The 115,343-nt window shown below is 50.2% G+C and carries 103 protein-coding genes and 2 pseudogenes (2 of these 105 running past the window's edge); 69 read left to right on the top strand and 36 right to left on the bottom strand.

The annotated features are described in order from the left end of the window. Positions 1-664, bottom strand: partial view of a cytochrome ubiquinol oxidase subunit I gene (locus tag EL645_RS18960; RefSeq protein ID WP_246035407.1) — the 5' end (the start) only. The gene continues 701 nt to the left of window position 1, outside the view; 664 of the gene's 1,365 nt are visible here — the first part of the coding sequence; its start codon is at positions 662-664; its stop codon lies beyond the left edge, outside the window. Between the two features lie 187 nt (positions 665-851). Next, positions 852-1,376, bottom strand: coding sequence for a GNAT family N-acetyltransferase (locus EL645_RS18955; RefSeq protein ID WP_126551952.1), 525 nt, complete (start codon positions 1,374-1,376; stop codon positions 852-854). 136 nt (positions 1,377-1,512) lie between these two features. Here EL645_RS18955 and EL645_RS18950 point away from each other — a divergent pair, with 136 nt between their 5' ends. Continuing rightward, the gene (locus tag EL645_RS18950) at positions 1,513-2,196 is read left to right on the top strand and encodes a hypothetical protein (protein WP_126551951.1); all 684 of its coding nucleotides are present in this window, start codon (positions 1,513-1,515) and stop codon (positions 2,194-2,196) included. A gap of 75 nt (positions 2,197-2,271) precedes the next feature. Here the strand turns inward: EL645_RS18950 and EL645_RS18945 are convergent, their stop codons facing one another. After that, positions 2,272-3,228: an aldo/keto reductase gene (locus tag EL645_RS18945; RefSeq protein ID WP_126551950.1), complete on the bottom strand. Its 957-nt coding sequence runs from the start codon at positions 3,226-3,228 to the stop codon at positions 2,272-2,274. 516 nt (positions 3,229-3,744) lie between these two features. Here EL645_RS18945 and EL645_RS18940 point away from each other — a divergent pair. From EL645_RS18940 to EL645_RS18925, 5 genes are all read left to right on the top strand, one after another. Further along, positions 3,745-4,530, top strand: coding sequence for an electron transfer flavoprotein subunit beta/FixA family protein (locus EL645_RS18940; RefSeq protein WP_126551949.1), 786 nt, complete (start codon positions 3,745-3,747; stop codon positions 4,528-4,530). 10 nt (positions 4,531-4,540) lie between these two features. Then, positions 4,541-4,918: a hypothetical protein gene (locus EL645_RS41140; protein ID WP_218031917.1), complete on the top strand. Its 378-nt coding sequence runs from the start codon at positions 4,541-4,543 to the stop codon at positions 4,916-4,918. Positions 4,919-4,950: 32 nt separating this feature from the next. Further along, a complete protein-coding gene (locus EL645_RS41135; protein ID WP_218031916.1) occupies positions 4,951-5,505 on the top strand; it encodes an electron transfer flavoprotein subunit alpha/FixB family protein in 555 nt (184 codons plus the stop codon). A 279-nt stretch (positions 5,506-5,784) separates the two neighbouring features. Then, positions 5,785-7,830, top strand: coding sequence for a (Fe-S)-binding protein (locus EL645_RS18930; RefSeq protein WP_136625242.1), 2,046 nt, complete (start codon positions 5,785-5,787; stop codon positions 7,828-7,830). A 316-nt stretch (positions 7,831-8,146) separates the two neighbouring features. Further along, on the top strand, positions 8,147-9,457 hold the full coding sequence (locus EL645_RS18925) for a hemolysin family protein (RefSeq protein WP_126551947.1): 1,311 nt from the start codon (positions 8,147-8,149) through the stop codon (positions 9,455-9,457). A gap of 10 nt (positions 9,458-9,467) precedes the next feature. Here the strand turns inward: EL645_RS18925 and EL645_RS18920 are convergent, their stop codons facing one another. From EL645_RS18920 to EL645_RS18910, 3 genes are all read right to left on the bottom strand, one after another. Next, positions 9,468-9,944: an ATP-binding protein gene (locus tag EL645_RS18920; protein WP_126551946.1), complete on the bottom strand. Its 477-nt coding sequence runs from the start codon at positions 9,942-9,944 to the stop codon at positions 9,468-9,470. Between the two features lie 19 nt (positions 9,945-9,963). Next, positions 9,964-10,839, bottom strand: coding sequence for a class I SAM-dependent methyltransferase (locus tag EL645_RS18915; RefSeq protein WP_161977484.1), 876 nt, complete (start codon positions 10,837-10,839; stop codon positions 9,964-9,966). A gap of 123 nt (positions 10,840-10,962) precedes the next feature. After that, positions 10,963-12,111, bottom strand: a complete 1,149-nt coding sequence (locus EL645_RS18910; protein WP_126551944.1) for an acyl-CoA dehydrogenase — start codon at positions 12,109-12,111, stop codon at positions 10,963-10,965. Positions 12,112-12,288: 177 nt separating this feature from the next. Here EL645_RS18910 and EL645_RS18905 point away from each other — a divergent pair, with 177 nt between their 5' ends. From EL645_RS18905 to EL645_RS18845, 15 genes and pseudogenes are all read left to right on the top strand, one after another. Next, positions 12,289-12,813 carry a DinB family protein gene (locus EL645_RS18905; RefSeq protein WP_161977483.1) on the top strand — a complete coding sequence of 175 codons (525 nt, stop codon included), beginning with the start codon at positions 12,289-12,291 and terminating at the stop codon, positions 12,811-12,813. Between the two features lie 297 nt (positions 12,814-13,110). Beyond that, positions 13,111-14,352, top strand: a complete 1,242-nt coding sequence (nusA, locus tag EL645_RS18900) for a transcription termination factor NusA (protein ID WP_126551942.1) — start codon at positions 13,111-13,113, stop codon at positions 14,350-14,352. 21 nt (positions 14,353-14,373) lie between these two features. Then, positions 14,374-14,745: an RNase P modulator RnpM gene (gene rnpM, locus EL645_RS18895; RefSeq protein ID WP_126551941.1), complete on the top strand. Its 372-nt coding sequence runs from the start codon at positions 14,374-14,376 to the stop codon at positions 14,743-14,745. 443 nt (positions 14,746-15,188) lie between these two features. After that, positions 15,189-17,750, top strand: a complete 2,562-nt coding sequence (infB, locus tag EL645_RS18890; RefSeq protein WP_161977482.1) for a translation initiation factor IF-2 — start codon at positions 15,189-15,191, stop codon at positions 17,748-17,750. Positions 17,751-17,826: 76 nt separating this feature from the next. Next, on the top strand, positions 17,827-18,243 hold the full coding sequence (rbfA, locus tag EL645_RS18885) for a 30S ribosome-binding factor RbfA (protein ID WP_126551939.1): 417 nt from the start codon (positions 17,827-17,829) through the stop codon (positions 18,241-18,243). Then, a complete protein-coding gene (locus EL645_RS18880; RefSeq protein ID WP_126551938.1) occupies positions 18,240-19,298 on the top strand; it encodes a DHH family phosphoesterase in 1,059 nt (352 codons plus the stop codon). Before rbfA ends, EL645_RS18880 begins: the two co-directional genes overlap by 4 nt. Before the next feature lie 21 nt (positions 19,299-19,319). Further along, positions 19,320-20,210, top strand: coding sequence for a tRNA pseudouridine(55) synthase TruB (gene truB / locus EL645_RS18875; protein ID WP_126551937.1), 891 nt, complete (start codon positions 19,320-19,322; stop codon positions 20,208-20,210). A gap of 123 nt (positions 20,211-20,333) precedes the next feature. Then, positions 20,334-21,296, top strand: coding sequence for a bifunctional riboflavin kinase/FAD synthetase (locus tag EL645_RS18870; RefSeq protein WP_126551936.1), 963 nt, complete (start codon positions 20,334-20,336; stop codon positions 21,294-21,296). Next, positions 21,293-21,643: pseudogene (locus tag EL645_RS45545) on the top strand (DUF3662 domain-containing protein); the annotation flags it as partial. The gene EL645_RS18870 and the pseudogene EL645_RS45545, both read left to right, overlap by 4 nt. 257 nt (positions 21,644-21,900) lie before the next feature. Then, entirely contained in the window at positions 21,901-22,200 is a 300-nt protein-coding gene (locus EL645_RS45540; RefSeq protein ID WP_371865743.1) for an FHA domain-containing protein, read from the top strand. Between the two features lie 12 nt (positions 22,201-22,212). Further along, positions 22,213-22,662 (top strand): FHA domain-containing protein, encoded by a 450-nt coding sequence (locus EL645_RS18860; RefSeq protein WP_126551934.1) that lies wholly within the window; start codon positions 22,213-22,215, stop codon positions 22,660-22,662. A 94-nt stretch (positions 22,663-22,756) separates the two neighbouring features. Beyond that, complete coding sequence (locus EL645_RS18855) at positions 22,757-23,968, top strand: FtsW/RodA/SpoVE family cell cycle protein (RefSeq protein ID WP_246035406.1); 1,212 nt, start codon at positions 22,757-22,759, stop codon at positions 23,966-23,968. Next, the gene (locus EL645_RS42795; RefSeq protein ID WP_246035405.1) at positions 23,883-24,176 is read left to right on the top strand and encodes an FtsW/RodA/SpoVE family cell cycle protein; all 294 of its coding nucleotides are present in this window, start codon (positions 23,883-23,885) and stop codon (positions 24,174-24,176) included. The genes EL645_RS18855 and EL645_RS42795 overlap by 86 nt, the downstream gene beginning before the upstream one ends. Before the next feature lie 252 nt (positions 24,177-24,428). Next, complete coding sequence (locus tag EL645_RS18850; RefSeq protein ID WP_136625241.1) at positions 24,429-25,046, top strand: hypothetical protein; 618 nt, start codon at positions 24,429-24,431, stop codon at positions 25,044-25,046. After that, positions 25,043-26,593: a hypothetical protein gene (locus EL645_RS18845; RefSeq protein WP_126551932.1), complete on the top strand. Its 1,551-nt coding sequence runs from the start codon at positions 25,043-25,045 to the stop codon at positions 26,591-26,593. Before EL645_RS18850 ends, EL645_RS18845 begins: the two co-directional genes overlap by 4 nt. Here EL645_RS18845 and EL645_RS18840 read toward each other — a convergent pair. Next, a complete protein-coding gene (locus tag EL645_RS18840; RefSeq protein WP_126551931.1) occupies positions 26,570-26,929 on the bottom strand; it encodes a LapA family protein in 360 nt (119 codons plus the stop codon). The two genes, EL645_RS18845 and EL645_RS18840, sit on opposite strands and share 24 nt — an antisense overlap. 280 nt (positions 26,930-27,209) lie before the next feature. Here EL645_RS18840 and EL645_RS18835 point away from each other — a divergent pair, with 280 nt between their 5' ends. From EL645_RS18835 to EL645_RS18795, 9 genes are all read left to right on the top strand, one after another. Further along, entirely contained in the window at positions 27,210-28,031 is an 822-nt protein-coding gene (locus EL645_RS18835; protein ID WP_218031915.1) for a MutS N-terminal domain-containing protein, read from the top strand. Further along, the gene (gene mutS, locus EL645_RS18830) at positions 27,938-29,989 is read left to right on the top strand and encodes a DNA mismatch repair protein MutS (RefSeq protein ID WP_161977480.1); all 2,052 of its coding nucleotides are present in this window, start codon (positions 27,938-27,940) and stop codon (positions 29,987-29,989) included. The genes EL645_RS18835 and mutS overlap by 94 nt, the downstream gene beginning before the upstream one ends. A 119-nt stretch (positions 29,990-30,108) precedes the next feature. Then, positions 30,109-32,136: a transketolase gene (gene tkt / locus EL645_RS18825; protein WP_126551929.1), complete on the top strand. Its 2,028-nt coding sequence runs from the start codon at positions 30,109-30,111 to the stop codon at positions 32,134-32,136. A gap of 102 nt (positions 32,137-32,238) precedes the next feature. Further along, a complete protein-coding gene (gene tal / locus EL645_RS18820) occupies positions 32,239-33,384 on the top strand; it encodes a transaldolase (protein WP_126551928.1) in 1,146 nt (381 codons plus the stop codon). A gap of 675 nt (positions 33,385-34,059) precedes the next feature. Further along, entirely contained in the window at positions 34,060-35,610 is a 1,551-nt protein-coding gene (zwf, locus tag EL645_RS18815) for a glucose-6-phosphate dehydrogenase (protein WP_126551927.1), read from the top strand. Then, entirely contained in the window at positions 35,534-36,727 is a 1,194-nt protein-coding gene (locus EL645_RS18810) for a glucose-6-phosphate dehydrogenase assembly protein OpcA (protein WP_246035404.1), read from the top strand. The genes zwf and EL645_RS18810 overlap by 77 nt, the downstream gene beginning before the upstream one ends. A 260-nt stretch (positions 36,728-36,987) precedes the next feature. Then, positions 36,988-37,725, top strand: a complete 738-nt coding sequence (gene pgl, locus EL645_RS18805) for a 6-phosphogluconolactonase (RefSeq protein WP_126551925.1) — start codon at positions 36,988-36,990, stop codon at positions 37,723-37,725. Positions 37,726-37,735: 10 nt separating this feature from the next. Continuing rightward, positions 37,736-38,401: a ribulose-phosphate 3-epimerase gene (rpe, locus tag EL645_RS18800; protein WP_126551924.1), complete on the top strand. Its 666-nt coding sequence runs from the start codon at positions 37,736-37,738 to the stop codon at positions 38,399-38,401. A gap of 165 nt (positions 38,402-38,566) precedes the next feature. Then, a complete protein-coding gene (locus EL645_RS18795) occupies positions 38,567-39,523 on the top strand; it encodes a P1 family peptidase (protein ID WP_126551923.1) in 957 nt (318 codons plus the stop codon). 53 nt (positions 39,524-39,576) lie between these two features. Here EL645_RS18795 and EL645_RS18790 read toward each other — a convergent pair whose 3' ends face one another. From EL645_RS18790 to EL645_RS18780, 3 genes are all read right to left on the bottom strand, one after another. After that, the gene (locus EL645_RS18790) at positions 39,577-39,975 is read right to left on the bottom strand and encodes a hypothetical protein (RefSeq protein ID WP_126551922.1); all 399 of its coding nucleotides are present in this window, start codon (positions 39,973-39,975) and stop codon (positions 39,577-39,579) included. Between the two features lie 161 nt (positions 39,976-40,136). Further along, the gene (locus tag EL645_RS18785) at positions 40,137-40,352 is read right to left on the bottom strand and encodes an NUDIX hydrolase (RefSeq protein ID WP_126551921.1); all 216 of its coding nucleotides are present in this window, start codon (positions 40,350-40,352) and stop codon (positions 40,137-40,139) included. Next, positions 40,322-40,765: an NUDIX hydrolase gene (locus EL645_RS18780; protein ID WP_161977478.1), complete on the bottom strand. Its 444-nt coding sequence runs from the start codon at positions 40,763-40,765 to the stop codon at positions 40,322-40,324. The genes EL645_RS18785 and EL645_RS18780 overlap by 31 nt, the downstream gene beginning before the upstream one ends. A 522-nt stretch (positions 40,766-41,287) precedes the next feature. On the opposite strand from EL645_RS18780, the gene EL645_RS18775 reads away from it, so the two are divergent. From EL645_RS18775 to ispF, 6 genes are all read left to right on the top strand, one after another. Next, positions 41,288-42,832, top strand: coding sequence for a 30S ribosomal protein S1 (locus tag EL645_RS18775; protein WP_126551919.1), 1,545 nt, complete (start codon positions 41,288-41,290; stop codon positions 42,830-42,832). A gap of 670 nt (positions 42,833-43,502) precedes the next feature. Beyond that, positions 43,503-46,100 carry an ATP-dependent Clp protease ATP-binding subunit gene (locus tag EL645_RS18770; protein ID WP_281276337.1) on the top strand — a complete coding sequence of 866 codons (2,598 nt, stop codon included), beginning with the start codon at positions 43,503-43,505 and terminating at the stop codon, positions 46,098-46,100. Between the two features lie 100 nt (positions 46,101-46,200). Then, positions 46,201-47,619 carry a DNA repair protein RadA gene (gene radA, locus EL645_RS18765; RefSeq protein WP_126551917.1) on the top strand — a complete coding sequence of 473 codons (1,419 nt, stop codon included), beginning with the start codon at positions 46,201-46,203 and terminating at the stop codon, positions 47,617-47,619. A gap of 460 nt (positions 47,620-48,079) precedes the next feature. Next, on the top strand, positions 48,080-49,261 hold the full coding sequence (locus EL645_RS18760; RefSeq protein ID WP_126551916.1) for a PIN/TRAM domain-containing protein: 1,182 nt from the start codon (positions 48,080-48,082) through the stop codon (positions 49,259-49,261). 97 nt (positions 49,262-49,358) lie between these two features. Next, the gene (ispD, locus tag EL645_RS18755) at positions 49,359-50,051 is read left to right on the top strand and encodes a 2-C-methyl-D-erythritol 4-phosphate cytidylyltransferase (RefSeq protein WP_126551915.1); all 693 of its coding nucleotides are present in this window, start codon (positions 49,359-49,361) and stop codon (positions 50,049-50,051) included. Beyond that, a complete protein-coding gene (ispF, locus tag EL645_RS18750; protein WP_126551914.1) occupies positions 50,048-50,524 on the top strand; it encodes a 2-C-methyl-D-erythritol 2,4-cyclodiphosphate synthase in 477 nt (158 codons plus the stop codon). The genes ispD and ispF overlap by 4 nt, the downstream gene beginning before the upstream one ends. Before the next feature lie 150 nt (positions 50,525-50,674). Here the strand turns inward: ispF and EL645_RS18745 are convergent, their stop codons facing one another. Both EL645_RS18745 and EL645_RS18740 read right to left on the bottom strand, forming a co-directional pair. Next, complete coding sequence (locus EL645_RS18745) at positions 50,675-51,037, bottom strand: 4a-hydroxytetrahydrobiopterin dehydratase (protein ID WP_126551913.1); 363 nt, start codon at positions 51,035-51,037, stop codon at positions 50,675-50,677. A 116-nt stretch (positions 51,038-51,153) separates the two neighbouring features. Next, positions 51,154-51,468 carry a Sec-independent protein translocase subunit TatA/TatB gene (locus tag EL645_RS18740; RefSeq protein ID WP_126551912.1) on the bottom strand — a complete coding sequence of 105 codons (315 nt, stop codon included), beginning with the start codon at positions 51,466-51,468 and terminating at the stop codon, positions 51,154-51,156. Between the two features lie 530 nt (positions 51,469-51,998). Between EL645_RS18740 and EL645_RS18735 the strand changes: the two genes are divergently transcribed. Next, positions 51,999-52,667, top strand: coding sequence for a hypothetical protein (locus EL645_RS18735; RefSeq protein ID WP_126551911.1), 669 nt, complete (start codon positions 51,999-52,001; stop codon positions 52,665-52,667). 104 nt (positions 52,668-52,771) lie between these two features. On the opposite strand, the gene EL645_RS18730 is transcribed toward EL645_RS18735, so the two are convergent. From EL645_RS18730 to EL645_RS18720, 3 genes are all read right to left on the bottom strand, one after another. Further along, entirely contained in the window at positions 52,772-53,611 is an 840-nt protein-coding gene (locus tag EL645_RS18730; RefSeq protein ID WP_126551910.1) for a purine-nucleoside phosphorylase, read from the bottom strand. Between the two features lie 65 nt (positions 53,612-53,676). After that, positions 53,677-54,147, bottom strand: coding sequence for a tyrosine-type recombinase/integrase (locus EL645_RS18725; RefSeq protein WP_126551909.1), 471 nt, complete (start codon positions 54,145-54,147; stop codon positions 53,677-53,679). A 52-nt stretch (positions 54,148-54,199) separates the two neighbouring features. Next, positions 54,200-54,547 carry a site-specific integrase gene (locus EL645_RS18720; RefSeq protein ID WP_161977477.1) on the bottom strand — a complete coding sequence of 116 codons (348 nt, stop codon included), beginning with the start codon at positions 54,545-54,547 and terminating at the stop codon, positions 54,200-54,202. A 389-nt stretch (positions 54,548-54,936) separates the two neighbouring features. Here EL645_RS18720 and EL645_RS18715 point away from each other — a divergent pair, with 389 nt between their 5' ends. Next, positions 54,937-55,734: a hypothetical protein gene (locus EL645_RS18715; RefSeq protein ID WP_126551907.1), complete on the top strand. Its 798-nt coding sequence runs from the start codon at positions 54,937-54,939 to the stop codon at positions 55,732-55,734. Between the two features lie 93 nt (positions 55,735-55,827). Here EL645_RS18715 and EL645_RS18710 read toward each other — a convergent pair whose 3' ends face one another. After that, positions 55,828-56,805, bottom strand: a complete 978-nt coding sequence (locus EL645_RS18710) for a hypothetical protein (protein ID WP_136625240.1) — start codon at positions 56,803-56,805, stop codon at positions 55,828-55,830. Positions 56,806-57,127: 322 nt separating this feature from the next. Between EL645_RS18710 and ispE the strand changes: the two genes are divergently transcribed. The 7 genes from ispE (at position 57,128) to EL645_RS18675 (ending at position 64,872) form a co-directional block, all read left to right on the top strand. Continuing rightward, positions 57,128-58,120, top strand: coding sequence for a 4-(cytidine 5'-diphospho)-2-C-methyl-D-erythritol kinase (gene ispE, locus EL645_RS18705; RefSeq protein WP_126551905.1), 993 nt, complete (start codon positions 57,128-57,130; stop codon positions 58,118-58,120). A 78-nt stretch (positions 58,121-58,198) separates the two neighbouring features. Then, on the top strand, positions 58,199-58,975 hold the full coding sequence (locus tag EL645_RS18700) for a zinc ribbon domain-containing protein (protein WP_126551904.1): 777 nt from the start codon (positions 58,199-58,201) through the stop codon (positions 58,973-58,975). Between the two features lie 119 nt (positions 58,976-59,094). After that, entirely contained in the window at positions 59,095-60,156 is a 1,062-nt protein-coding gene (gene waaF / locus EL645_RS18695; protein WP_161977476.1) for a lipopolysaccharide heptosyltransferase II, read from the top strand. Beyond that, positions 60,153-61,382 (top strand): glycosyltransferase family 9 protein, encoded by a 1,230-nt coding sequence (locus tag EL645_RS18690; RefSeq protein WP_126551902.1) that lies wholly within the window; start codon positions 60,153-60,155, stop codon positions 61,380-61,382. The genes waaF (EL645_RS18695) and EL645_RS18690 overlap by 4 nt, the downstream gene beginning before the upstream one ends. Positions 61,383-61,514: 132 nt before the next feature. After that, positions 61,515-62,879 carry a lipopolysaccharide heptosyltransferase II gene (waaF, locus tag EL645_RS18685; protein ID WP_161977475.1) on the top strand — a complete coding sequence of 455 codons (1,365 nt, stop codon included), beginning with the start codon at positions 61,515-61,517 and terminating at the stop codon, positions 62,877-62,879. Further along, positions 62,860-63,705: a GNAT family N-acetyltransferase gene (locus EL645_RS18680; protein ID WP_126551900.1), complete on the top strand. Its 846-nt coding sequence runs from the start codon at positions 62,860-62,862 to the stop codon at positions 63,703-63,705. The genes waaF (EL645_RS18685) and EL645_RS18680 overlap by 20 nt, the downstream gene beginning before the upstream one ends. A 12-nt stretch (positions 63,706-63,717) precedes the next feature. Next, entirely contained in the window at positions 63,718-64,872 is a 1,155-nt protein-coding gene (locus tag EL645_RS18675; RefSeq protein WP_126551899.1) for a glycosyltransferase family 9 protein, read from the top strand. A gap of 51 nt (positions 64,873-64,923) precedes the next feature. Here EL645_RS18675 and EL645_RS18670 read toward each other — a convergent pair whose 3' ends face one another. After that, entirely contained in the window at positions 64,924-66,198 is a 1,275-nt protein-coding gene (locus tag EL645_RS18670; protein WP_126551898.1) for a radical SAM family protein, read from the bottom strand. A gap of 66 nt (positions 66,199-66,264) precedes the next feature. Beyond that, a complete protein-coding gene (locus EL645_RS18665; protein ID WP_126551897.1) occupies positions 66,265-66,570 on the bottom strand; it encodes a hypothetical protein in 306 nt (101 codons plus the stop codon). Between the two features lie 68 nt (positions 66,571-66,638). Between EL645_RS18665 and EL645_RS18660 the strand changes: the two genes are divergently transcribed. Continuing rightward, complete coding sequence (locus tag EL645_RS18660; protein ID WP_136625239.1) at positions 66,639-66,950, top strand: hypothetical protein; 312 nt, start codon at positions 66,639-66,641, stop codon at positions 66,948-66,950. Positions 66,951-67,033: 83 nt separating this feature from the next. Here the strand turns inward: EL645_RS18660 and aroA are convergent, their stop codons facing one another. Continuing rightward, positions 67,034-68,395: a 3-phosphoshikimate 1-carboxyvinyltransferase gene (aroA, locus tag EL645_RS18655; RefSeq protein WP_126551895.1), complete on the bottom strand. Its 1,362-nt coding sequence runs from the start codon at positions 68,393-68,395 to the stop codon at positions 67,034-67,036. Between the two features lie 587 nt (positions 68,396-68,982). Between aroA and EL645_RS18650 the strand changes: the two genes are divergently transcribed. Then, entirely contained in the window at positions 68,983-70,158 is a 1,176-nt protein-coding gene (locus tag EL645_RS18650; RefSeq protein ID WP_161977474.1) for an FAD-dependent oxidoreductase, read from the top strand. An 80-nt stretch (positions 70,159-70,238) separates the two neighbouring features. On the opposite strand, the gene EL645_RS18645 is transcribed toward EL645_RS18650, so the two are convergent. Together EL645_RS18645 and EL645_RS18640 are read right to left on the bottom strand one after the other, a co-directional pair. Further along, a complete protein-coding gene (locus EL645_RS18645) occupies positions 70,239-70,631 on the bottom strand; it encodes a hypothetical protein (protein ID WP_126551893.1) in 393 nt (130 codons plus the stop codon). A gap of 115 nt (positions 70,632-70,746) precedes the next feature. After that, positions 70,747-71,598 (bottom strand): C40 family peptidase, encoded by an 852-nt coding sequence (locus tag EL645_RS18640; RefSeq protein ID WP_126551892.1) that lies wholly within the window; start codon positions 71,596-71,598, stop codon positions 70,747-70,749. Positions 71,599-71,784: 186 nt separating this feature from the next. On the opposite strand from EL645_RS18640, the gene EL645_RS18635 reads away from it, so the two are divergent. The 4 genes from EL645_RS18635 to EL645_RS18620 all read left to right on the top strand — a co-directional run bounded on the left by EL645_RS18635 (position 71,785) and on the right by EL645_RS18620 (position 74,479). Beyond that, positions 71,785-72,501, top strand: a complete 717-nt coding sequence (locus EL645_RS18635) for an NAD-dependent epimerase/dehydratase family protein (protein ID WP_161977473.1) — start codon at positions 71,785-71,787, stop codon at positions 72,499-72,501. A 113-nt stretch (positions 72,502-72,614) separates the two neighbouring features. Next, positions 72,615-72,839 (top strand): hypothetical protein, encoded by a 225-nt coding sequence (locus EL645_RS18630; protein ID WP_126551890.1) that lies wholly within the window; start codon positions 72,615-72,617, stop codon positions 72,837-72,839. A 223-nt stretch (positions 72,840-73,062) separates the two neighbouring features. Next, positions 73,063-73,287 (top strand): hypothetical protein, encoded by a 225-nt coding sequence (locus EL645_RS18625; protein ID WP_126551889.1) that lies wholly within the window; start codon positions 73,063-73,065, stop codon positions 73,285-73,287. 217 nt (positions 73,288-73,504) lie between these two features. Beyond that, on the top strand, positions 73,505-74,479 hold the full coding sequence (locus EL645_RS18620; RefSeq protein WP_126551888.1) for a Vgb family protein: 975 nt from the start codon (positions 73,505-73,507) through the stop codon (positions 74,477-74,479). Here the strand turns inward: EL645_RS18620 and EL645_RS18615 are convergent. Together EL645_RS18615 and EL645_RS18610 are read right to left on the bottom strand one after the other, a co-directional pair. Further along, entirely contained in the window at positions 74,476-76,089 is a 1,614-nt protein-coding gene (locus EL645_RS18615) for a S53 family peptidase (protein WP_126551887.1), read from the bottom strand. The two genes, EL645_RS18620 and EL645_RS18615, sit on opposite strands and share 4 nt — an antisense overlap. Next, complete coding sequence (locus tag EL645_RS18610; RefSeq protein WP_246035561.1) at positions 76,086-76,760, bottom strand: protease pro-enzyme activation domain-containing protein; 675 nt, start codon at positions 76,758-76,760, stop codon at positions 76,086-76,088. The genes EL645_RS18615 and EL645_RS18610 overlap by 4 nt, the downstream gene beginning before the upstream one ends. Positions 76,761-77,323: 563 nt before the next feature. Between EL645_RS18610 and EL645_RS18605 the strand changes: the two genes are divergently transcribed. The 3 genes from EL645_RS18605 (at position 77,324) to EL645_RS18595 (ending at position 84,672) form a co-directional block, all read left to right on the top strand. Continuing rightward, entirely contained in the window at positions 77,324-79,504 is a 2,181-nt protein-coding gene (locus EL645_RS18605; protein ID WP_136625238.1) for a S53 family peptidase, read from the top strand. A 258-nt stretch (positions 79,505-79,762) separates the two neighbouring features. Next, complete coding sequence (locus tag EL645_RS18600; RefSeq protein WP_161977472.1) at positions 79,763-81,877, top strand: protease pro-enzyme activation domain-containing protein; 2,115 nt, start codon at positions 79,763-79,765, stop codon at positions 81,875-81,877. A gap of 128 nt (positions 81,878-82,005) precedes the next feature. Beyond that, on the top strand, positions 82,006-84,672 hold the full coding sequence (locus EL645_RS18595) for a protease pro-enzyme activation domain-containing protein (protein ID WP_161977471.1): 2,667 nt from the start codon (positions 82,006-82,008) through the stop codon (positions 84,670-84,672). 172 nt (positions 84,673-84,844) lie between these two features. Here EL645_RS18595 and EL645_RS18590 read toward each other — a convergent pair whose 3' ends face one another. Then, a complete protein-coding gene (locus tag EL645_RS18590; RefSeq protein ID WP_161977470.1) occupies positions 84,845-86,629 on the bottom strand; it encodes a S53 family peptidase in 1,785 nt (594 codons plus the stop codon). Positions 86,630-87,025: 396 nt separating this feature from the next. On the opposite strand from EL645_RS18590, the gene modA reads away from it, so the two are divergent. After that, positions 87,026-87,862: a molybdate ABC transporter substrate-binding protein gene (gene modA, locus EL645_RS18585; RefSeq protein ID WP_126551881.1), complete on the top strand. Its 837-nt coding sequence runs from the start codon at positions 87,026-87,028 to the stop codon at positions 87,860-87,862. A gap of 307 nt (positions 87,863-88,169) precedes the next feature. Here the strand turns inward: modA and EL645_RS18580 are convergent, their stop codons facing one another. Both EL645_RS18580 and EL645_RS44310 read right to left on the bottom strand, forming a co-directional pair. Beyond that, positions 88,170-88,916: a LacI family DNA-binding transcriptional regulator gene (locus EL645_RS18580; RefSeq protein WP_126551880.1), complete on the bottom strand. Its 747-nt coding sequence runs from the start codon at positions 88,914-88,916 to the stop codon at positions 88,170-88,172. Continuing rightward, positions 88,868-89,191, bottom strand: coding sequence for a LacI family DNA-binding transcriptional regulator (locus tag EL645_RS44310; protein ID WP_281276331.1), 324 nt, complete (start codon positions 89,189-89,191; stop codon positions 88,868-88,870). Before EL645_RS44310 ends, EL645_RS18580 begins: the two co-directional genes overlap by 49 nt. A 288-nt stretch (positions 89,192-89,479) precedes the next feature. On the opposite strand from EL645_RS44310, the gene EL645_RS18570 reads away from it, so the two are divergent. The 5 genes and pseudogenes from EL645_RS18570 to EL645_RS18550 all read left to right on the top strand — a co-directional run bounded on the left by EL645_RS18570 (position 89,480) and on the right by EL645_RS18550 (position 95,582). Then, positions 89,480-90,799: a Gfo/Idh/MocA family protein gene (locus EL645_RS18570; protein WP_126551879.1), complete on the top strand. Its 1,320-nt coding sequence runs from the start codon at positions 89,480-89,482 to the stop codon at positions 90,797-90,799. A 17-nt stretch (positions 90,800-90,816) separates the two neighbouring features. Next, positions 90,817-92,228: pseudogene (gene uxaC / locus EL645_RS18565) on the top strand (glucuronate isomerase). 2 nt (positions 92,229-92,230) lie between these two features. Next, positions 92,231-93,670: a tagaturonate epimerase family protein gene (locus EL645_RS18560; RefSeq protein WP_126551878.1), complete on the top strand. Its 1,440-nt coding sequence runs from the start codon at positions 92,231-92,233 to the stop codon at positions 93,668-93,670. A 262-nt stretch (positions 93,671-93,932) separates the two neighbouring features. Continuing rightward, the gene (locus EL645_RS18555; RefSeq protein WP_126551877.1) at positions 93,933-94,610 is read left to right on the top strand and encodes an HAD hydrolase-like protein; all 678 of its coding nucleotides are present in this window, start codon (positions 93,933-93,935) and stop codon (positions 94,608-94,610) included. 33 nt (positions 94,611-94,643) lie between these two features. Continuing rightward, positions 94,644-95,582: a S41 family peptidase gene (locus tag EL645_RS18550; protein ID WP_161977469.1), complete on the top strand. Its 939-nt coding sequence runs from the start codon at positions 94,644-94,646 to the stop codon at positions 95,580-95,582. A gap of 142 nt (positions 95,583-95,724) precedes the next feature. Here the strand turns inward: EL645_RS18550 and EL645_RS18545 are convergent, their stop codons facing one another. Next, the gene (locus EL645_RS18545; RefSeq protein ID WP_126551875.1) at positions 95,725-96,675 is read right to left on the bottom strand and encodes a universal stress protein; all 951 of its coding nucleotides are present in this window, start codon (positions 96,673-96,675) and stop codon (positions 95,725-95,727) included. A 743-nt stretch (positions 96,676-97,418) separates the two neighbouring features. Between EL645_RS18545 and EL645_RS18540 the strand changes: the two genes are divergently transcribed. The 3 genes from EL645_RS18540 to EL645_RS18530 all read left to right on the top strand — a co-directional run bounded on the left by EL645_RS18540 (position 97,419) and on the right by EL645_RS18530 (position 100,981). Next, positions 97,419-98,567 carry a hypothetical protein gene (locus tag EL645_RS18540; RefSeq protein WP_126551874.1) on the top strand — a complete coding sequence of 383 codons (1,149 nt, stop codon included), beginning with the start codon at positions 97,419-97,421 and terminating at the stop codon, positions 98,565-98,567. A gap of 732 nt (positions 98,568-99,299) precedes the next feature. Then, complete coding sequence (locus EL645_RS18535) at positions 99,300-100,733, top strand: penicillin-binding transpeptidase domain-containing protein (RefSeq protein ID WP_126551873.1); 1,434 nt, start codon at positions 99,300-99,302, stop codon at positions 100,731-100,733. Then, on the top strand, positions 100,730-100,981 hold the full coding sequence (locus EL645_RS18530) for a hypothetical protein (protein WP_126551872.1): 252 nt from the start codon (positions 100,730-100,732) through the stop codon (positions 100,979-100,981). The genes EL645_RS18535 and EL645_RS18530 overlap by 4 nt, the downstream gene beginning before the upstream one ends. A gap of 187 nt (positions 100,982-101,168) precedes the next feature. Here EL645_RS18530 and EL645_RS39375 read toward each other — a convergent pair whose 3' ends face one another. The 5 genes from EL645_RS39375 to EL645_RS18505 all read right to left on the bottom strand — a co-directional run bounded on the left by EL645_RS39375 (position 101,169) and on the right by EL645_RS18505 (position 105,612). Then, a complete protein-coding gene (locus EL645_RS39375; RefSeq protein WP_161977468.1) occupies positions 101,169-101,381 on the bottom strand; it encodes a hypothetical protein in 213 nt (70 codons plus the stop codon). Continuing rightward, positions 101,362-102,135, bottom strand: coding sequence for an SDR family NAD(P)-dependent oxidoreductase (locus EL645_RS18520; RefSeq protein WP_126551871.1), 774 nt, complete (start codon positions 102,133-102,135; stop codon positions 101,362-101,364). The genes EL645_RS39375 and EL645_RS18520 overlap by 20 nt, the downstream gene beginning before the upstream one ends. Continuing rightward, a complete protein-coding gene (locus EL645_RS18515; RefSeq protein ID WP_126551870.1) occupies positions 102,116-103,084 on the bottom strand; it encodes an MBL fold metallo-hydrolase in 969 nt (322 codons plus the stop codon). The genes EL645_RS18520 and EL645_RS18515 overlap by 20 nt, the downstream gene beginning before the upstream one ends. A gap of 77 nt (positions 103,085-103,161) precedes the next feature. Next, a complete protein-coding gene (locus EL645_RS18510; protein WP_126551869.1) occupies positions 103,162-104,280 on the bottom strand; it encodes a hypothetical protein in 1,119 nt (372 codons plus the stop codon). 519 nt (positions 104,281-104,799) lie between these two features. Then, positions 104,800-105,612, bottom strand: coding sequence for an LLM class flavin-dependent oxidoreductase (locus EL645_RS18505; protein ID WP_126551868.1), 813 nt, complete (start codon positions 105,610-105,612; stop codon positions 104,800-104,802). Positions 105,613-106,210: 598 nt separating this feature from the next. Here EL645_RS18505 and EL645_RS18500 point away from each other — a divergent pair. The 4 genes from EL645_RS18500 to EL645_RS18490 all read left to right on the top strand — a co-directional run bounded on the left by EL645_RS18500 (position 106,211) and on the right by EL645_RS18490 (position 109,454). Then, the gene (locus EL645_RS18500) at positions 106,211-106,579 is read left to right on the top strand and encodes a putative quinol monooxygenase (RefSeq protein ID WP_126551867.1); all 369 of its coding nucleotides are present in this window, start codon (positions 106,211-106,213) and stop codon (positions 106,577-106,579) included. A gap of 378 nt (positions 106,580-106,957) precedes the next feature. Then, positions 106,958-107,488, top strand: a complete 531-nt coding sequence (locus tag EL645_RS39370) for a hypothetical protein (RefSeq protein ID WP_161977467.1) — start codon at positions 106,958-106,960, stop codon at positions 107,486-107,488. Continuing rightward, the gene (locus tag EL645_RS18495; protein WP_161977466.1) at positions 107,476-108,396 is read left to right on the top strand and encodes an AI-2E family transporter; all 921 of its coding nucleotides are present in this window, start codon (positions 107,476-107,478) and stop codon (positions 108,394-108,396) included. Before EL645_RS39370 ends, EL645_RS18495 begins: the two co-directional genes overlap by 13 nt. A gap of 110 nt (positions 108,397-108,506) precedes the next feature. Continuing rightward, a complete protein-coding gene (locus EL645_RS18490; protein ID WP_126551865.1) occupies positions 108,507-109,454 on the top strand; it encodes an LLM class flavin-dependent oxidoreductase in 948 nt (315 codons plus the stop codon). A gap of 80 nt (positions 109,455-109,534) precedes the next feature. Here EL645_RS18490 and EL645_RS18485 read toward each other — a convergent pair whose 3' ends face one another. Both EL645_RS18485 and EL645_RS18480 read right to left on the bottom strand, forming a co-directional pair. Further along, positions 109,535-110,314: an LLM class flavin-dependent oxidoreductase gene (locus EL645_RS18485; protein WP_126551864.1), complete on the bottom strand. Its 780-nt coding sequence runs from the start codon at positions 110,312-110,314 to the stop codon at positions 109,535-109,537. Between the two features lie 115 nt (positions 110,315-110,429). Then, complete coding sequence (locus EL645_RS18480) at positions 110,430-111,161, bottom strand: YceI family protein (protein WP_161977465.1); 732 nt, start codon at positions 111,159-111,161, stop codon at positions 110,430-110,432. Positions 111,162-111,542: 381 nt separating this feature from the next. Here EL645_RS18480 and EL645_RS18475 point away from each other — a divergent pair, with 381 nt between their 5' ends. Next, positions 111,543-112,964 carry a sensor histidine kinase gene (locus EL645_RS18475; RefSeq protein WP_126551862.1) on the top strand — a complete coding sequence of 474 codons (1,422 nt, stop codon included), beginning with the start codon at positions 111,543-111,545 and terminating at the stop codon, positions 112,962-112,964. A 158-nt stretch (positions 112,965-113,122) separates the two neighbouring features. After that, positions 113,123-113,335 carry a hypothetical protein gene (locus EL645_RS18470; protein WP_126551861.1) on the top strand — a complete coding sequence of 71 codons (213 nt, stop codon included), beginning with the start codon at positions 113,123-113,125 and terminating at the stop codon, positions 113,333-113,335. 134 nt (positions 113,336-113,469) lie between these two features. Here the strand turns inward: EL645_RS18470 and EL645_RS18465 are convergent, their stop codons facing one another. Then, positions 113,470-114,321, bottom strand: a complete 852-nt coding sequence (locus EL645_RS18465) for a heme NO-binding domain-containing protein (protein ID WP_126551860.1) — start codon at positions 114,319-114,321, stop codon at positions 113,470-113,472. A 12-nt stretch (positions 114,322-114,333) separates the two neighbouring features. Beyond that, positions 114,334-115,343 carry the 3' portion of a nitric oxide synthase oxygenase gene (locus tag EL645_RS18460; RefSeq protein WP_218031914.1) on the bottom strand. It continues 175 nt past the right edge of the window, so 1,010 of the gene's 1,185 nt are visible here — the last part of the coding sequence; the start codon falls outside the window, past its right edge; its stop codon occupies positions 114,334-114,336.

Here is a 115,343-nt window from a genome sequence, read left to right as displayed (position 1 = left end):
TCATAGCCAGCATCAAACCCTTGCGATAATATTCATCGCGCTTACCACGTAGATAAGCGAACGCATATACGGCGGCCATGCCAAATCCAGTGGCCACATAACTGGCCAGGATCATATGAACTGTTTCAAAAGGCGTGCTGGGATTAAAAATGGCCTGATAGGGATTAATATCCACAACTTTACCATTTTTGATCACAAAACCTGCCGGTGTATTCATCCAGGAGTTGGCGCTCACAATAAACCAGGCCGAGGCCATACCACTGATCCAAATTGGAAAAGAACAGAGCCAGTGTGCCCTGGCCGAGAGTCGATCCCAGCCATAAAGATAGAGACCAAGGAAGATAGCTTCCGTAAAAAAGGCAAAACCCTCCAGTAAAAAGGGCAATCCTACCACCGCCCCGGCAAAGCGTGTATAGGTGGGCCAGAGCAAACCCAGCTCAAATGAAAGGATGGTGCCGGAGACCGCGCCAATCGCAAACAGGATCGCGGCAGCCCTGGCCCAACGACGTGTCAACATCATCCAGACAGGATTTTTTGTACGCAGTGCTAACCCCTCCGAAATACAAAGCATGAGAGGTACACCAACGCCAAGTACAGAAAAAATGATGTGGAAGGCCAGCGAGGTACCCATCTGGGCACGTGCTGCAAGTAAATCAGGCATCATGGGGGTTATCCTCGATATTAAACACGTTGTCTCACTATTGAACAACTTCTAAATTCCATCTTCACACCTTATGATACTGATATTCTAGTAGCTTCGTTTCATAACAACAAAGTCAGCAACAAGAATAATGGAACATAAAATTTTTTTGATGCCTCTGCTTGAAAGTTGAAAAATCTTGCTGGATTAATTATAGAAGGACCTGTAGATCTGGCCAGCCATAAGCGAACTCTTGCAGATCTGCACCACCAATTTGAACCGGTTTTGCGGTCACATACTGAGCACCCAGGCGTTGATAAAATTGAGTCGCTGGATTACCTGCCAGCACCCAGACGAGCATATTAGTAAACCCTGACTGGATGAGGCTCTGAGCCAGGGTACGTACCAGCACACGACCAGTGCCATGGCCATGCTGGCTGGCCAGAATATAAATGGCATAGAGCTCACTCTGATAGAAAGGATCATTTTCACGCTCAGGGCCACCGTTAATGAAACCCACAATCTGCCCTGCCTCATCCACAGCAACAAAAGTCAAATTCTGACTACCAGGAGTACCCAGTATCTGATTCCACATCCTTTGGCGGGGCTCATACGTCAGATTATCCAGATAGGCATCTGGTATCAAGCCGCGATAGGTTGTACGCCAGGTATCCACATGGACGCGGGCGATGCCCTCAACATCCTGTAGAGTGGCTGCCCTGACTGTTATCGTCATGATAGGTTTCCTTCCATCATATATACCAGCATAAACACCGCTGAGACGTGGTGGTAAAGCCAGCGGCGTTTCCCGATTGCTTTTAATAACATGCATGCTATAATCTTGGCAGAAATAAGAAAGGTTCCGGTGTAGCATGCCGAATACAACCACAGCAGCAGCTAAAATTTTTCAGCGTCTGAAGGGACTACAAGCACAGATGCAGCCCGGGGAGGAGCCCATTCTGGCTCTACCTGCCATCTGGGATGGCGGACAGAGTAGCCATAGTACGGCATGCGATGTGATCGTGACCAATCAACGTGTTATAGGCTATTATTATCGCGGTTTTCCACGCGAGCGCATCTTTATGGATGCACTTAATCTGGCAGATCTACGTACAGTAACGTGGCGTGAGAAAAACTATGAACCGGTTTTCCGCGAGATCCTGGTGAGCGATGGTCACCGCAATGTGTATATTCGGACGCCACGCCAGAAAAGTGAATTCCTCTATGAGGCCTTGCGCCTGGCAACTACACCTGGCACGCAATCAGCGACCACGCCAGCAACTGAAACAACAGCCGAGGCGGATGCACCAGCCACAGAACAAATCCAGGACACAGCAGAGCAGACGGGACCGGTTTATAACCGTGAGCAGGTACGCCGATCCTTTGAGAAATCTTCACTGGCAGTGGTATTGCTCCTGGTTGGCGGTGTCCTCATTGAGATTATCAGCCTGTTGCTTTTATTTACCCTTCATAGCGCCAGTATCAGTGGACCGCTCTTCGTGGCGGGTTTTGTGGCTGTCGCCGCCAGTTTCCTGGCTCGCCAACAAGCTAAATAGCATATTCCAAATATATAGAATATTTCTAAATATAAGGAGGCCGTGGAATATTATGCTTCCCACGGCCCTGTCACGCTACTGATTTTTCTGCGCAAAATCTTCGATCTGAGCGATCTCTTGCTCACTTAAACGAAAATCACCGGCACCAATGATCTCATCCACCTGTCCGGGATGGCGGCCACCCACAATCGCGGCCGTGACAGCGGGATGGCGCAGGGTCCAGGCAATCGCTACCTCGCCAGCAGAGCGACCATGTCCATGTCCAATCGTCTGCAGTAACTTTGCCAGCGCGAGATTACGATAGAGACGCGGCTCCTGATAATCTGCGCTACGCTTGCGCCAGTCGGTATCCGGCAGGTTTTGTACACGCTGCACGTTCCACTTACCGGTTAGCAGGCCCGAGGCCATTGGCGAATACACGATCACGCCGATATTGTGTTGCAAGCAAAAATCCAACACATCCTTTTCGATATCGCGCCGCAGCAACGAATAAGGAGGCTGTAATGAGCTCACCGGCGCAATCTTGTAGGCGCGCTCCAATTGATTGACATTGAAATTGGAGACACCAATATGGCGTACCTTACCCTCGGCCTTTAGCTCCGCCAGCGTAGTCCAACCTTCTTCAATATCCTCATCAGGGTTAGGCCAATGAATCTGATAGAGATCGATCACATCAACCTGCAGACGACGCAGGCTCTCCTCGACCTCCTCACGAATAGACGCAGCCTTCAGGCTACCCTGGATCTTCCCATCCCCGGTAGGGCGGCGCGAACACTTGGTAAAAATAAATGGGCGCTCACTACGACCTTTCAAGGCACGAGCCACAATCTCCTCCGCATGGCCAAACCCATAGACAGCGGCGGTATCGATCCAATTAATGCCAAGCTCAAGAGCCCGATGGATGGTAGCAACCGATTCATTGTCGTCCTGTGGACCCCACGCGGCGGGCCAGCCTTCGCCACCCAGGGCAAACGTACCCAGACCCAGCGTCGTAATCTCCATATCAGTATTGCCAAAATGTCTTGTCTGCATATTTCCTCCATCAACAAACTACTTATTTCCATCTTTCCGTATCCACCTTATCTTATCGCATTCAATGCATAAGCCGCAAACACCCTCCCAGCAACCGCAGAGCTTCCTCTTGCTGATACCAGAACACAGACACATCACCATCAAACGCACGAACGGACCCCCCTCTCATTCTTTGTTTATGTGGTGGGAAGTGTGCGGCCGCCGCCGCACACTTCCCACCACATAAACCCCAACCGCCGCCGCAGGCGGCAATAGCAATAAAAGAAGCGACGCCATACTGTCGCGCTGGTCAACACCTGCAAAAATCTGCTATATATATAAGAAGATAACTAAAGAGTGCACTACAGACGCTTCTTATCTACCAGCAAAGGAAAAGCCGTCGAATAACATTGGGGATCTGTTAGCCAGTTATATTGACACTCTATTTTTTTGACAGGTACAATAAGATAGCTCGGGGAACAATGTAGTTTCTCTTATATCCTACGTCCACCACAACAGAAGACGAGGCGATATACAATGAAGATGTTTGTTTGCATAAAACAGGTACCTGATCCAAATACTAATGTAAGTAAACTTGATCCTAATACGAAACGACTTGTACGCAGTGGCGTTTCACTTGTCTTAGATCCTGGCGATGAAAGCACAATTTCTGCAGCGATCAAACTACGCGACAAGGTTGGCAACAGCGAACTGGTAGCACTCTGTATGGGTCCAGCCAGCGCGCAAGAAGCTATGCGCAGAGCCCTGGCCATGGGAGCGGATCGCGCGATCCTGATTACCGATCCCGCACTGGCTGGCTCGGATGCAGTCGGTACCGCCCGTGTACTGGCCGCAGCCCTCAAAAAAGAAGGCGCTGACCTGGTTTTCTGCTCCACTGAGAGCACAGATGGTTATACCGGTATGGTGCCCGGTGGCATCGCAGAATTCCTGGGTATCCCACAATTGACCTTCGCCCGCGAAGTAAATATCGAAGGCCAGAAAGCTGTCATCAAACGCGTCATCCCCAAAGGTTATCAAACCGTCGAAAGCTCTCTGCCCGCGGTGATTACTATCGCCAGTGGCTCCTTCGAGGCTATTTATCCAACCATGAAGGGTATTATGGGAGCAAAAAAGAAGCCGTACACCCAGATGAGTCTGGCTGACCTGGGCCTGGAAGCCTCGCAGGTTGGTGAGGCTGGAGCACGTGAGCAAGTGCTGACCATTGGCACCGCCGAGGCGCGCGCCGCTGGTCAAATCATCAAAGACGATGGCAACGCCGCTCAGCAGATTGCAGAGTTTCTACAGCGTTACCAGTTACTCTAGGAGGTAGATTATGGCAAATACTATTTGGGTTCTGGTAGAGCTGGAGGGTGGCGCCCCGGTACGCTCATCATTGGAAGTACTGGGCAAAGCCGCTAAACTTGGTCGCGCTGAAGCTGTCGTTCTGGGCAGTGCAGCCGCCGCGGTGGCTCCCACACTGGGCGAGTATGGCGCCGAAAAGGTCTATGTCCATTCCGATGCGGTTTATGATAACTATCTGACCCTGCCAGCGGTAGAGACGGTCAGCCAGCTCCTCCAACAGTATCAACCTACACTGATCTTGCTACCAACAACCTATGATCTGCGCGATATCGCCGCCCGCTTAAGCGTGCGTAGCGGTATGGGCCTGATCACCGATGCCACAGACCTGGCACTCGGGATGATGGAGTAAAGGTAACCGTACCCTGGGGTGGTGAGACCGTGGTGACAGCCACACTTACGCAGCAGCGGCCCGGCATTGTCCTGACACGACCAAAGGCATTTGGAGTTGAGCAATATAGCGGACGTAGCGCTGAGATTGAAACCATCAACGCAACTGTGAGCGCGGCAGCTCAGACTATCAAGGTCCTCGAGACCGTAGAGGTCAAGAGCGAGGGGCCGGCACTCGAAGATGCAAATGTAGTCGTCAGCGGCGGCCGTGGCCTGGGCAAAGCCGAGAACTTCCATTATGTTGAAGAACTGGCAGCAGTCCTGGATGGTGCCCCCGGAGCGACACGCGCCATTGTTGATGCTGGCTGGTTGCCCTATAGTTATCAGGTAGGACAAACCGGAAAAACCGTGAAGCCGACGCTCTATGTGGCGGCAGGCATTAGCGGAGCGATTCAACACCTGGCAGGTATGAAGGGGTCAAAATATATTGTCGCGATCAACAAAGATGAGCATGCACCCATCTTTGCGGTCGCCGACCTGGGTGTGATCGGCGATGCCGTATCCATCCTGCCCCAGCTCACCAACGAAATCAAACGCCGGAAAGCCTGAGGCGCTAAGCGAAACAACAGTTATACCATGGATGGTCTGATCACGGCATCCATGGTATCTCCTGTTTCTTTCGTTTAACGTATCCATAGATACGCATCCTCAAACAGGGCACATAGTTGGTAAAAACGGCCATAAAGGCCGCACCTACGATGCCCCAACCAACGGAGGTTCACATATGACTCCCCCTGCAATTTCGCCAACCGGGGATGGCTCGGTACCACGCTCTTTGTCTTACTTTTTGTGGCAGCCCTGGTTCTCTTCGGAATACGGGCAGGTAAATTGATTACCCTGCTGCAAAAAGCTCGTCCCGAGAACCGTACCGATCATATGAATGATCGGGTCGGTGCTTTCTTTAAGGTTGTGCTGGGACAAAGCGGTGTACTACGCGATCCAATTCCGGGTATAGCACACTTCTTTACATTCTGGGGCTTTATCCTGATCCAGTTTGGCCTCTTGAATTTAATTCTGGGCTCATTCAATGGCTCCTTACCTTTCCTAGGCGATAATCGCATCTTTGCGATCGTTCTGGATGTATTTGTCGTGCTCGTGATGTTTGCCTTGATCGTCTTTGCTATTCGCCGTGGCATTGTACGCCCCAAGCAGCTCAACAGTTCTCTCCATGGTCCATGGGATGGTTTTATTATTCTAGGCCTGATCCTTCTGGTCATTCTGACACTGGCGCTGGTTGAGAGCTTTGAGTACGCGGCCAGTAACGGCGCGGCCTGGACCCCCATCGGGGCATTCCTTTATCCTTTGCTTGGTCACGCCAGCCAGGGCACCAATGTCATAGCATATCGCACCTTCTGGTGGCTACATATGCTTACCGTGCTTGGCTTCCTGATCTATCTACCGCGCTCCAAACACCTGCATCTGATGGCGACGCCGTTCAATGTTTTCTTCCGCAGCTACAGGCCCAAGGGCGAACTGCCTTTAATTGAGAACCTGGAGGATCGTGAAGATTACGGTGTCTCAAAAGTGGAGCAGTTTACCTGGAAGCAGCTGCTCGATGGCTATGCCTGTACCGAGTGTGGACGCTGTAACACCGTATGTCCGGCCTTAAATACAGGCAAACCTCTCTACCCCAAAGAGATTATTCTGGGTGTTAAAGAGGCACTCTTCGTACGCAGTGGCGAGATCCTCGGCCAGGACTCAATCTATAACAGACTGGGAGTTGCTGGCATCTCGGCTGATAAAACGCCGGAAGAAAAAGAAGATCATCATGAGCCGCTGGTCGGAGGCATTATCTCCAAGGAGGCGCTCTGGTCCTGTACCACCTGCATGGCCTGCATGGAAATCTGTCCCGTCTCCATCGAGCATGTGCCGAAGATTGTAGATATGCGCCGCTCGTTAGTGATGGAAGAGAGCGATTTCCCCCAGGAAGTTACCTCGCTATTCAATAATATCGAGCGCAACGGCAATCCCTGGGAGATCAGCAACGACAAACGTGCTGAGTGGGCCGCCGACCTGGATATTCCTCTGCTGGGAGAAAATCCTGAGGCCGAGGTACTCTACTGGGTAGGCTGTATGGGATCATTTGATCGCCGTAACCAGCAGGTAGCAACCTCGGTGGCCAAGGTCTTAAAAGCTGCCAACGTTGACTTTGCGATCCTGGGACCAGAAGAGTCCTGTACCGGCGATCCCGCGCGCCGTATCGGTAATGAGTATCTCTGGCAGATGCAGGCCATGCAGAACATTGAGACCCTCAATGGCTATGGCTTTAATACGAAAGCTACCAGCAATGGCGATGGCGATAAGGAACAGACAGAGGCCGCGACAGCAGTGGCGACCGCAACGGCGCTCACGAACAAACATCGCACGATCATTACTGCCTGCCCGCACTGCTTCAATACCATTAAAAATGAATATCCGCAACTGGGCGGCAATTATGAGGTCGTCCACCATACGGTTTTCATTGACTCACTGATGGCCGAAGAGAAATTGAAGCTGCTGGAAGGCTTTGATAAGCGCAAGCTGACCTATCACGATCCCTGTTATGTCGGACGCTACAATGACACCTACGACGAGCCACGGCGCGTCCTGACGGTCTTGAATAGCAACGGCGTGACAGAGATGCAGCGTAACCGCAATAAGAGCTTCTGCTGCGGTGGTGGTGGCGGTCGCGTCTGGATGGAGGAGAAGGTGGGCAAGCGCGTCAATCAGACACGTGTCAACGAAGCATTGGAAACCAATGCGGAAGTGCTGGCCGCTGGCTGTCCTTTCTGTATTACCATGTTTGAAGATGGTGTCAAAGGGGTTGAGGCCGAAGAGAAAATGAAGGTTGAGGATATCTCTGAGATTATTGCTCGTGCGATCGAGACAAAATAGCAGGGTTATCAGTAAAACAGATGCCGGGTGCTGTCGCGCCCGGCATCTGTTTATTATGTGTTACAGACTGCCTGAGCACAAATTTCCATTTTACATATATGGTGCAGCAGGCGTGCCTGGCACGCCTGCTGCACCATATATGTAAAATGGCTCGGGCGCGCATGCGCACGCCCGAGCCATTTTATCTTTTCTCAACCATTGGAACGTATTATAACTATCCTGTACTTTACAATCTCTGGTTTCGATGTACACTGAAAGCAATATTTTTAACATCGCGGGTGATGAATAGAGCAAATAAAATAAAGGGTGATGAAAGATGAATGGTGTTGCCGGTTTTGAAATAATCATTATTTTTGCATTGATTCTGGCCAATAGTTTTTTTGCAGCCTCTGAAATCGCTATTGTCTCTGCGCGTCGCAGTCGGTTACAGCAACAGGCTGATGCTGGCAAGAAAAGCGCCAAACAGGCTCTACTGTTGTCAGAAAACCCTGATCGCTTTATGGCTACCGTGCAGATTGGTATGACGTTGATCAGTACGCTGGCCTCTGTGTTTGGTGGCGCCAGCGTTAGCGCCCCTCTCTCACAATGGATTGCCACTTTTCCAACCCTGAGGCCCTATGCCGATACCATAGCACTTGGCATCGTGGTCGTGTTTATCACCTATTTTTCGTTGGTGCTGGGTGAACTGGCTCCCAAACGGCTGGCCCTGCAATCGGCTGAAAAAATTGCCCTGGCAGTCTCTCCTTTCATGGATCGCTTATCCAAATTTGCTGGTCCCATTGTTGCCTTGCTCACCATTTCTACTAATTTGATTCTACGCGTGCTTGGGCAGTATAAGAGAACAAAAGAGATCATTACTGAAGAAGATATCGTCTATCTGGCACGCGAAGGCACGGTTAGTGGAACGGTAGAATCCGAGGAGGAAGAGTTCATCAATCGCGTTTTTCGCTTTACCGATCGCACGGTAAGCAGTGTGATGATGCCACGGACAGAGATCGTAGCGATCGAGGTCCACACCCCTTTCTCTGAAGTCATCGAAAAATTTATGAGCTCGGGTTATACGCGCCTACCAGTGTACGAGAATGAGTTAGATAATGTAGTAGGCGTCCTCTATGCTAAAGATCTGCTACGTTCACGAGCCGACAATAAGCAAGATGAAGAGGTGAATATACGCGCCCTGGCCCGTCCAGCCTTTTTTATCTCTGAGTTCCAGCATGTAGATGATCTACTAACAACCTTCAGGCGTAAAGGCATTCATCTCGCCCTGGTCATCGATGAGTACAGCCAGGTTACCGGCCTGGTTACGCTGGAAGATGTGCTGGAAGAATTAGTGGGAGAAATTCAGGATGAGTATGACCAGCCCGAGGATAATGCCATGCTACAGCGCGAGGATGGTAGCTGGCTGGTAGATGCGATGACCGACCACGAAGTGGTACGCAAGAAGATCGGGATGCCGCTGAAGGAGGATGAAGAGCATCGCAATTACCATACCCTGGCGGGTCTCCTGCTAACCCATATGGGACGCATTCCCAAGAGTGGCGATAAGGTGACGATAGATAACTTTGTGTTTGAAGTGGTAGATATGGATGGCCGCCGCATCGATAAGGTTTTGATTCGTCCTCTTTGATAAAGGTTGCTCAGGGGGCATCATCAATGGCGTCCTCGGGCCAGGGAAACACAGCAAAGTGGAATCCCTCTTGTGCCTGAACCTGGTAGAGCTTATCAAACCCCTCCTTATAAAGAGGAGGGGTCATTTTTTTGAGAATAGAGTAGATACCAATATCAGGTACACGCGCTTTGCCTGTGCGTTGAGCATTCCATTGTAAACTGCGCTTCACCTGCAACTCAAAAAAATAACCTAACACCCGGGCCTGATATTGATGACCAAGGGCAATCAGTTCAGCCCTATCCTCTACAGTGGGATTGGTATTATCAATGACGACAGAATGGCCGGCCCGCAGTGACTCTTCTACCAGTTGGAGCTGCCTGCGCGCTGGACGCCGATTATTGCGCAACAGATCCTTACTCACATAATCATGGGTAGCAGCAAAGTGGGTACGGAAAAACGTACTTTTGCCAGAGGCCTGCAGACCGATAAAAATACACATATCCATAATTTGATCTAAGCCCCGGCTAGACAAACGTGGTACTGATCATAAAATGGCGTTCCTGCATATATTCCTTATCCAGGTCTCCATAATACTCCTGGGCCCAGGTCTGTAATCTTTCAATAGAAGCTGAAAAAATATCATCATCAACTGACCAGGTGCTGGACCAGTAACGTTTAGCAACAAAGTCAAGGGTGACGCGGGGCACCATTGGTTGTCTCCAGATATAAGCCTGCTCATCAATGGTTTGAAAACCATGCTGCTGAAACCATTGCTTTACCACCGGGATCGAGGCACCTGGACTCTGTGTTTTTCCACCAAGTTCCCTGACAATCTGGCGCCATTTATTTGTAATACTCTGGGTCGCCGAGTGCTCATAAGTATCCCAACAGTGGAGGAGCCGTCCACCTGGTTTAATCACACGTACCACCTCTTCCACGGCTTTCTCCCAACCATCGACCAGGTGAAAAATATGCACCGCCACTACAATATCAAAAACAGAGTCATGAAAAGGTAAATTCTTGATATCAGAGCTTACCAGGCGCAAGGTAGAGGTGCTGCCAGGACGATGAAAGCGCCGTACTGAAACCGCGCGCTGCGCTATTTCATCCGCCCGGCTCCCCCAGGCTTGCTTCTTCTCCAACCAGCCATCGGCACGGGCCTTTTCATGTAAGCGAGCCAGCATCTTCTCAGAAATATCTACACCGGTATAATTGCATCCCAACGAAGCGATGGGCAAGGCAATACGGCCAGTCCCCACTCCAACTTCAAGGAAGGTAGTGTGTGCCCTGGCGTGAGCCTTTTTGCTAATTGCCTGCGCGACCTGAGAGGCCACATCATCGGGATAGCCACGCGTCTGATCGTATAGGTGGGCGATAGCATCAAAAGATAATGATGACATCAATGGTTGCCTTTCTCGCTTCTCTGCTCTTGTAGAGAGAAAGAACGGGTGCATACAAAGCTGCACCCGTCTTCCCACCCTATAATATGATCAATTGATGAGCAATATTCCCATCCCTGGTCACTACAGCTCAGTCAACAATGAGCGAGCAATCACCAGGCGCTGGATTTGATTGGTGCCCTCATAGATCTGGGTGATTTTGGCATCGCGCATCATCCGTTCTGCCGGATATTCCTTCATGTACCCATAACCACCCAGGACTTGAATAGCATCGTTGGTGACCGAGATAGCCGCGTCCGAGGCAAACATTTTGGCCATGGCGGAGTATTTGCTAAAGTTCTTAGCGCCAGCATCAATCATCTCAGCCGCGTTATAGACCATCAGGCGAGCCGCCTCAACACTAGTCGCCATATCGGCCAGCATAAACTGGATGCCCTGATTCTCAGCAATTGGCTTATTGAACTGCACGCGCTGCTTGGAGTAACCCACAGCCAGATCCAGGGCCCCTTGAGCGATACCGACCGCCTGAGCACCAATACCAGGACGAGTACGATCCAGGGTCATCATTGCCAGCTTAAAACCATCTCCTTCGCGCCCCAACAGATTTTCCACCGGTACTTCACAGTCATTGAAGATCAGTTCCGCTGTCTGGGAGCCTTTGATGCCCATCTTATCTTCAATGCGTCCGACCGAGAAACCTGGGAAATCCTTCTCAACAATAAAGGCACTGATGCCACGCGTTCCTTTAGAAGGATCGGTCAGGGCGAATACTGAATTTACCTGGGCCAGTCCTCCATTGGTAATAAAACGCTTCGAGCCATTCAAAATATACTTGTCGCCTTTACGGACAGCGGTGGTGGTCATGGCCGCAGCATCAGAGCCAGAACCAGCCTCGGTCAGCCCAAAGGCAGCCAGCCATTCACCTGTAGCCAGGCGAGGGAAATATTTTTGCTTCTGCTCATGAGTGCCAAACAGATGAATAGGAAGGCTACCGAGTTGTTGAACCGCCAGCAGCAAGCCTGTCGTAGCACAACAGCGTGATAGTTCCTCAATGGCCATGACAATCGCCAGCTCACTGGCTCCTATGCCGCCATACTCAACAGGGAACGGCATTCCCAGAATATCTTGCTGAGCCAGCAACTCTTTCATATCCCAGGGAAATTCTCCACTATGATCTATCTCTGCTGCACGAGGAGCAACACGCTCTTGAGCGATTTCGCGAATTGCATCTATTAGTGCTCGTTCGTCTTCGATGACATGAGACACAGCCATACCATAGACTCCTTTGATTATGCTCAATAGAGGGTTCATATATCTATATAGAAGTATAGCATACGTGATTAATGATCACCTTATCAAGATGTGTTACTATACTAATAGACGATCTGCAGCCTTTTAACATGAACTGGCTAGAAGTACGAAATAAACTATAAATAGGATATGATTTTTATGAATTACGCACAACATTTTACCCATCTTCTACAAACGAGTTGCGATGACTTTATCTGGGCAGCCCAACAGATACCAGTGGAGAAGTTGTTGAGCGTCTCACCGCGCCATCCCGATAGCTGGTCGGTTGCGCGCAATATCTTCCATCTACAATTTCAAGAAGAGAAAGTAGTTCTCCCCAATATGCGGCTCTGGCTCACCGATCGCGCAGTTTACGCAGAACAGGATGATGCATTGATCGCGCATTATGCGGCCTTTGAAACGCTGGCACAAGATGAAGAGGCGGCCTGGTCGCAACAGCCTGAGATTGAGGCTGCACTCAAACACTTCCAGGCACAGCGGGCAATACAGATAGCGCTACTCCAGGAGATCGATGCCACCGCCTGGGAAGAGAAGCGCGCCACGGTGTGGGGAAAAGTAACCTTACGCTGGGCAATCACCAAGACATATCAGCATAGTGTAGAGCACATCAATGACATGCTCAAACCAGCCCTCTACTGGACCGGTCTACGCGTAGCCCAATAAGCGATCCATTCCATTACCTGAGGCAATCATATCAGAGCAAATTGCTGCTCTAGTACCCCAGGCAACACACACCACAAAAATGATATAATAATTACTCGCGCTTATCTCTACGGATACTGCAAGCTTGTAATCTCATTTACATACGACTGATTCCGTGATATAATAGCTACAGAATTGAGTAAACATTTAAAGAAAAGTGGGCAGGCCCCACTTTTCTGTTTGCCAGAGACTTTTTTTCTTTTGCACTCGAAAAAATGATGTAGTTATTACCGGGCGCCAGCGGGAGGAGCATGGCATATGAGGAGCGAATTTCAGGCGGCTATCGCACAACTAATTGCCGAGAAGGGACTACCCCGCGAAGTGGTAATGGAAACCGTGGCCACCGCCCTATTAGCGGCTTACCGGAAAAGCTTCGGCGGCGGCGAAAACGTCCGCATCGAAGTGGATAAAAACGGGGAAGTCCATGTCTGGGCGTCTAAAAAAGTGGTTGCCCAGGTTAAAGACCCCAACGAGGAGATCTCTCTGGCAGAGGCACAACGTCTCATCCCCAACGCAGCTCTCGGGCAATTCGTTGACGTTGATTCATCCTTCATTTTCGCACGTATTCCAACGCAAACTGCAAAACAGGTAATTCTGCAACGTATTCGTGAAGCGGAACATGAGCATCTCTATGACCAGATTAAGAACTGGATTGGAGAAATTCGCCTGGGTACCCTGACCCGCAAAGATCCTGTCCGTGGCTGGCTATTAGATTTCGACCTGGACCAGGTTGATAAAGTCGAAGGCTTTATGCCACCCAGCGAAGAAGTGGCGACAGAACGCTACCGCGTTGGCCAACGCCTGCGTGTACTGGTCTATGACGTTCGCCGCGTGCAGGGTCGAATGCTGCAAATCCTGGTTTCTCGCACCCATCGTGATCTGGTACGGCGCTTGTTTGAGTCTGAAGTTCCAGAAATTTATGAAGGGACGGTTGAGATCAAAGCTATTGCTCGTGAACCAGGTAGCCGCTCGAAAGTGGCAGTGGTCGCGCGCCAGGAAGGGCTTGATCCAATTGGTTCCTGCGTCGGTGTTCGCGGTTCACGTATCAATAATATTGTACGTGAGCTCAATGATGAAAAAATTGATATCATCCAGTGGAGTGCTGATCCAGCAACCTTTGTGGCTAATTCTTTGAGCCCGGTAAAGCCTCTCAAGGTTGAATTGCGCGAAGATGATCATACCGCCCTGGTCACAGTACAAGAAAAACAGTTGTCCCTGGCTATCGGAAAAGATGGGCAGAATGCTCGCCTGGCCGCGAAATTGACTGGCTGGCGGGTCGATGTGACCAAACCTGCTGAAGGTGAAGTGTTCGAAGAGCCAATCGGCGAGATGGCGGAGGCTCCCAGCGGCACCCCTTACCCACGACGTGAGCGCTCCGAGCGCCCAGAGCGTTCTTCGGGACGCCATGAGCGAGGAGACAATGGCGCACGCCGCGGAGGACGCAGTGAGCGGGGTAGTCGCCATGGTAGCCATTCAGGATATGGGTACGATCGATATTAGTTAGGGAGGAGTGAGCGTAGCGTGAAGTCAGCAAGTAAACAACCACAAAAGCAAAAACATCTTCCATTGCGCACGTGTATCGCCTGCCGAGAAAGTAAACCTAAGCGCGAACTTTTACGCGTCGTACGTACTCCCGAAGGTCGGGTCCTGATCGACGCAACCGGAAAAAAGTCTGGGCGGGGAGCATATCTCTGCGCCAGACTCTCCTGCTGGCAGAAAGCATTAAAAGAACATCGTCTCGAACAGGTCTTCGAAACCGCGATTCCCGAGGAAGATCGGGCAGCTCTAGATGAATACATCGCGACCCTGCCTAAAGATGATCCTCAGCCATCTGAGGCAAAAACAACAAAAATACCAGCAGGTCGCAAGAAGATAGCAGAGACAAAATCATGAATTTGCGTTAGAAATGAGCAAACTCATCTTTTAAGCTAGTAACATGATATTGCAATGATCTATCCAGTAAGCTATACTGAGATGGTATATATTATTGTCACTATCCTCGTTGGGAGGATAGAGTTTTCAATACTGGCATCTGATCTCCGGGTTAGATGAGGATTGAACAATGTTTCGTTTTTTCTCTACTCTTGATAGAGACACAGCCCCTCGTATACAGGGCAGCTGTAAGCGAATGTTTGCGGAGCGATTAGCTATGATTATATAAACCATAGCTCTACGTCAGAGAGCGCAGACTGATATTCGCCTGGCACTGCACCAACGAGGATCTGTCACCCTGTTTCCTTTTATCAGGAACGGGAGACAGACCTTTTTTATGGCTGTGAAGAGAGATTCCGCCGCCATTTATGGCGCAACATCTGATAAGAAAGGGAGTCTTCTTCATGAGAGATATATCAGAACTTCCAGAGGGCACCGAGCAGACCCCGGCCAAGCCAGCTAGTCCAAAACCAAGGCCAGCAGCTCGCCCAAAACCAGAAAATCAAGCAACAGGCAGCCAGGAACAGGAGACAAGGCCCGCGCCTCGGCGTCGTACGCCAGCAGCAAATAATAACGCCGCACCAGCACAGCAACAACAACATGATGGTGCAGAGCAGTCACAGCCACCTCGCCCAACGTCATCAACCTATCAGGGCCATCGCCCTAATACGGGTGGAGGCCAGGGTCCTCAGGGAGGACAACCACGTCCCGGTGGCTATAACCGCAACCCGAACAATCAATCATCGGGACCACGTACGTATGGTGGTCCTGGCAACGGACCGCGTCCAGCGGGTCCAGGCGGACCAGGCCGTCCCGCCACTGGCACAGGTCCTCGCCCACCATATCGTGGGGGAAACACCGGAGGCCCTCGTCCAGCGGTAAATAGCACCGCACCGGTCGCCCCTCGTCCTTATACTCCTGATAGAGATAGAGATAGAGATCGGGATAGAGACCGCGATCGCGATCGCGATCATAGCCGTGAGAACGGGCCCGGTCCTCGTCCTCAAGGCGCCGGTACCCGTCCTCAGGGAGGAAGCGGTCCTCGCCCTCAAGGTGGCGGCGGCCCTCGTCCTCAGGGAAATCGTCCCGGTGGCGGCAATCATCGCCCCGGCGGTGGACGTTCAGGAGGCAACCATACGGCACAGCGCACTCAGGAGCGCCGTACGGCTCCAGTGAAAGAGAAGCCAACAGGTCCAATTTCTTTGCCACCACAGATCGTGGTCAAAGATCTGGCCGAAATGCTGGGCATCTCACCCATTGAGGTTATTAGGGATCTCATCAACAAACACGCCATCTTCGCCAGCATCAACCAGGTTGTCGATTATGATAAAGCTTCACTGGTCGCCCAGGATCTCGGGTTTGAGCCCAGTCCGAGCGCTACCACTGAGAGTCCAGCGGTCCGTGGTGAGCGTGCACTCTCAGCAAATGAAGCCATGATGGCCTCGCGCAATGAAGAGAATATGGTCACCATTCCGCCAGTGGTTACGATCATGGGTCACGTTGACCATGGTAAAACCTCCCTGCTGGATACGATCAGAAAAACAAAGGTTGCAGCGGGTGAGGCTGGTGGTATTACCCAGCACATTGGCGCCTACCAGGTTGAGGTCAATGGTAAAAAGATTACCTTCCTGGATACTCCAGGTCACGAAGCCTTTACCGCTATGCGTGCCCGTGGTGCGCAGGTCACCCATCTGGCAATCATTGTCGTAGCGGCAGATGACGGCGTGATGCCACAGACCCGCGAAGCGATTGATCATGCGCGCGCGGCGAAGGTGCCGATAATCATCGCACTTAATAAAATTGATAAAGCCAATGCCAATCCAGATCGCGTCAAACAGCAGCTGGCCGAAATTGGCGTAGTCATCGAAGAATATGGTGGCGACACCGTCTGTGTACCAATCTCCGCACGGCGCGGCGAAGGTATTGATGAGCTACTGGATTACATCTTGCTGGTGGCCGAGGTTCAGGATATCAAAGCGAATCCGAACCGCCTTGCCACAGGTGTCATCATCGAGGCCCGCCTGGAGAAGAATAGTGGCGCGACAGCCACTGTACTGGTCCAGCAGGGTACGCTGAAGATGGGTGACAATATTGTGGTTGGTTCGATTTCTGGTAAAGTGCGCGCCATGTTCAATGATCGCGGCAAACGCATCCAGAAAGCCACTCCCAGTACACCGGTCAGTATTCTGGGCTTACCAGAAGTACCAAATGCCGGTGATCGCCTGGAAGCAACCGCTGACGAGCGCACCGCCAAGCAGCAGGCTCAGACAGAGGCAGAGAAGCGAGTAACCGAAGCTATGCCACTTGGCCAGGTCAGCCTGGATACGCTCTATATGCAGATGCAAGAGGGTAAGGTCAAAGAGCTCAACGTGGTCATCAAGAGTGATGTACAGGGCTCACTGGAAGCCATCAAGGGTGCCTTATCCAAACTGGGTGAGGAAAACATGAAGGTCCGCCTGATCCGTGAAGGTATCGGTAATATCAGTGAGACCGACATCCACCTGGCTTCGGCTTCGGGCGCGATTATCATTGGCTTTAACGTAAAGGCAGACGGTGCAGCCGCCCGTGAGGCCCAGCGTGAAGGCGTCGACATTCGCTACTACAACGTCATCTATAAGCTGATCGAGGATATTCAGGCCGCACTTGTCGGTATGCTGGAGCCCACATTCCGTGAGGTTATCGATGGGCATGCCGAAATTATGCAGACCTTTAAAGCTGGCAAGATAATAATTGCTGGTTGTCGTATCCTGGATGGTCGTATTACTCGCGGCTCACAGGCCCGCTTGATGCGCAAAGATGAAAAAGTCTTTGAGGGTAAAGTGGCCTCCCTGCGTCGTGGTAAAGACGATGTACGTGAAGTACTGACCGGCTATGAATGTGGTATTCTGCTTGAAGACTACAACGCATATGAAGTTGGCGATATTATCGAGGCATTCTCACAGGAACGTGTGACGCCAGGAGCATAAAACATATAGTGCAACAGTTGTGGTCATCTGTCCTCAGGGATAGATGGCCACTCTGGCGCTATTGAGGGGAGAGAGTATGCCAAATATACATAGACAAGAAAAACTGGGAGAGCTGATGACGGCAGACCTCAGTGAGCTGATTCGCACCCGTCTTAAAGATCCCAGAGTTGGGTTTGCCAGTATCACACGTGTCGAGGTCAGTGGCGATCTACGCCATGCCAAAGTCCTTGTCAGCGTAATGGGTACGCCTGAAGAACAAAAAGAGACGATGAAGGGCTTGAAAAATGCCAGTGGCTTTTTACGCCATGAGCTTGCTTCCCGCCTGACATTGCGCTACATGCCGGATCTGTCCTTCAAACTGGATACATCGATTGAAGAGGGCGCGCGTATCCTTGGCCTGATTAATCAAGTTGAGCAAGAGGATCGTGAACGAGCCAGAGCCGCTGAAGAAGCTAATATAGCTGAACAAGCCAACACAAAAGAGGTTGAATGAACGAGTCCTTTTCCCCTGAAACATCATCACTGGCAAACCAGTTATCCCCGGTACAGGTCCAACAGGCTATGACCTTGATTGAGCGGGCACAGCGTATCGCGTTGCTCGCTCATGAGCATCCAGATGGAGATTGCCTGGGAGCCGCCCTGGGGTTTGCCCATATTTTACGTCAACTGGGTAAAGTTTGTGTCCCGGCCTGCGCCGATCCTGCTCCACGAGCATTTTCTTTTCTACCCGGTGTTGAAACACTCCAGACCACTCTAGGCGATGAGCCATTTGACCTGGTTATCGCTTTGGATGCCGGCGAGTTGAGTCGCTATGGCGCTCTCTATGAACAACATAAAACCTTATTGGATCAAGCTACCATTATTAATATCGATCACCACGTCAGCAGCATGGGGTGTGGCCAGGTAAATATAATTGAGCCAGTCGCAGCCTCAACCACTGAGCTTATTGTCTTATTTCAACAACAGCTTGGATTGCCACTGACTAAAGATGCCGCGGTCTGCCTGCTCACCGGATTGATTACCGATACCGGTTCCTTTCAATATCCCAGCACAACGGCACGCACAATGATGGTTGGCGCGATCCTGGTCGAGGCCGGGGCCAGCGCTGAGACAATTGTGAAACCGATCTTCCGCACCCATCCACTGGCTCAAATGCGCTTTACGGCCGCAGCCATCAATAACGCCCAGACCACTGCGGATGGTCGCCTGATCTGGTCCTTCGCCACCGATGAAACGTTGGCAGCTACCGGGGCAACTGATGATATGGATACCAATGCTTCGGGCATGCTACGCGATATTGAAGGCGTGCAGGTGGCAGCCTTTTTCAAAAATTATGGCAATCCAGCCATAACACGCGTCAGTCTGCGTAGCAATGAGCCTTATAATGTCGCAGCCGTCTGTATGCGCCTGGGGGGCGGTGGTCATGCTCGCGCGGCGGGCGCTACCATTGCGATGCCAATGCAAGAGGCGATGCCCCTGGTTATCGCCGAGATTGAACGCGAGATGCGCGAGACAGATCAGCAATCGCATAAACTACTCAATTCATAAGCAGAAGCGGAGAAATAGAGCGTGGTAGACGGCATCCTGAATATCAATAAAGACCTGCATATGACCTCGCATGATGTGGTGGCCAAAATACGCAAACTGCTAAAACAAAAACGCGTGGGTCATACGGGTACCCTCGATCCCGAGGCCAGTGGCGTACTGCCAATCTGTGTTGGCCAGGCTACGCGGGTCGCGGAATATCTGAGTGAGAGTGGCAAGGCCTATCAAGCCACGATCACCTTTGGGACCGTCACCGATACCTATGATGCAGAGGGTGTAGTTGTACGCACGGCCGATATCTCGGCGCTTACACTTGAGCAGATTGAAGCCGCCCTTCCACATTTCCAGGGTGCACAACAACAGCTACCACCGCGCTACTCCGCTATTAAGATTCAGGGTCAACCTGCCTATAAACTGGCCCGCGCCGGGGCGGAGATCACGCTGGAGCCACGTCCCATCGAAATACATACCCTGGAGATCCTTGGCTGGGAAAAACCCCACCTCACCCTGGCTGTCTCGTGCAGCAAAGGAACCTATATTCGCTCGCTGGCCTACGACCTGGGAGAATATCTGGGCTTTGGCGCCTACCTCACCGGCCTGATACGAACCCGCAGTGGTCCCTTTGTACTAGCTGAAAGTGTTACGCTGGCACAACTGGCAAGCGCCCAGGAGCAGAATAACTTACAGCAATATCTCTTTCCAGCTGATTTTGCCCTTCAAAATTACCCCGCCCTGCATCTGGATGAAGCGCTCACGCAGCGCGTTATGCATGGGAATGCCTTTGCCTATGCTGATCCCACTATCGCTGAGCAAGCAGAAATGGGGCGCGTCTATGGCTCAAATGGACAATTTCTAGCCATCGCAAACTGGGATGCTGAGCTGCAACTATGGAAACCCAGGAAAGTTCTTGTTTAACGAGAGTCCTGCACAATCCTACCTTTATTGCGAGCATGCATCGGCTGTGGTACTATAAACGAGAGAATAACAAGGAACAGGTACCTCCAAGCATGGCAACAATGGAAGAGGGCCTCTACAAAGATGACTGAATACCAAACAACCCTATCAGAGCAAACACCTATCGCGATCACAATTGGAAATTTCGATGGTATCCATCTCGGACACCAGCGACTTTTACAAGAGCTTCGCGCCATGGCACAGACGCTACAGTGTACGCCAGTTATGGTGACCTTTGCGCCGCACACCCTGATGGTTGTGCGCCCGGATATGAATATTTCATATCTTACGACATTAGAAGAGAAACTCTCCCTCGCCCGGGAATACGGCGAGGTGGCAGATTCTATTGTCATACATTTTACACCGGAAGTTGCGGCACTCTCGGCTGAAGATTTTATGAATAACCTCTGTGCACGTTTTACTATAAAGGGACTGATTGTAGGCGCAGACTTTAGCCTGGGACATAACCGTATGGGAAATGTCGCATTTCTTGAACAGTATGGACAACAGCACGGTATAGAAGTACGTGCATTTGCCCTGGAGAAAGATAGTCAGACGCGTATTAGCAGTACCCGTATCAGGACCCTGGTCAACGAGGGCCATATTAATGAAGCAAATACGTTGCTAGGCCATCCAATAGTACTTGGTGGCATAGTAATACATGGCGATGAGCGTGGCAGGCTGCTGGGCTTCCCCACTGCCAATATTCGTCCTGATAAACACAAACTTCTTCCTCCAAATGGCGTATATGCAGTAAGGGTTACAGTACCGAACGATTCAAGCGGTGACTTAGCGGAATCTTCTACCGTCTATAATGGTGTAACCAACATTGGTATTCGTCCTACGTTTAATGGAAAAGAACGCCTTGTAGAAGTCCATCTCCTCAATGTGACGATGGATCTCTACGATAAGTATCTACGTATTGAATTCATTGAACGTCTCCGCGGAGAGCAACGCTTCTCAGGAATTGATGCTTTGAAAAATCAAATTTCAATCGATGTGCAACAAGCACAGCAGATTTTAGCAAGCAGGAGGGTGAGCCATTGAACGCTCGCCAGAACCCATTAGCAAAATTAGAAGCATTTATGCAGCGTGTCATTGAGAGTCCTTTTAATCGGCTCTTTCCATCTAAAATGGAGCCGATTGAGATCGCGCGCAAATTAGAGCGTGCGATGGACGACAATACCATGCTGCAAGGTGAGGGACGCCGGCTATCGCCAAATGTGTATGACATCTATCTGAGCATTAAAGATCATCAGCAGATGTCGCCAGGGCAGGCCTCACTCACCCGCGATTGGCAAAACCACCTGGTGGAGTTTGCCAAAAGACGGCACTATACCTTAAAGACGGTGCCGATTATTCGCCTGCACTCGGATACCTCATTGCGGCCAGGCTCGGTGCGTATCGACACAGAGCAGGCTGATCGTGAGGGTGGTCTGATGGCTACGCAGGCACTGAGCGCCGAGCAATTAGCGCAGATTCGCGCCCAGATGGCCCCAGGCCAACAGTTGCCCGGGATCGATGGGGAAGTTCACCCAATCAGGGGCTGGCCGGGCCAGGCTCGCATTCGGGAGCCAGGCATGGCAGTCATGCCCAGCATAGCAATCCAGGGATTGCCCCGACCATCCCTCCTGTTACACAGGCACCACCTATGCCGCAGGCATGGCTCACTATTCGTTTACCCCAGGCGGGACAACAAACCTATCGCATCGAAAAGCCGCTGGTCAATATCGGCCGCCAGCTCAGCAATGATATTATCGTTGAAGACAAACGCGTTTCTCGTTATCATGCACAAATCAAATACCAACCAGATGGACAATTTGCCATCTTTGATCTTGGCAGCACTAATGGAATCACAATTAATAATACGCCGCATATGCGCCAACATATTCTGCGCAATGGTGATCAATTCACCATAGGCAGCTATGATTTTTACTTCGAGAGAAGGTGAGATCTTCGCCCTATGCAACTACCAGTATTCTTACTCATATTGCGTCTCTTATTTATCGTTCTGCTCTATCTCTTTTTGATGCAGGTGGTCATTGCGATTACCCGCGACCTGCGCAAAACAGCAGCCATTGGGGATAATCCCGACGGAAGTCGCCAGATTGCACTCGGACACCTGATCGTGGTAGATAGCGGTCCCAGCACGGTAGTACAACCAGGGATGCGTTTTGATCTGGATCAGAATACCACTATCGGGCGCGGTCCCACCAACACTATTCAGATCTCTGATAACTTTATCTCGTCGGAACATTCACGACTCTTGTTCCGCAATGGTGTCTGGTATGTACAGGACGCAGGAAGTGTCAACGGCACGTATGTAAATAATCAACCCGCCCGCGAACCTGTGCCAGCCCGCGCTGGCGATATCGTGCGCGTCGGTTATATTCAATTCAAACTCACGCAATAATCTTGAGGCAACCATGATGGTTGCCTCCCCTTATCAAAGATACTTCTTTCGTTAAGCACCGACTCCTGCTTCTAGTTAAACGAGGTTTTGATAGATGGCACAAATGGCACAACGGACAACAGGAGCATTCCGCCAGTATCGCTGGAAAGAGCTAGGTCTACTGCTTCTTCCTGGTGTGATCCTGCTGCTATTGATGACGCAATTGCTCGTCATCAAATACGGTAATGACACCACCACCTTGAACAACCTGAAAAATCTTCCAATACTGGATGGCTTGATTCCTATTCTAGGCTTTATTGCCGCGGTTCTAGTGGTACATTTTGTTCTAAATATTTTCTTTCGCAAAGCTGATCAAGTACTCCTGCCTCTGGTAGCACTTCTGAGTGGATTAGGGGTTGTGATGATGACTCGTTTGGGTCCAGACATTCCCCCACCGGTAGGCCCGATCGCTAATCTAGGGTCAAAACAATTATTATGGGTCTTGCTTGGGCTGGCATTCTGCCTGGGTACTATGTTTCTCCTGCGCAATATCGGCTGGCTATCGCGCTATAAATATACCTGGCTCCTCTTCTGCTTCGCGGTTCTAGCGCCAAGCGTGATCAGAGGCATTATTACCTTCAAAAACGCTGACCCAACCCGTGATACTCTTGGATTTGGTCCATTAAATTTACAGCCCTCTGAGTTTTTGAAAATTGGCGTGGTTATTTTCTTCGCAGGCTACCTCAACGACAACCGCGACATCTTAGCCGAAGGGCACTATCGCCTGGGACCATTGCGATTACCTCCACTCAGACAGTTAGGGCCAATGCTCTTCATGTTAGGCATCGGTCTACTGAGCTTCCTGGTTGTACGTGAACTAGGTCTAGCGTTGTTGGTCTACAGCCTCTTCTTGTGTATGACCTATGTGGCGACAGGTAAAAAGTCATATGTGCTTGTCAGCTTACTGGCATTCGTTCTACTGGCGCTGATCGGCTACAGTCTCTTACCTTATGTACAAAATCGTTTTGCTACTGTCACCTTCAATCCAGCCGACTGGGCTCATCTGACAGCTAGCGAAGATGCTTTTGCAACGGATAAAGGTCTCCAGGTTTTCCAGGGGCTAATCAATGTTGCCAGTGGTGGTATCCTTGGCTCAGGACTAGGCTTAGGTTATCCTGTCAGGGTACCAGTTATTGACTCTGACATGGCCTTTACTGCTTATGCTGAAGAGTTTGGCCCTGGTGGGACTATTTGCGATCATTGGCATCTATCTACTGGTCGTCCATCGTGGCTTCCGCATCGCGGCCGAGGCTCCCGACACGTTTAGCAAATTGCTAGCCACCGGACTGACATCGATTTTTGCCCTGCAGACCTTGATTATTACAGCAGGCGACCTCAAGTTGCTGCCTTTGACTGGTATCCCATTGCCCTACCTGAGCAATGGTGGTAACGCCATTCTGGCCAACTTTATTATCGTAGGTATCCTGCTCAGGATCTCCCATAACTCAGCAGTGGAGCGCGAAGGGAATTATTGACGCCTTCACTAACAAATGGGCGAGCAATCCTGAATACAGTTGATTGGATTGCTCGCCCATTTGCTTTTTCTGGTTAGCATTGCAAAATGACGTGCCATTTTAGCGGCCAGCGTTTAATTAGCCAGGGCTGTTATACTGATATGTGAGATAGATTTTGCATCACTAGTACACCAGATACCTTTGCTTGTCTACGCCTGGGGCACATGCTATACTGCCCATGACGTAGTATTTGTAAGAATGCGTAGGGAAACAATGGGCCAATACAGGCAATGGCTATTCTATCGCGAGATTGATCAGCAACTGTCAACTCAAATCCAGGCATTTGAGCAAGAGCTGGCACAACTCCAGTCAGAAATACGCCATTTGGAACATGATACAAACTATTCTGAGAACATCATTTTGCAGACGCTGATTGGTATCCAACACACACAGGTCGCCAGTAATCAGCGGTCAGGCGCTAACCTTGCGCCCGAAGACAGCTCAACAGGAACGGATCAGAGAGCCGCCGGAACTGTCTCACCAGCTCTTTTTGCCTGGAGTCAGTTACCAAACTTCGATAGCCAGGAAATGCAACATCCCATCGTCAACGCGACCACCCAAAGTCCTTTGCCCGCACCCAGTGCTACCCCTGACAATCTCTTGCCCAACGATATCAGTGCATTTGTCGATGCGCATAGCCAGACTGACCCACAACTTAGAGTTCCATGGTGGCTACGCAACACACGCCAGACAACCGAAAAAGATGCTCATAATACCAGCCCTATCGACCAACAAAGCAATCGAACCAACCAGCTGGTGGAACGCTGGTTTGAACGTTGGGGAGAGCGCACCAAAAATGCCGGAAATGCACAGGAGGGCCAGGCCGAATGAATGAGGGCGAGAAGCAGCAGCATAAACTTATTAACCAGGAAGAAATAGATAAACTTTTTTCCCAACTCACAACAACAGAAGTTGAAGATTTCTACCAGGCCTATCAGCTCTGGCTACGAAGACAAAGGGTACAGCAGCTCCAGCAAGAATTGCAGAAAATCCAGGCAAAACAGGCACAAAATGCCGCATTAATGCAGTCGTTTGCCCCATCAGCCATTGCGCTATCCGCCATTGCCCAATTACGCTTTCATGGAGTTGAAGATGTTGATATGCTCGATCGTATGCTTGAACGCGGTGAAGAATGGCTTGATAATACGATGCAGCTACTTACACGCTGCGAAGCACTCAACGTGATTCAAGGGAACTATACTCAGTGGTGCGAACATGCACTGGAAGGGGCATACGAATGGATGTGGTCCATGAACGATGCTGGCCTGAGTACCTATTTTGAGGTAGAGCTACCAGAAGCAAGCAGTCAGCAAGATACCATCCCGGCAGCCCTTGAAAAGCCTGTCACCGGTGAAGAAGTAACAGAAGCACAACTACTCCAAAAGCTGATGAGCGAGGAAGGGAGCAACGATACTCCCCCCCCACGGCCTCAGGCACGAATTACGCAACCACTCCCTGTCATTACACCCGAAGAAGTGCTCGCGCAATCTGAAGCTTTTATGGCACAAGCGCAGGATGCACAGACAGTACCAGAAGATTCACTGAGAGAATCACAGGCCGAACCAGTTGCCAATAGCCAGCCAGAAGAAAATCCGCTGCCAACCACAGAAATAGCCAACGTGGACAACGCGCAGGAGGCGGAAAGTGAAACCGCATCCGCTACGCCCGCTCCAGGCGAGCAGACTGAAACATCCAACGCAGAAATAGTTCCACAATCTGAGCCTGCAGAGTTATCCGACTCGGATATCATTCCACAGCCTGAGCCTGCAGAGTTATCCGACTCAGAAGCAATTTCACAGCCTGAGCCAGTAGAAGCAGCCGACCAGCCAGAAATCGCTCAGCCAGTACATAGTCAGCCAGAAACAGTATCTGAAACAGATGCAATTCCGCTGGATGAGCAAAATAAACCAGAGATACCAGCCGCAGATGATAATATCATTCATTCCGACCAGGAGGTCACTGAAGAAGCGCAGCCAGAGATAACTGCTTCAACTGAAACAGAGCAAAGCACTGCAGATGAAGAACCAATCGTTGAAGATCATGAGGATCCAATCATCCTGCACGAAGAACCAGTTGAGCAAGAGGCAGAGGCTGCTAAGATAGATGAAGAACCATTAGGCGCAGAGCCAGCGCAAGAAAACGGAGAAGAAGCAGCTAGCGGGGAGAAAATGCAGGCACAATGGCCTTACGTGTATCAGGAGACAGAGGATAGGCAGCATACGACAGAAACAGCCGATCTGCCCACAGTATTCCATGTTCCAACTGAAAAACCAGAGCAGCCAGCCTCAACAGATGTCAGTATAAAGCCCCGCACTACTAATGATAGCAAACCGCGAGGCTTATTTATGCGCTCACTAGCGAAAATTCTGGGACGATAGATTGTCAATCTGAGGATTCATGGTTGGCATTGGCATAACCTGACTCTGCGCTGAAACATCCGGACCCGAGGGCAGAGGTGACGCAGGCGCTGGTGTAGGTGGCCTGCTGGCACGAACTTGCTCCTGAAGCTCAGCAATATTCCGCTGCAGATGCTTAATTTTCCGCTTATCTGACCAGGCCGAGGCAATGGAGACAAAGTAGAGCAACAAAGCCCCTAGAAAAAAGGCAATCAAAATCCACATGCCAATAGGAAGGTCTGGTGACTGCCATGAGAACATAACGATATGCACCTGGGTCGAAAAATTAAAAATAGTCAGTACTGCCAGTCCCCGCATACCAATAAGAATAGAAACAGTATGAGGTAGAACATAACGACCTCCTTCTCAATGGTGTCGTAATAAAAAAATGATACACAGATCCAGCAGCACTCACATTTACTTTTTATCTGCCAATGATCAATTGCTGGACTTACTGATAATACGGATAACCTGTCACATAATATACAGAAGGGCTAGCAAGTAACTCCCCACCCCAAAACATCCTCTTTGCCGTCGAGCAAATTGACGGCGTGCGGCAATAGGCTTATACTTGGGTGGAGCATTAGGAGGGTAGAACGTGTTATTTGAAGATTACGAGAAAGATAATCCGGTCCATAGTCCGGTTCGCACACAATATCTAAATATTAAGCGTCAAAATCCTGACGCGATTCTTTTTTTTCGCATGGGCGACTTTTATGAAATGTTCGATGATGATGCTGAGATCGTGGCGCGGGAATTAGAGATTGCCCTGACACGCCGCGATTTCGGGCGCGGCGAACGTTCACCGATGGCTGGTATTCCCCACCATGCTGCCGATGGCTACATCGCTCGCCTGGTTGGTAAAGGGTATCGCGTGGCCATCTGCGAACAAACTTCTGATCCCGCTCTCTCCAAGGGATTGGTGGATCGAGAGGTGATACGCATTGTCACTCCTGGCACCGTAATCGATCCTGCTATGCTGGCAGCCAAGCGCAATAACTTTCTGGCGGCGGTCATTGTGGGACGGGATGCCGTGGGCATTGCCTATGTCGATATCACTACAGGTGAATTTGCCGTTACACAATTTAGCTCGACCGAGCCAGACATCGCCGCCCAGCAAGAGATCGCGCGCGTGGGACCAGCCGAGGTGCTGGTAGAGGCCAACTATAGCCGCCTGGGCCAGCGCAAGCGCCGCTGGCTGGCCGCCGTTATGAATGAAAAACAGGTCACTAAAGTGGGGAGCAATGGCAATCCTAATGCAAATATCCCCGATGTCGAGGAGGATGAGGAGGATGATGTCGCCCCCTGGCAAAGTTGCTGGATGGAGTGGCCGGTCATGTCACGCCTTATGATACCCGCTATTTTAGTGAAGATGATGCCCGCCATCGTCTACTGCGCCAGTTCGATGTGGCATCCTTAGAAGGCTTTGGCTGCGCTCATCTGCCACTGGCAATTCGAGCGGCGGGAGCCGTGCTGGCCTACGTGCAAGAGACCCAGAAGGGCCTCCTGCAACAATTGAATGCGCTAGAGACCTATTTCACCGATGGCTTTATGACCCTGGACCCCTATACACGGCGCAACCTCGAACTGTTCGAAACGGGTCGCGGTGGCTCGGTCAAAGGATCTTTGCTCTGGGTCCTGGATCGGACACGCACTCCGATGGGCGGCCGTCTATTGAGGCGCTGGATCGGGCAACCACTACTGGATATCGCTGTTCTACAAGCACGACAGGATGCGATCAGTGAATTGCTGGGCGATACGCTGCTCCAGGCACGCCTGACCGAGGGACTCAAAAAAGCTGGTGATGTTGAACGCCTGATTAATCGCGTCAAGCAACGCATCGCTTCTCCTCGCGACCTGGTGGCGCTGGCCAATGGTCTGCGCGCCGCTTCCGAGGTACGCAACTGTCTTTCGCAAGAAGAGAGTGCCCGCAAGCCTACCCTCCACCGCATTGTTGAACACCTGGCCAATAATGACGATATCATTGAGCTGATTGAGAATGCGATCGCCGAAGAACCACCAATGAGTATTACTGAGGGCGGCATTATTCGGGCTGGCTTCAGCGCCGAGCTTGATCAGTTGCGCGACGCCTCGCACAATGGCCGCAAATGGATCTCAGATCTGGAACAGCGCGAACGCAAACGCACAGGCATCAACAATCTAAAAGTCGGTTTCAACAAGGCCACCGGCTATTTCATCGAGGTCACCAGTTCCAACCTCAATCGCGTCCCGCAAGAATATATTCGCAGACAGACACTTACCAATTCCGAGCGCTATATTACGCCCGATCTCAAAGAATATGAGACGCTCATCCTCAATTCGCAAGAGCGCGTCAATAAGATGGAGAATGAGTTCTTTGTCCAATTGCGCGCAGATATCGCCACCCACGCGGCCGAGCGCATTCTTGACACGGCCCATGCACTGGCTGAGATCGATGTTTACCAGAGCCTGGCCGAAGTCGCGGCCAAACAAAATTATTGCCGTCCGAGCTTGAATAGCGAGGATACGATCCACATTGTCGCCGGTCGGCATCCAGTGGTAGAACAGGCTCAGTCAGACACACCTTTTATTCCTAATGATGCTAACCTTTCAAACCATGAGGCCCAGATTGGTATTATCACTGGACCCAATATGGCTGGTAAATCAACCTACCTGCGCCAGGTGGCGCTGATCGTGTTGATGGCCCAGATTGGCAGCTATGTGCCCGCTGAAACGGCCTCCATCGGCATTGTAGACCGTATCTTCACGCGCATCGGGGCGCAAGATGACCTGGCTACGGGTCAAAGTACATTTATGGTTGAGATGGTTGAGACCGCCAATATCCTGCACCACGCCACGCCACGCAGCCTGATTATCCTCGACGAGATCGGTCGTGGCACCAGCACCTATGACGGTCTGGCGATCGCACGGGCGGTGGTCGAATATTTACACAATAATAAGCGCAGTGGAGCTCGCACCCTGTTCGCGACCCACTACCATGAACTGGTCGAAGTCGCCCAGCTACTTCCACGTATCAAATGTCTGAACGTGGCCGTCACGGAAGAAGGCGGCCAGGTAATCTTTTTACGAAAAATCATACCGGGAGGGGCTGATAGGAGCTATGGCATTCACGTAGCTCAGCTGGCCGGTATTCCACGACCGGTCATTCATCGTGCCCAGGAAATCCTGGAGGAATTAGAACGCAAAGGAGATGCAAAGAATCGGCGCAAGGCCATGCGCGATATCACCATGCCGGTCGCCTGGCAGATGACATTGCTGGCACCCGAGACCAATCCATTGGTTGAAGAAATTAAGGGGCTGGCGATCGATGAACTAACACCGATCGAGGCGATCAGTAAGCTCTACGAACTGCAACAAAAAGCCAGGAAAGATTCCTAGCTTTGTGATCATTCTCAGAGATTCGAGGCCAATAGACACGACATTGAACCACCAGATGTGATATTATAATGGTGGTTAGTGTATTGTGTACAATAATAAAATCCAATTTGGGAGGATAAATGACAACCCAACAACAAACACCTATTGAAGAAGATAAGCAAGCATTCGAACAACTCTGTATCAACACCATTCGCACACTAGCCATGGATGGCGTACAAAAAGCAAATTCAGGGCATCCTGGCACTCCAATGGCGCTAGCCCCTTTAGCATATTTACTTTATACACGCCACATGCGCCACAACCCTAAGAATCCCCATTGGGTCAACCGCGATCGCTTTGTGCTGTCAGCGGGACATGCCTCAATGTTACAATACAGCTTGTTGTATTTAACTGGCTATGGACTCACACTGGACGATCTGAAGAATTTCCGTCAGTGGGAGAGCAAAACACCCGGGCACCCCGAATATGGCCATACGGTTGGTATCGAGACGACCACCGGCCCTCTGGGTCAGGGTATTGGTAATGCTGTTGGTATGGCAATTGCGCAGCGCTACCAGGCCAGCCGTTTCAATCGTCCAGGTCACGAAGTCATCGACCACTATATCTATGGTATTGCTGGTGACGGCGACATGCAAGAGGGTATCTCCTCTGAAGCAGCCTCCCTGGCCGGTACCCTCAAACTGGGCAGACTGATTTTCTTCTATGATGATAACAATATCACCATCGAAGGCAATACCAGCATCTCGTTCACAGAAAATGTTGGTGCTCGCTTTGAGAGTTATGGCTGGCATGTCCAGCATGTTGCTGATATCAATGATCTGGATGCACTTAACCAGTCTATCGAGGCCGCCAAAGCAGAGACCGAGAGGCCTTCGCTGGTCGTGGTCAAATCTAAGATTGGCTATGGTAGCCCTCACAAGCAGGGCAGCCACGATGCCCATGGTGCCCCGCTGGGTGCCGAGGAGATCGTGCTGACCAAGCGTAACCTGGGCTGGCCTTCTGAAGAGCCTTTCTTCGTACCTGAAGAGTCATTGAACTTCTTCCGCCAGGCCATTGAGCGTGGCGCTGAGTTCGAGCAGGCATGGCAGAAACAATATGCAGCCTATCGTGCTGAGAATCCCGAACTGGCAACTCAGTGGGAGCAGGAGTTGAGCGGCAAACTGGCCGAGGGCTGGGACAAAGATATTCCGACCTTCAAAGCAGGTGAAGCGCTTGCGACCCGTGTCTCCGCTGGTAAAACCCTCAATGCCATTGCACCAAATCTGCCCAACCTGATCGGTGGTTCAGCCGACCTGGCCCCTTCCAACAATACCAATATGAAAGGCCTGGGCGATTTCAGCGGCACCGAGTCTGGTCGCAATATGCACTTTGGCATTCGTGAGCATGCAATGGGAAGCATCATCAATGGTATGGCCCTGTATGGCGGCCTGATCCCATTTGGCGCCACCTTCTTGATCTTCTCTGATTATATGCGCCCACCCATCCGATTAGCTTCATTGATGGGCATAAAAACTATCTATGTCTTCACCCATGATAGCATCGGTGTCGGCGAAGATGGCCCAACACACCAGCCTGTAGAGCAACTGGCAGCCCTGCGCTCGATCCCAGGCGTTACCGTCTTGCGTCCTGGCGATGCCAACGAGGCCGCCGAGGCATGGCGTGTCGCCATCACCCACAAGGGACCAGTGGCCCTGGCATTAACACGCCAGAACCTGCCTACCCTCGATCGCGAACAGTATCCAAGCGCAAGTAACCTTGCTAAAGGCGCATACGTGCTACTTGATAGTGAGGGGACACCGGATCTCATACTGATGGCCAGCGGCTCGGAGGTCTCTCTGGCACTTGATGCTGCGCAGCAATTGCGTCAGGAAGGCGTAGCTGTACGTGTAATAAGTGTGCCAAGTTGGGAATTGTTTGAAGAGCAGAGTACAGAATATAAAGCAACAGTCTTGCCGAAAAACGTCCGTGCTCGTGTAGCTATCGAGGCTGGTCGATCTCAGGGTTGGGAGCGCTATGTAGGCCTGGATGGTGATATTATTGCTCTGGATCACTTTGGGGCGTCCGCTCCTGCTAAAACCCTGTTCCAGGAATTTGGTTTCTCGGTAGAGAATGTTGTAAAGAGAGCAAAGGCTCTTTTGAACAAATAAAGATCGTAGTTACGAAAAATAACTTTATATGGTCTGGCTATACTGTGTATGACATAGTCAGACCAACTGGAAATGTTCAATAGTAAAGGAAGGTACAATCCCATGGCGAATCCTTTAACACAATTGCAGTCTGAGGGCCAGAGTGTCTGGTATGACAATATTGATCGCGCCCAACTCGCTTCTGGTCAGTTTCAGAAGATGCTGGCTGAGGATGGCGTTGTTGGTGTTACCGCCAATCCAACCATTTTTGAGAAGTCTATCAGCGCCGGTCATGCCTATGATGATCAGATTACCCAGTTGATCAAAGAGGGTAAGGACACCAGTGATATCTACGAAGCCGTTGTGATCAAAGATATCCGCACAGTGGCCGACCTCTTGAAGCCAATCTATGACAGTACAGAGGGCAAAGATGGTTATGTTAGCCTTGAGGTTTCTCCTGAGCTAGCTAATGATACTGAGGGCACCATTGCCGAGGCCAAACGCTTCTGGGGCATGGTAGAGCGCCCTAACTTGATGATTAAGATCCCTGCGACGCCTGCGGGCATCCCAGCCATCTACGAAGTACTGCGCAGCGGCATCAACGTCAATGTCACTTTGATCTTCTCGATGGATTCCTATCGCGATGTAGCCGATGCTTATATTCGCGCGCTTGAGGATCGCAATGGCCGAAGTGAAGATGTCAGTCATATCGCTTCTGTAGCCAGCTTCTTTGTCAGCCGTGTAGATACATTGGTCGACAAGCTGTTAGAAGATAAAATCAAAGCTAGCAACGATTCTGCTGAGAAAGAGCAGTTGAAGGCTCTGGAAGGTAAAGCGGCGATCGCTAATGCACGCCTCGTTTACCAGGACTTCAAACGCATCTTCAACACACCTCGTTTTGAGTCACTCAAACATGTCGGTGCTCATGTACAGCGTCCACTCTGGGCCAGCACCAGCACCAAGAACCCTGCTTATCGCGACGTGATGTATGCAGAAGAACTGATTGGTCCTGACACCGTTGATACAATGCCACTGGAGACCATTGTGAACTTCCGCGATCATGGTCAGGTGCGCAACAGTATTGAGGATGATATCCCTGGCGCCAAAGCAACCCTGGATACACTGGAGAAAAAAGGCATCCTTTATGCCGAGGTCACCAAACAGTTGCAGGATGAGGGCGTCAAGAAGTTCGCCGATTCCTTCCATCAGCTGTTCAAAGGGATCGAAGACAAGAAAAACGCCATCAAGGAATCCCAGCTGGCTGACTAGGTCATTCTGCGAATATAGTGTGTAGCATTTAGAAGCACCATTATATCTCCATCTCGGTTATGACGACTATATACCGAGATGGAGATATTCCTGAGTGCCCCATGTTTGCGCTATGATATCAAGCAAGCATCTAGCACAGTTCATGCTATGTGAATAGGAAATAAGTCCTGTACCCATAGACTCGATCTTAAGCCTATCCAGCGAGTCCCCCATCGCTGATGTTGACAAGACAGCAGGGGTAATCGCATGATAATGAGGAGACTTGCTTGAATATGGTATCATGCAAACCTATGGTAAAGGCTTCGAGATCCTGAATGCCTTACCAGTTCAGACCTGAATTCACCCTGCTCTAACCGTATATTAGTAGCAGGAACGTTGTGTACTCCAGGCCGTTCAATGAGTGAACGCCTTTAAAATACATGGTCAATTAACTGGCAAGCCCTTATGGTTCTTTTAAGTGTGCAGCCTGGTTGCTAAACACGAATCACGGATACCGATGTCCCAATATCGGTGATCATCTAGCAGAGCATCAAACGCTGGATACGACCCGTATTAAGAATACAGCGTCTTCAGACCAGTCAGCAGCGCTTGATGTCAAACCAACAATGGTCATCACACCTTTAAAAACACGTCATTAGTTGTAAGAAACTAAAACAAGTCATTAGGAGATATCACATGCCTCAGCGTAGCGTCGTCGAGGCGCCTAATCCTTTTCGCGAAGGATTACGCATTAAAGAGAGCCTTGAACCCTGTGTTATGGTCATCTTCGGTGCAACAGGCGACCTGACACACCGAAAATTGCTTCCAGCCCTTTACAATCTGGCGTTGGAGCATCCATTACCAGCGGGCTTCTCTGTCGTTGCATTTGCACGACGGCCTTATACAGACGAATCATTCCGCCAGCAGGCCCTCGACTCTATTAATCAATATTCTCGCCAAAAGCCGGTCAACCCCCAGGTCTGGGATAGTTTTGCGTCAGGCATCCATTACCTACAGTCAAATTTCCATGATCCCGAGGGCTATACAAAACTTAATCAACTATTGAATAAGCTCGATCAGGAACGTGGCACAAGCGGGAACCGCATCTTCTACCTGTCCACCCCACCTAGCCAGTATCCTGAGATTATTCAAAACCTGGGTGCCGCTGGCCTGAACAGGAACCGCAAAGGTTGGACACGTATTATCGTTGAAAAACCCTTTGGCCATGATCTCGCAACCGCTCGTGAGCTGAACCGTCAGATTGGTAAAGTCTTTAAAGAAGAGCAGATCTATCGCATCGACCACTATCTGGGTAAAGAGACAGTTCAGAATATCCTGGTTTTCCGCCTGGCCAATGGTATTTTTGAGCCAGTCTGGAACAGACGATATGTTGATCATGTTCAAATAACGGTGGCTGAAAATCTGGGTCTGGAAGGGCGCGCTGGCTATTATGAAGAATCAGGCGCCATTCGCGATATGATCCAGAACCATATGCTCCAGTTATTGACACTGGTGGCGATGGAACCCCCGATTGCCTTCGATGGTAATTCTGTGCGCGACGAAAAGGTGAAAGTGCTTCATGCCCTGCAACCATTGGTAGGACGCGAAGTACAGAATAATACGATCCGTGCCCAGTATGGTTCTGGTTGGGTTGGTGGGAAACAGGTTCCTGGTTATCTGCAGGAACAAGGCGTATCCCCCACATCTACCACCGAAACCTATGTGGCGCTAAAAACATTTATTGACAACTGGCGTTGGGCCGGGGTACCATTTTACTTACGCACCGGCAAACATCTGCCGAAACGCGTAAGCGAAATTGCTATTCAGTTCAAGCAGCCGCCACTCATGCTGTTCAAGGATCATGACACACAAGGACAGGTAGAACCCAATGTCCTTACCCTGCGTATCCAGCCAGATGAGGGTATCTCGCTCAAATTTGGCGCCAAGGTACCAGGCACCGATATGCAGATCCGTTCGGTGAATATGGACTTTTTCTATGGTTCATCCTTCGTACGTGAGCAGCCAGAAGCGTACGAGCGTCTCTTACTTGACGCAATGCATGGTGACTCAACGCTCTTCACACGTCGTGACGAAGTAGAGGCCGCCTGGTCGTTCGTACAGAACATTCTGGATGAATGGAAGAGTGCTCCACGCGATACGGTCCATACCTATGAGTCCGGCTCATGGGGGCCACAAGCCGCCGACGAATTCATCTGGCGTGATGGCCGCCGCTGGCGCCGCCCATAGTCGCGGCAAAAGCAAGCAAAGAACAGAGATAGCACAGTGTAGTCCTTTAGAACGACGAGGTTCAATGATGAAGGGTGTAGGAATGGCAATGGATAACTCCGCAACCCCAGGAATACATCTGCCCTGGGCAGGTAAAAAGGTCGACCAGGAACGAGTCGAAGACGAAATGTCAACTCTCTGGCGCCTGGCGTCCGACAACATGCGAATCAGTCAGAATATGAATGTACGTACCAGTGTGCTGAACTTTGTGATTTGTGCGCAGGATGTAGAATCGGCGCGCAAGGCCAGCACTATTTTACGTGATTTATCCAGCACTCATATCGCTCGAGTTACCCTTTTAATCCTCGATACGCGCAGTGATGCTCCATCAGATGTCTCAACCTGGATCACACTGCGCTCCTTCCCCATCATTTCTGACATTATGCGCCATCACTTTGAGCAGGTTACTGTCTCAGTGAGTGGCGCAGCTGTTCGCTATGTAGATAATATTGTCCAATCCCTGTTAAAACCTGATCTCCCCGTCTATATGTGGTGGCTCAATGATCTACCTGAGGACCATGGGATTTTCCATCGGCTAATTAATATTAGTACGCGGGTAATCATCGACTCAAGCCACTTTTTACAACCAGAGGAGCAAATTCAGGACGCTTCTTCTATCTTGCAACAGGCACCACATTGTGCACTAAGTGATCTCACATGGGGACGCGTTACGGCCTGGCGAGAATTGATCGCACAATTCTTTGATATCGCGGAATACCGGCCTTATCTGATGGGCGTAGATTCTATTGTGATAGAACATACTGTCGCCACTTCTACGCAGGCGCTTGATCATCATTCAAACCCGAAAAACCCTATCAGGGCCTTGTTACTGGCCGCCTGGCTAAAAACACGTCTGGGCTGGCAGCTATCAGAAAATGAAAGTGACAAATATCTTGATAATGACACTGGAACCTATTACTGGGATATGTCAGTACGGGATATGAAAAAAGTTGTCACGCAACCACTTTCCACTACGGTCGGGAAACGTACCAGCGTGCCACTAGAAGGTATTCGCATCTCGATTCAACCACGCTCGCTCGAAAAATCCGCCCTGGCACCCTTTGCCTGGTCCATATGACCAGCACTGTCGGAGGGAAACAGGCAACCTTTACTATTAAGCGTGTTGAAGATGACGATCATGTGCTTACTTCCGTCGAATTGCCGGGAAGCGCTCGCCCCCCAGAACCGTGAATATAGCAGCGACACACAAGGAAAGTGATCTGCTACACAATGAGTTAGAGATCATGGGACGCGATCACCTCTTTGAGGAGACGTTACATGAGGTGTTTGCCTTACTTGCGTAACGACAATTAGTACAACATTCTATTGGAGCATTGTATGGACGTTACCGTTTTTTCCGATGTAGAACAGCTCAGCCGCTCCGCGGCCGATTATATTACGCGTGTTGCCCGCGAAGCAATCGCGGCCCGCAACCGCTTTAGCCTGGCACTGTCAGGCGGTTCCACGCCCAAAAAGTTATATGGATTGTTGGCGACCGAGCCGTATCGCAGCCAGATCGATTGGTCCAAAGTAGAGATTTTCTGGAGCGATGAGCGCAACGTGCCACCGGATGATGCTGAGAGCAATTATCGCATGGCCAATGAGGTGATGCTGAGTAAGCTGCCAATTCCAGACGAGCATATTCATCGTATGCCAGCCGAGCAAGCTGATCGCGATGCGGCCTCCCTGGCACATGCCCATGAGATACAACGTGTCCTTGGCACAGAGGGGACACCCCGCTTTGACTTGATCCAGCTTGGCATGGGGCCTGAGGGCCATACCGCTTCACTCTTCCCTCATCAGCCATCATTGCATGAACAGCAACGCCTGATCATGCCGGTCTCGGTACCCAAACCACCACCTGACCGCTTGACGTTTACACCTCCGCTGCTCAATGCGGCAGCCCATGTTTTATTCCTGGTCACAGGAGCTGAGAAAGATGACGCCGTCAAGGCTGTCCTGGAAGGCCCCTATCAACCTGATGAGTATCCAGCCCAGATTGTGCGCCCCACGAATGGTGAGGTGAGCTGGATGCTTGATACGGCCGCTGCGGAAAAATTGAGCAAACAGAAGTAGGAGATATCCCATGGTAGAAATAGTCCCATCTATTCTGTCAGCCGATTTTACGCGCCTTGGTGAACAGGTACGGGCGGTGGAAGCGGCCGGGGCCCGGCGCATCCAGATTGATGTAATGGATGGACATTTTGTGCCCAATATCACCATGGGCCCAATGGTCGTTGAGGCCGTGCGCGGCTGTACCAGCGCGACGCTTGAAGCACACCTGATGATTAGCAATCCTCAGGAGTATATCGAGACGTTCGCGAAGGCGGGCGCGGACGTGATCATAGTCCACCAGGAGGTATCCCCCCATCTGCATCGCGTGTTAAAGCAGATTAAAGCGGCTGGCAAACAGGCCGGGGTAGCAATTAACCCGTCGACACCAGTCTTTATGCTGCAGGATATGCTTCCGTTTTGTGATCTGATCCTGGTAATGACAATCAATCCAGGCTTTGGTGGCCAGGAATTCATTCCTGAAACATTGCCAAAAATTGAGACGTTACATCGGATGCTGCAGCAGCGCAACCTGAAGTGTGATATTGAGGTCGATGGTGGCATTAATGCTGAGACGATTCCTCAAGTCGTACATGCAGGAGCTAATCTGCTGGTGGCAGGTTCAGCGGTGTACAATAATAAAGAGAGCGTCGAACAGACAATGGAAAAATTACGACGCGCTATCCCGAACGAAGCTTAACGCGAGGATACGAGCACCACTCGTATTCATGCGCATCTAACAGGAAGGGCTGCTGGTCAAACAGACCGCAGTCCTTCCTCGTTTAATATTATTAGAACTGTTAACCAGACACATGTTACTCATCTCTACCATGTTGGTCATCTCTCTATAAAGGAAGGAATTCTTATGTACGACGATATTACCGATGTACCAGGCATTCGGGTCGGCCACGATACCAATCTTGAAGCAGGGACCGGCTGTAGTGTTATTATATGTGACACAGCTGCAGTGGGTGGAGTAGATGTGCGCGGTGGTGCTCCAGCCACCCGAGAAACCGATCTTTTGAACCCACTATGTATGGTTGATGAGGTTAATGCCGTTTTATTGACCGGTGGAAGCGCATTTGGACTGGATGCGGCCAGCGGCATTGTGCGTTATCTGGATGAACGGGGTATTGGGTATGATGCCGGGGCCGCACGTGTGCCAATAGTTCCCGGAGCAGCCATTTTTGACCTGCCACTGGGATCAGCAACGATTCGGCCAGATAGTGCGGCTGGCTACCGGGCCTGTGAACAGGCCAAAACTGGTCCGATTGAGCAAGGCAACGTAGGTGGAGGGACAGGGGCGACCGTAGGCAAAATGCTGGGTCCAGATTTTGCCATGAAAGGTGGACTTGGCTCAGCCAGTATGGAACTTGCCGGCGGTATTGTGGTTGGGGCCATCGTCCTGGTTAATGCCCTGGGAGATATTATCGATCCGCAGACACAACAGGTTGTGGCCGGCACCCGCAATATAGCTGGAAAGAGCACGGGACCGAGCAATTTATTTGGGAATACGACCATAGCCGTCGTCGCTACCAATGCTACTCTGAGCAAAGCTCAGGTTAATAAAGTGGCGCAAATGGCACACGATGGTATGGCGCACGTCATCCGACCTGCACACACCATGTTTGACGGCGATACCGTATTCGCACTGGCATTAGGAGACAGGACATCAGCAACACAGCAAGACACCGCAACCGCTGCACTACATGTGAGCACGTTAGGAGCGGCAGCAGCAACAACGCTGGCGCGAGCGATTGTGAAAGCAGTGCGCCAGGCAAGCGATTTGCATAATGTTCCAGCAGCCAGTTCTTTATTATAAAAAGTTAAAAAGTATCATTCTTGGTGCGCGTGTGCGAACTCCAATTCTGTATGTCATGGTTGTAGCATTACAAATAACACGATGCCTCCACCAATCAGCATCAGCAAGACACATCCCATAATAACCAGAGCAAACATATAGCTACGCGAAGTAGCCAGTATATCTGGTACGACACCCGCGTTACGGCGTTCAGGTCGTATAGGGAGCTCTCGTTTTGCGGTCAGGGTTTTTAAACCGCCGGTAGCCAGGTCCCAGGAGTGGGTTGCAAAATCCAATGCATGCTCATGATCCGCCTGATGAGAGCTTGCCGATGCCACGTTCGAGGAATTATTCGAGGGCATAGCAGGGGGAGACGCCAATGGTTTTTCGGGCATCGAGTGGGTGGGAGAGATCATTTGTGGCCGGCGAGGCACTGTTCTCTTGGATCGCGCATCAGGACTAGGCAACGTCACAGCTTTTCTCCGCTAGGGCACTTACATACCAACCGCATCAACAAGGGACAGCTTACAACGTACGCACTACAGCATTTTTGTCCGACTACTCTTAATTGTAGCGATATGTCTGAGTTTCGCAAGGGAGCTATGACTAATGGGGGAATATTCACGAGCAAAGCTTAGCTGACAGGAGGTGCATCAGCGTTTTTGAGTAGCTCAAAGACCGATGCTAAAATACGTCCTGTCGCCCCCCAGATATGATAATCATCATAATCATAGAAATGCACTGTTCGGGTCAGCCCGTTGCGCGTCCATTGCTCGGTATGGGCGATGGAGGGATCGGCCAGACGCTCCAGGGAGGCGATTAAGAGCTCATCGACCTCGCTCTCTTGCAATACCAGCCTACCCAGGCCGGCTGGCAGGTACGCCACCACCGGGTAATCAAGTAATTGCTAACGACGGTGAAAACCGGTGGCAACACACCAAGTGCCTCCACGCGCGCTGGCTCCAGGCCAATCTCCTCATGGGCTTCACGCAAAGCCGTCATGATAACTGAATGGTCTGATGGATCAACTTTTCCACCGGGAAAGGCAATTTCACCACTGTGAGCACGTAACGTACTGGCACGACGAATCAAAGCCAGTTGCAACCTACCATCTTCCACAAAAAATGGAAGCAGCACTGCTGCTTTGCGTGCATGCTCCTGGTGTCCCTCAATCGTATCTATAAGCGATTCGGCCTGCTCAACAGGCGTCAGACGCTTGCGCAGAACTCGTAAGACCTCTGCAGTATTCGTAAAATCCAACACATCCATACTGTTATTGTAGCATATTTAAGAGGGGCTTGCGCCGCTGTGATACAATCTGAGACATAAAAAACATCGGAGAGATTTGCAAAAAGGTTATGCATTGCCTTGCAATCGGTGAGAGCATTTGGTATAATAGAGAGTATCGAGTGGGGTATGCTTACATTCAGGCGTCATTGTCTTATGTATGATGGCGTACTGCCTGCGAGTATCGTTTCGTATCACCGTTCTGTAAAGCAAACATTAGGTTATAAAGATATTCTTAGCAAAGGCTGAGGTATCGGAAACCGAAACGATGACCGCCTGAGCACCTCCTCCGATTTAGCCCAAGTCCGATGGTACACTCCCCAGGGTCCCAACGTGCAGTGCAAGCTATATTATTGTTCTTACTGTTTAGAGAACAATAATATGGATATGGTCGGTTCGGCATGACTGGCAACATAGGCAGCACAGAATCAAGAAGGGTGGAATGGGTGTAATATCGTAGACGAGGCAAAAACCGTGGATCGAAGGGGTTAACTACCCATGCATGCACAAAAGCACGGCGACCTTTCGACAATGCCAGCGGCAAATCAAAACAGCGGGCGGGTACAGACGATGATCGAAGGAAATGACCTACAAGGGCAAAACAACAGCAACCCCGAAGAGATGGAAGAATTTAACCAGAACGAAATGGCAGCGTTGCTGGCAGAATCAGCGAATCCCATCAGCATCAAACGAGGTGATGTAGTCGAGGGCGTTATCGTGCGTATCGACCAGGACGAAATCCTGGTGGATATTGGCCTCAAATCAGAAGGCGTCCTCTCAACAAAAGAGTTGCCATCCAGTGGATATGGCTCTTTTAGCGAACTGCACCTCAATGACAAAGTTCTGGTCTATGTCATTCAGCCAGAAACTTCGGAGGGCCATGCTGTCCTCTCATTGAAGAGGGCCAACACCGAGCGCCAGTGGCGTATCGCAGAAGAACAGTACAAAAACAACGAGCTTCTCAAAGCGAAAGTCATCGATTATAACAAAGGTGGCTTGATTGTTGACGTAGCGGGAATTCGTGGCTTTGTACCGATATCTCAAATTCTGAACCTCAAACGGGAAGAAGTCGCAGCTGGTGGTGAAAACCAGGAGACTGCGGCCAAACTTCAGGGAATGAAGGACAAAGAGCTTCAGTTGAAAATTATCGAGATTAATCGAGCGCGCAACCGCTTGATCCTCTCGGAGCGTCTGGCAGTCCAGGAATGGCGTCAGCGCCGTCGCGAGGAGTTGCTCGACGAGCTGAAAGCTGGCGAGGTCCGTAAGGGTGTGGTAAGCAACCTTGCTAACTTCGGTGCCTTCGTAGACCTTGGTGGCGCAGACGGACTGGTTCATATCAGCCAGCTAGCCTGGAGCCGTGTCAACCATCCTAGCGAAGTGTTGCACGTCGGACAGGAAGTTGAAGTACAGGTCTTGAGTGTTGATAAAGACAAAAAGAAAATCGCACTCTCGATCAAACGTGCTGAGGTTGATCCCTGGACGACCGTTGAGCAGCGCTACACACCGGGACAGGTTGTCACTGGTACTGTGACAAAGATTGCTCCCTTTGGAGCCTTTGCGCGCATTGAAGATGGCATTGAGGGCTTGATCCATCTGTCCGAGCTAACCCCCGGTACAGATCCCAAGTCGGTGCTACATGAAGGCGCACAATTGCAGTTGCGCATCCTGCGCATTGACGCCGAGCGCCGTCGCCTTGGTCTCAGCTTACGTCAGGCTGACGAAGTTGATGCCAAAGAGGCTGCGACCGAGATCCCTGAGCAGGAAGAGGTCGAGACCGAAAGTGTAACAACCCCTGAGTTGCCGAGTGAGGCGCCAGTAGCTGAAACACCAGCTGCTCCCAGCACTCCTTCTCTGGAGTCACTGCCAGCACATACGGAAACGGCTCCTTCAAAGCGTGATCGCGGTGAGCAGCGCCGTGAGCGCCAGGATCGCTCCAGTGAAGGTGGGCATGACGAGGGTGAGTTAACCGCGATGGCTGAGGCCTTCCGCGCAGCCGCTCGCCAGCGTTCAGCCAAGGAAGATACCGATACTTCCGAGCAGTAAGTAAATACTAACCGTTCACGTAGACGTCACTTGTAAGAGAACCTCCCTGTAGTCTTTCTTTGAAAGATTTCACAGGGAGGTTCCTTATAATTATCAACCGGAATTCAGTGTATAATAGGCATTGTAGTTAAAAGAATACCAATATTGTTCTTGACGTTACAAAAAGAGTTGTAGTATGATGAAATACGCAGCTCATAAAGCGATCACAAGTTCCCTTCTACATTCATCAGCAAAAAGTAGTTGGTGAACATATAGATGATATCCACTCATTTTTGTTGTAGAATAAAGGATAATCAAATCGCGTGTTTCCAGTGACAGTGACGATGGAGGGACAACGATCTTGGCTGAGGCACTCTGCGCAGCCGCTCGCTTGTCAACGCATCAAAGAAGATACGGAGGCATCTAGATAGACAAGGTTTCTTGGCTGTTGGAGCACATCGTACCTGAACAGATGATCTCGCGACCTCTCCACTGTGTGCATCTATACGAATGCAGTGTAGAGGTCGATTGTTTCTCAGTAAGAAGGTTGAGCGTTTATTGACAGACGGGAGGCTACAGTTGTTATCCTTGACGCTGTATGATGGGTGTTGTATGATGAATCACATAGTTTACCTGAGCGACACAGAGGGCTCGGTTCCACCCTCTGCCAATGAAAGGGGGTGACAAACAGGTGAACGATAGAGACAGATTTGATAAGTTCACAGAGCGAGCCAGAAAAGTTCTGAGCCTCGCACAGGAGGAAGCCCAGCGCTTCCAACATAACTATATTGGGACAGAGCACCTCCTCCTCGGCCTTGTACGTGAGGGCGAAGGTGTTGCTGCAAAAGTACTTGCAAATCTCGGCGTTGAACTCAACAAAGTTCGTAGCGCCGTTGAATTTATTATTGGTCGTGGCGACCGTATTGTTCTGGGTGAAATTGGCCTGACGCCACGTGCCAAAAAGGTAATCGAGCTAGCAGTTGATGAAGCTCGCCGCCTGAATCATCATTATATCGGGACAGAACACCTCTTGCTTGGTCTGGTCCGTGAGGGTGAAGGTATCGCGGCAGGTGTCCTTGAGAGCCTGGGCGTCAACCTGGAAAAAGTGCGTACGCAAACCATTCAGGTGCTCAGTCAGTCTGGCACTCCTCATGAGCGCGACGCCAAACATTCGAAAACCCCCACCATTGATCAGATGGGTATTGACCTGACGGCAGCCGCTCGCGCGGGTACACTCGACCCCGTCATTGGACGTCATCAAGAAATTGAACGCGTTATCCAAATTCTTTCCCGGCGCAACAAAAATAATCCGGCTCTCATCGGCGAACCCGGTGTTGGTAAAACAGCCATCGTTGAAGGTCTGGCCCAGCGTCTGATCTCCGGCGAGGTTCCAGAAACACTTTCGGGCAAGCGTCTACTTACACTGGACGTCGGCTCCCTGGTGGCTGGTACCAAATACCGCGGTGAGTTTGAAGAGCGCTTGAAAAAAATCATAGAAGAGATTCGCAATAGCCGCGACTGCATCATCTTTATCGATGAAGTTCATACCCTGGTGGGTGCGGGTGCTGCTGAAGGGGCTGTGGATGCAGCCAATATCCTGAAGCCTGCCCTCGCTCGTGGCGAATTGCAATGTATCGGTGCAACCACACTCGATGAATATCGCAAGTATATCGAGCGCGATGCTGCACTCCAACGCCGCTTCCAGGAAGTGATTGTCCGTGAGCCAAGCGTCGAAGAGACCGTTGAGATCCTCAAGGGTATCCGCGAACGCTATGAGCAGCACCATCGCCTGATTATCACAGACGAGGCGCTGAAGGCCGCGACCGATATGGCCAGTCGCTATATCACCGATCGCTTCATGCCGGATAAAGCTATCGATCTGATCGATGAAGCTGCTAGCCGCGTGCGGATGCAGAACTCGCTGGCTCCTCTGAACCTTAAAGAGGCAATGAAGGGTCTTGAGTCTGTGCTGCGCGAGAAAGAGGCAGCTATCCAGCAACAAGAATACGAACTGGCAGCGGAACTGCGGGACCGCGAAGTAAAGTTGCGAGATCGTATTGCTAAACTTGAGTCTGGTTGGCACAAAGAACGTGGGAATGAGAAGCCAACGGTTGGCGAAGAGGAGATCGCACAGATCGTCTCGATGTGGACCGGGATCCCTGTGATGCGTATCGCTCAGGAAGAATCACAGCGGCTCCTACAAATGGAAGATGCTCTCCACGCTCGCGTGATCGGTCAGAATGAAGCAATCGAAAAGATTTCACGTGCTGTGCGCCGCGCTCGTGCCGGCCTGAAAGATCCGAAGCGCCCTATCGGCTCCTTCATCTTTATGGGTCCCACTGGTGTTGGTAAAACAGAGCTGGCCAAGGCACTGGCTGAATTTATGTTCGGCAGTGAAGAGTCCTTGATCAAAATTGACATGTCAGAGTTTATGGAGCGTCACGCGGCCGCGCGTCTCGTGGGTGCCCCTCCTGGATATGTTGGTTATGAAGAGGGCGGTCAGTTGACCGAGGCGGTTCGCCGTAAATCCTATAGCGTGATCCTGCTCGACGAAATCGAAAAGGCTCACCCGGATGTCTTCAATATGCTGCTCCAGATTCTGGAAGATGGTAAGTTGACAGATGCCAAGGGTCGTACGGTCGATTTCCGCAATACCATTATCATCATGACATCAAACGTTGGTGCCGCCCTCTTGAATAAAGAGGCCTCGATCGGCTTTAAGCAGTCGAAAGATAAGCTGAAAGCCAACCAGGCAGACTATGATGCGATGAAGGGTAAGGTACTCGGTGAATTGAAGAATACCTTCAAGCCAGAGTTCTTGAACCGTATTGATGAGGTCATTGTCTTCCATTCCCTGCGTATGGAAGAGATGTACTCTATCGTCGATCTGTTGCTGAACCGTGTACGTGCACAGCTCACTGAACAGCAGATTGAACTGGTGGTTCCACAGAACGCTAAGGACTTCTTGATCGACAAGGGCTTCGATGCGCAGTATGGTGCCCGTCCTTTACGCCGCACTATCCAGCGTATGGTTGAAGATCCGTTGGCGGAAGGCTTGCTGCAAGGCAAGTTCCATCCTGGCGATCTGGTAGAGGCAAGCATTGTTGATGATGATCTTGCCCTGCAGGTTCGTAACCGCATTGAGCAGTTGCCACCACCCGCATCGGCTACCCAGAAGCAGCCCTCTCGGCTGGCGGCGAAGGTAGCACAAATACAGACGCCTGATCAGAACAGAGGGGACGTGACAAAATCACGTCCCCTTTTCTCTTCTTTTCTCTCTTGCTCTTAAAAGCATTTGAAAACGCCGTTGACTCAACTCCTTATTTTTAAACATTTCTTACAGCCATAAAACACCAGCGGCTCCTAATAACTAGATTGCAGATCTGTACATGGCAAAAATTCGCACAAAATATGTCTGCCAGCAATGTGGCGGGGAACATAGCAAATGGATGGGAAAATGTCCCGACTGTGGGGCATGGAATACGCTAGAGGAAGTTGTAGATGTTCCGCAAAGTCCCGCTCAACAGCGGCGACAGAGTTTGCTGGGTGTTTCTCCTTCCTCGAATAATCATCATGCCCATACTCCAATTGTTCTTCCTCAAATTAAACCGTTAGTACAAGAGCGTATCCCTGTAGGCTATCCAGAGATGGATCGGGTATTGGGAGGCGGCCTGGTGCCTGGCTCGTTGATTTTAATTGGTGGCGAACCTGGCATTGGTAAATCTACGCTGCTCTTACAGGTATCGGGTGAGATTGCCAAAAATGTCGGGCCGGTACTCTATGTCTCGGGCGAAGAATCTATTGAGCAGATTAAGATGCGCGCGGAGCGCCTGGATATCACGGGCGAGCAGCTCTACCTACTGGCCGCCGTTGAGCTGGATCTGATCATTGAGTCGGTCAATCGACTTAAACCAGCTTTGGTGATTGTGGATTCCATTCAAACGGTGCTGGCCAACCATCTGACAGCGGCTCCGGGTAGTATCAGCCAGGTGCGCGAATGTACGCTGCAATTAATGCAGCTGGCCAAAACTTCTCAGATACCGGTCCTGGTGATTGGACACGTGACTAAAGAGGGTACGGTGGCGGGACCAAAGGTGCTCGAACATATCGTGGATGCGGTATTGTACCTGGAAGGTGAGCGCTATCACTCCTATCGTCTGTTGCGTGGCGTGAAAAATCGCTTTGGGGCCACACACGAGATCGGGGTCTTCGAGATGCATGGTGAGGGATTGATCGAGGTGACAAATCCTTCAGCGGTCTTTCTCTCCGATCGGGCAACCAATGCCAGTGGCTCTGCGGTAGTCGTGAGTATGGAGGGTACCCGACCTTTATTGGTCGAAGTTCAGGCCCTGGTTACTCCTAGCAATTTTGGTAATCCACGCAGTACCGCTAATGGTATCGATCATAATCGCCTGGTAATGCTGATGGCAGTATTGACCAAACGCGTTGGCCTGGCGGTGGGTGGACACGATGTCTATGCGAACGTGGTGGGGGGGTTCAATATTGAGGAACCATCGATCGACCTTGGGGTAGCCGCGGCGATCGCCTCCAGTTATCGTGAGAAGCTGATTCCGGCCGATATGGCCCTTATTGGTGAGGTTGGGCTCTCTGGCGAGTTACGGGCCGTCAGCCGCCTTTCATTGCGTGTACACGAGGCCGCCAAGTTAGGCTTTAAACGTTGTTTGATCCCATCTGCCGGTCAGGGAACACGGCTACGCAATGAAATAGCTGAGTCAAATCAGTCAGGCGAGTTCAAAGTTATTACCGCCAGTACACTAGCTGTGGCACTGGAGATTGCACTTCATTAAAAACAGGAAAGGAGGTAGAATTTCTGGCAATTTGTATCTGTAATACAAGCACCATACGCAACATCACAGAGAAGTCTATTGCCTCCAACTTAAAAACGGTGTATACTGCATATTCGACGTACCCTACCTATGTAGCATGTATTGTCGGTTAGTTTACGCTAAAAGAAAGTTTAAAAGCTTTATACTATATACTATAGTATAAAGAGCAGAACATTTTCTTTTCAAAAATGTTTTTCAGGCGTAGCAACAAAATCATTCGTCAATTCGTATACTTTTTAAAGGTCGTTTGCTCAATAGGCACGTAGTTCTTTTAGACAGCAGGCCAAAGTTTCATTTTATCTGGAATTATCATTTATCATTTTTTATTAATACCAGACCTGCCAATCAGACAAAGAAATAGCGTTGACCTCTTGAGCTTAGAAAACGCACGTCCACGTGCTTTGCTTTGGAGGATGCAGGGATGTCAGTGAACACCGTTACCCGCATCATAGGAGCGCTGGTCGCAATCGGGGCAGCGATCAGTATTTCGTTGTATAGGGCGACAACATTAGCGCCTTTACCACTTCCTGTGCCATGGGTCATTGCTATTATTGCCACCGTCAGTGCTATTGCCGCATTTATTATCACCCCGTATATTACAGTCATTCCCTTTCAATGGATTAGCAACAAGATTCGTGCCGCTTCGGCCAGCGATCTGGTTGCGGCCGCGATTGGATTGGCCATCGGACTTATCCTTGCTGTCTTATTAGCGATCCCTTTACAGTACCTACCTTTCGGACTGGGCCAGATTACTCCATTTCTGGGCGCGGTCATCTTTGGCTATATTGGCCTGACAACCGCCGTCCTACGTAAAAGCGATATCGCCCATCTCTTTCAATCAACTGTAGCTCGCCGCCGCGAGCGAGATCGCGATGAGGATCGTGAACGCGGTGAGCGGGGTAAGAAACGCGATCAGGAGAAAGAGGTTGCTGCACACCCCACTCCCCTGTCGTTACAGATCTTGCTGGATACCAGTACCATTATCGATGGTCGCATCGCTGATATCAGCCAGACGGGTTTTATCACAGGTACCCTGGTTGTGCCACGCTTCGTCTTGAATGAGTTACAGCGCATCGCTGACTCAGCCGATACGATGCGCCGCAATCGTGGCCGTCGTGGACTTGAGATTTTAAATCGCCTGCAGAAAGATGCGACAGTACCCATAGAGATCGTGGATACCGATGTTGAAGGGATCGCCGATGTCGATGGCAAACTGGTGAAGATAGCTCGCGATCAGCATTGTCCGATTATTACCAATGATTTTAATCTCAATCGCGTTGCCGAGTTGCAAGGCGTCAAGGTGCTAAATATCAATGAACTGGCCAATGCGATCAAACCGGTCCTCTTGCCAGGAGAAGATATTCACATTAAAATTATGCAGGATGGTAAAGAACTCGGACAGGGCGTTGGCTATCTGGATGATGGGACAATGATCGTGGTAGAAAATGGACGGCAGTTCATGAATATGACGATTGAGGTTACGGTGACACGTGTGCTGCAAACTGTGGCCGGTCGCATGATCTTTGCCCATCCTAAACAACAGTTCAATGCCAGTAGCGCACCAGCAGCGCCACAATCAACCTTGAAGCAAAGGCAAGCCTGATCCGCAGGCAGATCGCATTCTACATAGAGCACCCTTTGCGGTGCTCTTTATTTTTATGGAGAGGGAGTACAGGTAGCAACCTACCTCCACACATACTATGCAAGAGAAATCAGCTGTTATTATCGTTGCCGCCGGGGCCAGCCGACGCATGGGCAGGGATAAGCTTTGGATCCCGCTGGCTGGGCGTATTACGCTCGCACGCACGATTGATGCGTTCCAATATGCGCCACAGATCGATAGGATTGTGCTGGTGGTCAGTGCGGAGCGCCTGGCAGAAACACAGCAGCTCTGTCAGCAGGAGGCGTGGGATAAGGTGTGCGCCATCGTGCCCGGCGGTGCTCGCAGGCAGGACTCAGTCTGCCAGGGGCTGGATACGCTGGCTACGATGCAGCCAGCCTGCCGTTGGGTGATGATCCACGATGGGGCCCGGCCATTTGTGAGTACCAGCGTGATTGAAGCGGGATTGACTATGGCACAGGAACACCTGGCGGCCATCGCCGCCGTCCCGGTGAAAGATACCATCAAACAGGTCCGTGACGGCAAAATCCTGGATACGCCAGATCGCGCTCTACTCTGGACCATTCAAACCCCCCAGGTATTTTCTTTCCCACTCATTCACGAGGCCCATCATTCGCCCTTAGCTAACAACGATGCAACGGATGACGCCCTGCTATTGGAACGACTGGGACACCATGTGGCGATCTTCCCCGGCTCCTATATCAACATTAAAATCACAACGCAGGAAGATCTACTCTTCGCTGAAGCGTGCTTAAAAGGACAAACATTATGACAACTCGTATTGGTTCTGGCTATGATGTACATGCATTCGCACCGGGACGACCACTCGTTCTGGGTGGTGTTACGATCCCCCACGAAGCGGGCCTGGCAGGACATTCAGATGCCGATGCCGTTATTCATGCTATTGTGGATGCGCTCTTAGGAGCCGCGGCTCTGGGAGATATTGGGCAACACTTTCCATCCAGTCCGCGCTGGAAAGATCAACCCAGTACAGTCTTCCTGACCTATACCGTTGATCTGTTGCGCCAGCATCACTGGTCGATTGGCAATGTCGATGCGACAATCGTCGCGGAGCGACCCAAAATGTCGCCCCATATCCAGGCGATGCGTGCCCACCTGGCCGAGCATCTTCAGCTCTCACTGGACCAGGTCAGCGTGAAAGCCACCACCACCGATGAACTTGGCTTTACCGGCCGGCGCGAAGGTATCGCCTGCACAGCCGTAGCCCTGATCGAAAAAGACTGATCCTATAATGTGATACTTAAAAATTATTTATAGCGTGATGCCGAAAATGCTAGAAGGGCATTTTCGGCATCACGCTATAAATAATGATCGGGCGCGCCAGTGCACTTCCGCAAAGGAGATGAGAATATGAGGATGGAAAGCATGCCTGCCTCATCGGGGCTTGCTACCCTCAAAATCTTTATAGATTTCATCCGTCTTGGCAGCCATAATAAAATCGTTGCGATGCAGGCCGTGAATCTTATGTGTCCACCAGGCCACACCCACAGAGCCCCATTCGGTCAAAATAGCTGGATGGTGTCCTTCGTCCTCGGCTAAACGACCAACTTTCTGGGTAAAAGAGAGCGCGGCAACAAAGTCTTTGAATTTGTAGACGCGCTCCAGGCGTTTGATATTATCACGCTCCATGATAATCCAATTTGGAACCTGCTTCTGGTAGAGGATGGCTTCCGCCTCGGTCACTTTAGCAGCGCCCACACGACAGACTTCACACTTCATCTGTGTTAATTCATCCATAGCTTGCCCACCTTTAATGTAGAGACAATAAAAGGATATATCATCGCAGCTTTTACTGTTTGTTTTGCACACCTATTAATCAGATGCAAGATACCAGCGAAGGATGAGACACGCTGCTAGCTTTCTTTCACAGGAGCGGCTTTGCTCTCTGGACTCTTCACTTCAGGCTTGCTCGCAGATACCGTTTCTTTCTTCTCACCAGAAGACATTAACATTTGAACGGCTTGAGATGGATTGGTAGGGACCTTGTTCAAAGTTTCATGCAATTTTGAGATGTCATCAGCTGGCACGTGCGACATAAATTTGTCTTTTGCATTCTTCGCTTCTCCAGCCGTTTTCCCAGCATTACGAGCCAACGATTGTAATGTTTTCGGGCCGAATAAGGCCAGTGCAATACCAGCAATGATCAGGAATTCAAAGAGATGCGGCATCACTATACTCCTTCGCAAATGGCACCTGTGCCAACTATTTTACTCCAACACTGCTATTCTACCACAGGCTAAACGACCATCGTGCTCTCACAATTTGAGACCACAGAAATATCTATTTTTTAGCCTGTAGAGGCCCCAAAAAAGCGGGGGAAGCTGTTCATTAGTAGGCAGAGAGTAAACTGAAGGATGTTATAAATGGTCTTGTACTCTATCGGATAGGATAGGTTACAGTAAACCGGCCGCTTTCTAACTATCTCCAGGTTTACCACACTCAGGCATTTCCCCACCTACAAGCTGAGTGTGCTGATCGCGTCCCCCCAGAACGTTGATCAGTCTCTATTTCTTTTAAGAAATTATTACCTGCTTGTGGTCATTTTCCCAATTCGGTCGCTATTGTGGTTTAGAGAATGATAAAACATGTACCAATTTAGGCTACCAATTCTAAGGCTTTATCATGCTCCAACCAGTGACATGGTATGATGGAAGTATTGAAAGATCATAAAAAAGATTAAGAAGAGAGCTTTGACGGAATGCAACAATCAGTAAAACCACAACAACCAGGCGGCAATTCACAGATTCATACTATTATGATTACCGCGATCACGCTCTTTGCTCTGTCAGGAGCAATTCTAGGCTTTGCTGTGGGTGCCTTCACCCATCCACGCCCCACCCAGATCACAACGAACACGTCAGGGACTGACAAAAAGCCTGTTCCAATAACAAAAGCCAAAACTCCCACACCCTCCCCGACCGCAACGATTACAAACACGCAACCGCTAGGCTGTCCGGATATAGTAACGAGCTTCAACAATCTTAATGGTACAACCACCATTAACCTCATTGCCAAGCAAAAAACGGTGGGGACATGCGGCGATCCCAAAACAGAAGCCAATATGACCAGTGACGGTATTACCTGCCGCATATTCCTGGCAAAAGCTGTAGACAAACACCCGGCAATTGATGGCTCTGATGTCGCACTCTTTAAAGATATTACCAGGTATTCTGGCACCTTCCCTCATGAAATCGCTGGCATAGCTCTTAGCAATGGAGGGTCACTAACGCAACCTTGCATGCAAGGGCAAGCAAGCTGGACGTTCACTTTATCACCAACGTTAGATAAAGGAAAATACTACATTGTCGGCCTGACAGGCAATCCTGCACACTATAACTACAGCTGGTCGGCACAATTGACGAAATAGCCGCTGGCGATTAGAGAAGCATTCCACCATTGGCTCCAACAAAAGAAGCACTGACCAGAATAAGGTCAGTGCTTCTTTTTAGAACATGAACTACACATCTCAACTTAAATCTGTGCACCAATGCCCTCAACGATGCCCATCACAAGTTGGGCAAATTTGGTGCGGACAGCATCTGCGGTGGAGAGGACCTCGGCATGATTGACCTCGGCGGTTTCGTTGCCGGTGGCGCTATTGGTGATCAGGCTGATACCCAGCACACGCATACCAACCTGGCGCGCAACAATGGTTTCGGGAGCGGTAGACATACCCACCGCATCGGTTCCAATCATGCGTAAGAAGTTCAGCTCGGCCGACGTTTCGTAGCTGGGTCCAGCCACCATAGTATAAACACCTTCGTGAAGGGTAATTTCTGGATGGCGTCTCGCCACCTGCTGCGCCAGTGTACGTAGCTCAGCGTCATAGGCTTTACCAACCGCTGGGAAGCGCTCGCCCAGTCGCTCATCGTGGGGTCCCACCAGCGGACTGGCTCCGGCCAGGCCCGGCATATAAATATGGTCACGCAAGAGCATAAAGTGTCCTGGTTGATAGGCTGGATTGACTCCCCCGGCCGCATTGCTGACAAGCAGCGTCTCTGCGCCCAACAGGCGCATCACACGTACAGGCAAAGTGGTCAGCTGCACCGGATGCCCCTCATAGAAATGGAAACGGCCCTGCATGGCAACCACAGGCACTCCGGCCAGGGTTCCAATCAAGAGTCGGCCAGCATGCCCAACCACCGTTGATTGCGCGAAATGCGGAATCTCGCTATATGGTAGCGCCACTGCGTCACGGATCTCAGTGGCGAGGTCGCCCAGCCCTGACCCCAGGATGATCGCCAGCGCAGGCTTAACATCGCTATGTTGCCGAATCGCCTGCGCGGCTTCCAGTGCCTGATCATAAAGCATAATTTCATTGCCTCCTTTACATAATGGCTACAGGATAGCACACAAGGAGGGCATAAAACTATATATTATTTGCCCTGGGTACTGACCAGCTGACAATAAAACTGGGTGGTCGAAATATGCGCATGTCCCAATAATTCTTGAACGGAGCCAAGGTCCATACCACTATCAAGCATGAGCATAGCGAAGGAATGGCGCAACTTATGCGGCGTCAGATCCTCAATACCAGCCCGGCGCGCATATCCTTTGATGATTAACCAGAAACCCTGCCGTGTCAGGCGATCACCGTGATGATTCAAAAACAAGGCCTGCTCATTGGCATGGCGCGTGCAATGGGGACGGGCACGCGCCAGATAAAGCTCAAGCACATTCATCGCGGCAGATGTAAGCGGTAAAAGGCGCACATTGCCACGCGCACCAGCACATTTGATAACAGCATCTTGCGCACAAAAGTCATCAACGTCCAGCGAGACCAGTTCAGAAGTACGAATACCAGTCGCATAGAGGAGATGGAGCATGGCCAGATCGCGCATTCCCATGGGGTATCGTTCTCGACCAATTGAAAAATGGTCTGCACCTGTTCAGCACTCATCACCTGGGGCAGATCCCTTTCAATAGGCGGGAGCAAAACCCTGCCGATGGATCGCGGTCTAACAGACCTTTCTGGCAGAGATAGCGAAAAAATGACTTATACGCGGCCAGCTTACGGGCAATCGTGGTAGGGCGATATACCTGCGCATCACGCAATTGCTGGATATAATTAGCTAAATGATCATGGGTTACATATAACCAGGTAGTGATCTTCAGGGCCATCATATGGCTGCATAGCTGACCTAAATCATTGCGATAGGCCATAATAGTATTGTGGCTCCCACTACTACGTTCTACTTCCCCATTGGCAAGCGAGGTAACGAATTCATCAACAGCTTCTTGCAACATAACACACTTCCCACACCTATTCATTTGCTAAAGTAGCGACTTACCTGTTTTCCTTACTAGAGTTGTTGCCAGTATAATAGATACATGCAATAGATGCAAGTTGACTAGTACATACAGTTATATGTTTGACAAGATTATACGCAGTAGGCTGGCAGAGATCTTGTGCCAGATGACCTCCGCCTTTTTTCTTAGAAAGTGCTATAATGGACTAACGTTCGTGCTTTATGCACGTTCCCTTGAAGGTTACTACCCAACAGGTATAGTTACGCTCTCATTATAGGGTCAGAGGAAGACGCTATAACCGGGGTCGTATCAATACGATACTTGTCCATATGCATATGCGAGTCGATATCATCAAACTCGTTTCGTGATAAGGAGAGAGAGTAGGAATGGCTAAACTGCAAGATTTGTTTACGCAGGCACATCGCGCGCAAAGCGGTGGTGGTATGGGCTTCCTGGGCAAAAATCGGCATGAGACAAAGGCCCGTGCTGCGGCTCTCGTCGTTGAGCTGGAACAGATTGCTGCTGGAAGCGCAGAAGCTGCTTTAAAAGCTGGCGCCGATGGTATCCTTTTCAACTGGGATGGGGGAGATACAGCCCAGCTTGATACCCTGAAGCAAGAGGTTGAGGCCGCCAGGTCCCAGAAAGAAAATACGGTGACGGGTCTGCATATCAGCGGCGATCTGGAAAGCCTGACATCGGAGAGCCTGAAAAAATTAAAAGAGCTGGGCGTCCAATATATTATTCTGCCTTTCAATGCTCCAGCTCGCTTACTGGCACTGGAGACAAAGGATCTGGAGAAGGTAATTGTTGTTCCAATGCGTAAAGAAGAGAGCTATCCTCTCTATATCCGCAATCTAACCGCCTTTGAACATATTGCCGCAGTCCTGCTAGATTTCGACTTAAGCGAGAAAGTAGGCACCATGACGATCGAGGAAATTCTCGATTATCGTGCGGTCCGCGAGGCGGTACGCTTTCCTGCTTTCATCTATGTCAATGGTACCCTCACCGAGGAAGATGCCTATACAGTCAATACGCTGGGCATCCAGGCAGTTATTCTGGCGGCTAAGGATAGTGGTGATACCACACGTCAGCAGATTAAGAATCTTCGCGAACTGCTGGAAAAAGTTCATCAGGATGAGAGCGATAAAGATGCGCCTTCGCTACCATCAGCTGGTCGCAAATAAATCTGTTACCAGCCAGGCAGCATAAAAAACAAGGGAGACAGCAACCAGTGCCTGTCTCTCTTTTGTTTTGTCGGGGCGATAACACACGAAAGACTATGAACTCTCCGTGCCCGCAATGTTGGTTACAGGGATACGTGGCGACGTCTGCCAGAAGAGCTGGCGCCGGGGAATACGACGTAGTAAGCCACGTGTCTGTTGCCAGACCTGCTCAGGATTGGCATTGTTGCGCCAGAAATAATAGCAGGCAATATCATCTGGTTCGGCACTTAACAGGCCCGAGAAGGCCGATGCCAGCATCGGTTCATCAGTTTCGTCCAGATTAAAATTCTGCAGCCAGAGCTGGCTGCGCTTGCCATGCTGTTTGACGGCATCGACAACCTGATGTCCCCAGGTTTCAACCATCGCAACATCCTCCCCCAGCAGTTGCCAGAATAGATGACAACCAATGGTATCTAGTGCTGGAACGGTCGCCAACTCTTCGATCAGGTTAAGATCCTGTGGCAACAAAACAATACTTGTCTTTGCCTGGCTATTCGCGCGCTTAACGCAAGAAAAGAGTTCATTCAGGAAATCAACCATGGAGCGCCGGCGAAAATGCTGTAGATCTGTGATGTCAGGGCAGAGGGCGCGACAAACCGAACAAAAGCAGGTAATATCAGGCACGCGTGGCTCGTCAATTAAAATACCATTGAGAGGGTAAGTGGTCAGATAGTATTCGACTTCGCTAAATAGCCACGAGCGAAACGCCTCATGGTTAAAACAGGTCATATCGTGCGCGCGACCATGACGGTCTTTGACCAGGGACTGTGGATGCCGGAAGGTATACCAGCTTGGCATGTATGTAGGGCCTGCAAAGAGATTACCAAAGCGACCCAGGCTCAAGTGGACTTTCAACTCTGCATCCTGAGCAATTCGTAGTCCGCGCTCAAAATCTCGCGGCCAGCGCTGCTCTTCTTGTTCATGCATAGCATAAACAATGCTATTCGCGCCGGAAGCACGAATCTGCTCGAAATCTCGCTTTACGGATTCTGGATGAAACAATGGGTGGAAATATGCAACTGTTATATCCATCTTACCTACCAACATTTGTCGCAAAAGAAAATACAGGAGCGGCAACGCAATATTCACGTATGCACACCCTACAGTATATCATGAGGCTTAAAAATATTCTAAAGGCAGGTAGTTTTAGGCTATGTGCCTGCTTGCGAGATTGGCCCACCTGTCACACCCACTACGCCTGCGCCCGAGGATTGGAAAGGACTGGCAGTAATATATTGAGCTTGACAATTCTAGCTTTTCTAGGCACAATGCACACAGAAATCAATATGGCGGAGCATCCTTCAAACAAGCTAGAGCAGCCATATGCCAAAGAGATGGAGTTCATAAATCTATCATGACAAAAGATGATCATGTAGACCACGTTGCGGATGGCGTTGGGTCAAGCCAGGCCGTTTCTGATCATAGTTTAACCACTGCCTCTCGGTCACCCGAAGCTATTGATAGAATTCACTTTACCCGTTCTTATGCAAAAATTAACCTGACCCTGGATGTACTGCAAAAGCGCCCTGATGGATATCATGAGCTGGCGACAATCATGCAAACCATCGACCTCTATGATACGCTCTGCTTTTCGCTGCTCGATGAAGATAGGGTGAGCATGGTGTGCAATCGCCCTGAGCTCAGCAATGAGCAGAATCTGGTCGTGCGCGCGGCACAGGCTATTCGCCAGAAACTGGGACTGACACAAGGTCTGACGATCGAGCTCAACAAACGCATTCCGGTCGCGGCAGGTCTGGGCGGTGGCAGTAGTAACGCTGCGGCCACATTACTGGCTCTGCAGCAGTGGTGGCAATTACCACTCTCAATGCATGATCTCTGGGAAATGGCTTCCGCCCTTGGTTCGGATGTGCCTTTCTTTCTGTCCGGTGGCCTGGCCCTCTGCGAAGGACGTGGTGAGCGGATTACGCCCTTGGCACCCCATTGGCCCGCTGCCATGCGCTGGCTGCTACTGCTCAAACCAGCCATCGGGGTCTCAACTGCGACCGTTTTTCGCAAGCTGACAGCTACAGATCACAGCAATGGTTCCTGGAGCCAGGCAGCCCAGACCGCTCTACAAACCAAAAGCGAGCTACTCCCTACCGACCTCTATAATGGCCTGGAACGTGGCGTCCTGGAACAATATAGTGAGGTTGCACAGGCCCGCGCAGCTATGCTGCAAGCCGGCGCCCACTTTGTACGACTTTCGGGTAGCGGCCCGACCCTCTTCACTACCTTTGCGACACTTCCAGAAGCGGCGAAAACACAATATCAACTACAGAAACAGGGCTACGAAGTATATCTTACGCGGGCAATTACAACAGACAACACCGAAATAGCGTATTTCTAACAGGAACGTTGAGTTACTAATAAATACCCGGCATTTTACAGGATGTAGTTGAGAAGCGCAGGAAAAGAGAGGGCCGCGATGAACATCTGGGATTCAGTTCACCGAAGTCTTGAGAAAGCTTCCCATGGAGCAGGACGCATTGCGAAAATCCAACGGACACGCTCACAGATTGAGCAACTTGGACGCCAGATTACTACTCAGGAACAAGATTTGTTGCAAAAAGTGATGGGACTATATGCAGCGGGTCTTCTGACGCAGAATGAATTACTGACACCGTGTCAGGATCTTTTCAATTCTCATCAACAATTATCGCAAGCTCAGCATGAACTTCAGGCGCTCCAGAACCAGGGGCCAGCTACGCCACCAACAGGAGCGCAGGAAACCCATACTCCCCAACCAGGTGAAGTTGACGCAACGCAGTACGCGCCACCACCATACACCTCTACATTTGTAGAACCTACGGTTCCGATTATCCCTCCCCCACCACCTGGTATGGAACCTTTGACAATCCATTCGCAGGAGACTATGATAATGGAAGTGGAAGCGCCACAGGTCTTTACCGAAGCAGACAAGATAGATCCAGCAGCCGAGGCGATACGCCAGCCTGCTCAGATCGGTTCGCCATTGTGTCCAGACTGTGGGAAAGCAACCCAACCCGATGATCTCTATTGCCCTACCTGTGGCAGAGCACTCCAACAATCTAAGGCTGAACATCTTCCAACAACGCGAGGCACTTCATCCTCATCAGCATCAGCTATACTCCATCCAAATCAGCCGGAAGATGAGACCATAGTGCTTGTTGAGGATTCACCCTCTGCTACCGATACGGGCTTCTCTGAGAAAGATAGAGGATAATAGTTCTGCGTCAACAACTTATTACCACACTCTGTAGCGGTTTGCGGCTGCTGTTTATGCTGTTCAACGCGATCAGCAGGCCGTTCACAAAACGGGCACGGCAGCAGCCGCGATCAATTATGCTGATCAAGCCTTGCTGCATCGGGGACGTGATTATGACCACTCCCCTGCTTGAAGTTATCCGAGCAAATTATCCTACAGCAAAAATTACTTATATTACCGGCACATGGTCTAAGACAATTGCTGAACATCACCCGGCCGTTGATGAGATTATTGACTGCGGTAGCATTGGCATTCCCAATCGCTACACTTTAAAAGACTATCTGAAACTGGCCAGGCAGCTACGCCAGCAACACTATGATCTGGCATTTGTACTGGATCGTTCGCCTATGCTAACTTTGCTACCATGGTTGGCGGGCATACCACGCCGCGTAGGACCAGACAGCCTGGGACGTGGCTTCTCGCTGACGGATCGTGTAGCCGTCTCGGCTGATCGATCTCAGCTACAACACCAGGCGGAAATCTACCTGGATCTGGCCCGGTCGATTGGACTGCATATCGATCATCCTCATATGCGCTTTGTGCCAACCGAACATGAGCGCCAATCTATTTATGTATCTGATCATCAACAGGTGGCTGTCTTCCCAGGCGGCGGTAGTAATCCCGGCATGGAGCTAACAGCGAAACGCTGGCCCATTGAGCGCTATCGAGATCTGACACAACGGATCATCACGGAGTTAGGTATGCAGGTGCTGCTCATTGGTGGGGAGAGCGATAAAGCGCTGAACCAGACCTTAATTGATGGCCTGCAAGGCGTTCCGACTGAGATGGTGGCTAACCTGGCAGGCAAAACGAGCTTTGGAGAATCGGCAGCTCAAGTTGAAGCCTGCAACCTGTTTATTGGGAATGATAGTAGCCCTATGCACCTGGCGGCAGCGGTTGGTACCCCGGTCATCGCCATCTTCGGTCCAACCAGCCCGGCAGAATATGGCCCCTATCCCCTGGATGATCCACAGCACATTGCGCTCTGGCGTCATCCAACGGGACAGCCTTGCTTCTTCCTGGGAAAGATGCAGCCCTGCGCGAACTGTACCTGTATGCAATCCGTGACAGTAGATGAGGTATGGCAAGCTCTGCTGCGCCTGATCCCTGATGCCCATCAGCAGGAGGTACGTCCATGAAGAGCCTGCTGCGCTCCCTTATTCTGATGTTTGTACATGTCTATGGCAGTAGCCGGGCGAAAAAAGCCAGTCGGCGCTCCTTGCCGCAAGCGGGACAGACGACACGCATTTTACTCGTGCGGCCTGACCATCTGGGCGACCTGCTGATGACCACACCGATATTAGAGGCCATCAAAGAGCAGCTACCCGATGCCCAGATTACGATGATGGTTGGACCCTGGTCGAGCGAGGTCATAGCCCGCCATCCAGCCGTCAATCGCCTGCTTACCTGCCCATTTCCAGGCTTCCAGCGCGCTCCACAGAAGGCGCTGGACCCTTATAAGCTCCTCTTTCGCACCGCTGAACAGCTCAAAAAAAATGATTATGATCTCGCCATCAACCTGCGCCCTGATTTCTGGTGGGGCGCGGCACTGCTCTACCTGGCGGGCATTCCCAGACGCATTGGCTATGCCACCGAGCTTACCGCTCCCTTTCTGACCCAGGCATTATCATTTCCAATGACTGAACACGCCACCGTCTCCAATCTGCGCCTCAGTAGCGCGGCCCTGCAAGCACTGGGTAAACCCGCTCTGGTCGAGCCCCATACTCCTGCTCGCTATCCTCTCTACTTTAAGCCACATGAAGATGAGCTGACATGGGCCGATGAGCGCTTACGCGAAGCAGAGATGACTACTGGAAATCCAGTGGTAATTATCCATGCAGGGACCGGGGGCGCGGTAAAGTTATGGAGGAACGATGGCTGGACCCATGTAGCACAGCTGCTGGCCAATGGTACACTCACACCAACCCCGGCGCATATTATTTTCACCGGTAGCAAAACAGAACGGCCAATGATCGAGGAGATTGCTGGTCCGCTACAAGGGAAAGCGCTACTGCTCACAGAGATGACGGTAGGGCAACTGGCGGCGCTCATTGCACGCGCTAACCTGGTGCTGGGTGTCGATAATGGTCCGCTCCATATGGCCGCGGCCCAGGATACCCCTTCCTTGCGCCTGTTCGGTCCAACCGATACTCATATCTTTGGGCCATGGGGAGCCCCGGAGCGTCATCGTGTATTGGCTGCCACCCAACCGTGTCCTGGATGTCCAGCCATTCCTTGTGGACGCTTAGATTTTACGGCCGAAGAGCTAGCCGTCCATCCCTGTGTGCGCCTGATCTCAGATCAACAAGTTGAACAGGCGATTCAGGCCCTGACAGGTAGTGTCGCCGAGCAACCACATCCATGAAGAAGTTAAGGCTTCTTCATGGATGCCCCTCTCACATCGCTCGTAGCCATCCCACATAATTACCGTTTCATTGCAACTTCAATTCCCGCCCCATATAATGACAGAAAGAGCCTCAGATTTAGGAATGAAATTATGGCACACGCGTTACAGAATAGAGATGAATACGGCTATCCAACCCGGCCCGACTCACGACGACAGGTACGCAATAGCGTTGTACATACAAGCAAACGGATACTGCTTTCTACGATCTATATTCTTATGAGTCTGTTCGGCCTGTTCCTGCGAATAAACCAGGGCAAAAGTAAAGCTACACCCCTGGACCCTCAACACTTTCATCCCAGGCGCATTCTGGTAATCCGCCTGGACTTGATCGGAGACCTGGTACTCTCTTTACCAGTGGTACGTATTTTAAAGCGCACCTACCCGGAAGCGGAAATAGATCTGCTGGCACTTCCTTCCAGTGCTCGTGTGCTGGGTAACGATCCAGATATCCAGACTGTACTGACCTATGATCCCAATATATGGCGGCGTCCCAAGGGCTTGCTCAATCCCAAAAACTGGCGAGAGGCGCGTGCCCTGCGTCAGCGTTTACATGCGCGCAACTACGACCTGGCAATCAGCGTGTTTGGTCCCTGGGCGGCGCTATTGTCGCTTCTTAGTGGAGCTCGGCGCCGGGTAGGTTTTGGGCAAGAGAGTTACCCGGGTCTGATGACCGATAATGTGGCCGGACAACACTGGAATCCAGACGATCACCTCCATGAGGTTGATTACTGCTTAAGATTGGCTCAGGCAGCCGGTGCGACCCTCCAACCAGAGGATCGCACGCCCACCTTGTTTGTAGACCAACAGGCTCGACAAGAGATAGCATCACTACTGCAACAAGAAGGGATCAAGAGCGAGAAAATACTCATCGCCTGCCATGTCAGCTCTAATAACGGGCAATCGAAACGCTGGCCAATTCCCTACTGGGCCAGGTTGATAGATCAGTTATTACAAAGCGGCAAGGTAGAGGTAATCTTTACAGGCGCGCCCGACGATCTGCCCTTGATTGCCGCGATTACGGCTCGCATGAAAGAACAGGCCGTGAATCTGGCCGGAAAAACGAGTCTGGCCCAACTGGCAGCCCTGCTACAAAGGGCGGATATAGTGCTCACCGGCGATAGTGGCCCCATGCATATTGCCTGTGCGGTCGGCTCGCACGTTGTTGCGATTCACGGACCAACTGATCCAGCCTTGAGTGGGCCGGTTAGCCCAAAGGCAACCATCCTACGCGATCCCATCTGGTGTAGCCCCTGTTATAAAGCGAAAGGGGCGCCCGCAGATTGCCGTTTCTTTACCACCCAATGCATGAAAAACATCTCACCAGAGCAAGTTTTACAGGCTATTCACGAGATACAGTTGAGCCAAAGCAGTGAAAGCCAGCTCGAAGAGACAAGATCATCCCTGGGAAAAGCGCATAGTATGGAAGGAATCCTGAATGAGCAAGATCTTTCGTAGTCTTTCGGAACCGGGTCTACTGGCGGCGGTTGAGCATAACTTTGCGGAGGAGATGGCCTGCTTTGGGCGTAATTTACCGGCTGGAATACTACATCAGGATGATGAGTTAACCTGGTTTATGACTGGCCCGACTGGCCCCAATGGAGTTTTATTAACAAATTTTGGCTCAAGTGATCCAGAATATATCGATAGACGCATAGCGGAGACGCTGGCCTTGTTCAGAAGCCACCAGGTGTTGGAGCCAGGCTGGCGCGTCGGGGCGGCGGATACACCAGCAGATCTGGCCAGCTATCTAGAGCGCCATGGCCTGCAACTCCGCGCCACCATGACCTGTATGATTCTAGATACGGCTACAGCCCAAACAGTGGATAGCTGGCCTGACGGACTGGATATACGCGAGGTGCTAACCGTCTCGGAGCTACAGACAAAATGCGAGATAGAAAAAATTGGCTTCGGAGCAACAGAAGTGATGGCCGGACACTATTATCATACCTATCTAGCGAGTGGCTTTGGAGAAGGGGCAATGTGGCATCATTATATTGGTAGCCAACAAGGCAAAGCGGTCGCGGTAGCCTCTATCCTGCTCCACCAGGGGGTCGCCGGCATTTATGGCGTGACAACCTTACCAGAAGCACGCAGACAAGGTATTGCCAGCGCACTGACACAGCATATTATCAGCGAAGTCAGGCGCCTGGGGTATGCCATCGCAACACTCTCACCATCTGATATGAGTGAGGCCATTTATCGCCGCCTGGGCTTTCAAGATTATTGTCAACTTCATCATTATCGAGTAGCTTCTCCTGAAGAGAATAGAGCAGAATTGTAGAAGTATAATACCATGCATAAATCACAGATAACGTTGCCACCCAGCGCGCGAATCCTGGTGGTAAAAATGGCAGGCATTGGGGATCTATTGCTGGCGACGCCGGCGCTACGAGCACTGCGTGAGTCATATCCACAGGCTCGTATTGACCTGCTGGTGACCCCTGATTCGGCTGGCCTGCTCAATGGCTGGGATGTGATTGACCGTACAATTGTCCTCGATAAATATCTATTTGATCATCCACGACAAATTTTAAACAATCCTCAGACATTGCTGCGTCTAAAAGAGCTGTGGCAAAGCTTGCGAGCAGGCCGCTATGATGCAGTACTGCTACTCCACCATCTGACACTACCCTTTGGACGCTTAAAGCATCAGCTCTTGATGCGCGCGACGGGAGCCCGCTGGCGGATTGGGTTGGATAACGGCCATGGCTGGTTCCTAAATGTACGAGTTAAAGATCGTGGCTTCGGCGCATTGCACGAGGCGGAATATGCAATGGCGGTCGCTGAAGCGGCTGGCGCAACGGTCCGCGACAAAAAGTTGTTCCTGCCCCTGGGAGATACCGAGCGCCAGCAGGCCCGGCGACTCGTCTATGGAAAGGACAACACACATGACGTAAAGCGTCCTCTGATCGCGATGCATCCCGGCAGTGGTGGCTACAGTGTAGCTCGCCGCTGGGCGCCCGAGCGCTTCGCCCAGCTGGCAGATACGCTCTATGCTGATTTTGGCGGAGAACTATTGCTGATGGGTGGCCCCGAGGAAAAAGAGCTCCATGAGCAGATCATTGGCTTAATGCAATCAGCCATGCCTGTACGCAGCCTGGCTGGCAAAGGTAATATCAAAACAGCGGCAGCCGTGCTGGAACTGGTAGACCTGTTCGTGGGCAATGATGCAGGGGTGATGCACCTGGCAGCAGCCGTGGGAGCTCCAACTGTAGCCATCTTTAGCCTTTCAAACCATAAAGCCTGGGGACCCTACACAGGTGATTCAAGCAGCCAGCGGGCCACGGTAGTACGCCTGGACCTACCCTGTATGCCGTGTTTCTATAGCGGCCACCTGCTCGGTACACCGGAAGGCTGTTCCACCCGTGATTGTATCGCCCAGCTAGGGGTCGAGCCCGTTGCGGTGGCGGCACGCCGTATGTTGAGAGCCACCAGCATCCCTCAATAGAACAACAATAAAAAAAGCGCCTCTGCGAAAGGCGCTTTTTTTATTGTTGTTCTATTGAGCGGTTGGGGCCGCTGACATAGTACGCGTAACCGGACGTGTGAAGTTGCCGATCTCAACCTCGGGCAGTTCCTGCTTGAGGATCTGGATCAATTTGCGCATGCCCAGCGCTTTGCCCATCGTGTTAAAGTCAGGCATACGTGGCAGGAAGACTTCGGGATCGATATTCAGGTTGCGCAACTGGATGAGGCGCAGATTCGTTTCCCGGGCCAATGCTAACAGGGCTTCAACTTCGCGCTCACGATCGATCAAGCCAGGAAAACTTAACAGGTTGATCGAGCTATAGAGACCGGATTCACCAGCCCGGCGCAGCGATTCCTTGACATCATCAAAGGTATAGCCCAGGGGCCGGTAGTAAGCATTATACGTCTCGGGATGGCCCGAAATCGTACTGACACGAATAGTGTCGAGTCCGGCATCGTAGAGGTGCTGTAGCCAGCGCGGGTTACTACCATTGGTATTAATATTGATCACGCCACGATCAGTTCTCTGACGCAAGGCCTTGATCGCTTTCCCAATCCGTGGCCACTGCAACAATGGCTCCCCTTCGCAGCCCTGGCCAAAGCTAACGATCGCATCTTCGGCCTTTTTCAGATGGCTCTGCGCCACTTCCACAATCTCATCGACCGTCGGTATAAAGGTCAGGCGATCCTGAGGAGAGATGAGCTCTTCTTCTTCCTGCTTTGAGATACAGCCAACGCAGCGCGCATTACAGCCCGGCGAGACAGCAATCGCCATCTCCCAGCGCTCAAAAAACAGATTGCTGGCCGTAGGACATGAATAATCCAGGGCACAATGGGCATGCTGACCAATAATGCGATTCTCGGGATAAGCTTCCTGTTTCTCATGAACCAGGCGCTCTAGCTTCTGGCGGTTAAAGGCGCGCGGATGCCACTTCCTGACCTCGTCGGTTTTAACGGCGGCCACATAGAGCTTGCCATTCAAACCAGCAACCGCGCTATAGCCAAAAAATGGGAGCGGCTCCGTATCAGGTACCTTTTCATAGGCCGGCAACAGGGTACGGGTATAGCCAATCGGCAACAGGGCAGCCACCGCCCAGCCACGCGATTGTGGTAACACCTGGCGCTGCCCAGAACGCTTCAGACCAACTGCCAGGCGATCGGGCATCATAGAGAGCGTCACGCCGTCTGGTAGTGGTATCAAATCAGATTCTTTCAGAGGACGATCCCCAAAAGAAAGAGCCTGTAAACGAGGCTCTTCGAGGATCTCTCCCTCTTGAGTTACATAGAGTAGATATGGAGTCGCCATAGTTGTCCTTATTGTGTTCTTGAACGAATACTTAATCTTAACGTATACGATAATGCAGAGCAATGCTCAATGCATGGGAGGAGGTGTCGCCGGAATGCTCGGACTGGTTGGTCTATCTTCAACCAGATCATCATCAAATAGGCGTGGAAACGCCCCGGTAATCGTTGTAGCCTGGTTCTGCAGGCCAACCCGCTGCTCTAATTCACGGCTATCTTCATATACAAAACTCAAAATGATATGTTGGCCGCGAACACTCTGGCTCATCTGTCGAATGCGTGGGCGCTCCCCCTCCATCCAGGCGTTGACGACCGCCTCTAGCGCGGCCATGCTGCCGCCACAGAGAGCGCTATCAAAACCTTTATATCTATACACAATTGTATCCTTTCGGCTGTCAATAGAAAAACAGCGCTTTGACCACGCAGACAAAAAAATCTTCCATTATGACCGAAGAGTATTGTATCATTCTATTGCAAAATTTGCCATACCTGATAAAGAAAGCACAGGGCTATTTCATGTTTCTCTTTGGCGCCTGCGGCGCCGGGTTGGGGGTGTGGAGTGTATGGAGTGGGCGACCGCAGTCGCCCACTCCATACACTCCACACCTGAAAGATGGACATTCTCTGGACGAACATGAAATAGCCCTGAAGAAAGCACAGGGCTACTTCATTGTTTCTCTTTGGCGCCTGCGGCGCCGGGTTGGGGGTGTGGAGTGTGTGGTGGGCGACTGCAGCCACCACACACTCCACACCTGAAAGAAAGTCCATCGTATCGCTTGCAGGCCTGTCTCAGTCTCTAACGAGTATTGGCCGACTGCACCCATAGAAGAGGAGCCCTGTTATAGCGCCTCTCTGGTTACTTGCGGATGGATATCAGCACCACAGCGCTGCAGCTCGGCAAAAAAATGCGGATAGCTTTTAGCGATATGCTCGGCGCCGGTTAAAGTCAGTCCATGGTGACTGCGCAGGCCCACGATGGCCAGGGCCATTAAGAGGCGATGGTCATTATGTCCGTCAACTGTGACACCACCCTCGACTCCTTGTGGTCGTCCCTGAATAATGATCGCATCTTGCTGCGGCTCAACTGCACAGCCTGCCTTGCGCAATTCTGTACATAGGTCATTGATGCGGTCAGATTCTTTGTAATGCAGGCTCTCAACATTGTAGATCCGAGTTTCACCCTCGGCAAAGCAAGCGGCGGCAACAACGACCGGGATACAATCAGTAATGGGGTCGCCATCGATCTCAAACCCTTGCAGACGCCGTCCCCCACGTAGAGTAATGGTATCACCAACGCGCTGGATATCGGCCCCCATGCGCTGAAAGGTCTCAAATAAATACTCGCCCACCTCATCCCCGGGACGCAAGCGCGAGAGGCTAAGCCGGCTGGATGGATCATTGGAGGCGGCGTAAGCAGCCAGTAGCGCGGCGGCCGAGGGATAATCCCCGGGAATATGGTACTCGCGTGGCTGGTAGTGCTGGCCAGCCGCAATAGAGAAATGCAGCAGGGTATCATCATATTCAATGTGAATACCCGCCTCTTGCATAACCTCCAGGGTGGTACGCACCAGCGGCTGAGATTTCAAGCCATCTACCACATTGATCTCCAGGCCATCGGGCAGCAAAGGAGCGAGAAAAAGGAGGGCGCTGAGAAATTGGGAGCTGCGAGCACCAGAAACTGTGACACTTCCTCCAGAAACATTACCACCATGCAACGTGATCGGCAGGCAACCATCCGGTCCCGTGCCTTCACAACGTACCCCCAATGTAGTCAATGCATCCAATAGCTCGCGGTTAGGACGTTTCCCCAGAGATTGAGGATGGTCGGTCACAAATGTAACGTCAGGCAGCAAAGCACCTAACCCGATAAGTAGTCGCGAGACGGCTCCAGCGTTTCCAACATTAATGGTGACTGGATCAGTCTGCCTGGGACGACCTGTACCGCGAATCAGCAGTACCCGTTCCTGCTCATCTTCCCATCTTAATTCAGCGCCCAGTGCACGACAGCCTCGGAAGAGGGCATCGCTATCATCGCTCAGGGCAGGCAAAACGACGCGGCTCTCTCCCGGCGCCAGGGATGCAGCCAGCACATAACGTAGTGTGTAGTATTTTGAAGAAGGCACTTCAGGCTGCGCTGGCAGCAGATTCGATGGGGCAATCACAACTGTCTGTGCAAGAGGTTCCGATATTTTATCGTTCATAAGGTCCAGCATCGCTTTCTTTACAAAATTGATAAGTGATTACGCTTAGACGTCATAACTAGTAGCAGCCACTCAATCATATGAGCGCAGCTAACCGCATCCTGGCGGCGTTGAGGATTGCTTTTTACAGCCAGCGGTGCAAACGATACTGCTGGATGGCGTTACTAACATTGTAAGCGACAACATTCTTTATGTCGAGATACAGACTATCCTACTACACCTCCTGCCATAAGCGAAATCATGGAATGGTCTACAGCATGCTATTTATGGCGGATATATTTTGTGTTTGTGCTTGTGCAACTTTTTCCATTCAATGGCAGTGGAGCGAGCCACAATCAAGTAACATTGACGATCGCTTTTTAAATAGCACACGGGAAAAGCTAAACAGCTTTTTCATTACAATACATGAGCTCATACAAATATATTACAAAATCCACTACACTGTTAATACATTTATAAATCAAATACCTCATAAAAAGTTCAATTAATTTTTCCGCTATATACGCGCTTAATTCATTTGAAATTTAGTAGGTATTTTGTTATAATCGTATCGTTACGAGATCAAATAAACAGGAGGCAATTAGATCGTGTACCAACAACGTGTTATCATCGTAGGAGCAGGTATTATTGGTCTTGCCACAGCCTATAATCTCTTACAACAGGGCATACACCAGGTTACCGTCCTCGAACAGGCGACCGTTGATCATGGACAGGCATCCTCGCATGGTGCTTCTCGTTTGCTCCGCTTTGAATATGGAAATGATACTTTTTATCCAGAAATGGTGCATTTGAGTTTGAAGCGCTGGAAAAAGTTGGAACAACATACCAGTCAACACCTTTATACACCGACTGGCACACTTGGGCTGGGCCAGGGGCAGGACAGCTTCGCCGGTCAGAGTTATCAGACGCTACGCAACCTGGGTTATACACCTGAACGTCTGAATCATAGCGAGATTGCTAAACGCTTTCCACAGTTTCGCGCCCAGAGCTACGATTTCTTGACCTACAACGCAGATGCAGGTATGCTACATGCCTCTTTATGCCTGCAAACCTTGCGTTCAGCCATCCGTGATCTGGGGGGAACCGTGTTGGAACATCACCAGGTTACGGCTATCAGACATGAGAATGTCCAACAAGCAATCCGCCTCCAACTGTCAACTGGAGAAGAAATGCTGGCGGATCGGGCAATTATAGCCACCGGCCCATGGGTCCATCGCTTATTGCATACTGAAATAGAGCTGCCAGTCCGTCTTACCCGGCAATATCTACTCTACTTTGCTAATCTTCCAACGGAAGAATTTGGTCTCCCCGCATTTCCAACCTTCATGGCAGAAGATCTTTATGGATTTCCGCTCCACGCTCAAGGCACCAACGGCCCCACATGGTTAAAAGCAGCTTCACACACCTTTGGCGATCCCGCTGAACCAGGAGAGGTACCTGTGGTCGATGAGCGCGTAATCAGACAGGTCACCCAGCGCCTCTATGATCTTATTCCAGCCTTGCAACAGGCAGAGCTCGCCAAAGTTGAATCTTATATTTATGATGTCAGTCTTGATGAGGATTTCATTTTAGATTATTTACCACATGACAGACGTATTGTGCTGGCAACTGGCTTTACAGGCCATGCATTTAAATTTGGTATTCTTCTGGGAGAGTTACTTGGCGCCCTGGTCAGTGAAAACGAGCCGGTAATCCCACTGACGCGTTTCCAATTGGCCCGCTTTGCTCGTCAATGGCAGATGCCAGCTCATTCGGTCGCCTAACAGGCCAGGAATAGCACAAATGAGCTAACATCTGCAGATAATCCTCTATTGAGGCAAACTTTCTATGCACGGTGCTATTGTCACATATACGTTTTTATATAAATACTGATAACAACAATAGTATTGATACATGAGAGTAATAAGCCAACAGCAGATAAGACGATGGACCAGGTAGAGAAGCTTTTGAGCAGCGTGGCTTGACGACCATAAAATCCTATGAAGAGGCCAGTGATAGCAATAGACATACCACAAATAGGCAAGAAGGCTGCCGGGATACTCACACAACTCAGCGTAAACCCCGTCAGTATAAAATGCCGTTGATCTTCGGTAGGAATGGTAATTCTTGTGGTCGGTGTATCGATACGACGCACAATTTTGCGCAGCGCTTCTGTTGGATAGATGCGCTGCGCAATAATTTTTTCTCGTAGCGACGCTGCCTCGGTGTGCTGGCCAATAAATATGGGTAGACGCAAAAGAGTATCTCCTTATGCGTGAGATATAGCCTGCTGAGTTTACAGGTATTGACCCATCATATCATACAGCCAGGTCACAGGCGACAAAAACGGTCTTTATCAGAAAAAAGTATATTTATCGGACACGTTTGATACCCCAGACAATAGAGTCCAGGCGGGCATGGTAGTCAGGATGGTGGGGATCAAAACTATGGATGATGACGCGGTGGAAATCCTGACCTTCGGCGTGAATAAATTCGTGCGCGTTAAGGGCCAGGCCAACATGGGTAATACTTTTGGTGCCAAAGAAGATCAGGTCCCCGGCCTGCATATGCTGGCGGTCAATAGAGTGCGCCAGAAAGTCATGTTGTTGATCAGCATCACGAGGAATGATGTTGCCACCCATCCGATAGCAGAGTTGAACAAAACCGCTACAGTCAATACCACGCCAGCTATTACCTCCCCAGAGATAGGGAACGCCGAGAAAGGCCTTCGCATAATTGGTAACCACAGCGATATCCTGCAGTGGATAGAGTTCGCTATTACTGCGCAGATCCACCATCTCGCGTGAAATCCAACCCTCGGCTTCACCAGGAAGCGCTATACGGATACGCTGTGGATGGGTGAGATTGATATACGGCAAAACAGTCGAAAGATACAGATCCGTCAGCTTCTCATCACCCTCCGCATCCACATAGACAGGAGCTTCGGGTACCGTCACGACTACCGAATATGGGAGGGCGACCCCGCAGGTCCCCTCATCCCCATCACAGACGCCGCGCACAATTGGCAATTCCAGTTCGCTGGTACGAATCCAACCGCTATAATCTGGAAGTTGGATCTGGGTCCATTCACCAGCAACCTCACCGACAATAGCAGGTACATTCATTAAGGCCTGGGTAACAAGTTCTGACGCTGGATCAGGGTCCCGGCGTATGTCGGCCACACTTGTTGCTACAATAAAGGATGTCGTTGTGTCAGTTTCCAAGGCGCTATCTTGCCTCCATACATTGGAATATTGCTGTTTATAAGTAATTTTTTTCTATTATACCTCATCCCTTCTACTGCTATTCACACCCCCTTCGCTGAGATGAAGCGAAAGTGTAAAACAAGCCGTGCAGTAATTATGGCGGAGAGCCATATAGTTACATTTTGCAGGAGGAAGGGAGAGATAATGAAAACAGTCTTAATTACCGGTGCAGATGGTTTAATTGGATCGCGCCTACGCGAGGCACTGAAGGAAATTTATCGATTGAAGTTAATTACAGCCGAGCCAATCGAAGGCGAGACAACGATCCAGACCGATATCACCGCAATGGATAAAATGGTACAAGCTTGCCAGGGGGTGGATAGTGTGGTTCACCTGGCGGCCAGCCCTGCAGTCGATACCCCCTGGGAAGAGATCCTCCACAATAATATAATTGGAACCTATACTGTGTTTGAGGCGGCAAAGCGGGCCGGGGTACAGCAAGTAATCTTTGCCAGTTCAAATCACGCTGTTGGTAGCTATGAAGATGAATATGTAAACAAAGCGGCGGCCGGCCAGCGCGAGTTGCTGAACCATTTGATTCTGATGCGTCCAGATAGCTATTATGGGGTCAGCAAAGTCTTTGGTGAGGCGATGGGGGCCTACTATGCCGATCATCAAGGTCTGCGCGTTATCTGTATTCGCATTGGCTGGATCAATCCAGATAACGAACCCAAAGGCGATCCGACCAAACCCAGTCCCGCCATGTGGATGAGCCACGAAGACTTTGCCCAGATGGTCCAGAAAAGTATTGAAGCCGACAAAGTTCGGTTTGACATTTTCTACGGAGTCTCGGACAATCAGAATCGCTTCTTTGATCTGGAGCATGCAAAAGAGGTCCTGGGCTTTGCACCACACGATTAAATAACATAGTCACAATAGCAATCCTGGATAAAGCACACCCTCATTTGCATTTGATCTGCCAGCGATGGTGTGCTTTTGCTATATTGACAGATACGATGAAGGGAATGAAGACAATGAGTGAACAATCACAGACCCAGCAATGGTTAGACAAAAACAAAGAGAATCCTATTGTACAATTTTTAGTCAGTTGGATCACCGAAGAAATGCAGCGACCACTGGAGACGGTCGAAAATATCGAGATTATCCCTGATGATCCCGATGCACCCAGCGAAATCGAGTTTGTGGTCGATTTCGCTGATGGCAGTAGCGCCACCCAAAAAGTACAGGTAGAGGATTAGGACCTATGTCCTGACCTGCTGCCCACCTGTTTCCAAACGATCATACTAAATATGAGGCATCTACTCTGGTTAACAGGGGATTGCCTCATGTTAACTCCCCCGTACCATTGTTGATGAACTTGTTTCTTTTATAAAAACTGTTATATCATGTAATTGAGATGAATAATAAGCGACACTATTAGGTCGCATTTCTGTATGCAAAGAATGATGTGAGGTGAGGAATATGTTTAAGAAAAAAGTAAAAGCAGATTTAGGCAAATTTGTAAAAGCAAAAACCAGGGATGGTGAGATCAAAGGCGTGCTAGTCCCGTTCCGCGGTAAACAAATGGTAGAAAATCGCTCAGGGATCTATGATATCCGTGAAGTAACCGATGTGACTCCAACCCAGACTCTGGGTAAAGATACACGCGTCTACCTGCAGGCTGTGCGCCGCAGACATGATTTATAACTGGCCTCGACGCCGCTGGTAAAAAGATCGCTTGTCACAGCAGATGAGTAGTCCCTTTATATTATTAATAGCGCTGCCACAATATACAATTTGCTCCTGTCTATAAATACCCCCGCTTTAGTAGACAGGAGTGTTTTTTATCACCTCCCTTATTTCTATCACATCGATAAAAGAGAGCTCTTGTACGAGGTATGTATATATGAAAAGGAAGCTCGCCATGTCACGCCATCCACATCAAGGGTCGCCCAGACTTATCATTAGCGCGTTCCTGTGTAGCCTGTTGCTCCTGCTGGCCGCGTGTACTTCTTCGGCACCCTCCACAGGACCATCCCATAGCAGCGCGGCTCCGACGGCGACGACGAGCCCAGCGCCGAAACCGAGCCCCACGCCTACACCACTGGCACGTATCGCGCCAGCCAGCTATACGGCACAAGTTATCCTGCAGGGACATGGGCATCCGGACGACCTGGCTCTGGACGGGCAGGGTCGACTGCTCTTCAGCGACGACACCAGCGGAACCATCAATCGCGTCAATAGCGATGGCTCAGTGACGGTCCTGCTACGCGATCCCGCAGGACCCGAAGGGCTGGTTGTGCTGGCCGATGATACCATTCTGTTTGGCGAGCAGAACGCCAACCGCATCATGAAACTGGCACCAGGCGCCTCCACAGCCACGGTCGTCCGCGCCCTCCCTGGATACCACAGTACGGCTACCTGCAAGCATGGCATCGATGGTATCGCCCTTGATCCCGGCACAAATACACTTATCGTACCTGACAGCCCCATCGGCAATGTCTACCGTATGAGCCTGGATGGCCAGACGTTGCGCTTGCTGGCAACTGGCATTACACGACCAGTAGGTGCAAGCGTGGACAGCAATGGCAATATCTTTGTCGCCGATGAGTGTGGGGGCGCACTCTGGAAGATCACTCCCACAGACACGGTAACACGGATTGGCGGCTTCGGAATGCCGGATGATGTGATACCCGATGGCTATGGTAACCTGTTAGTTGTGGATCTCGCGCAAACAGTACATGCATTTATCCGCTTTAATCCCGTCAGCGGACATCAAGAGATTCTGGATAGCCAGCGCTACATTGAACCCCAGGGAATTCTCAGCGATAGCGCTGGCCAGATCTATGTGTCAGATGACTCGGCCAATGTGATCGTTAAATACACACCGCTTCCTTAGTGAGTTGGCTGGGTAATAGTGTTGAGCGCAACATCGTCAATGAAGAACGCCGCACTTTGTCCACCGGGTCCTTTGGTGTCGAAGCTTATGATGATTGGCTGACCTTTATAGCTACCAAGTATAGATGTGAGATCAAATGTAAGGTTGTTCCAGCCCTGAGCATTTGGGTTGCACGGCCCCGAGAGGAGCTTGATGACTGAATTGCTAACGGTGCGCAAGGAAACTGAGAAGGTGCTGGTACAGGTCTGGGGCACCGCTTGATAGAGCCAGTAACTCAGTGTGATACGACTGCTTGAGACTGGTATCGTCACTATTTGAAACAATGAATCATTACAGCCACTATAGCTGCAAAGGTGCGCACTATAAAGGCCAGTATGTGGCTTCGTCTTATCAATGAGCCCGACTCCACTGGCAGCATATTGCCACCATGCCGTATCTCCTCCTTCAAAGCCCGTGTTACTCAACAATTGAATACTGGTACTAACAGGAGTCGGTGTGATGGTTGGTATCGGCGTTAACGTAATTGTTGGCCTGGGCGTTGGTGTACTCGTTGGTGTGGGGATGCCAGGTAGACTGGCCAGATCGCGTGCTATGTTCCAGACATTCGGTGTTCCAATGCCAGTGGCCAGATCATAACCAGGACCGGCCTGGTAATACAGATTCGTGCCCTTTGTGACGTCATGATAAGCAGGATTGGGTTGCGTCGTGTTATAGAGCTTGTAGAGCATTGCGTTGGCGTTGCCCAGCGTGGGCCTTTTTTGCACTGTCAGATATTGATTGAGATCAATAGCGATAGCCGCCCACAGTGGCGCTGCGGCACTTGTTCCTCCCACGGCCTCCCAACCATTGCAATACGCAGTGGAAGCAGTACAATAGATCGCATAGCCCGAAGCGGGATCAGCATCGGCCGAGACATCCGGGACCATACGATGAGCGTTCGTCAGGTTAGGACCGCTCTGGTAACTCGGGCGGCTGAAGTAGCTGCTGAGACCTCCGCCGCCGCCAGCACCGTTGGCGCTAAGCTGGACACTGCTGATATCGGCCCAGGCACTTTCGCTGCTATAGACGCTATTGATGCCAAGCTGTAGATTGGTGCCACCCACGCCAACCACATAGGGATCATCGGCCGGCGAGTCAACGGCGAGATTGCTATCATTGCAATCATAGGCTCCTGAATCACCGCTGGCCGCAAAGAAAGATTGTCCTTGCACAGCGCCCTGCTTAAAGATGTTGTCGAGGGCAGCCAATTCAGCATTACCAGAGGCAGTTTCGCAGATACCCCAACTGGTACTGATAACTTTCGCTGTATCATCTGCAACGATCTGATTATAGGTATCATTGACACCAGTGGTGGAGTTAGGGCCGATATAAACCTTCTGGGCGGCTCCGGGCGCGATGGCAGAGACCACTTCCATATCCAGCTCAACTTCAATGGCCGAAGCACTTGCGTTATTGCTTGCCCCATCCACCAGGACGTTGGTATACTTTCCCGTACCAAGCTTATTCGTGCTGCGGAACGTGTCAATATCGGATGCAATATAACCGTCTAATTCAAAGAGCGCCACCGTTTGCCCGCTACCATCCGCACCGCTAGCGATTAAAGGTCTCACCCCATACGCGGTACGTAGTTCACCAGCGGTATACCCCCATTGGGACCCATATGACGAGATGCCCTCTGCTGCATGATTCTCGGTTGATATACCACCACATTATCCAGGCCAGCGATAAACTGGATCGCCGGCGAGAGCACCGCAGGTACCGCCGGGTTAGTAGATGGGGCATAAACAATGTGGGTATTGACAACATAGTTGTATATCACAATTTGAAAGGTATTCTCTATGGTACCAACCGTCGCGGAAACCTTAAGCAGCATATTGTTGGGTGCGATAGAGATGACGTGGAACCCATTGCGACGCAGATAATCTGTGACATTAGCAACCGTCTGCTGGGTCGGTCCAAATTGCGCTTTGAACTCTTGTGGTGTCAGGTAGTGGTGATAGCGAGGAGAAAGTGGATTATTCTGATCAGCCATCATGGTATCCAATAGCTGTTTGTTACGCGGCACCAGGCTAATCGAGAGATTAAGAATCGAACTTGTAACCTTGGGCCCAATAGGTGTGCGCTTATTGAACACCGGAATAACATGACCTGGAATCCTATCATACTGCGCGTGGATTCTCAGTGGCGCCGCCAACGTTGGCGAAACATGGTTGAACATTCCCACTATCATCACTGCCGGTAGTAAGACAATAGCGATCATAGTGAAACACAGATGCCACACCAAGTGTAAAACTCTTTTCAATTGTTACCTCCAGATACGTGCAATAACAAAATAATCCTTATTACATGATAATAAATATCCAACATTTTTTAATACAAAAAATCATATATATTCATTTTCTGCGAATCACATAAAACTCAGGCGCGCCAGCGCACGCCCGCACAGGAGAGATATGCTTCCCATGCTAATGGGAGTCTGACACGTTATCAAAAAAATTTATGGTAATCTTTCTACTTTTCAGGATAATTATTCACTATATTTTGTAATCAAAATATTTTACATGTAACTAAATATCAATTTATTTTTAAAGTTAAAACAATAAATTATCGCGGACAAGTATAATTTAAATTATAGAGCATTAATTGCAAAAAGGGTTATCTTGGGCTAAAAGATAATTGCCTGTATTCCCGCTAGCAAGTATGTATATATCGTTCCAGATAGCCAGATTTTATAGAACACAATGCATAAGATTGAGTACCATAATTACTGCATTGAAGCTCAGAGAAGCATGGATGATGAACCAATAATGCTTCTCGTGCCTTTGCTCTTCTAGGGAGGTTGCCTTGAAAAAGGATTTACACAGACACAGATTTATGTGCTCCACGTTGCTGATCATCACGCTCCTGTTTGTGCCGCTAACAGCCAACCTGTTGACAAACGTTTCATCAACCTTTGCCGCGCAAACGAGGTTGCAACACCACTATGCAAAAATACCCGGTCATGTTGCTCCTTTGCTTCAAAACCTCACACCTGTAGGCAAACCAGCAGCCACGATGCTGCTTAATCACCTCGAGGTTTTTTTAAAGCTGCGCAATCAGCAGTCATTAGATGGATTGCTGGTCGCGCAGGAGCGTCTAGCGGCACCACAATACCATCACTATCTCTCCCCTCAAGTATTTGAGAATGAATTCTCCCCAACTCAGGATACTATCACTAAGGTCTCGAGCTATTTACAAGCCCGCGGGCTACACATCGTATCTGTGGCCCCAAATAATCTGTTTATTAATGTGTCTGCGACAGTTGCGACGGTCGACAAAGCCTTTGCCATTACGCTCAACTACTACCACGTCAGAGGTAATCTTGTCTATGCCCCATCAACAGATCCAACTGTAGCGGACCCAATAGCTTCGAACATACAATGCATTGTAGGACTGGACAACGTTGAGAACTTTTATCAATCTCAAAATCCTGGCACACACACATCCTCCTTCAAGACTGCACATAGCAGGCAGGTAACCTTGACCACGGGTTATACACCCGCTGACCTGCGTAACGCATATGGGGTAAGTCCTTTAATCACCAGTGGGGCGAATGGCACTGGACAAACAATCGCACTCATTGAGCCGAATGGCTATAATGCATCCGATATTAACACATTTCGCAACACGTATAAGCTTGGTGCAGGCACGTACTCTAATATTCTGGTGGATGGGGCGACCAATACTCCTGGGCCACATACCCTTGAAGTAGAAACAGACATGGAAGTTATTACTGCACTGGCGCCCCAGGCTACTCAGAAGGTCTATATTGGAGAGGATTCTACACCTGGGTTCTATAATACGCTCAATCAGGTCATCAGTGACGATGGGGAAAAGATCATCAACAGTGGCTGGGGAGATTGTGAAGCTGCCTTTGGCAAGGGAATACTCAATGGTCTTAATAACATCCTCAAACAGAGTGAAGCACAAGGCCACGCTGTTTTCGTCGCCAGCGGCGACTCAGGCGCATATGGATGCGGAGATAACAACCTGAACGTTTATGCACCAGCTAATAATTCGTATGCGATTGGTGTTGGAGGAACATCACTGCATACAGGAATAAACGGCATCTATAGTAGTGAAGCGGCGTGGAGCGATCCTACTCCCATACCAGGTACAAATGTACATGGTAGTGGCAGTGGTGGTGGGATCAGCACCTATTTCAATCGCCCGATCTACCAGACCGGTCCCTATCTCTCAAGCACACATCGCCTGGTCCCAGACGTCTCAGCCAATGCTAATCCTGCTACCGGCGATCTCATTTACTGTAGCATCACTTCCGCTGGATGCTCAGGCTGGCTTATCATGGGTGGAACACATATCGCCTCATCGCTCTGGGCCTCCGTAACTGCTGATATCAATCAATACCTGGCGGATCGCAATAAACCAACCTTAGGCAACGTCAACGCAGATCTCTATCTACTCTATAGCATTCCTCAACCTTATCCGGCATTTCATGATATCATCAACGGCACAAATCTGTATTATAAGGCCGGTCCTGGCTATGATCCTGCCACAGGGCTTGGGAGCCCTATTGCCTGGAATATCGCGCGCGACCTGGCAGTCATTATCCCGTTAGTCATCCTTTGCCGGGCCTCTGATCTGAGCCCAACGGTCCATGTCGCTGTCCTTTGTCGATCCGCATCAACCAACACCGCTGCACTGGTGATGCGCGTCAACAATGATGGGAGTGCATTTCTAACCACACTGCCTGGCGACGGGGTGCCAAACATAGACACGCCATTGCCAAAGAACACCATTGATAGCGCGTCGCTCGCGGCACTCCTCAAACGCATTGGAGATATAACTAAGATTCCTGAACACTATTGCCTCAAACCCATCTCTTTTGCTACGATCACTACGACCACCTATCATATCGAAACGAGCAATGATCTATCCTGCCTAACGCCCCACGACCAACAAGATTACTATAATCTCTGGCTCATGGTAGATGGCATCTTAAGCAAGTACGTCCACATCGTGTGATACGCGATGATCCGGGAGGTAAATTTCTCGATGACCAATTTTAAATGCGCAGACCTATGTGTAATACGGCACGATACACGGCCTCTTTCTATAGGCATTTATGAAGATGCACATGAAGAATCCTGCGTATTGCGGAATTCTCTGCCATTAATAATAAAGGGGCTGGCCATTCTCTGCATAAACATAGTTCTGTTGCTGCTTATCAGTCTTACCCCTGTCATGGCACAGGCTTATCCTTATCACGACCCAAAGATCCATATGGCGAGTCAAAGACTTCCGGGTCATATAATATCATTGCTGGACTCAGTACAACCGCTTGGTCCTGCCTCTTCAAAGATGTCGTTACAGCTTACCTTTGCCTTGAAATTGCGCAATGAGCCAGCGTTAAATACCTTGCTCGCCGCCCAAAATGACTCAACCTCACCCCTCTATCATCGCTATCTCACACCACAGGAGTTTAACGCTCGGTTCGCACCCACGCAGGCCAGTGTTAATACCGTCGTTGCCTATGCGCGTCAACAGGGCTTTCAGGTCACCTCCATCGCGCCCAACCATATGCTGGTAGATGTTGCAGGCACAGTCGCGACTGCCGAGCACGCCTTCGCACTCACCCTCAACAACTACCAGTTCCAGTCGCGCATCGTCTATGCACCTAACGATAATCCACTGATACCAGGGGCGATCGCCGCTGAAATAGAGACGATCAGCGGCTTAAATAATGTGGGCCTCTATCATCCCGCCAACCTGCAAAGCAAACTCAAGCAGCTATATCCTCATAAGGGCCCTAAAGGAGGGTTCACCCCCGATGAACTGCGCAGTGCCTATGACGCCAAACCCTTATTGACGGCTGGCATGGATGGAACGGGGCAAACGATCGGACTCTTTGAGCTGGATGGGTATAAGCCTGCTGATATTGCCACCTACCGTCAGAACTATCACCTTGGGACACTCAAAGTAGCCAATGTCTTGGTGGATGGAGCAAGCAATACGCCAGGTCCCTATGCTATTGAACCAACGCTGGACATGGAAGTCATCTCGGCCATGGCGCCCGGAGCCACACAAAAGGTCTATATTGGTCCCAATACCACGACAGGCATCGATGATACCTATAATCGTATCGTTGCCGATGATGTGGCAAAAGTCATTAGCATCAGTTGGGGTGAATGTGAGTTATCTCTCACGTCTGCACGAATGGATATACTGAATACGATCTTCAAGCAAGGGGCAGCCCAGGGGCAGGCGTTTTTTGCCGCTAGTGGCAATCTCGGGGCGTACGATTGTACGGTGAATGCGAGCCAGACGCTGGCTGTCGATTCGCCTGCCAACAATCCCTATGTGGTGGGCGTAGGTGGCACTACCTTGCTCACGAACCCGAACGGGACCTATCGCAGCGAAAGTGCCTGGAGCAATCACTTAACCGGACAAAACCAAACAGCCGTTGGCGGCGGCGGCGGCCAAAGCATCCACTTCTTACGCCCTCCTTATCAAAGTGGCCCCAACCTGACCGATCAGTATCGCATGGTTCCCGATGTCTCGGCCAATGCAGATCCCGAAACTGGCTATTCTATCTACCACACCGGTGGGAGTCTTCCAACTCCCAACTGGGTGGTGCTGGGTGGCACCAGTGCCGCCGCCTCGCTGTGGGCTGGCATAACCGCTGACGTCAACCAGTTCCTACTATCCAGGCACATTTTTCCTCTCGGCAGTGCCAGCGTAACACTCTACCAACTCTATAACACTCCACAAATCTATCCACCCTACCACGATATCACGACCGGCACGAATCTGTATTATCAAACCAGACCCGGCTATGATCTGGCCACCGGCCTTGGCACCCCAGATGTCTGGAATATCGCACGTGATCTGGAGAGTTCATCAGGGTTGACCACACTGTTGTTGCAAAATATGGGCTTTGAGTCTGGCTCGGTCGCCTGGCAGGAACATTCAAACGGCGGATACAAACTCATTGGTACATTCAATCCACATTCCGGCAAATATAGCGCATACTTCTGTAACTATGCGAACTGCCACGACACTATCGCGCAAGCAACATTGCTGCCAAAGTTTATCCAGAAAATAACGCTGAGCTATTGGGTCTATATCGGTCAGGGTGATACGTCCACCACCTGCCAGGATAATTTCCAGGCCATCTTGAGGACAGAGAAGGGCGGTCCAATTACGACCGTGCAAAAATTGTGCGGCAATACAAATACCAATGGCTGGGTACAGTATAGCTTTGATGTCACAAACACGCTGGCAAAATATACTGGCCAGACGATTCAAGTCTCGTTCGAAGCCACCGGCACCAGCGGTCCACGCTCCAACTTTTTTGTAGATCTTGATGATGTCACGCTATACGTGACCCATCATTGATTTTAACAAAGAAAATCATTGCTATTTCTTGGTTATTCGTGGAGGTAGACATGGAAAAATTCTGCGCACTATATGCTAAGCGACACGTAACAGCAAGGATACTGACAACGCTCTGCATAGCTCTGCTTATGCTTATCAACATTGATCTTACTTCAGCCATGGCCTATCTCCATAGCTCACAACAATATCGGATGGGTAGTCAGCGGCTTCCAGGTCATGCAGTACCATTGTTAGCCAATCTACAACCACTTGGTCCCACATCTCAGGACCAGCCTTTGCAACTTGCATTTGCCTTGAAATTGCACAATGAGTCAGACCTGGAGACCCTGCTGGCCGCCCAAAACGATCCCACCTCAGCCCTCTATCATCACTATCTCACACCACAGGAGTTTAATAACCAGTTTGCGCCCACCCAGGGCGACGTCAATACCGTCACGGCCTACTTACGTCAGCAGGGTTTCAAGGTCACAGCCATCGCCTCCAATCATCTGCTCATTGATGCCTCAGCACCGGTTGCTACCGCCGAGCGCGCCTTTGCGATCACCTTCAATAACTACCAGCTCAAAACGCGCGTCGTCTATGCACCCAACGATAATCCATTGCTACCAGAAGCGATCGAGAACCAATTAGAGACAGTCATCGGCCTAAATAATGTGACCGTCTATCATCCCATCAACCTGCAAAGCAAACTCAAGCAGTTGCCTGCTTATAAAGGTCTCGGTGGTGGCTTTACGCCCGAAGAACTGCGCAACGCTTATGATGTTAAACCCTTACTTTCAGCAGGCAGAGATGGGACAGGACAGACGATTGGGCTGTTTGAAATGGATGGGTATAAGGCTGGGGATATTGCTGCCTACCGCCAGCAGTACAAGCTTGGAACGCTCAAGGCTTCCAACGTCCTGGTCGATGGAGCGACCAATACACCGGGCGCCGGCGCAATCGAGGTAACGTTGGATATGGAAGTCATCTCCGCCATGACACCCGGGGCCACCCAAAAGATCTATATTGGCCCCAACACCACGGCTGGCATCTCTGATACCTACAATCGCATCGTCACTGACAATCAGGTGAAAATTATTAGCATCAGTTGGGGGGATTGTGAATTAGCCAGTAGCAAGTCACGGCTAGGTGTACTGGATACGATCTTCGAACAAGGAGCGGCCCAGGGACAAACGTTTTTTGCCGCCAGTGGCGATAACGGAGCTTATGATTGTGCAACTGATGCTTCTCACTCGTTAGCAGTTGACTCACCCGCCAGCGACCCTTATGTGGTTGGGGTGGGGGGCACCACGCTGAATGCCGACCCCAACGGGGCTTATGGCAGCGAAACTGCCTGGAGCGGTGTGAGCGGTGGGACCTCCGTAGGCGGTGGTGGTGGCAGGAGCATCTACTTCACCCATCCTACTTATCAAAGTGGCCCTAACCTGACCGATCCCAACCGCCAGGTTCCCGATATCTCAGCGAATGCCGATCCCAACACTGGCTATTCCATCTACTACACATCCGGAAACACCACGACTCCCGGCTGGATTACCGTGGGAGGTACCAGTGCCGCCGCGCCGCTATGGGCAGGCATCGCCACTGACATCAATCAGATGCTCGTGGCTGACAAGGTTGCTCCGCTGGGCCATGCCACGGCGGCTATCTACCGCCTCTACAACACACCACAGGTCTATCCACCTTATCACGATATCACGACCGGTTCGAACCTGTATTATAAAGCCGGTCCAGGCTATGATATGGCTACCGGCATTGGCACCCCCGATGCCTGGAATATCGCCCGCGATCTGGAGAATTCACCGGTATTAGCCACACAGTTGTTGCAAAATGCAGGCTTTGACACTGGTCCAGCCTCCTGGGTGGAACACTCAAGCGGCGGCTATGAGCTCATCAGTACTGCCAATCCACATTCCGGCAAATATAGCACGTATTTCTGTAGCTATGTGAACTGCCACGACTCAATCACACAAACGGCATACCTGTCAAAGTTTACCCGCAAAGTGACGCTGAGCTATTGGGTCTATATCGGTCGGGGTGATACATCCACCACCTGCCAGGATAATTTTCAGGTCTTCCTGCGCACAGCCGGGGGCGACTCCATTACAAGGCTGCAAAAACTATGCAATATGGATGCCAATGGCTGGGTACAGTATAGCTTTGATGTCACCAATGCATTGGCAAAATATGCTGGCCAGACAATCCAACTTGACTTCGAAGCTACCGGCACCAGCGGCCCACGCTCCAACTTTTTCGTGAACCTGGATGATGTTGACTTTCAGTCACTAGTAGTGGTGCCAGGCATCACCACCCAGGTGATCCAGAATCCAGGCTTTGAAAATGGCCATGCCCCATGGCAAGAGTACTCCAGGAGTGGCTATGAACTCATCAGTACTGTGCTTGCCCATACGGGCCTGCATAGTGCCTATCTATGTGGCTATGCCAACTGCCATGACACCATTTCCCAGACAGTCACCTTACCAACCTCAACGCGCAATGTGGTACTCAGCTACTGGATCTATATAGGACATTCAACCATCACCGACACCTGCGCGGACACCTTTCATTCTTATGCACAACTGCCTGCCGCTCAAGGAACTACCATTGCAAACTTTCAAACACTCTGCAATACCGATGCCAATGGCTGGATACACTATAGCCTGGATATCACCAATGCATTGGCGTCAGCTCTCGGCAAACCAATACAGATCGGTTTCGAGGCCGCCGGATCAAGCGATCCGCGCACCAACTTTTTCGTGGACGTTGATGATGTGACGCTGTATGTGACCCACGGTTGACCCTCTGAAACCATCTAGGAGCAGCAAGGATACTCAACCATAAATCTCTACCCAGACAAAAAAAAGTAACGGATACTCATAAAGTGAAACAAAGAGCACCTAATTGAATTTATAGTTAGATGCTCTTTGGAAGTCTATAGCTGATTGTGCAAAATTACACTAAAGTTGACACCTAATTGGACGTAGGAAAGGCGATTGAACTTTTTGTCGGGAAACTGCATGCGCTGGTGAGATCTATTGTGATGTTCCAGGCATCCGGGGTGCCAAGACCTGTTGCCAGATCGTAGCCTACTCCTGCTGGATAATACAGGTTATTTCCTCTGATAATATCATGATACGCGAGAGCGGGCTGTGGAGTAGTGTAGAGTCTATAGAGAGTCGGGGTGATATTCCCCAGCGTCAGCCGTTTCTGTCTCATCAGATAGTGGTTGATATCAGCAGCGAGGCCTGCCCACAGCGGTGCTGCAACACTTGTTCCACCAATGACAACCCAACTGGAACAACCCGCCACGGAAACGGTACAATAGACCGCATTGCCAGTATTCGGGTCAGCATTGGCTGAAACATCTGGTACCATGCGATGCGTATTCGTCACATTAGGACCCCGTTGAAAGTCGGGGCGATTGAAGTAGGTGCTAATCCCACCACCACTGCCAAAGCCACGAGGATACAGTGGGAGTGCGGCACTATCCGACCAGGCTGATTCGCTGAGATAGGTGTTATCTGCTTTGAGATTGAGGTGAGTCCCGCCAACACCAACCACATAGGGATCATCGGCCGGTGAGTCAACGGCAAGATCGGCAGTATTGCAATCATAGGCACCCGTATCCCCACTGGCCGCGAAGAAGGACTGTCCCTGGGCTGCACCCTGTTTAAAAATGTTATGCAGGGCCTCAAGCTCCGCTTTTCCAGATGCATTTTCGCATTCGCCCCAGCTGGTACTGATAACAGTCGCGGCATTATCGGTGACGATACGGTTGTAGGTATTATTGATCCCTGCTATCGAATTGGAGCCAATATAGATTTTTTGCGTAGCACCAGGGGCGAGTGCCGAGACCATTTCCATGTCTACCTCAACTTCTAGTGCAGTGGGTCCAGGCGTATTGGTGGCACCATTAACCAGAACTGGTGAGCCCTTGAGCACACCAAGATTGTACGTCTTGCGATATGTATTGATATCAGACGGAAGATAACCATCCAATTCAAAGAGGGCAACCGTTTGTCCGGTGCCGCCTGCACCAGCCTTGAGCAGGGGATTTACATCATAGGCGCTGCGGAGTTGAGCTGGCGTGTATCCACCAGCCGAACTTGCATGTTGGAATGTCTGTTGCCTCAGAGAGAGGGGATGGTAGTGTGCAACATTATCCAGCCCGGCAATTGTTTGGATCGCGGGAGCGATCGTCGCGGGAACCGATGGATCAGCAGTTGGGGCATACACCAGGCGTCCGTTAATGTCATAACTGTTCAGGGTGGTACTGAAGGTTTTTTCAATGAGAGCCGCTGAACCGGAAGCATTGATAAACAAGTTGTTGCTTGCAACCGATTCGACATGGAGGCCCTGGTTGTGTAAGTATGCCACAACAAGATTGACCGTGGATGATGTCGGACCAAATTGCGTTTTGAATGCTTGAGGCGTCAGATAGTGGTGATAGAGAACTGATGCAGGATTCGCCTGCGCGGCAAGCAGCGTATTTAACGCTGCTTGATTGCGAAGCGCCAGGCCAATAGAGAGATGGAGTGCTGTTTCCTCAGGTAGTGGACCGATCGGAGGGTAATTTTGCACCAGTGGTATGAGGTGACCAGGCAGTATCTCACTCTGGTTACCTGCGGCACGTGGTGCAGCCAGAAGGAATGGAACACTCAAAAAACCATGAGATACACTCAAGACGATAAGTATGGCAAGGATCTTCCCAATGAGGAGATGATATCTTTTTTGCTGCCCAACCTTGTTTTTCATGCTACCTCCAAAAAAGCACGTTTGGTTATAAGGTTTCATTAATGCGTACAAGTGAGGCGCGAATATTCCAAGAAATATCATTGCATACGCCAAGCCCACCAATTGCGCACAATATATATTATTATTATATAAATACGGTCAAACATATTTAAGAATTTAATATAGACAAATATATTATAGTGAAAAACGCACAAAAATATGTTTTGTGGATACCCTCATTCATGCTTCTAAGTAGCCCGTGAATGAACCTATACCCAGGCGCGCAAAAGTAGTGTATACTCATGATATGAGTACTCATTTTCTGAGTAATGGTCCTATGCTGCGTCGGATGGTGAGTGCTCAAAAAATGTGAAGAATGTGAATAAACATGCACATGTTCTTAAGGAGTTATTTAAGATGCGATTTCGTTCCATCGTCTGCGCTCTCCTTTTATTGGGTCTATTTCTGGCAGGCTGTGGCGGCAGCACTACGACAGGGAGCGCTCCAAGCAGCACGGCCGCGACGCCGAAGAGCACACCTGTTTCACTGCAGGTGTTCGCGGCAGCTTCGCTCACTGAATCATTTACCGAGCTCGCCAAACAATATCAATCGGCGCATCCAAATGTGACTATTAAATATAACTTCAATGGCTCACAATTGCTGGAGCAGCAGATAGCTAATGGCGCGCCCGCCGATGTCTTTGCCTCGGCCGACCAGACCAACATGAAAAAGGCCAATACAGCTGGACTGGTGGACAGCGCGAAGGTCTTTGCACAAAATCGCCTGGTGGTGATTGTGCCAGCCGGGGATAAAAACGTGACCACGCTGAAAGATCTGAGCAAAGCAGGGGTCAAGATTGATATTGGCGCGGCCGCAGTGCCAGCGGGCAAATATAGTCAGCAGGTATTCGATAAGCTGGGAGCCTCACCACAATATGGTGCGAGTTATGAGGCAAGCGTCAAAAAGAATATTGTCTCGCAGGAGGAAAATGTGAAGGCGGTGGTACAAAAGGTACAGCTAGGCGAGGTGGATGCAGGCTTTGTCTATCGCACAGATGTAACTAATGCCGTTATTAATAAGGTCATGGTAATTGATATTCCTGACAACTTTAATGTGATCGCTCAATATCCAATCGCCATCACCAAAAACGCACCGCATAGCGCGGAGGCACAGGCCTTTATCAACTATGTGCTCTCAAGCGATGGGCAGGCAATATTACAAAAATATCACTTTATTACCACCCCAACCCACTAAACTACCCGGTTCCAGTTACCAAAGGATAAGCAGCACGTAGGATAAGCAGCATGTTTTCTCAGAATGTGTCTTATCCTCATGATCTCCGCGCTCTTCACGCCTGAGTTTGAGCGCCAAAGGCGCTCAAGAAGTCTTCTTGTATGGTGCAAAAAGTGCGCTGTGCGCACTTTTTGCACCATACAAGAAAAAAAGCTCGGGCGCGCCAGCGCACGTCCACACAAGCACGACACGCTTCTATGATGATGGGAATAAGACGCATTCTCTTATCCTTTGGAAGCCACAGATTGCTCTGCCGCGCGCCCAGTGGCTAATTCAGCGCGGTACTTTCACGCACAACCAGGTCCGGTAGCAATATACGCTGATGCAGTTTCATGTCTGGATTATTGAGTATTTCGATGAGGTATTTCACGGCCATAGCATCCTGCTGGCCGAAGTTAAAATCGATGGTAGTCAGCGGTGGTTCCATAAAGGCGGCCAGTTCGGCATTATCAAAGCTGATGACTGAGACATCGGCAGGTATGCGTAGGCCATGCTCGCGCAGGGCGCGGATAGCTCCCAGGGCCATGGTGTCAGAACCTACCATCACCGCTGTAAAAGGCTGACCACTCGCTAACAGCTGCTGCATAGCCTCATAGCCAGCGCGAAAGGTATACTGGGCCGCGCACAGCGGTCCGGGCTGCAGGCCATGGCGCAACAGGGTCTCTCGCCATATGGTATGGCGCCAATGCCCGTTGATCAGATCTAATGATGGTGGAATGGCCGCGATCTGACGATGCCCAAGCTGGATTAGATATTCTACGGCCATCCGCGTGGCATAGAGCTGGTCAAAACCAATCCAGGCCAGCTTTGAGTCAGGGACATAATCGCGTCGCACGAGTGGCATGCCTCCACAAAGCTCCAGAAGCCGTTCATCGCTGATATGCAAAGATGGGGCATGCATGATGACCCCATCCACCAGGCGGGCCGCGGCATTCCCCAGGGCGACGCCAAGCTTTTCAATCTCTGTCATTGTGACCAGCAGATCGTAGCCAGCATCGCGCGCGGCCAGGGCCATGCTTTTGATCGATTCCGCGAAGCGCCCCCCTGACGAATATTCACTACGATCAGTTCCAGGGTATGCGATTGGTGGGTATTCAACATCTGGGCTACTTTGCTGGGCACAAAATCCAGTTCCCTCATTGCCTGCAACACACGCTTGCGCGTCTCTTCGGCAACGCTCTCACTCTCATTCATCACCCGCGATACGGTCTGATAAGAGACGCCGGCAAGCTTCGCCACATCGCGAATAGTATTTTTCTTCTTCCTTACACCCATCTCATGACCAACCATCTCTCAGACAAGCTCGTGATAGCTATCACGTCCATGCCGATCAATCCCCCCTGGCTTAAACAACAGCGCTAACATTTCAGTCTGTAAATGTCGATTTTATAATAGGGATGTGAGCGGTCACAGTATAGCTAAATCACCCTTGCATGTCAATACTACTATTAGTCGCTAATAAGATTTATCGCGGCAAGCTTTACTTGATTTTTGTTACGTTATGGTACATAACTATAATGTTACCGGTCACATTCAACAACAACAAAAATTATTGTAGATAGAGAGGCAAGGCAAAAAATGCACAAAAAACGTTATGCCCTGGTTGGTACAGGCTCGCGCTCACGCATGTTCATTGATGCCCTGATCGGCCCTTATCAGGAGGTGGGGGATCTGGTGGCGCTCTGTGACCTTAGCCAGGTCCGTATGGATTGGCATAATCAGCGCATCCAGGACAGCACTAATCAAGCACCACTGCCGACCTACCCGGCCGCACAGTTTGAGCAAATGATCCGCGAGACGCGGCCAGATACAGTCATTGTCACGACCATGGATAGCACCCATCACCTCTATATTGTGCGGGCCATGGAATTGGGCTGTGATGTTATCACGGAAAAACCAATGACGACCGACATCGAGAAGATGCAGGCCATCATCCACACGCAGGAGCGTACAGGGCGCTCCCTGCGCGTTAGCTTCAACTATCGCTATACGCCAGCCTACACCCTCTTCCGTGAGCAGTTGATGAAGGGTGTGATCGGTAAGCCGCTGGCAATGGATTTCGCCTGGCTACTGGATACCAGACATGGCGCAGACTACTTCCGCCGCTGGCATCGCGAGAAACAGAATAGTGGTGGCCTGCTTGTGCATAAAGCAACCCACCATTTTGACCTGGTCAACTGGTGGCTCGACACCTATCCCAGCGAGGTCTTCGCCATGGGCGCTCTGCAGTTCTATGGCAAACACAACGCCGAGGCGCGTGGCGAGCACTATGACTATAAGCGCTATACCGGGGTTCCCGCGGCAGATCATGATCCGTTCGCACTCACACTCGAGAGCAATCCGGTGCTCCATGGGCTCTATCTGGATGCAGAAGAAGAGAGCGGCTACCTGCGCGATCGCAACGTCTTTGGTGAACCGATCACGATCGAGGATACCATGCGCGTCATCGCCCGCTACCAGAATGGCGTCCTGCTCTCCTACTCACTGATCGCTTACTCTCCCTGGGAAGGCTTACGCGTCGCCATCACCGGCACCAAAGGGCGCTTGGAAATGGATATCGTCGAGAATATCCACCAGCTTCAAAACGATGGGGAAGGTAAAGAGAGTGCCAGCAAGGGACCCTTCAAATCTACGAACATCCGCATCTTTCCGATGTTTGGTGTACCATATACTGTAGAAGTACCGGCATCTGTTGGAGGCCATGGTGGTGGGGACCCGGTATTGCTGGAACACTTATTTTCACCCGAGCCCCCGGCAGATCCATATCGACGGGCAGCGTCACACATCGATGGTGCCGCCTCAATCCTGGTAGGAATCGCCGCCAATCAGTCAATGCAGACAGGTCAATTGATAAAAATTGCTGATCTTTTCCACCTGCCTGACAAAGCGGCACAGTAGTACAAAGAGAGGGAAAAATGGCCCAAATACGAGACGACCGCTACTTCGCAGGCGATCCAGCACAACGAAATATCGCACGTATGCTCTATGCACAGGTAAAAGAGCTGCCTCTGATTTGTCCCCATGGACATGTGGACCCGCGCCTGCTGGCCAGCGAACACTATAACTGGGGTACCCCGGTGGATCTGCTGATTATTCCAGACCACTATGTCTTTCGCATGCTCTATTCTCAAGGAATAACGCTCGAAGAGCTCGGCATCCGCAGGCGCGATGGGGCGCCACAGAGAACGATCATCGCAAAATCTGGCAAACGGTCTGTGACCATTGGTACCTGTTCCGTGGCACCCCGACCAGCCTCTGGCTGCGGGATGAGCTGCAAGATATCTTTGGCATTGAACAGAAAATCAATTCGGCCAATGCACAAACTATTTATGATGCGCTGGCTGAACGACTCAAACAACCAGACTTCCAGCCTCGACGCTTGTTTGAGCGCTTTCAAATCGAGGTGCTGGCTACCACCGATGCCGCGACCTCAGAACTGGAAGAACACCAGAAACTGCGCGCTTCCGACTGGCATGGCCGTATGATCCCCACCTTCCGCCCCGATGCTGTGGTTAATATCCAACCGGGCTTCGCAGAACAGATTCGCCTGCTCAGCCAGGTCTCAGGTGTAGATGTCTCTGATTATCGGACCTACCTGACCGCCCTGGAGCAAAGACGCCGCTTCTTTAAAGAGCTGGGAGCGACCGCCACCGATCACGCGGCCCAGAGTGCCTATACCGCGCGGCTAAGCGCGCACGAAGCGGATGCGATCTTTCAGCGTGCCTTGAAAGACGAGGCCAGCGCGGAGGATGCCCGCCGCTTTACCGGGCATATGCTGATCGAACTGGCCCGCATGAGTGTGGAGGACGGATTGGTCATGCAGATCCACATCGGCAGTTCGCGCGATCACAATCCAGACCTGCTCACGCGCTTTGGCCGCGATATGGGAGCCGATATCCCAACCAGCAGCGAGTTCACCCATAACTTCAAGCCGCTGCTCGATCTGTTCGGACGCGATCCACGCCTCTCGCTGATCCTCTTCAATCTAGATGAAACGACCTATAGCCGCGAACTGGCCCCCCTGGCCGGTCACTATCCAGCACTACGACTGGGCCCGCCCTGGTGGTTCTTTGATAGCATCCTGGGCATGCGTCGCTACTTCGCCAACGTGGTGGAGACGGCGGGTATCTACAATACAGCAGGCTTTAACGATGATACCCGCGCCTATCCCTCTATCCCGGCCCGCCACGATGTCTGGCGCCGTGTCAGCGCGGATTGGCTGGCAGGACTGGTAGTAGAAGGCATCGTGGATGAAGAGGATGCCCACGAGATGAGTATCGACCTGGCTTATCGCCTGGCGAAGCGCAGCTACAAACTGGAGGGATAACAATGTTTGAGCAACAGCCATTTACGCAGATCTCAGAGTCGGTGACCGAACGGGATGGTACGGCCTATGCTCTGGTCAACAGCGATAAACCCGGCGAGAGCCAGCTACTGGTCCGGGGCACAACCGAGGGCTTTGAGGGCGATACGCTGGCCGATGGTAGCTTGATCGGCCCACACTCGGCCCATAATGCGGCTGTCTTACGTCAGCGCCTACCGTGGCTCCAGCCGGCAGTATTGGGATTGCAAACCTCGGCCGGCTTTGGCGACCGACTGGGCATCGCCACGCCAGGCCATGTGCTGGCAACACGCGGCACAGGTGTGGCCCCGATCTATGCCCAGCAATCAGTGCGTGAAAACAGTCGTACCGGGCGTACACCACAGGAAGTGGTGGATGATGCCATGTGGGGAGCCTTCGAGGCTGGCTGGCACGAGCCCTGGGGAGCCGACGCCGACCATTTGAAGACACTGGAAGATATACCTCCTTTTGTGGATGCTGGCTATACCTTCTATACCATCGATCCGGGAGAGTATGTAGATGACGCCGTCGAAACCGACGATGAGGAGACCCTACAACGTAAGGTCGCCCGGCTACCGTGGGCCGATCTACAAACGACCCTGGCAGAGACTATCGAGCGCTATCAACGCTCCGTTGAGCTGGACGACCGTACGCTCACCTTTAACCAGCATGAGCTATACAAAGCCCTGGCCAAATATGGCGGGGCCGTCGCCCATACAGCACGCATGGCCAGGCGCCTGCAAGAACTCCAGGGGCAGCGTCCCTTTGAAATGGAGATGTCCGTGGATGAGACCGGAACCACGACAGCCCTGCTGGAGCATTTCTATATAGCCGCTGAGCTCAAACGCCTGCAGGTACCGTTTGTCAGCCTGGCGCCGCGCTTCGCCGGACGCTTTGAAAAGGGCGTCGGCTATATCGGTGACCTCAACGAGCTGACCCAGAACATTAATGGGCACGCCAGCATCATGCGCCACTTCGACAATAGCTATAAGCTCAGCCTGCATACGGGCTCCGATAAGTTCGAGGTCTATCCAATCGCCGTGCCCGCAACCAATGGACTTGTCCACCTTAAAACGGCTGGCACCAGCTATCTGGAGGCATTGCGCCTGATCGCATCCATAGATCGCCCACTGTTCCGCGAAATCTGGGACTTCACGCGCAGTCGCTATGAAACAGATCGCCGCACCTATCACGTTTCCGCCAGGCTGGAAGAAACGCTGCCAGCCGAGCAATTAACGGATGAGCAACTCCCCGAGCTGCTCAATCAATTTGCTCCGCGCCAGGTACTGCATGTAACTTTCGGCTCGGTACTCGACACCTACGGCAGCGACCTGCAACGTATCTTGCACGCCAACCTGCCTGCCTACTACACCTATATTCAGCGCCACTTCGACAAGCACCTGGAGGCGTTCAAGCGCCAAAAATAAAAGATAACACGCAAAGCCCTGAAGGGTCGCCCCGATAATTGCCGGGGCGACCCTTCAGGGCTTTTTCATGTTCCTCTTTGGCGTCTGCTGCGCGGGATTGGGAGGGTGGAGTGTGTTTGGTGGGCGGCTGCGGCCGCCCACCAAACACACTCCACACCTGTTTATTGTTTTGACATGCTTGAGCTCTGTCGTGTATAATATAAGTTATACGTATAACTTTCTCAGCAATTGGGTATGGATACCAGAAAGAAACAGGAAAATAATGCGACAACATCTATTGATTGATGCTGATGACACACTGTGGGAAAATAATATGTACTTTGAGCAAGCCATTCATAATTTTATCAGCTTCCTCAATCACTCCAATCTATCTCATGAAGAGGTTCGCGCCGTACTCAACGAGACGGAGCGCACGATGGGTTATGGGGCCACCAATTTTACCAATAGCTTGTTGGCCACCTACCAACAACTGGCAGAGGATACGATCAACGAGGAGCAGCTCCAATATGTGCGCCAGCTTGGAGAACAGATCCATTCGCACCCGCTTCAATTATTGGATGGTGTGCAGGAGACGTTGGAATATCTAGTGCCGCGCCATAACCTTATGCTGTTGACCAAAGGTGTTCAGGAGGAGCAGCAATTGAAGATTGAGCGCTCGGGCATCGAGCAGCTTTTCAACCATGTGTTGATCGTGCCAGAGAAAAACGTTGACACGTATCACCAGCTCATCGAGCAGTTAGAGCTCCATCCCCCTCTGACCTGGATGATTGGCAATTCACCACGCTCAGACATCAATCCTGCCCTGGCCGCCGGACTCAACGCTATCTATGTTCCGCATCCACAGACCTGGGTACTCGAACATGAAGAGGTTGCCGCTCCACCTATGGACAAACAATTACTGACCATTGACCGCTTCGCCGACCTGCGTGTCCACTTCTAATTTTTATGCTCAAAGATGGGAAGGAAATTATTTATGCAGGACACTGAAACAACGCAACAACACTTCTCTACACATGAGATCATTGAAAGATTGAGTCAACAAATTGGTGAGAAATATGTGTTTCCAGATAAGGCACAGGAGATCGCGGCTGCTCTCCACCAGCACCTCGACGCAGGAACTTATAATGACATACATGATGGTGACATTCTGGCGCAGACGATCACTGAACACCTGCGCACGGTGAGCCATGATAAACACCTCCGCCTCTATTATCAGGCCGCTGGCATCTCAACCCGTATTGATGATAATGAAGCTTACACGCCAGAAGAGATTGAGAGGATACGCCAGAAAAGTAAAAAGAATTATGGCTTGAAAAAAGTCGAGATTCTGGATGGCAATATCGGCTATTTTCAATTCAATGAGTTTGCGCATCCGCACTTTGCAGGCGAGAGTATGAGCGCCGCCATGATTTTTCTGGCCCACACCCAGGCTCTGATCATCGATCTACGCACCAATAGTGGTGGTGAAGCGCTCATGAGCCAGTTTCTTTGCAGCTATTTCTTTGATGCCTTTAAAGCCGAACAGATCCAGCTCAACGGCCTTTACGATCGCAGGAAAGATCTGTTACAGCAGTATTGGGTCTTCCCTTATGTTCCAGGCACGCGCTACCTGGATAAGCCCGTTTATATCCTGACCAGCCAGCACACCTTTTCAGCGGCAGAAGGATTCACCTACGATCTCCAGCAATTGAAACGTGCACTGGTAGTTGGCGAGACAACTGGTGGAGGCGCGCACGCTGGATTGCGCTATCCCATTACTGCGTACTTTGAAGCTTTTATTCCTAGCGTGCGCGCAATTAATCCGATCAGCGGGACAAACTGGGAAGGCAGCGGCGTACAGCCTGATCTGCCTGTGGCGCAGGAAGAGGCCTTGGACAGCGCATATCGCAGGGCGCTGGCGGACATCCATTAAGTATGTAATCAACTGGCCATTGCTATCCTGAGTATTAATATTTAGCTTTGAGAAAGATATATAAACAAAAACAGCGCTCAGATCGGGCTGGAATTAGGAATCGCTATCAATTCCGGCCCGATCTGAGCGCTTTCGTTATGGATTAAATGATCAGGATTGGTCGATCCGTGCTATTCATGGTGATCTCAGTGGTGCGCCCGTAGGTCGAGCGATCTCTTGAGGGGCGTCCACGCGAATACATGGCCAGCATATCGCTACCACCAGCAATTTTCCCATAGCGCTGCTCGGCAAAGTAGGTCAGCGCGGCAGGAATATCCCTGGCCGGGAACACAGAAGAAGTGGTCATGATATTCAAGCTGGCACCAGCTTCTGCTTGCAAACGCCGCTCAAGCTCATGCACATAGCGGCAAGCCTGGTTATATTCTGGCGTCTGTTTGATGAGCTGCAAACCCTCTTCAATCGACTCATGCTCTGAAGGGATGACATGCACTAAGTGCACAGTCGCTTTGCTTGGTGCCGCGATGGCTGAGACCAGCTGTGCTGCAGGGAGAATGGCCTGTTCGGAATCTGCCGTACCATCCAGGGCCACCGCGATTTCAATCGCATGCAGAGGGCGACGCTGATCGGGATAGGCACTGGAAGGAATGGCTTCTCCATTTTTCAAGACCAGCAGAGGAACGGGAGTCTGGCGTGTCAATTGTTGCGCCACGCTGCCCAGATGGGTAGAACGCCGCTCAGACCGACCATGGCTACACATAATTACCAGGTCAGACTGTAATTCTTTGATCGCTTGCAAAATGGTGGGGATAACGCTCCCATGCTGGATATAGCAATGACATTGACCATCTATCAGCTGATATTTTTTGACAACCTGAGCCAGGTATGCGCTGATCCGCTTTTCCTCAGCTTCGATGGCAGCCGACAGATCATCAAACACATTTGAAAGTGATAGCCGCAAATCTTTTGATTCAGGATCAATCACAGACAGCAATGAGAGTCGTACCTGCTTCTGACTACTTAACTTTTGAGCCAGAACGATTGCTTGCTCAGCCCGTTGTGAGCCATCCAACAAAACAAGAATATGTTGAAACATGAGCGTTCCTCCCTTACTCGGCTATCCCAATGCAGATAAAAGCAATTAGAACCTCCGCTACCACCACAGCCCGGCTATTTGTTACATACCAGGAATGCAGGGAACGTATCAGCCTCCCAGGCAACTACGCTCATCTAATTGTAAACATAGCGGCAAAAATCATCTCTCGCCTAAAGCATAGAGATATGTCCTCACTAAATTATCACAACAGCGGCGCTAGCCTCTCATTTCGATCACAGGATGTGACATCGATACATCTATCCTGACTGACATAACCAGTCAGCTCTTGACTATTTCGTTCATAAGATGGTCATAAGAAATATTATTACGAATATATGCAAGACAGGTTGAGCGCGTGGCAATCCATCACAGGTCTATGATTTATATTATTTATAAAAATTCACCTATCGCCATCATAAACAGGCTTATAAATTTACAAGGCGTAAAGGAGAGGAAAACTTCGCGTATGATGGTGTAGCTGATATGGCTTATTCTACAGAAAACATTGCGTGAAGTGAATAAATTATGGGTAGATGAGGGCTTCCAAATTAAAAATACCTGATGCTAGCCAGGTGAATTGCTGATTTTGCAGTTTAGCAAACAATGCTTGCATAATATAGCATGACCGTCATTTAAAAGCTGAGCAGTCAACACCACGCCCGCCCGTGCACTGCTCTTCCATTGTTGTTGTTAGAGAAATTCATGAAAACGGTCTACTTGTTCATCACCAAAGGAGGAGTAACGTGTTGAAATTATCCCGGCACAAGAGCGTAATCCTCAAGGTTACTGCTATCAGCGTGACCCTTTGTATGCTCATCCTTACAACAGTTTTTCTGGCCTTTAGCCCCTTTGCCAGGGCGTCCTCGTCACACCCTGCTGCTACTGCCACTGGAACGGCACTGGCAACAGGAACAGCCACAACCTCAGGCGCAACCTCAGCGGTCGTGGCTGCCCATGCCTACATGCAACATACACCAAATGGCGCCATTCGTATGACTTATAACGCGGGTAGCAAGACTCTTAGCCTGAATCCAAGCATGAATGGCTTCGCGCCCAACAGTACTCATCCTGTTCAAATTGAACAAGGAAATTGCCGCGCAGCTGGAGCAGCTCAGGGTGCAGCCACAACGACAGCCAGCACGCCGCTGGCAACTGCTACTACTGCAGGAACTGCTAGCGCTACGAAGACCTCGCCAACTGGCACAGCAACCGCTACCACTTACTCAACGACACTGACCTCAGATGCCACTGGACATATCAGAGGTAACGCTACAATAAATAATGTAAGCGCTCCACCGTCCACGTCAAATCTGCGCGTCAGGATTTACAATGGCCCGGGGCTTCAAAACGCTGCGCAAAAAGTAGCTATCGCTTGTGGTAACATTAAACAGTACAATCCTAACTCTAATGCCGCCACTCCTACCAGCACAGGTACTGGCTTTACGAACTCAGCAGCGACTAGCACAGTTACCGCGACTGGAACAGCAACTGGTGCCAGTGGCAACACATTTGTGGCAATGATGGGTCCAACCGACAGTCCCAACGAACAGGCCAGTGGCACAACACAGCTTAGCCTGGCCAATGGCACCCTTACAGTGCAGATGAATGTACATGGATTGGCTCCAAACTCCACTCATTCGGCCCATATACATACAGGAAACTGCCAGAATATTGGGAATGTCGTGTACAATCTGGGTACCCTGACAGCCGATGCTCAAGGTAATGCCAGCTTGAATACGACCGTCAAAAACGTTACGTCAATCCCGGACAACGGCCTGGCCGCGCAGGTGCATTATGGCACCAGCCTCAACGATCCAGGCCAGTACAATCCGATTATGTGTGGCAATGTACGCTTGAATAAAAATCAACCATCTGCCACATCTACACCATAGTAAGTACGTTTAATCATACAGTCGATAGGCGTGGAAATTATCTCTACGCCTATCGACTCCTGGCAAGACACATCCATTGTTAAGTGGCCCGATACGGACACATAGTTTATCAGCGAAAATTCCCCTTCCTAACCCCAACATAGCTTATTGCCGCGGTGATGATCAAGAAAAGCTCCCCACATCCTTTATGCTTTATCTACTTACTTTTGTCTATTTTCCACATTTAGAGTACAATCAAGAAAATGGTTTTCTTAGCTCCTATTAGTCAGAGCTTTAATTTCCCGCGATAAATATATTGAAGAAGGGCAATCAACTGCTGTTAAGCTATTTATCCTATACCATATTGGCTAGTAAGGTAATAAAGCGCCTCGGTTGACCATAAGGGCGAAACATAGGCAGAAATCTGTCGTTACCGCCAAAAGTATCACTCTTATAGGGCTTTTGCTTCACTACCTCGCACTAATTTGTTATGATAGAGATTAAAAAGCCGTTTGAAACGTCACTCACTTATGACCATGTGTAGCACGATATCTCTACAGTGATCACAGGTCAGCTTACAACAAAGCCTCTTAGCCATGCGGGCTATTACACTCAGACAATTGAATGGTATGATAAAAACACAGGCTTTGACCTTGAAGGGAAAAATATATCCATGGCTTTTGATAAGAGAACCAAAGGCATTGTCCAGGAAGAAATGTTACCCGCCAGGAGGGATGGGGAAAGGACGCCTCTATGAATATTAATGCAAGTATTCGTAAACTTACAATCATCTTTGTTGTTATGTTTGTCGCTGTCAGCGGCTGCCTGGTGTACTGGCAGGCGGTGAGGGCAGATGAAGTAACAGCATCGCCGCATAATGCGCGTATCTGCAGTTCAAACAATGTCCCTTTGCGCGGGAATATTTATGATCGCAATGGGATTTTGCTGGCCTATTCGGTTCGCGATCCACATGTCTGCGGTGGATATATCCGCCATTATACCGATCCTTCTCTGGCCGGCCTGATTGGCTATTATGTGCCGGGAGGAATCTATCCAGCAACCGGCCTGGAAGCTCAATACAATGACATCTTAAATGGTTTGACAGGGCAGACCGCATTGAATAATCTTATCAATAAGACAATGCATACGGCGCCAATTGGAAACAATATCTATCTGACTATCGACGATCGCATACAGAAGATCGTGGCGCAGGATTTTAATAATTACACACCTGATCCAACTGGTACTGCCTTCGCCAATCATACCTATCCAACGTTTCCCACCAATAAGGGCTCGGCCGTGGTAACTGATCCCCACACCGGTGAAATCCTGGCGTTACTTAGCTCGCCCGGCTATGATCCAAATAAAATGGTACAAACCCTGGCCCATTCACTGGATCCTACCTCTTATTACAATCAACTCATTAAAAGTCCGGATAATCCCTTGCTCTACCGTCCAACTCAGGGCCTCTATTCTCCAGGCTCAACCTTCAAGACGGTGACATTGTTGTCTGCGCTTGACTCGGGTGCAACCACGCTGGATCAAGAGTGGAATATGCAAGATGCGTATAACCCCTGGCACGTTGCCGCGACGGCGGACAGCCCTGGTACGACCGTTACTGGCGATAATCTAGGCTATCTGCAATATGTTTTCCATTTTCCTGTCAGTACGGAGTTTGGCTTCGCGAATTCAGACAATATTATGTTCGCGCACATGGGAGCCAATGAAGGCGAGCAGAAGTGGCTGGATTATACTAAACGGATGTACTTTGACCAGGCGATCCCGTCTGATTTCCCAATAGCTAAGAGCCATGTCTTGCAGGCTGATGGAAATCTCAATAATGCCAATTTCGTGAATGACGTCTATGGACAGGGTGTAGATTTCGTGACACCCATGCAAATGTCGCTGGTGGATAATACAGTGGCAAACAATGGCGTTTTGATGCGGCCAACGGTGATCAAGCAAATTACGGATTCACAGAAAAATCAGCTTCAGACCTTTGCGCCACAACAACTTAACACCGTCATCAGTGGTGATGCTGCCTATAAAACACGCGTGGCAATGAACGCGGTTACAACCTGCGGTAGTGCCTGGCATATCACGGAAGATAACCTGCCCCAACAACTATTATTGGTAAAACTGGTACGGCTCAGGTTGGAGGAGATCAGAATCCTCATGGCTGGATGATCACACAGGGCCCATTCGATATCAACAATCCACAACAGGTACCAGCACTCACAATCGTAGCCATGCGCGAGAATGGTGGTGAGGGCGCTTACACCATCGGCCCGGCTATCTGGCATATGTATACGGACATCTTTAACCAGAAACTGGTCAACACCCAACTGCCAGCCTGGAATGATCCAAATACATTCTGTTCAGCCCACAACCTGTGGCAGAGCAGATCTGGCCCCCAGGTTCATGGCAACCAATAACAACTGAACGTATAAACAAACACTAAAAAAAGGTAGCAGGTCGGCCAGTCCCGACCTGCTACCTTTTTTCTACAAGAGCATGCAGTACTGCACTAAACAAGAATGCCATTGAGCAAACGATGCACAAACAATTTCAGCATAGTGCACCTCATATCCTTTAAGGGTTAGCACATCGCGGAAATGTCGGTTACAGCCAACCACGTATATCCAGCCCCAATCCTCCTTCAAGCCAACCTCCAGGTAGAAACGGAGGGGCAGAGTTGGACTGGCAATGAATTGCTGGATAATCCATTTTGTGAGCCACAAACTGCTGAGGATTGAGCGGATCAGGGATGAAGCGCCGCCCGAAAAGAGAACAGCTAAAGGTTGTTAGTGCTGGATCATAATCCAGCACTAACATCAAGATCTACATTAGATATGTAGCGCGCCTCATCAGAGGCCAGGAAGACTGCCGCATTGGCAACATCTTCAGCTACAACAAATCGTTTCATGGCTGAGTCACGTGTGGCCATTGCTCGAACAGCCTCAACCGAGACATTGCGAATGGCGGCTTGCTTCTCAAAGACCTTCTGCAGCCGTTCACCATCGGTAGGACCTGGTGAAATAACATTGACACGAATGTTGTAAGGGCCTGCATCATGGGCAAGTGTACGAGCTAAGCCGACCAGCCCTAGTTTTGAAGCTGCGTACGGCGTACGGCCTGGGAGCGGCTTCTTTCCTATACCTGATCCAATAAATATGATGTTTCCCTCTTTGTGTTCAACCATAGCAGGTAATGCAGCTGCACACAAGAGATATGGACCCGTAAGATTGGTTGAAAGCGTCTCTTCCCACTGTTGTGGGCTAATTTCCCACAAAGGAGCGGTAGGGCCAGCGATACCAGCATTACACACAAGTATGTCGATACGACCGTAAGTATTTATGATCGTTTTGACGAGGGCCTGTACCTGTTCAGCATCTCTCACGTCAGTGGGAAGCACTAAGGCCGCCCCTCCATCTTTCTCGATCATGAGACGCGTTTCGTGGAGCTTTTCCTCATTCCGAGAAGCCAGTACAACAACCGCACCTTCTCTGCTATAGGCCAATGCAATAGCCCGACCTATACCCTGACCACCACCAGTAATAACAGCAATTTTATCTGTGAGACGTGGCATCAGCTTGTTCTGCTTTCTTTTTGTTCCATTGCGACATCAGAGCAAAGGTTTCATGAATAACAGGTTTTTCTGCAGTCTGGGAGATTTCACGATAGACCGCCGCGACATTAGGAATCATGCGTTCTGGATTTTTCCAGGACGAGAACATCTCATAGTTAATCTCATAGGCGGCATCCAATGCATTCATTCCAGCTTTATATCGTTTTTCAGCCTCTTCAAACAAATATACAAAATACTGCTTAAGTGTGGCTACTGCAGATTTATCTGTGACCGGGCCATGACCAGGTACGATCACATTAACGTCTTGTTCTAAAATAAAATCACAGGCATAAATCCAGCGGGATACAGGTCCCGCCCAGACTACCGGATGGGCTTCGGCAAAGACAATATCACCAGTAAACATAACTCTATCTTGAGGAAGGTATACCAGTGTATCTCCATCTGTATGTGCTGGTCCGATGTGGAACAACTCAATCTTTTTTGCACCCACCGAAAGCGAGGTATGTCCTTCAAACGTTTCTGTCGGAAAACGCTGAGTGATGCCATCGAAATGAAAGGCCCCCAGCGTCTTACGCATGTAGGCTTCAGGCGGAGCTTTTTTTAACATATTCGCCATCACCTGCGGTGGAACGGTGTGCTGCATCTCTTCAGCTGTGCTCTTTGAGGAGATAATTTTCGCAGCTGGGAAAAAACCATTACCATTGGTGTGATCCCCATCAGCATGAGTATTAACAATCGTCTGGATAGTTTTCGCAGCTGGAACCTGACGGCTCATCGTTTCATGCATCTCACCAGTGAGATGCATGTCATAGAGCGTGTCAACGAGCAGCGTATCCTCACCAGTCACGATCAAACCACTATTACTCCATCCCCATGATCCATTGGATTGTAGATAGGCATAAATACCATTGCCAATATCGTGCAACCCCTTAGTATATTGCCATGCCATATATATTGTTTCCCTTAAATAAACGCTTCAAAAGAATGATCAAAAATGGGTAGCCGTATCTCTCACGCTGTCACTATTTATCTCCAGGGAGTGGAAGGTGGTGGTGGTGGCGCATCCGATGCTGTTCTGGGCGGAATCACGCTACTTCTCTCCAAAGCACCATCAATCATTCCACCTCGTGGTAACGGCTGTGAAGAAGGGGGTGGGGACTGAGTGGACGATTTTTTCCAGTTCCGTTGAGAATTCAGAGCGACAATAATCTCATCAACAGGTGTCCCCGTTGGCTGTGTTGGCAATGTTCCTTCTTGCAAACGAGCAGCAAGAGCATGTATTGCTTGCTGTTCCTTGCGTCGTTCTTGCTCTAGATTACGATTTGTGGCTAAGCGTGCCAAAAGATTGTTCAAAGAATAAGCGACGCGCCAAAGGATGTTATCTTTGTTTAATGGTACACGAGCACTGAAATCACCATTGGCTGCACGCATATGCACATCCATCAGCTGCTTAATACCATCTTCCAATTGCTGTTTGAGTGCCAGTTCTTCCTGCTGGCGTGCAATTTCTCTTCTTTCCAACGAAACGATTTCTTCAGAGCGATCAAGGTTCGCGATCGCCTGATTGAAACTTAACACGATAATAAAAGTAAACACCGCGACAATGATGTTAACCTCAATCATTCCTGTTAAAACGCTGGAATTGATTATATAGACATGTTTCAATTCTTCAGATGGGATATTTGACTGAAAAATAAGGTAGGTCACTATGCTGTTGAAAATCGCTGCAGCAAACGACCATCCCGGAGCAATCATATAGGATGCAACGATACTAGACTGCAACAAAAGAATAAATAATGGAATGTCAGCAGCAGTTGCTCCACCTGGAACAGAAAGAATAGTACCGATCAACCCCGCTTCGATTGTAAAAATAGCGATGACGCCCGCGATTCTCGTGTGCTTGGCTTTGTTTAAAAATAACGCAACGATATCGAGGGCGAGAGCAATAAGGCTTGGGATAAGGGCAAAGGGTTTATTGATGAGGCTTGGTATTGGAATGACAACAAGTACAATAACAACAAGTAGAATCCAGCTACTGGTTTGCGAGCGACGAATAGCATTTTTTTCTCTAAATGAAAGAGACGCTCCAGGTTTTTCTGTCGCGGCAAACAACCTGTACCAGAGATCGGCAAGGGTTTTTCCCATTGTAGTTCGATATCATCTTCATAGAAGATAATATCATCCTCCTCTCAAATCAAAAATATACACACAATTTTATCATAGGAAAACTTAAAAGAATACATTTTCCTGTGTTCCTAGTGAAATCTGTTACCTTCTTATTCACCAATTCAATCTATTGACGTCCTTTTATCATTATAAGTATCGCGATAGGCTTATTTTCCTAATTTGTATCTGCAGTAAGAATATACTTTTTCCTGGCCTGCTAAATATTTCATAGTAATAAGCTATAATTGCTTAACATACACGCATCACATATGTCAAGTAAATCAAATTCATTTTTCGAGATCTTAAACATTTAATACATTTATTATATGCGAGAAACGCCCCATTTCATTCGAGACGTTTCTCAGCCACTCTGGTTTGCTCTACTTACCACTTAAGCGCTCGACAATTGGCGCAAAGCGTTCAAAATTTGATCCGGCCAGGGTAAAATAAGAGATCCCATAGAGTTCACGACGGCGATAGAGTTCCTCACAAATACTATCAATTGTTCCAGTGACACTCAAGGGAGATTTGGCTAGCTGGTCTATATCGACGCCAAAGAATAGGATTTAATAGCTGCAGCTGCTGTTCGGTGAGTGCGACCCCTAGAATAGGCATGCTGAGCTCAAGGGAAAGAAATCGTTCACCAGCTGCTGCACGTATCCAATCTAATTTTTCTCGCAGGACTTCTGGTGACATGTCATTAATATCAAGATGCCCATGAGCACTAGCTTTGGCAGTGATCCCAATGATATTGGCTTGCCTGGCGGCAACACCGAGCATTTTCTTTCCTCCACCACCCATATAAATAGGAGGATGAGGACGCTGCACTATCTCTGGAAAGGCTAGCTTACCCGAATACGGGGCACGCGATGAGGTGGCTGCATCCTGATTTTGACTGATGAACAATTCTTTAATGCCCCGTACTGAAACTTCCAGGTGTTCAATACGTTGTCCAGCAGAATGAAAGGGCAGTCCCGCCAATTCAACATCCATCGGCCGATTACCAGCCCCAATACCAAGCTCAGTACGACCATTATAGAATACGTCTAGAGTGGCAATAGCTCGAGCTAATAATGTTGGATTATGCAAATCATTGCAGAATACCTGGCTACCAACACGGAGTGTAGTAGTAGCTTCTAATGCAGTTGACATTAAAATAAGGGAGGAGTATGGGTCATCAAGATGTTCTGGAACTAACAGTGTCGAATATCCGTACCCCTCTGCTCGAGATGCCATATCGCGCCATTGTAATGGAGAAGAACCACGGCCAATGATACCAAAACGAAAGGGATTTCTGGGCAGTTCTGTCATTAATCTGTATTCCTTGAATCTTTGTTTTTCTATCAGTGAAAGTTATTCCTGTGTAAACGATAAAACAATTAAAGCTAAATGAGAATGAATTGAGATATAACTATGACTTTTACCTTAGTTTATGCCTTTATCTGAAGGACAAACCAAACAGGCAATATTATTTTTAATACTTCATAACAATCTTATATCACTCGGTTTTTCCCTGCCTCACACGCTCTTCATACAGCTCATAATGTTCCTTATTCCCATAATCATGTTAGAAAACTCATCCCGTTTGGACAGGTGTTGACATTTCCGATATTTCTCTGCTTTCCACACAAATCGATCCTTTTACAATTTTTTACCACACCAGAATGCTTCTTGTGCACCAAATTTTCTCACACTCATTTTTGAATAAATCATATATCATAATCATATTTATATCAAATATCATATACCATGCTTATTTATTTTCACAAGCAATAAATGCAAAAACTAAAATCAATAATTTTAGATATTTACAGCAATTAAAGTCATTGCAGAAAATATTTATAAAATGTATAATTAATGATATCAATGTGTTAACCCTACCAGGTCGTAAAAAATAGGAGAAACACCTATGGATCACACACAGGATAAACAGCCTTCCCAACTGGGATCATTTGTAATGCTCAATATATTTGAAGTTGAACCGAATGTCTGTGATGAACTATTAAATGTCTTGAAAGAAATGACAGAATCGATCCGTCACAAACCAGGGTTTGTATCAGCTAGCTTCCATGTCTCTTTTGATAAGAAACAAGTTATAAATGTCTCCAAGTATTTGGGATCAACAGAGCAGCAGGCAGCAATGCTTCAGACACCGGGACATCAGGAATACATTCAGCGCTGTAAGGATCTGGCAACGTCAAACAGGCGTATATTTACCAACGTTGCTTTTGTTGCTACACCCGAGGCCTTAGAAGTTGTAACGCCTACTCTAGATTAGTTAGTGAGTGGGGTCTGTGAACCCCGCTCCTTTATGGAAACACCAGGCTATTCTCCTTCCTCAAAATATAAAGTCCGTCCCTCCACCTTCCCCAAAAAGCCATAAAAGCAGGCAAAAAATCATTGCATTTTTTATATTATTGAAAATATATTACTCATCCATTGCCTGAAGCTAAACTTATTATGACTCATCTTTTAACTCTACTCAGCCGTACTAAAGGAGTATCTCTGATGTCTCTTTGTCATCTCAAGAACAGGAACGAGCACCAGGTTAAACCAGACAGATAGCGTTCTTTCTTCAGACAGTGGAAAAGGTCCGCGGTATCAGATGAAGGGCATACAACGCCTGGTGAAAAAAACGGGCAGAAAGAAGGATACGATGACATCTCCACTCAATGAGGGGACAAATCAGACGCAGGTAGAGCAACAGCAGGCGATGAATACATCACCTACATCTTCCGCTTCAGTTCCAGAAGAGACAGTCCAGGAACAAGAGACGATAGCAGTAGTACCTCCGACATCGAAAACAGGATGGATAAATAGCTTGCGTCAACGGGTGTTTGCTGGCAGGGACAAAAGACAGGATGAACAGTCAGACACGCTAGACCCCGAGCCGTCCTTCCAGCGTCAGGCACGGACGAAGAGTCTGACCAGAGAAGATGCCCTGGTCGAGGTGGTGCGCTGGAACAAGCGGCGTGATCTTCCTATCACGCTTCTCGCCTGGGCAGGTATAATATATCTACTCCTCCTTGTAGCCCAGCATATTATCACCACACTTTTATTGTTAGTCGTTGCGGCAATCCTTGCCTTTGCGCTCGCCCCGGCGGTCTCTTTTCTCCAACGCTGGCTACCTCGTGTGCTGGCGATCCTGATCGTTTATATTCTTGTCCTCGGGGCGTGGGGTCTCTGATCTACCTGATTGCTATCAGTGCAATTGAGCAGGTGAATTCGGCCGTCACCTATTTCTCCACCCACGACTGGACCTCTTTTCTCAATATACTAGCGCCCTTTGGCATTTCACAACAGCAAGTGCAAATACAGCTCCATACGGTACAAGATCAAGTATTGGCGCAGGCCAAAGACGCCGCCAGTAGTGCGGTCCCTCTGCTGGCTGGCATTTTCGATTCGCTGTTAAATATTATCCTGGTAGCGGTGCTGAGTATCTACTTTCTCATTGACGGTGAGCGTATGGTTCGCTGGCTACGGCACAATGCGCCACAAAGGTTCCAGAATCAAACGATCCTGACCCTGGATACGGTAAATCGCGTCGTGGGCGGCTATATTCGTGGACAATTATTCCTCTGTGTGCTCATCGGGATTCTAGTGGGCGTTGGCATGACCCTCCTGCACGTTCCCTATGCACTCTTGCTTGGTGTGCTCGCCTTTTTCCTGGAATTCGTCCCCATTCTCGGAACCTTGATCTCAGGAGCCATCTGTGTCCTCCTTGCACTTACGCAAGGCTGGCTTATCGGGGTGATCGTACTGGCCTACTTCATTGGGGTACACATTTTTGAAGGTGATATCGTTGGGCCCCGTGTAGTCGGTAAAGCCATTGGACTTCATCCAATAGTCTCTATCGCAGCATTGATTGCTGGTTCTGAGCTCTTTGGTGTGTGGGGAGCACTGTTTGCCTCTCCGGTTGCCGGCGTCCTGCAGGCCTTCCTGATTGTGTTCTGGCTGGGATGGCAGAAGCGCCATCCTAAGGAGTTTCAATCGAGCAACGTCCAGACACTTGATACGGCGGCGGAGCAACTCATTGAGCAGTCACCCCTCGCGGGCAATACAGAGCATCCGCAGGCGGGCGAAACACAATCCTGACAATCGCGTGTTGGCTATCAATTTCAATCAATCCACAAAGGATTCCTTTTTTGTACTATACTACTGATAGCGAATGATGCGTAACAAAATGAGAAAGGCGTATGTCGTAAATGACTACAAGTTTTCCCGTAGGCGTTGCTATTTTCCCTCCCACGGTACAAAAAGTGATCGCTTCCATCAAACGAGCGGAGCAGGCAGGAATTTCGATGGCCTGGGTCCCTTCCTGGCCCGTAGGCCCGGACGCCATGAGTATTGTGACGGCTGCAGCGGTCCAGACCATCAGCATCGGGCTTGGCACGGGCATCTCTATCACCTATCCTTGCCATCCCCTGACACGTGTCAATGAAGCGCTGGTGATGGCCGAACTCGCGCCCGAGCGCTTCCGCCTGGGTGTGGGTGCCAGCCATCAACCAGCAATCGAAGGACAATATGGCCTGGAATTTGGCAAACCAATTGCCCATATGCGCGAGTATGTCACGGTGCTGCGCGGTCTGCTCTGGGAGGGACATATCGCGTTCAATGGAGAATATTATCACGTTCATGCTGATCTTCCACCCATGATTTCTCCTCCACGCTTCCCCATTGTGCTTGCGACCCTGCGCAAAAATATGCTGCGCCTGGCCGGAGAAGTCTCCGATGGGGCCATGCTTATCTGGTCGCCCCTCTCATACGTCCGTTCTATCGCTCTCCCGGCCCTGGAAGAAGGAGCTCGCCTGGCCAATCGCCCCAGGCCACCACTGATAGTAAGCGCGCCCATCGTGCTGGATAAAGATTTTGGTACGGTGCGCCAGATTGCGCAGGCAGCGTTCTCTGTCTACTCATCCTTTCCAACGTATAGAAAGATGTTCGCTGAGGCTGGTTATCCCCTCACCCCCGATGGCAAGCTGACCGATGAGTTGATCCATGAACTCTTCATATATGGAGACGAGGACACTATTCGCAAACGCTTGTATGCCATGCACGATGCAGGTGTGGACGAGATCCTGACAGCCATCAGTCCCCTGAAAAATTCTGAGCGCGAAGAAAGCGCAATCCTGGAAATTCTCGCCAGCCTCTAATGCTTGAAGATACACATAGGTCGAAAAATAAACAATGGGTTCTCAAGTAACTTAAACTTGAGAACCCATTACTTTTTTTATCAGATACGTGGTGGCCCCTGTTTGATACGCGCACGCATACCTTCCACTCCGCCAATCCTTTGTGCGCTGTCCCATATCGCTTCAATCCACCAGGTAACACCAACCTGAGCATATGGGCGTACGATCTCAGCGGCTTGCTCAGGATCATCACCGGGAGTTTCGCTTTCAGTAATAATATCGAGCGGAGCCGCTGCCGTGCGGTGGGCCATAATGGCTTGTATACCTTGTTGAACCTGGGCCGGAGTACCACCCATTTTAACACCATCCCAGCGCGCGGCACGAAGGATCTGGCTTTGTCTTTCACCCCCATGGACCCAGATAGGGATACGCGGAGTCTGTACCGGGGCCATACCACTTGTTTCCTCAATCTGATAGTAGGTGCCATCATAGCTAAAAGGTTCACCACGCCACCACTGATCGACAATTTCTAATCCCTCATCCAACATCTGCGCGCGAACCTTATAATCTTTCACAATACCCATTTTTTCAAGCTCAATGACCCCTAACCCAACAGGAAGAATAACTCTGCCTTTAGAGAGATGGTCCAGGGTTGCTGCTGCGCTGGCGACCTTCCAGGGTTGCTGGCGGGGCAATGGCGTTACCATGGTACCCAGGCGCACACGCTCAGTATGCATAGCCATGGCAGTCAACGCGACCCATGGCTCGACTCCTCCACCATCCCAATAAAAGACCCCATCCCATCCTGCTGCTTCGGCTTCCTGGGCCAGTTCAAGGAGAACATGAACATCAATATACGGAAACGCAAGACCATATTGCATATATACCCCCTCTCCTCAATCGGTTTCATTTTTATGTAGTGCTCAAGTAGTATACACAATATTTCTTGACATCCTTCGTCATATTGAAAAAGTTCTCAAAACGGAAGGATCTTTCTTATGCCTCTTTGGCGGTGAAATTGATGGTGATAAGGACTTTATTTTGCGAGATCGCGATATTGGCCAGGTTTGGCGGCTGAATGCCGAAGTCTGTCATGTAAATGGTGCTGGTTGCCGTTCCCGTTATCGTTTTGCTTACGACCTTCCCCTGCACATCAAAAACTTCTTTGTTGGTTTTGCCATGCATTGTCAGATTGCCAGTCAACTGGAAGTGAACGCTTTGTCCATCGCTGTAGCTCGCCGGTAAACCTTGCGTACTGACAGAGATAAATGTGGCATCTGGATAGGTATCTGTTTCTAGAGCATGTTGGCGCACATAGTTATCGCGCATCGGAGAATCCGTTTGCAATGTGCTCAAGTCAACTTTCACGTTCATGGCCTCAACCAGCGGGGATGTGCCGGTACGAATGTGGAAATTGCCCTGGACCGAGTGCGTCGTACCAACAGCATCATTATTGGGTTTATTTTGGAAGACCAGATTTTCATACACGCTATAGGATGCTGTAGTCTGGGCGGGCACGATCTGAAATGTTCGCAGACCAGTTGATGAGGTGGAAGTGCCAGTAGCGGTCGTAGCTCCCGCCGCAGTAGGGGTCACGGCAATAGGTCCGGATGCGGTATGGGTCTGATTGACAGTGTTCGCGAAGCGAGATGTGTACAACACCGCTCCCACAACTATAATGATAATAACAATGCCAATTCCAACGAACCAGGTATAACGTGCTCTCATAATCCCTCCAGAAGATACTTTAAGCAACACTGCTGCATCCCTTATTATTATAGAATGCGCTACCCACAATTCCATTCAACCTGCTAATCTTATTTCATGTTATACATCAACATAGCATTCTTTCATTGGAAACAAATTGGAAATAATTTCATACATTCCTATTCATTCATCTTACCCTGATAATATGTTTCACCGATAGTGCCGCAAATCAGAAATAAGAATTTGCGCGTAGCCTTCCAATAAAATCCTAATAAAGCTGTTTTATGCTTGAGACAAGATATGAGTATATCAACTCGCTGAGAGGCATTGCGCTAGAGACAAAAAACGATGAAACTTCGTACAATAAAATAATTGATACAAAACCATAAAGGATAAAAAATTATGAATAGGAATAAATATTCCTGGTGGCCCTTCCATCGTAGCAAGGGCCACCAGTCGCGAGAGCCAGGTGCTGCATTATTTGAAGGACTGCGCATACGCTTAACTTTCTGGTACTGTGGCGTATTAGGCGCGGCACTGGTGCTATTTTCGGTCGCCCTCTATTTAATCGCTCAATACGCCCTTCTTACTCCGATTGAGAACGGCGTGGCTGGAGATGCCCAGCGACATGCAGGTCAGTGGAGTGAAAACGCACCAGCTCAAACATGTATGCCAGATGGCCCCTCTCCCCAATACGGCGCTCTCCCTGGCGATCCACAACAGCATATACTGGCATGCTTTGATCAGAATGGAACCCTGTTGCCGGATGCCAATACAGCACGCCTTCCGTCTGCCTTTCTTTCAAACACGCTGGCAAAAACAGCTTTGCAAGATGGGAGCGCGCATGACACCGTAAATTTAGGCGGTACGACGGGAACAATTTATCGCTACGCGGTCGCCGTGTCAGATCCTACCGAGCATGGCTATCTAGGGGTAGTCATATCTGGTGGATCGATACAACAGCAGGACTCATTACTATCAACCCTACTTCTCCTCTTACTCACGGTAGGGGGTGTGACCTTATTTGGAGCAGGTCTTGGTGGCTTATTTTTGGCCAGCCGGGCGCTACTGCCAGCCCGGCTGGCATTCACGCGTCAACAGCGCTTCATCGCTGATGCTTCTCATGAACTGCGCACACCACTTACACTTATGCGTGCGGATGCCGAGGTGCTCTTGCGGGGTCGCAAGCAGATGGAGGAAGATGATGCGGCATTGCTGGAGGATATCATCTCTGAAGCCAATCATATGAGCGTGCTTGCCACCAACATGCTGATGCTGGCCCGTCTTGATGCCGGAGCGCAACATCTGGAACAGGAGGTGGTAAGCCTGGACACATTAACGCTGCAGGGAGTCCAACGCGTCAGCGCCTTTGCAACGCAGAAAGGTATCATCGTTCAACGCGAACACACGGATGATATATTCGTCATCGGAGATCCAATGCAATTGGAGCAAACTATGCTCATAATCCTCGACAATGCCATTAAATACAATCGTTCCGGTGGCCAGGTAACGGTGCGCACAGCAGTCGATCATGGACAGGCTCGCCTGGAGGTAGTTGATACAGGTATTGGTATCGGGGCGGAACACCTTTCTCATCTGGGTGAACGCTTTTACCGTGTGGACAAAGCTCGTTCGCGTGAGGCGGGAGGAACCGGACTCGGGCTCTCCATCGCCCAACGCATTATTGCAGTTCATAACGGCACGCTCACGCTCAATAGTGCCCTCAACCAGGGAACAACGGTTACTATTTTGCTGCCCCTTGCTCATAGTATCCCTGCTCAAAGTGAGAATAGCACATCAAAAAATGGGGATTTCTCTGATTGATGCTTTAAGATCATAAAATCAAACCGATCCAACGTCTTTTATAGCCAGTGAGTAAATGAAAAGTCCTGTCCACTAGAATGATGAGAGTCGATCTATTACATAGAGAGACTCTTTCTAGCGAAGCTATGTCTCACTGGCAATGAAAGGACGAACAAGCGATGCCACTTAACTTTCAAACGGCAACCATTATTGTCATAGCATTAATCATTGCTGTAAACTGGCTCTCCAGCAAGGAAAGTGATCCAAACAACAAAACCGGGCTTATCATCGCCCTATGTATTACAGCCGTTATCCTCTTACTCATTACGTTACCCAGGTTGCTTGGTACCTACAACAACTTGCTCTCTATCACTCATTCTTTCTATAAATAAAGCTTATATACATGAGGCTAGATAGAAAAAGTTCCCATGGGATGGTATATGTCATCCCATGGGAACTTTTTCGTTTTTGAGCGCACAAAGCCGATTACTCCCACTGCCGCTGCACGCTACAAGCTCAGGAGCGGTTAGAGATCGTAGGTTGGCGCGCGCCAATAGCGACGGCTTGTCAGTGTGTCGCCTGGTTCATTCGCAGTGTTCGCTGCTAGCCCGGCATGAGATAGGTGCTGTAATGACTCCAGGATACGGCTGACACGTTGATGTGTTTCCGGAACCTCTTTTTGCAGTTTAAGTAGCGTTTGCAGTTGAGCCAGAGTTACCCCTTTTTGTGACGGCAGAGTAGACAGAATCAAATTATCGATCTGTTGTTGCTGCTTATGGCGAGCAATCTGCTCCGGGGTTTCCTGTACTACATGAGTGTACTCTACAGGTGAGAAAGATACATCCAAACGACAGACATCATCTCCCAACCTCATACATTCTTTTTCTTGAATATGAACCTGTTGACCATAGCGTCCGGCGGCTCCCTCGATTGCTCCCCACAGTACAGGACACAGTTGCCGTGAACTATCGTAGATGAGGGTCAATGAATTGCTATTCTCAAAGACTGCTTCATAGCTAAAAACTGGAGGGGTTAAGCCATCAGGAATGCGCCGCATCTGCGTGTGGGCATTACGCATCACAAGCAACAGGTCGCGACCACTATGTACTTGCGTCAACAAATATGAGCAACGGGAGCTGGTCAATCCATTGATCAGGAAATAACGACCATATTCCCGTAAGAGCACATCGACCGGGACCTGCGTCAATTCGTGAACTGCTGCAACGCCAGCCAGCAGCATTGCGTCATCATAGACCCTGCTGGCCAGAGGCGCGTTGGTGGCGCTCTCGCCTATTTTTGCGCGATAGACATTGAGAAATGAAGTATTGAAGCGCTCAACCAGGTATTTTTCCCAGGTCACAAAGATCAAACCATGCATATTATTACTCCTCTATAAAGTGGCCGGACCAGGGACATTGTTCCTGCCAGGAATCGTTCTGATAAAAGAAATTAGGTGTAAGCTGGCGGTTTTCGTAGGGGTATGGAAAACGGGTGTCGTTGAGCCTGACATGGGCGGTACAATCCAACCCCAATCTGCATACAAGTTGCGCCCAGCCTGCCGCTCATATTTTTCATGGTGCATAAATTGTCGCGCTGCCGTATGATGATCGATGATAGTAACCCCGGCCAGCTCAAAGGAGTGTAGTACCGCTCGATTTAGCTCCACCAGAGCGCGATCTTTCCATAGCGTCCGATCTGAATGGGTCTCCAGGCCCATTGCTCTGGCGATGCAAGGAAGCAGATTGTAGCGCTCGACGTCGCCCAGGTTGCGCGCTCCAATCTCGGTTCCCATATACCAGCCATTGAATGGGGCTGCCGTATAAGAGATACCACCAATCTCCAATCGCATATTTGAGATTACTGGCAGTGCGTGCCATTTCAGACCTAAATCCGCAAACCAGGAAAACTCCGGATGGCTGAGCGTGACCTCCAGTATGCAATCGCGCGGTAACTCAAATATCTCGGGAGCATGACCAGGCATCTGGATGACGATAGGCAGTAGATCAAAGGCCCCTCCTTGCGCTCCCAGCCAGCCCAATCGCTGTACCGCCTCCGTCAGTTCAATATGCAGTGGATCGCCAACAACACAGCCATCCGCCTGTCGATAGCCTGCATAACGAATAAGTTGAGGATTCCAGATCCGAATCCCTGCATCTCCCGGGCTCTGAGGGGCAAATATAGTGATCATTGATTGTATCTTGCCGCGATTGGTAGCGAGGCGAATATGTTCGACCAGCGCCGTAAAGATATCCTGCGCAGTAGAGAGTGCGCGCATGTCACGCACGTGAAGCTTTTGCCAGTTGAGGCGACCAATGCAACGTGCATTGTTACGCCAGGCGACCATCGCGCCATAGGTAAGCTCCTCTTGTGTCTGCCAGTACGTGCCAGAGCGCTCGAGCT

The organism is Dictyobacter kobayashii (assembly GCF_003967555.1).
In the GTDB taxonomy this organism is placed as follows: Bacteria; Chloroflexota; Ktedonobacteria; order Ktedonobacterales; family Ktedonobacteraceae; genus Dictyobacter; species Dictyobacter kobayashii.
This window is presented reverse-complemented; position numbering and strand designations above follow the sequence as displayed.

Coding starts and splice junctions, on each gene's coding strand:
- EL645_RS18955 (WP_126551952.1), bottom strand. CDS start 1,376: ATGACGATAACAGTCAGGGCAGCCACTCTACAGGATGTTGAGGGCATC.
- EL645_RS18950 (WP_126551951.1), top strand. CDS start 1,513: ATGCCGAATACAACCACAGCAGCAGCTAAAATTTTTCAGCGTCTGAAG.
- EL645_RS18945 (WP_126551950.1), bottom strand. CDS start 3,228: ATGCAGACAAGACATTTTGGCAATACTGATATGGAGATTACGACGCTG.
- EL645_RS18940 (WP_126551949.1), top strand. CDS start 3,745: ATGAAGATGTTTGTTTGCATAAAACAGGTACCTGATCCAAATACTAAT.
- EL645_RS41140 (WP_218031917.1), top strand. CDS start 4,541: ATGGCAAATACTATTTGGGTTCTGGTAGAGCTGGAGGGTGGCGCCCCG.
- EL645_RS18925 (WP_126551947.1), top strand. CDS start 8,147: ATGAATGGTGTTGCCGGTTTTGAAATAATCATTATTTTTGCATTGATT.
- EL645_RS18920 (WP_126551946.1), bottom strand. CDS start 9,944: ATGGATATGTGTATTTTTATCGGTCTGCAGGCCTCTGGCAAAAGTACG.
- EL645_RS18915 (WP_161977484.1), bottom strand. CDS start 10,839: ATGTCATCATTATCTTTTGATGCTATCGCCCACCTATACGATCAGACG.
- EL645_RS18910 (WP_126551944.1), bottom strand. CDS start 12,111: ATGGCTGTGTCTCATGTCATCGAAGACGAACGAGCACTAATAGATGCA.
- EL645_RS18905 (WP_161977483.1), top strand. CDS start 12,289: ATGAATTACGCACAACATTTTACCCATCTTCTACAAACGAGTTGCGAT.
- nusA (WP_126551942.1), top strand. CDS start 13,111: ATGAGGAGCGAATTTCAGGCGGCTATCGCACAACTAATTGCCGAGAAG.
- infB (WP_161977482.1), top strand. CDS start 15,189: ATGAGAGATATATCAGAACTTCCAGAGGGCACCGAGCAGACCCCGGCC.
- rbfA (WP_126551939.1), top strand. CDS start 17,827: ATGCCAAATATACATAGACAAGAAAAACTGGGAGAGCTGATGACGGCA.
- EL645_RS18880 (WP_126551938.1), top strand. CDS start 18,240: ATGAACGAGTCCTTTTCCCCTGAAACATCATCACTGGCAAACCAGTTA.
- EL645_RS18870 (WP_126551936.1), top strand. CDS start 20,334: ATGACTGAATACCAAACAACCCTATCAGAGCAAACACCTATCGCGATC.
- EL645_RS45540 (WP_371865743.1), top strand. CDS start 21,901: ATGCCGCAGGCATGGCTCACTATTCGTTTACCCCAGGCGGGACAACAA.
- EL645_RS18860 (WP_126551934.1), top strand. CDS start 22,213: ATGCAACTACCAGTATTCTTACTCATATTGCGTCTCTTATTTATCGTT.
- EL645_RS18855 (WP_246035406.1), top strand. CDS start 22,757: ATGGCACAAATGGCACAACGGACAACAGGAGCATTCCGCCAGTATCGC.
- EL645_RS18850 (WP_136625241.1), top strand. CDS start 24,429: ATGGGCCAATACAGGCAATGGCTATTCTATCGCGAGATTGATCAGCAA.
- EL645_RS18845 (WP_126551932.1), top strand. CDS start 25,043: ATGAATGAGGGCGAGAAGCAGCAGCATAAACTTATTAACCAGGAAGAA.
- EL645_RS18840 (WP_126551931.1), bottom strand. CDS start 26,929: ATGCGGGGACTGGCAGTACTGACTATTTTTAATTTTTCGACCCAGGTG.
- tkt (WP_126551929.1), top strand. CDS start 30,109: ATGACAACCCAACAACAAACACCTATTGAAGAAGATAAGCAAGCATTC.
- tal (WP_126551928.1), top strand. CDS start 32,239: ATGGCGAATCCTTTAACACAATTGCAGTCTGAGGGCCAGAGTGTCTGG.
- zwf (WP_126551927.1), top strand. CDS start 34,060: ATGCCTCAGCGTAGCGTCGTCGAGGCGCCTAATCCTTTTCGCGAAGGA.
- EL645_RS18810 (WP_246035404.1), top strand. CDS start 35,534: ATGAGTCCGGCTCATGGGGGCCACAAGCCGCCGACGAATTCATCTGGC.
- pgl (WP_126551925.1), top strand. CDS start 36,988: ATGGACGTTACCGTTTTTTCCGATGTAGAACAGCTCAGCCGCTCCGCG.
- rpe (WP_126551924.1), top strand. CDS start 37,736: ATGGTAGAAATAGTCCCATCTATTCTGTCAGCCGATTTTACGCGCCTT.
- EL645_RS18795 (WP_126551923.1), top strand. CDS start 38,567: ATGTACGACGATATTACCGATGTACCAGGCATTCGGGTCGGCCACGAT.
- EL645_RS18775 (WP_126551919.1), top strand. CDS start 41,288: ATGCATGCACAAAAGCACGGCGACCTTTCGACAATGCCAGCGGCAAAT.
- radA (WP_126551917.1), top strand. CDS start 46,201: ATGGCAAAAATTCGCACAAAATATGTCTGCCAGCAATGTGGCGGGGAA.
- EL645_RS18760 (WP_126551916.1), top strand. CDS start 48,080: ATGTCAGTGAACACCGTTACCCGCATCATAGGAGCGCTGGTCGCAATC.
- ispD (WP_126551915.1), top strand. CDS start 49,359: ATGCAAGAGAAATCAGCTGTTATTATCGTTGCCGCCGGGGCCAGCCGA.
- ispF (WP_126551914.1), top strand. CDS start 50,048: ATGACAACTCGTATTGGTTCTGGCTATGATGTACATGCATTCGCACCG.
- EL645_RS18745 (WP_126551913.1), bottom strand. CDS start 51,037: ATGGATGAATTAACACAGATGAAGTGTGAAGTCTGTCGTGTGGGCGCT.
- EL645_RS18740 (WP_126551912.1), bottom strand. CDS start 51,468: ATGCCGCATCTCTTTGAATTCCTGATCATTGCTGGTATTGCACTGGCC.
- EL645_RS18735 (WP_126551911.1), top strand. CDS start 51,999: ATGCAACAATCAGTAAAACCACAACAACCAGGCGGCAATTCACAGATT.
- EL645_RS18730 (WP_126551910.1), bottom strand. CDS start 53,611: ATGCTTTATGATCAGGCACTGGAAGCCGCGCAGGCGATTCGGCAACAT.
- EL645_RS18725 (WP_126551909.1), bottom strand. CDS start 54,147: ATGGGAATGCGCGATCTGGCCATGCTCCATCTCCTCTATGCGACTGGT.
- EL645_RS18720 (WP_161977477.1), bottom strand. CDS start 54,547: ATGTTGCAAGAAGCTGTTGATGAATTCGTTACCTCGCTTGCCAATGGG.
- EL645_RS18715 (WP_126551907.1), top strand. CDS start 54,937: ATGGCTAAACTGCAAGATTTGTTTACGCAGGCACATCGCGCGCAAAGC.
- EL645_RS18710 (WP_136625240.1), bottom strand. CDS start 56,805: ATGGATATAACAGTTGCATATTTCCACCCATTGTTTCATCCAGAATCC.
- ispE (WP_126551905.1), top strand. CDS start 57,128: ATGACAAAAGATGATCATGTAGACCACGTTGCGGATGGCGTTGGGTCA.
- EL645_RS18700 (WP_126551904.1), top strand. CDS start 58,199: ATGAACATCTGGGATTCAGTTCACCGAAGTCTTGAGAAAGCTTCCCAT.
- waaF (WP_161977476.1), top strand. CDS start 59,095: ATGCTGATCAAGCCTTGCTGCATCGGGGACGTGATTATGACCACTCCC.
- EL645_RS18690 (WP_126551902.1), top strand. CDS start 60,153: ATGAAGAGCCTGCTGCGCTCCCTTATTCTGATGTTTGTACATGTCTAT.
- waaF (WP_161977475.1), top strand. CDS start 61,515: ATGGCACACGCGTTACAGAATAGAGATGAATACGGCTATCCAACCCGG.
- EL645_RS18680 (WP_126551900.1), top strand. CDS start 62,860: ATGAGCAAGATCTTTCGTAGTCTTTCGGAACCGGGTCTACTGGCGGCG.
- EL645_RS18675 (WP_126551899.1), top strand. CDS start 63,718: ATGCATAAATCACAGATAACGTTGCCACCCAGCGCGCGAATCCTGGTG.
- EL645_RS18670 (WP_126551898.1), bottom strand. CDS start 66,198: ATGGCGACTCCATATCTACTCTATGTAACTCAAGAGGGAGAGATCCTC.
- EL645_RS18660 (WP_136625239.1), top strand. CDS start 66,639: ATGACCGAAGAGTATTGTATCATTCTATTGCAAAATTTGCCATACCTG.
- aroA (WP_126551895.1), bottom strand. CDS start 68,395: ATGAACGATAAAATATCGGAACCTCTTGCACAGACAGTTGTGATTGCC.
- EL645_RS18635 (WP_161977473.1), top strand. CDS start 71,785: ATGAAAACAGTCTTAATTACCGGTGCAGATGGTTTAATTGGATCGCGC.
- EL645_RS18630 (WP_126551890.1), top strand. CDS start 72,615: ATGAGTGAACAATCACAGACCCAGCAATGGTTAGACAAAAACAAAGAG.
- EL645_RS18625 (WP_126551889.1), top strand. CDS start 73,063: ATGTTTAAGAAAAAAGTAAAAGCAGATTTAGGCAAATTTGTAAAAGCA.
- EL645_RS18620 (WP_126551888.1), top strand. CDS start 73,505: ATGTCACGCCATCCACATCAAGGGTCGCCCAGACTTATCATTAGCGCG.
- EL645_RS18600 (WP_161977472.1), top strand. CDS start 79,763: ATGGCGAGTCAAAGACTTCCGGGTCATATAATATCATTGCTGGACTCA.
- EL645_RS18595 (WP_161977471.1), top strand. CDS start 82,006: ATGCTTATCAACATTGATCTTACTTCAGCCATGGCCTATCTCCATAGC.
- EL645_RS18590 (WP_161977470.1), bottom strand. CDS start 86,629: ATGAAAAACAAGGTTGGGCAGCAAAAAAGATATCATCTCCTCATTGGG.
- modA (WP_126551881.1), top strand. CDS start 87,026: ATGCGATTTCGTTCCATCGTCTGCGCTCTCCTTTTATTGGGTCTATTT.
- EL645_RS18580 (WP_126551880.1), bottom strand. CDS start 88,916: ATGGCCCTGGCCGCGCGCGATGCTGGCTACGATCTGCTGGTCACAATG.
- EL645_RS44310 (WP_281276331.1), bottom strand. CDS start 89,191: ATGGTTGGTCATGAGATGGGTGTAAGGAAGAAGAAAAATACTATTCGC.
- EL645_RS18570 (WP_126551879.1), top strand. CDS start 89,480: ATGCACAAAAAACGTTATGCCCTGGTTGGTACAGGCTCGCGCTCACGC.
- EL645_RS18560 (WP_126551878.1), top strand. CDS start 92,231: ATGTTTGAGCAACAGCCATTTACGCAGATCTCAGAGTCGGTGACCGAA.
- EL645_RS18555 (WP_126551877.1), top strand. CDS start 93,933: ATGCGACAACATCTATTGATTGATGCTGATGACACACTGTGGGAAAAT.
- EL645_RS18550 (WP_161977469.1), top strand. CDS start 94,644: ATGCAGGACACTGAAACAACGCAACAACACTTCTCTACACATGAGATC.
- EL645_RS18545 (WP_126551875.1), bottom strand. CDS start 96,675: ATGTTTCAACATATTCTTGTTTTGTTGGATGGCTCACAACGGGCTGAG.
- EL645_RS18535 (WP_126551873.1), top strand. CDS start 99,300: ATGAATATTAATGCAAGTATTCGTAAACTTACAATCATCTTTGTTGTT.
- EL645_RS18530 (WP_126551872.1), top strand. CDS start 100,730: ATGATCACACAGGGCCCATTCGATATCAACAATCCACAACAGGTACCA.
- EL645_RS39375 (WP_161977468.1), bottom strand. CDS start 101,381: ATGTTAGTGCTGGATTATGATCCAGCACTAACAACCTTTAGCTGTTCT.
- EL645_RS18520 (WP_126551871.1), bottom strand. CDS start 102,135: ATGCCACGTCTCACAGATAAAATTGCTGTTATTACTGGTGGTGGTCAG.
- EL645_RS18515 (WP_126551870.1), bottom strand. CDS start 103,084: ATGGCATGGCAATATACTAAGGGGTTGCACGATATTGGCAATGGTATT.
- EL645_RS18510 (WP_126551869.1), bottom strand. CDS start 104,280: ATGGGAAAAACCCTTGCCGATCTCTGGTACAGGTTGTTTGCCGCGACA.
- EL645_RS18505 (WP_126551868.1), bottom strand. CDS start 105,612: ATGACAGAACTGCCCAGAAATCCCTTTCGTTTTGGTATCATTGGCCGT.
- EL645_RS18500 (WP_126551867.1), top strand. CDS start 106,211: ATGGATCACACACAGGATAAACAGCCTTCCCAACTGGGATCATTTGTA.
- EL645_RS39370 (WP_161977467.1), top strand. CDS start 106,958: ATGACATCTCCACTCAATGAGGGGACAAATCAGACGCAGGTAGAGCAA.
- EL645_RS18490 (WP_126551865.1), top strand. CDS start 108,507: ATGACTACAAGTTTTCCCGTAGGCGTTGCTATTTTCCCTCCCACGGTA.
- EL645_RS18485 (WP_126551864.1), bottom strand. CDS start 110,314: ATGCAATATGGTCTTGCGTTTCCGTATATTGATGTTCATGTTCTCCTT.
- EL645_RS18480 (WP_161977465.1), bottom strand. CDS start 111,161: ATGAGAGCACGTTATACCTGGTTCGTTGGAATTGGCATTGTTATTATC.
- EL645_RS18475 (WP_126551862.1), top strand. CDS start 111,543: ATGAATAGGAATAAATATTCCTGGTGGCCCTTCCATCGTAGCAAGGGC.
- EL645_RS18470 (WP_126551861.1), top strand. CDS start 113,123: ATGCCACTTAACTTTCAAACGGCAACCATTATTGTCATAGCATTAATC.
- EL645_RS18465 (WP_126551860.1), bottom strand. CDS start 114,321: ATGCATGGTTTGATCTTTGTGACCTGGGAAAAATACCTGGTTGAGCGC.